The organism is Accumulibacter sp., from assembly GCF_029255125.1.
In the GTDB taxonomy this organism is placed as follows: Bacteria; Pseudomonadota; Gammaproteobacteria; order Burkholderiales; family Rhodocyclaceae; genus Accumulibacter.
On sequence record NZ_JAPUVR010000102.1, the window covers coordinates 1 to 88,793 of the forward strand.

General features: G+C 64.5%; 73 protein-coding genes and 1 tRNA gene. 32 read left to right on the forward strand and 42 right to left on the reverse strand.

The genetic code is table 11. The features are described from left to right. The 7 genes from leuD to glk all read right to left on the reverse strand — a co-directional run. On the reverse strand, positions 1–570 hold a 570-nt coding region (gene leuD, locus Q1L59_RS10130), incomplete at its 3' end, for a 3-isopropylmalate dehydratase small subunit (protein ID WP_300331721.1). Between the two features lie 129 nt (positions 571–699). Further along, on the reverse strand, positions 700–2,136 hold the full coding sequence (leuC, locus tag Q1L59_RS10135; RefSeq protein ID WP_300331723.1) for a 3-isopropylmalate dehydratase large subunit: 1,437 nt from the start codon (positions 2,134–2,136) through the stop codon (positions 700–702). Between the two features lie 115 nt (positions 2,137–2,251). Beyond that, the gene (gene cimA, locus Q1L59_RS10140; protein WP_300331726.1) at positions 2,252–3,817 is read right to left on the reverse strand and encodes a citramalate synthase; all 1,566 of its coding nucleotides are present in this window, start codon (positions 3,815–3,817) and stop codon (positions 2,252–2,254) included. Positions 3,818–4,010: 193 nt separating this feature from the next. Beyond that, the gene (glgX, locus tag Q1L59_RS10145; RefSeq protein WP_300331728.1) at positions 4,011–6,026 is read right to left on the reverse strand and encodes a glycogen debranching protein GlgX; all 2,016 of its coding nucleotides are present in this window, start codon (positions 6,024–6,026) and stop codon (positions 4,011–4,013) included. Next, a complete protein-coding gene (gene glgB / locus Q1L59_RS10150; RefSeq protein ID WP_300331731.1) occupies positions 6,014–8,197 on the reverse strand; it encodes a 1,4-alpha-glucan branching protein GlgB in 2,184 nt (727 codons plus the stop codon). The genes glgX and glgB overlap by 13 nt, the downstream gene beginning before the upstream one ends. Positions 8,198–8,212: 15 nt before the next feature. After that, a complete protein-coding gene (locus Q1L59_RS10155) occupies positions 8,213–10,660 on the reverse strand; it encodes a glycogen/starch/alpha-glucan phosphorylase (RefSeq protein WP_300331734.1) in 2,448 nt (815 codons plus the stop codon). 22 nt (positions 10,661–10,682) lie between these two features. After that, positions 10,683–11,693: a glucokinase gene (gene glk / locus Q1L59_RS10160; protein ID WP_300331738.1), complete on the reverse strand. Its 1,011-nt coding sequence runs from the start codon at positions 11,691–11,693 to the stop codon at positions 10,683–10,685. 238 nt (positions 11,694–11,931) lie between these two features. Here glk and Q1L59_RS10165 point away from each other — a divergent pair, with 238 nt between their 5' ends. From Q1L59_RS10165 to rfbC, 3 genes are read left to right on the forward strand one after another with little or no spacing between them, the layout of a single operon-like run. Further along, positions 11,932–13,266, forward strand: a complete 1,335-nt coding sequence (locus Q1L59_RS10165) for an FAD-binding oxidoreductase (RefSeq protein ID WP_300331741.1) — start codon at positions 11,932–11,934, stop codon at positions 13,264–13,266. 28 nt (positions 13,267–13,294) lie between these two features. Continuing rightward, a complete protein-coding gene (gene rfbA / locus Q1L59_RS10170; protein WP_300331744.1) occupies positions 13,295–14,179 on the forward strand; it encodes a glucose-1-phosphate thymidylyltransferase RfbA in 885 nt (294 codons plus the stop codon). Next, positions 14,179–14,721 carry a dTDP-4-dehydrorhamnose 3,5-epimerase gene (rfbC, locus tag Q1L59_RS10175; protein WP_300331746.1) on the forward strand — a complete coding sequence of 181 codons (543 nt, stop codon included), beginning with the start codon at positions 14,179–14,181 and terminating at the stop codon, positions 14,719–14,721. Before rfbA ends, rfbC begins: the two co-directional genes overlap by 1 nt. Positions 14,722–14,768: 47 nt before the next feature. On the opposite strand, the gene Q1L59_RS10180 is transcribed toward rfbC, so the two are convergent. Both Q1L59_RS10180 and Q1L59_RS10185 read right to left on the reverse strand, forming a co-directional pair. Next, positions 14,769–16,247, reverse strand: a complete 1,479-nt coding sequence (locus Q1L59_RS10180) for a CYTH and CHAD domain-containing protein (RefSeq protein ID WP_300331749.1) — start codon at positions 16,245–16,247, stop codon at positions 14,769–14,771. Between the two features lie 137 nt (positions 16,248–16,384). Next, positions 16,385–17,482 carry a potassium channel family protein gene (locus Q1L59_RS10185; RefSeq protein WP_300331751.1) on the reverse strand — a complete coding sequence of 366 codons (1,098 nt, stop codon included), beginning with the start codon at positions 17,480–17,482 and terminating at the stop codon, positions 16,385–16,387. A gap of 129 nt (positions 17,483–17,611) precedes the next feature. Here Q1L59_RS10185 and Q1L59_RS10190 point away from each other — a divergent pair, with 129 nt between their 5' ends. The 3 genes from Q1L59_RS10190 (at position 17,612) to Q1L59_RS10200 (ending at position 19,975) form a co-directional block, all read left to right on the forward strand. Beyond that, positions 17,612–17,779 (forward strand): hypothetical protein, encoded by a 168-nt coding sequence (locus Q1L59_RS10190; RefSeq protein ID WP_300331754.1) that lies wholly within the window; start codon positions 17,612–17,614, stop codon positions 17,777–17,779. Beyond that, complete coding sequence (locus tag Q1L59_RS10195; RefSeq protein WP_300331756.1) at positions 17,769–18,431, forward strand: hypothetical protein; 663 nt, start codon at positions 17,769–17,771, stop codon at positions 18,429–18,431. Before Q1L59_RS10190 ends, Q1L59_RS10195 begins: the two co-directional genes overlap by 11 nt. A gap of 98 nt (positions 18,432–18,529) precedes the next feature. Beyond that, positions 18,530–19,975 carry a diguanylate cyclase gene (locus tag Q1L59_RS10200; protein ID WP_300331759.1) on the forward strand — a complete coding sequence of 482 codons (1,446 nt, stop codon included), beginning with the start codon at positions 18,530–18,532 and terminating at the stop codon, positions 19,973–19,975. Between the two features lie 92 nt (positions 19,976–20,067). On the opposite strand, the gene Q1L59_RS10205 is transcribed toward Q1L59_RS10200, so the two are convergent. From Q1L59_RS10205 to Q1L59_RS10235, 7 genes are all read right to left on the reverse strand, one after another. Beyond that, complete coding sequence (locus Q1L59_RS10205) at positions 20,068–20,868, reverse strand: enoyl-CoA hydratase (RefSeq protein WP_300331762.1); 801 nt, start codon at positions 20,866–20,868, stop codon at positions 20,068–20,070. 105 nt (positions 20,869–20,973) lie between these two features. Continuing rightward, complete coding sequence (locus Q1L59_RS10210; RefSeq protein WP_300331765.1) at positions 20,974–22,611, reverse strand: acyl-CoA synthetase; 1,638 nt, start codon at positions 22,609–22,611, stop codon at positions 20,974–20,976. Between the two features lie 30 nt (positions 22,612–22,641). Then, positions 22,642–23,265: an ABC-type transport auxiliary lipoprotein family protein gene (locus Q1L59_RS10215; protein WP_300331768.1), complete on the reverse strand. Its 624-nt coding sequence runs from the start codon at positions 23,263–23,265 to the stop codon at positions 22,642–22,644. Next, a complete protein-coding gene (locus Q1L59_RS10220; RefSeq protein ID WP_300331771.1) occupies positions 23,262–24,200 on the reverse strand; it encodes an MlaD family protein in 939 nt (312 codons plus the stop codon). The genes Q1L59_RS10215 and Q1L59_RS10220 overlap by 4 nt, the downstream gene beginning before the upstream one ends. Positions 24,201–24,202: 2 nt before the next feature. Then, complete coding sequence (locus tag Q1L59_RS10225; protein ID WP_300331774.1) at positions 24,203–25,000, reverse strand: ATP-binding cassette domain-containing protein; 798 nt, start codon at positions 24,998–25,000, stop codon at positions 24,203–24,205. Next, positions 24,997–26,112 carry an ABC transporter permease gene (locus Q1L59_RS10230; protein ID WP_300331777.1) on the reverse strand — a complete coding sequence of 372 codons (1,116 nt, stop codon included), beginning with the start codon at positions 26,110–26,112 and terminating at the stop codon, positions 24,997–24,999. Before Q1L59_RS10230 ends, Q1L59_RS10225 begins: the two co-directional genes overlap by 4 nt. Before the next feature lie 7 nt (positions 26,113–26,119). Continuing rightward, the gene (locus Q1L59_RS10235; RefSeq protein ID WP_300331780.1) at positions 26,120–27,631 is read right to left on the reverse strand and encodes a Ppx/GppA phosphatase family protein; all 1,512 of its coding nucleotides are present in this window, start codon (positions 27,629–27,631) and stop codon (positions 26,120–26,122) included. A 225-nt stretch (positions 27,632–27,856) separates the two neighbouring features. Between Q1L59_RS10235 and ppk1 the strand changes: the two genes are divergently transcribed. The 5 genes from ppk1 to ilvN all read left to right on the forward strand — a co-directional run bounded on the left by ppk1 (position 27,857) and on the right by ilvN (position 35,249). After that, the gene (gene ppk1 / locus Q1L59_RS10240) at positions 27,857–29,977 is read left to right on the forward strand and encodes a polyphosphate kinase 1 (protein ID WP_300331783.1); all 2,121 of its coding nucleotides are present in this window, start codon (positions 27,857–27,859) and stop codon (positions 29,975–29,977) included. A 376-nt stretch (positions 29,978–30,353) separates the two neighbouring features. Then, a complete protein-coding gene (locus tag Q1L59_RS10245) occupies positions 30,354–32,102 on the forward strand; it encodes a carbamoyltransferase (protein ID WP_300331786.1) in 1,749 nt (582 codons plus the stop codon). 79 nt (positions 32,103–32,181) lie between these two features. Beyond that, entirely contained in the window at positions 32,182–33,171 is a 990-nt protein-coding gene (locus tag Q1L59_RS10250) for a DUF808 domain-containing protein (protein ID WP_300331789.1), read from the forward strand. A gap of 83 nt (positions 33,172–33,254) precedes the next feature. Next, positions 33,255–34,937, forward strand: coding sequence for an acetolactate synthase large subunit (ilvB, locus tag Q1L59_RS10255; RefSeq protein ID WP_300331791.1), 1,683 nt, complete (start codon positions 33,255–33,257; stop codon positions 34,935–34,937). A gap of 3 nt (positions 34,938–34,940) precedes the next feature. Continuing rightward, positions 34,941–35,249: an acetolactate synthase small subunit gene (ilvN, locus tag Q1L59_RS10260; RefSeq protein WP_300331794.1), complete on the forward strand. Its 309-nt coding sequence runs from the start codon at positions 34,941–34,943 to the stop codon at positions 35,247–35,249. 37 nt (positions 35,250–35,286) lie between these two features. Here ilvN and bioC read toward each other — a convergent pair whose 3' ends face one another. Then, complete coding sequence (bioC, locus tag Q1L59_RS10265) at positions 35,287–36,177, reverse strand: malonyl-ACP O-methyltransferase BioC (protein WP_300331796.1); 891 nt, start codon at positions 36,175–36,177, stop codon at positions 35,287–35,289. Between the two features lie 6 nt (positions 36,178–36,183). Continuing rightward, complete coding sequence (bioB, locus tag Q1L59_RS10270) at positions 36,184–37,173, reverse strand: biotin synthase BioB (protein WP_300331799.1); 990 nt, start codon at positions 37,171–37,173, stop codon at positions 36,184–36,186. Between the two features lie 69 nt (positions 37,174–37,242). Between bioB and Q1L59_RS10275 the strand changes: the two genes are divergently transcribed. Beyond that, positions 37,243–37,950, forward strand: coding sequence for a ComF family protein (locus Q1L59_RS10275; RefSeq protein WP_300331801.1), 708 nt, complete (start codon positions 37,243–37,245; stop codon positions 37,948–37,950). Between the two features lie 25 nt (positions 37,951–37,975). Here the strand turns inward: Q1L59_RS10275 and Q1L59_RS10280 are convergent, their stop codons facing one another. Genes Q1L59_RS10280 through Q1L59_RS10290 form a run of 3 tightly spaced genes read right to left on the reverse strand, consistent with a single transcriptional unit; the run spans position 37,976 to position 40,624 of the window. After that, positions 37,976–38,872: an adenylate/guanylate cyclase domain-containing protein gene (locus tag Q1L59_RS10280; protein WP_300331804.1), complete on the reverse strand. Its 897-nt coding sequence runs from the start codon at positions 38,870–38,872 to the stop codon at positions 37,976–37,978. 41 nt (positions 38,873–38,913) lie between these two features. Next, complete coding sequence (gene ttcA / locus Q1L59_RS10285) at positions 38,914–39,858, reverse strand: tRNA 2-thiocytidine(32) synthetase TtcA (protein WP_300331807.1); 945 nt, start codon at positions 39,856–39,858, stop codon at positions 38,914–38,916. Between the two features lie 28 nt (positions 39,859–39,886). Beyond that, positions 39,887–40,624 (reverse strand): pteridine reductase, encoded by a 738-nt coding sequence (locus Q1L59_RS10290; protein ID WP_300331810.1) that lies wholly within the window; start codon positions 40,622–40,624, stop codon positions 39,887–39,889. Positions 40,625–40,753: 129 nt separating this feature from the next. Here Q1L59_RS10290 and Q1L59_RS10295 point away from each other — a divergent pair, with 129 nt between their 5' ends. After that, positions 40,754–41,614: a hypothetical protein gene (locus Q1L59_RS10295; protein ID WP_300331813.1), complete on the forward strand. Its 861-nt coding sequence runs from the start codon at positions 40,754–40,756 to the stop codon at positions 41,612–41,614. 122 nt (positions 41,615–41,736) lie between these two features. Beyond that, positions 41,737–42,783 carry an SAM-dependent methyltransferase gene (locus Q1L59_RS10300; RefSeq protein ID WP_300331816.1) on the forward strand — a complete coding sequence of 349 codons (1,047 nt, stop codon included), beginning with the start codon at positions 41,737–41,739 and terminating at the stop codon, positions 42,781–42,783. A gap of 36 nt (positions 42,784–42,819) precedes the next feature. On the opposite strand, the gene Q1L59_RS10305 is transcribed toward Q1L59_RS10300, so the two are convergent. Further along, positions 42,820–45,864, reverse strand: a complete 3,045-nt coding sequence (locus tag Q1L59_RS10305) for an EAL domain-containing protein (protein WP_300331819.1) — start codon at positions 45,862–45,864, stop codon at positions 42,820–42,822. Next, positions 45,861–46,589 (reverse strand): YebC/PmpR family DNA-binding transcriptional regulator, encoded by a 729-nt coding sequence (locus Q1L59_RS10310; protein ID WP_300331822.1) that lies wholly within the window; start codon positions 46,587–46,589, stop codon positions 45,861–45,863. The genes Q1L59_RS10305 and Q1L59_RS10310 overlap by 4 nt, the downstream gene beginning before the upstream one ends. Before the next feature lie 211 nt (positions 46,590–46,800). Here Q1L59_RS10310 and Q1L59_RS10315 point away from each other — a divergent pair, with 211 nt between their 5' ends. Beyond that, positions 46,801–48,324 (forward strand): helicase HerA-like domain-containing protein, encoded by a 1,524-nt coding sequence (locus Q1L59_RS10315; RefSeq protein WP_300331825.1) that lies wholly within the window; start codon positions 46,801–46,803, stop codon positions 48,322–48,324. 30 nt (positions 48,325–48,354) lie between these two features. Here the strand turns inward: Q1L59_RS10315 and Q1L59_RS10320 are convergent, their stop codons facing one another. Beyond that, a complete protein-coding gene (locus Q1L59_RS10320) occupies positions 48,355–49,158 on the reverse strand; it encodes a DNRLRE domain-containing protein (RefSeq protein ID WP_300331828.1) in 804 nt (267 codons plus the stop codon). 122 nt (positions 49,159–49,280) lie between these two features. Beyond that, positions 49,281–50,318, reverse strand: coding sequence for an EF-P beta-lysylation protein EpmB (gene epmB / locus Q1L59_RS10325; RefSeq protein WP_300331831.1), 1,038 nt, complete (start codon positions 50,316–50,318; stop codon positions 49,281–49,283). A gap of 41 nt (positions 50,319–50,359) precedes the next feature. On the opposite strand from epmB, the gene efp reads away from it, so the two are divergent. From efp to Q1L59_RS10340, 3 genes are all read left to right on the forward strand, one after another. Then, positions 50,360–50,929 carry an elongation factor P gene (gene efp / locus Q1L59_RS10330; protein ID WP_300331834.1) on the forward strand — a complete coding sequence of 190 codons (570 nt, stop codon included), beginning with the start codon at positions 50,360–50,362 and terminating at the stop codon, positions 50,927–50,929. A gap of 64 nt (positions 50,930–50,993) precedes the next feature. Then, entirely contained in the window at positions 50,994–51,959 is a 966-nt protein-coding gene (epmA, locus tag Q1L59_RS10335) for an EF-P lysine aminoacylase EpmA (RefSeq protein WP_300331837.1), read from the forward strand. Positions 51,960–52,010: 51 nt separating this feature from the next. Beyond that, the gene (locus Q1L59_RS10340) at positions 52,011–52,715 is read left to right on the forward strand and encodes an MBL fold metallo-hydrolase (RefSeq protein ID WP_300331840.1); all 705 of its coding nucleotides are present in this window, start codon (positions 52,011–52,013) and stop codon (positions 52,713–52,715) included. A gap of 62 nt (positions 52,716–52,777) precedes the next feature. Here the strand turns inward: Q1L59_RS10340 and Q1L59_RS10345 are convergent, their stop codons facing one another. From Q1L59_RS10345 to alaC, 3 genes are read right to left on the reverse strand one after another with little or no spacing between them, the layout of a single operon-like run. Continuing rightward, positions 52,778–54,088, reverse strand: a complete 1,311-nt coding sequence (locus Q1L59_RS10345; RefSeq protein ID WP_300331843.1) for a homoserine dehydrogenase — start codon at positions 54,086–54,088, stop codon at positions 52,778–52,780. Between the two features lie 48 nt (positions 54,089–54,136). Beyond that, positions 54,137–55,381, reverse strand: coding sequence for a pyridoxal phosphate-dependent aminotransferase (locus Q1L59_RS10350; RefSeq protein ID WP_300331846.1), 1,245 nt, complete (start codon positions 55,379–55,381; stop codon positions 54,137–54,139). 10 nt (positions 55,382–55,391) lie between these two features. Beyond that, entirely contained in the window at positions 55,392–56,576 is a 1,185-nt protein-coding gene (gene alaC / locus Q1L59_RS10355) for an alanine transaminase (protein WP_300331849.1), read from the reverse strand. A gap of 152 nt (positions 56,577–56,728) precedes the next feature. Between alaC and Q1L59_RS10360 the strand changes: the two genes are divergently transcribed. After that, positions 56,729–57,100, forward strand: a complete 372-nt coding sequence (locus Q1L59_RS10360) for an Mth938-like domain-containing protein (RefSeq protein WP_300331852.1) — start codon at positions 56,729–56,731, stop codon at positions 57,098–57,100. Positions 57,101–57,195: 95 nt separating this feature from the next. On the opposite strand, the gene Q1L59_RS10365 is transcribed toward Q1L59_RS10360, so the two are convergent. Further along, positions 57,196–57,897 (reverse strand): Bax inhibitor-1/YccA family protein, encoded by a 702-nt coding sequence (locus tag Q1L59_RS10365; RefSeq protein ID WP_300331855.1) that lies wholly within the window; start codon positions 57,895–57,897, stop codon positions 57,196–57,198. 270 nt (positions 57,898–58,167) lie between these two features. On the opposite strand from Q1L59_RS10365, the gene Q1L59_RS10370 reads away from it, so the two are divergent. Further along, positions 58,168–58,255 (forward strand) — tRNA-Ser (locus Q1L59_RS10370). Positions 58,256–58,728: 473 nt separating this feature from the next. On the opposite strand, the gene Q1L59_RS10375 is transcribed toward Q1L59_RS10370, so the two are convergent. After that, entirely contained in the window at positions 58,729–60,954 is a 2,226-nt protein-coding gene (locus Q1L59_RS10375; RefSeq protein WP_300331858.1) for a bifunctional (p)ppGpp synthetase/guanosine-3',5'-bis(diphosphate) 3'-pyrophosphohydrolase, read from the reverse strand. A gap of 156 nt (positions 60,955–61,110) precedes the next feature. On the opposite strand from Q1L59_RS10375, the gene Q1L59_RS10380 reads away from it, so the two are divergent. The 4 genes from Q1L59_RS10380 to Q1L59_RS10395 all read left to right on the forward strand — a co-directional run bounded on the left by Q1L59_RS10380 (position 61,111) and on the right by Q1L59_RS10395 (position 65,163). Further along, a complete protein-coding gene (locus tag Q1L59_RS10380; protein ID WP_300331861.1) occupies positions 61,111–62,013 on the forward strand; it encodes a DMT family transporter in 903 nt (300 codons plus the stop codon). Further along, on the forward strand, positions 62,010–62,819 hold the full coding sequence (locus Q1L59_RS10385; RefSeq protein WP_300331864.1) for a M90 family metallopeptidase: 810 nt from the start codon (positions 62,010–62,012) through the stop codon (positions 62,817–62,819). The genes Q1L59_RS10380 and Q1L59_RS10385 overlap by 4 nt, the downstream gene beginning before the upstream one ends. 110 nt (positions 62,820–62,929) lie before the next feature. Continuing rightward, positions 62,930–64,549, forward strand: a complete 1,620-nt coding sequence (locus tag Q1L59_RS10390; RefSeq protein WP_300331867.1) for a response regulator — start codon at positions 62,930–62,932, stop codon at positions 64,547–64,549. 2 nt (positions 64,550–64,551) lie between these two features. Continuing rightward, positions 64,552–65,163, forward strand: coding sequence for an ATP-binding protein (locus Q1L59_RS10395; RefSeq protein WP_300331870.1), 612 nt, complete (start codon positions 64,552–64,554; stop codon positions 65,161–65,163). A 301-nt stretch (positions 65,164–65,464) separates the two neighbouring features. Here the strand turns inward: Q1L59_RS10395 and Q1L59_RS10400 are convergent, their stop codons facing one another. The 4 genes from Q1L59_RS10400 to Q1L59_RS10415 form a co-directional block, all read right to left on the reverse strand. Continuing rightward, on the reverse strand, positions 65,465–65,749 hold the full coding sequence (locus Q1L59_RS10400; RefSeq protein ID WP_300331872.1) for an HU family DNA-binding protein: 285 nt from the start codon (positions 65,747–65,749) through the stop codon (positions 65,465–65,467). 156 nt (positions 65,750–65,905) lie between these two features. Beyond that, complete coding sequence (uvrA, locus tag Q1L59_RS10405; protein ID WP_300331875.1) at positions 65,906–68,749, reverse strand: excinuclease ABC subunit UvrA; 2,844 nt, start codon at positions 68,747–68,749, stop codon at positions 65,906–65,908. 238 nt (positions 68,750–68,987) lie between these two features. Next, positions 68,988–71,828, reverse strand: a complete 2,841-nt coding sequence (locus tag Q1L59_RS10410) for an EAL domain-containing protein (protein ID WP_300331877.1) — start codon at positions 71,826–71,828, stop codon at positions 68,988–68,990. After that, positions 71,828–73,471 (reverse strand): FecR domain-containing protein, encoded by a 1,644-nt coding sequence (locus Q1L59_RS10415; protein WP_300331880.1) that lies wholly within the window; start codon positions 73,469–73,471, stop codon positions 71,828–71,830. Before Q1L59_RS10415 ends, Q1L59_RS10410 begins: the two co-directional genes overlap by 1 nt. A gap of 136 nt (positions 73,472–73,607) precedes the next feature. Here Q1L59_RS10415 and Q1L59_RS10420 point away from each other — a divergent pair, with 136 nt between their 5' ends. Then, entirely contained in the window at positions 73,608–74,789 is a 1,182-nt protein-coding gene (locus tag Q1L59_RS10420) for an MFS transporter (RefSeq protein ID WP_300331919.1), read from the forward strand. 35 nt (positions 74,790–74,824) lie between these two features. Then, positions 74,825–75,700: a lipid A biosynthesis acyltransferase gene (locus Q1L59_RS10425; RefSeq protein WP_300331882.1), complete on the forward strand. Its 876-nt coding sequence runs from the start codon at positions 74,825–74,827 to the stop codon at positions 75,698–75,700. A 436-nt stretch (positions 75,701–76,136) separates the two neighbouring features. Here Q1L59_RS10425 and Q1L59_RS10430 read toward each other — a convergent pair whose 3' ends face one another. Continuing rightward, on the reverse strand, positions 76,137–77,660 hold the full coding sequence (locus Q1L59_RS10430; RefSeq protein WP_300331885.1) for a hypothetical protein: 1,524 nt from the start codon (positions 77,658–77,660) through the stop codon (positions 76,137–76,139). Positions 77,661–77,944: 284 nt separating this feature from the next. Between Q1L59_RS10430 and rpsP the strand changes: the two genes are divergently transcribed. The 4 genes from rpsP to rplS are packed head-to-tail and all read left to right on the forward strand — an operon-like array spanning position 77,945 to position 79,968. Continuing rightward, positions 77,945–78,199 (forward strand): 30S ribosomal protein S16, encoded by a 255-nt coding sequence (gene rpsP / locus Q1L59_RS10435; protein ID WP_300331922.1) that lies wholly within the window; start codon positions 77,945–77,947, stop codon positions 78,197–78,199. A 3-nt stretch (positions 78,200–78,202) separates the two neighbouring features. Next, positions 78,203–78,778: a ribosome maturation factor RimM gene (gene rimM, locus Q1L59_RS10440; RefSeq protein WP_324565928.1), complete on the forward strand. Its 576-nt coding sequence runs from the start codon at positions 78,203–78,205 to the stop codon at positions 78,776–78,778. A gap of 35 nt (positions 78,779–78,813) precedes the next feature. Further along, the gene (gene trmD / locus Q1L59_RS10445) at positions 78,814–79,578 is read left to right on the forward strand and encodes a tRNA (guanosine(37)-N1)-methyltransferase TrmD (protein ID WP_300331928.1); all 765 of its coding nucleotides are present in this window, start codon (positions 78,814–78,816) and stop codon (positions 79,576–79,578) included. Between the two features lie 24 nt (positions 79,579–79,602). Beyond that, positions 79,603–79,968 carry a 50S ribosomal protein L19 gene (gene rplS / locus Q1L59_RS10450; RefSeq protein ID WP_300331888.1) on the forward strand — a complete coding sequence of 122 codons (366 nt, stop codon included), beginning with the start codon at positions 79,603–79,605 and terminating at the stop codon, positions 79,966–79,968. A 75-nt stretch (positions 79,969–80,043) separates the two neighbouring features. Here rplS and folE2 read toward each other — a convergent pair whose 3' ends face one another. The 4 genes from folE2 to xseB form a co-directional block, all read right to left on the reverse strand. Continuing rightward, a complete protein-coding gene (gene folE2, locus Q1L59_RS10455) occupies positions 80,044–80,868 on the reverse strand; it encodes a GTP cyclohydrolase FolE2 (RefSeq protein WP_300331891.1) in 825 nt (274 codons plus the stop codon). 27 nt (positions 80,869–80,895) lie between these two features. Continuing rightward, a complete protein-coding gene (gene dxs, locus Q1L59_RS10460) occupies positions 80,896–82,776 on the reverse strand; it encodes a 1-deoxy-D-xylulose-5-phosphate synthase (protein WP_300331896.1) in 1,881 nt (626 codons plus the stop codon). A gap of 64 nt (positions 82,777–82,840) precedes the next feature. Further along, positions 82,841–83,764 (reverse strand): polyprenyl synthetase family protein, encoded by a 924-nt coding sequence (locus tag Q1L59_RS10465; RefSeq protein WP_300331899.1) that lies wholly within the window; start codon positions 83,762–83,764, stop codon positions 82,841–82,843. Beyond that, positions 83,761–84,030 carry an exodeoxyribonuclease VII small subunit gene (xseB, locus tag Q1L59_RS10470; RefSeq protein WP_300331902.1) on the reverse strand — a complete coding sequence of 90 codons (270 nt, stop codon included), beginning with the start codon at positions 84,028–84,030 and terminating at the stop codon, positions 83,761–83,763. Before xseB ends, Q1L59_RS10465 begins: the two co-directional genes overlap by 4 nt. Positions 84,031–84,238: 208 nt before the next feature. Here xseB and Q1L59_RS10475 point away from each other — a divergent pair, with 208 nt between their 5' ends. Together Q1L59_RS10475 and Q1L59_RS10480 are read left to right on the forward strand one after the other, a co-directional pair. Continuing rightward, positions 84,239–84,562, forward strand: a complete 324-nt coding sequence (locus Q1L59_RS10475; RefSeq protein ID WP_300331905.1) for a hypothetical protein — start codon at positions 84,239–84,241, stop codon at positions 84,560–84,562. 107 nt (positions 84,563–84,669) lie between these two features. Continuing rightward, positions 84,670–85,596, forward strand: coding sequence for a hypothetical protein (locus Q1L59_RS10480; protein WP_300331908.1), 927 nt, complete (start codon positions 84,670–84,672; stop codon positions 85,594–85,596). Between the two features lie 160 nt (positions 85,597–85,756). On the opposite strand, the gene Q1L59_RS10485 is transcribed toward Q1L59_RS10480, so the two are convergent. From Q1L59_RS10485 to Q1L59_RS10495, 3 genes are read right to left on the reverse strand one after another with little or no spacing between them, the layout of a single operon-like run. Continuing rightward, positions 85,757–86,380 carry a ParA family protein gene (locus Q1L59_RS10485; protein ID WP_300331911.1) on the reverse strand — a complete coding sequence of 208 codons (624 nt, stop codon included), beginning with the start codon at positions 86,378–86,380 and terminating at the stop codon, positions 85,757–85,759. Then, complete coding sequence (locus Q1L59_RS10490; RefSeq protein ID WP_300331913.1) at positions 86,377–87,720, reverse strand: TAXI family TRAP transporter solute-binding subunit; 1,344 nt, start codon at positions 87,718–87,720, stop codon at positions 86,377–86,379. Before Q1L59_RS10490 ends, Q1L59_RS10485 begins: the two co-directional genes overlap by 4 nt. Next, positions 87,717–88,691 carry a quinone oxidoreductase gene (locus tag Q1L59_RS10495; protein ID WP_300331916.1) on the reverse strand — a complete coding sequence of 325 codons (975 nt, stop codon included), beginning with the start codon at positions 88,689–88,691 and terminating at the stop codon, positions 87,717–87,719. The genes Q1L59_RS10490 and Q1L59_RS10495 overlap by 4 nt, the downstream gene beginning before the upstream one ends. Positions 88,692–88,793 lie beyond the last annotated feature (102 nt).

Genomic DNA, 88,793 nt, shown 5'->3' on the forward strand with positions numbered 1-88,793 from the left:
CAGCGTCAGGCCGATCTCGTCCAGGCCGTTCAGCAGGCGATGCTTGCGTTCTTCGTCGACCGCAAAGGCAAGCGTATCACCCAGCGGTGTACGCACGGTCTGTGCGGCAAGGTCGATCTCCAGGCGGTAGCCCGCGTGCTGTACGGTTTCGGTGAACAGACGGTCGACCACTTCGGCCGCCAGAATGATTGGCAAGATACCGTTCTTGAAACAGTTATTGAAAAAGATGTCGGCGAAGCTCGGCGCAATGATCGCGCGGAAACCGTAGTCTTCAAGCGCCCACGGGGCGTGTTCGCGACTCGAACCGCAACCGAAGTTCTCGCGCGCCAGGAGGATGCTGGCGCCTTGGTAGCGCGGTTGGTTGAGGACGAAGTCGGGGTTGCGCGGGCGCTGCGCGCATTCCATGTCGGGTTCGCCGCGATCCAGATAGCGCCATTCGTCGAAGGCGTAGGGACCAAAGCCGGCGCGCTTGATCGACTTGAGAAACTGCTTCGGTATGATGGCGTCGGTATCGACATTGGCGCGGTCGAGTGGAGCGACCAGCCCGGTATGTGTGCTAAACGGTTTCATGTTCTGCCTGTTTCCTGGAGGGTTGCCCGAGCTTTCCCGGACTCTCTGGGTTCGCGAACGAAATCAGCCGGTAACTGCGGCGACGCGTAGCCGCGCTTGCCGCCAGCAAGCGCTGGCCGCGTGCAGCGCTCATGCAAGCTCCTCCCCGCGACCGAGCGCACGTACGTCGACGAAATGCCCGAAGACGGCCGCCGCTGCTGCCATTGCCGGTGAGACCAGATGCGTGCGTCCACCCTGGCCCTGGCGCCCCTCGAAGTTGCGGTTGGATGTCGAGGCGCAGCGTTCTCCGGCTTCCAGACGGTCGGCGTTCATCGCCAAACACATCGAACAACCCGGCTCGCGCCATTCAAAACCCGCGGCGCGGAAGACCTGGTCAAGGCCTTCCTGCTCTGCCTGCGCTTTGATCAAACCAGAGCCGGGAACGACGAGGGCCAGCTTGACGCGATCGGCAACGCGTCGCCCGTGCGCCGTTGCCCAGCGCGCAACGGCGGCTGCCTGGCGCAGGTCTTCGATGCGCGAGTTGGTGCACGAACCAATGAACGCCTTGTCGATGGCAATCTGGCTGATCGGCGTGCCGGCGGTCAGCCCCATATAGGCCAGGGCGCGCTGCCAATCGGCCTGCTTGACTGGGCTCGGTGCGTGCGCCGGATCGGGCACGCTACCCGCAACCGAGAGGACCATCTCCGGCGAGGTTCCCCAGGTCACTTGCGGTTCGATCGTCGCCGCATCAAACTCGGTCACGGCATCGAAGCGAGCGCCTGCATCCGAATGCAGCGTCCGCCAATAGGACACCGCTTGTTCCCAGGCTTCTCCGGTTGGCGCTTGCGGGCGGCCGACGAGGTAGGCGATGGTCTTCTCGTCGGCAGCGATCATCCCAGCCCGTGCGCCGGCCTCGATCGCCATGTTGCAAAGCGTCATTCGCCCTTCCATCGACAGCGCACGGATCGCCTGGCCGGCGAACTCGACCGCGTAACCCGTACCACCGGCGGTGCCGATGCGGCCGATGATCGCCAGAGCGAGATCCTTCGCTGTGACTCCCGCCGCCAGTTCGCCTTCAACCTTGATCAGCAGGGTTTTCGACTTGGTTTGCCAGAGGCATTGCGTTGCCAGCACCTGTTCGACTTCCGACGTGCCAATGCCGAAAGCCAGGGCTGCGAAAGCGCCATGCGTGCTGGTGTGCGAGTCGCCACAGACGAGCGTCGCCCCCGGCAATGTGAATCCCTGCTCCGGTCCGATCACATGCACGATTCCTTGTCGACTGTCGTCCATGCGGAATTCGTCGAGTCCCCATTCCGCGCAGTTGGCGTCGAGCGTTTCGACCTGCGTACGCGCGATCGGGTCGACGATGCCCGCCGCGCGATCGGTCGTTGGCACGTTGTGGTCGGGTGTCGCGAGAATCGTCTTTACCTGCCACGGCCGTCGGCCAGCAAGTTTGAGCCCCTCGAAGGCCTGCGGACTCGTCACCTCGTGTACCAGATGGCGGTCGATATAGATCAGTGTGCTGCCGTTGTCGTCCTGGTGGACGACATGGGCATCCCAGAGTTTGTCGTAGAGCGTGCGTGCCATGGTCGCTGTACCAACGCAAAAGGCGTAGACTACCTCATTTCGCGCTGCTCATCGGTGCCCCGCCATTCCGGCTGCGCGCTGGGGCAGACTTGTCGTCTGCTCCGGCGGCGACCACTCAGTTCCCGTCGCGCAGGCGGACGATTGCGTATTCCATGCTATCGGAAAGGGCCCGCCAGCTTGCCTCGATGATGTTGGCGTTGGCGCCGACCGTCGTCCACACGTCGGTCCCGCTCTGGAAATCGATCAGTACGCGTGTGTTGGCAGCTGTTCCGGCACTGCCGCTGAGAATGCGCACCTTGTAGTCGGCCAGACGAACGCTGCGCAACACCGGGTAGTCCTCGACCAGCGCCGAATACAGTGCGCTGGCCAGCGCGTTGACCGGACCGTTGCCTTCGGCAGCGGTAAATTTCGTCGTTTCGCCGACTTTCACCTTGACGGTTGCCTCAGCCAGCAGGCCGCGTCCGTGCCGCCGCTCGGTAATGACGAAGTAATCGAGCAGCTCGAACGGGCGGCGGTAGTCTGCGCGCAGGCGATGGAACATCAGTTCGACGCTGGCTTCGGCAGCCTCGAAGGTGAAACCCTCGTGCTCGAGCCGCTTGATCTGCCCGAGAACGTGCTGCGCCGCCTCGTTGTCCAGGTTCAGCCCCAGGCGCCGCGCCTGCAACTGCAGGTTGCCGCGACCGGAGAGCTCGGAGGTGACCGAGCGCATCACGTTGCCAACCCGCTCCGGGTCGATGTGCTGGTACGTGTCCGGCGACTTGAGGATGGCTGCGACGTGGATACCGCCCTTGTGAGCGAAAGCCGAGTGGCCGGTGTAGGGCTGATGATCGTCGTGCTTGAGATTGGCGACTTCGGCGACGAAGCGCGACAGCGTCGTCAGCTCCAGCAGGCGATCGTCGGGCAGTACCGGATGGCCCATCTTCAACTGCAGGTTGGGCAGGATGCTCACCAGGTCGGCATTGCCCACGCGTTCGCCATAGCCGTTGATCGTCCCTTGCACCATCGTCGCCCCCGAACGTACTGCGGCCAGCGAGTTGGCCACCGCACAACCGGTATCGTTGTGGCAATGGACGCCGATCCGCGCGCCCGGCTGGCGTGTTGCCACTTCCCGGGTGATCGCTTCCATTTCCCACGGTAGCTTGCCGCCGTTCGTTTCACACAGCACCAGCCAGTCAGCGCCCGCCTCAGCGGCGGCGCGCAGCGTCGCCAGTGCATACTCGGAATTGGCGAGAAAACCGTCGTAGAAGTGTTCGGCGTCGAAGATCACTTCGCGACCTTGCGCTTTCATCCAGGCAACGCTATCGGCGATCATCGCCAGGTTTTCCTCGCTGGTCGTCGACAGGACATGACGGACGTGATAGTCCCATGCTTTGCCGACCAGGGTCACGGCCGGCGTGCCGGCAACCACCAGTGCTTGCAGATTGGCATCATCGTCGCACAGCTTATGCGCGTTGCGTGTTCGCCCGAACGCGGCGAGGCGAACCGGCACGTTCAGTCGGTTGGCCCGGGCAAAGAACTCTGCATCCTTGGGATTCGAGCCCGGCCAACCGCACTCGATGTAATGCATGCCGAAAGCGGCCAAGCGGTTGACGATGCTCAGCTTGTCTTCAACAGAGAACGAAATGTCTTCGCGTTGCGAGCCGTCGCGTAGGGTCGTGTCGTACAAGAGGATAGGGTTCATGGGCGGGCAGCAGATGGGACAGGAAAGTCAGCGTTGGCGGTGGGCGCTGGAGCGGCGCCGCAGGCGAAGCCGCCGCTGTTGGCGGCGCGGCTGGACGAGAAAACGGCGGTCAAGCGCCGCCGTTCCGTTGGGCGCCGCAGAGCCTTGACGGACTCCGGCGCGGGCGCGAGTATCTCCGGCCGGAGCCGGTGTGTCAAGCGTGCTCCAGGGTGAGAATCTGGACGCTGCGTGCCGGTACGACACTCGTTTTCACACGCTGTACGCTGACGAACGGCTGGCGCGCGCTGCTCTCGCAGAGCTGCCGCCAAACGCCCTCCGGCACGATGAACGATACTGGAATCTCGTCGCGATTGATCAGGCAAAGCAGCGTGTGCGCGCCCAGGCCGTCGGCACTCGCGGGCTCGGGCGCCAGTTGGACGGCGAGCGAAGCGAGTTTGCGCGACTGCCAGTCGGTGACCCGCATCGGCCGTCCGGCAGGATGCCACCAGACCACATCAGGCTGCCCGGCCGCTCCGGTCTCGCCGGTCAGCCAGTGGTGCCGGCGTAGTTGCGGCAGGCGACGACGCAGATCGATCAGACCGGCGACGTATTCGATGAGATCGCTATCGGCTGTCGACCAGTCGAGCCAGGTGAGCGGATTGTCCTGGCAGTAGGCGTTGTTGTTCCCCGCCTGTGTGCGGCCCAATTCGTCGCCGCTCTGCAACATCGGCACACCCTGAGCAACCATCAAGGTGGCGAGCAAGGCGCGCTGTAGGCGCCGGCGGCGCTCGACGACCACCTGATCCTGGCTGTCGCCCTCGGCGCCGCAGTTCCACGAGAAGTTGTGTGCATGGCCGTCGCGGTTGTCCTCGCCGTTCAGCTCGTTGTGTTTGGCCTGAAAGCTGAGCAGATCGCGCAAGGTGTAGCCGTCGTGGGAACAGATGTAATTCATGCTCGCTTGCGGTGCGCGGCCGGCAAAACGAAACAGTTCGCTCGAACCGGCAAGGCGCTGCGCCAACTGCCCGACGCCGGCCTCACCGGTCAGCCAGAAAGCCCGGACATCGTCGCGGAAGCGATCGTTCCATTCGCTCCAGCCGGGCAGAAAGCGGCCCAGGCGGTACCCGTCGGGACCGACATCCCAGGGTTCGGCGATCAGCTTGACGCGCTGCAACACGGGGTCCTGGCGCACTGCCGCGAGAAAGGCGCTGTCGCGCGTCAGTGCGGCCGCCAGATCGAAACGGAAGCCGTCGACATGCATGACCTCTACCCAGTAGCGCAGCGCGTCCATGACCAGTTGCAGGACGCGCGGATGTGCCAAGTTGAGCGTGTTGCCGCAGCCGCTGAAGTTCTCGTAGGCGGCGAGATCGCTGGGCGGCAGGCGGTAGTAGCTCAGATTGTCGATGCCGCGAAATGAGAGTGTCGGGCCGTAGGCGTCGGTCTCGGCGGTGTGATTGAAGACGACATCAAGAATGACTTCAAGGCCCGCCGCGTGCAAGGAGCGAACCATTGTCTTGAACTCGTTGCATACCGACTGGCCACCGACCTTGGCTGCGTAGCGCGCCGCGGGAGCAAAGAAGGCGAGCGAGTTGTAGCCCCAGTAGTTGACCCGGCCCGCGTCGAGCAAACGCTGCTCGTCAAGAAAGAAGTGCACCGGGAGCAGGTTGAGCGCGCTCACCCCAAGTCGCTGGAAATGCTCGATCATTGCCGGCGACGCGAGCCCCGCGTAAGTACCGCGGAGCGCTTCCGGAACCCCCGGATGCTGGCGGCTGACGCCCTTGACATGGACCTCGTAGAGCACCGTATCGGTCCACGGAACTGCCGGTGGAGCGTCGCTACCCCAGGCAAACTCGTCGTCGGTGACGCACGCCTTGGCGCACAGGCGCGCATCGCTGGCGGTCGAGGGAAGGAGGCCGTCGGCGACTTCGCGCGCGTAGGGATCGAGCAAGAAGCAGCGCGCGTCGAAACGGTGGCCATGTTCCGGCGAAAACGGGCCGTACACGCGATACGCGTAGCGCAGCCCTGGCGAAGCGCCAGCCAGATAACCGTGCCAGACTTGGTCGGTGCGCTCGGGCAGGAAGGCCGTTTGCAGTTCGTCACCAACGAACAGGCACAGCTCGACGCGTTCGGCATGCGCCGAGAAGAGGGCGAAGTTGACCCCGGCCCCATCCCACGTCGCGCCGAGCGGCCACGGCCGGCCGCTTGGCATCTGGCCGCCGATCAGGCGCTCCATTCGAAGTACAGCGCGGCAAGTGGCGGCAAGGTCAGGTTGAGCGACCATTCACGGCCGTGCGCCGACACCTGCTCAGCCGCTAGCGGTTCTGCCCCATTTCCGACGTTGCTGCCGCCATAGTGGTGCGAATCGGTATTCAGGCGTTCGCGGAAGATGCCGGGCATCGGTACGCCGATGCGATAGCCTTCACGGACGACCGGCGTGAAGTTGCCGACGTAGAGAATCGCGCGTGAACGGTCGCGCGACCAGCGAACGAAGGCGAAAACCGACGTTTCGGCGTCGTCGGCAGCAACCCACTCGAAACCGGCGGGCTCGAAATCAACCTGATGCAGCGCTGGATTGTTGCGGTAAAGTTCGTTCAGATCGCGGATCAGGTGCTGGACACCGGCGTGCAGCGGAAACTCCAGCAGGCTCCAGTCGAGCGAAACGTCGTGGTTCCACTCGCTCCACTGCCCGATCTCGCCACCCATGAAGAGCAGCTTCTTGCCCGGGTGCGCCCACATGTAGGCGTACAGTGCGCGCAGGTTGGCGAATTTCTGCCAGTAATCGCCGGCCATCTTGCTGAGCAGCGAACCTTTTCCATGCACGACCTCGTCGTGCGACAGCGGCAGGACGAAGTTCTCGGTGAACGCGTACATCATGCCGAAGCTGAGCTGGTTGTGGTGGTACTTGCGATGCACCGGGTCTTTCGTCATGTAGTCGAGAACGTCGTGCATCCAGCCCATGTTCCACTTGTAATGGAAGCCGAGACCTCCCATTTCGGGTGGACGGCTGACCATCGGCCAAGCGGTCGATTCTTCCGCGTGTGTGCTCGCCCCTGGATGCTCCTGGCCGAGAACCTCGTTGACCCGGCGGACGAAGGCTACCGCTTCGAGATTCTCGCGACCGCCAAAAACGTTTGGAATCCACTGTCCTTCCGACCGGCTGTAGTCGCGATACAGCATCGAGGCCACCGCGTCAACCCGCAGGCCGTCCACGCCGTACCGCTCAATCCAGAAAAGCGCGTTACCAATCAGATAGTTACTAACCTCTCGCCGGCCATAGTTGTAGATGTAGGTCCCCCAGTCCTGATGCATGCCTTCGCGCGGGTCGGCGTGCTCGTACAGCGCGTTGCCGTCGAAGCGGGCAAGCCCGTGCTCGTCGGTGGGAAAATGTGCCGGCACCCAGTCGACGATGACGCGCAGACCGACGGCGTGGCAGGCACGGACGAAGTCGCGGAAACCGGCTGGCGGGCCGTAGCGCGCCGTCGGCGCATACAGGCCAAGCGGTTGATAACCCCATGAACCATCAAAGGGATGCTCGGTGATCGGCAGCAACTCGAGGTGGGTGAAACCCAGTTCAACGACATAGGGAACAAGCGTTTCGGCCAAGTGCTGCCAGTCGGGATAGCCGCCACCTTCTGGTCGCCGCCATGAACTCAGGTGAACCTCGTAAATCGACATCGGAGCGTCGAGCTGATCGCCGGCCGGAATCGTCGATGGTTCGACTGGCGCAGGCAGCGGACAAACGATCGACGCCGTCGACGGGCGCATTTCGGCCTGAAAGCCGTAGGGATCTGCCTTCAGCGGGAGCAGATGCCCGCCGCGCGTGCGAATCTCGAACTTGTAGCACGCCCCGGCGCCGACCCCCGGCAGGAAAATCTCCCAGACCCCGCATTCGCGGCGCAGGCGCATCGGATGCCGTCGGCCATCCCAGGTATTGAAATCACCGACGACGCTGACCCGTTCCGCGTCCGGCGCCCAGACGGCGAAGGCCGTGCCGGCAACGCCGTCGATTTCGCACAAATGCGCGCCCAGTCGTTCGAAGGGGCGCAGATGCGAGCCTTCGGCAAGCAACCATACGTCCATTTCGCCGAGTACCGTCCAGAAGCGATAGGGGTCGTCGGTTTCCTGCACACCGCTTTCCCATTCGATACGCAAGCGATAGGGGAAACTGTTGCGGCGGCGAGGAATGAACCCCTCGAAGAAGCCTTCCACTCCTTCGATCTGTCGATGTTCAAGTACGGCGAGCTGCCGCCCGGTCTTTGCCTCAAGCACGGCAACCGAGCGGGCGCCAGGCTGCAGGCTGCGTACCCACAACTTGCCGTCGGCGTCCGTGTGCATGCCGAGGACGGCATAGGGGTCCCCGTGTTGTGCCCGACAAAGAGCGATGATTTCTGCTGAATCAAGCATTTGAGACTTCCTTACCTAAGGAGTATTGAGATGCCAGGTGTCGTTGGCGTAGTCGCGAATCGTTCGGTCAGCCGAAAACGGCCCCATCCCCGCGACATTGAGAATGGCTTTGCGCTGCCATTCTCCGGGCGTCAGATACAGCGTGTCCACGCGCTGCTGTGTCGCTACGTAGTCGGCGAAGTCGGCCAGCAGCAGATAGTAGTCGCCATAGTGAAGCAGGCAGTTGAACACGTCGTGGTAGCGCGAGCGTTCGCCCGGTGAAAAGAAGCCGCTATCGATCAGGTCGAGGACTGCCTTGAGCGTCTCGTCGTTGCGATAGTAGTCCATCGGCTGGTAACCGCTTTGCCGAAGCGCATTGACCTGAGCCGTGTTGTTGCCGAAGATGAAGATGTTGTCAGCGCCGACATTGTCGCGAATTTCGATGTTGGCGCCGTCTTCGGTCCCGATCGTCAGCGCGCCGTTGAGCGAGAGTTTCATGTTGCCGGTGCCCGAGGCCTCGGTTCCGGCGGTCGAGATCTGTTCCGACAGGTTGGCTGCCGGCATGATCAGTTCGGCAACCGAAACCCCGTAGTTCGGAACGAAAACGACCTGCAGCAGGTCGCGCGTCAAGGGATCGTGGTTGACCACGGCAGCCACATCGTGGATCAGCCGGATGACCTGTTTCGCCATGTGATATGAAGATGCCGCCTTGCCGGCGAAAATCACGCTGCGCGGCGCAAGTCCGGCCGTCGCACCCGAACGCAGCGCGTTGTAGCGCGCAATGACATGCAGGACGTTGAGTAACTGCCGCTTGTATTCATGGATGCGTTTGACCTGCACATCGAAAAGGCTGTCCGGATCCAGCCTGACGGCCGTTTCGCGCGCAATGTAGTTGGCCAAGTGCAGCTTGTTTTCCCGTTTCGCCGCAGCGAAAGCGGTGCAGAAACCGGCATCGTCCGCGCTTTCCCGCAGCCCCTGCAGGAGATCGAGATCGAGCCGCCACTTCTTCGTTGCCAGCCGCTCGTCGATCAGTCGCGACAGCGCCGGATTGGCCTGCGACAACCAGCGTCGCGGCGTCACGCCGTTCGTCTTGTTGTGGAAACGCTCCGGATACAGGCGCGCGAAATCAGCAAAGATGGTCTGCACCATGAGATCCGAATGCAGTTGCGACACGCCGTTGACCCGCTGGCTGCCGACGATGCACAGGTGCGCCATGCGTACCCGCTTGTCCTTCTCGTGTCCGCCGCCATCGTCGATCAGCGAGACGCGCCGCATCAGGTCGATGTCGCCAGGGTAAAGGCGCACGACTTCGTCCAGGAACTCCTGGTTGATGCGATAGATGATCAGCAGATGGCGCGGCAAGACGCGGTTGATCAGCGACACCTTCCAGGTCTCCAGCGCTTCCGGCATCAAGGTGTGATTGGTGTAGGAGAAGATGCGTCGACACTGGTCCCAGGCGTCGTTCCAGGACATGCTGTGCTCGTCGACCAGGAGGCGCATCAGTTCGGCGACGCCGATCGCCGGATGCGTGTCGTTCAGGTGAATGGCGATCTTCTCCGCCAGATTCTCCAGCGTGCCGTTCTCGGCCAGGTGTCGGAGGAGTATGTCCTGCAACGAGGCGGAGACGAAGAAATATTCCTGGCGCAGGCGCAGTTCGCGCCCAGCCGAGGTGCTGTCGTTCGGGTAGAGAACCCACGAGATGTTCTCGAAGCGGTTCTTGAATTCGGCGGCGCGCTGGTAGTCGCCCGTGTTGAAGGCGCCGAGGTCGATCTCGGTCGGCGCAGCCGCCTTCCACAAGCGCAGCGTACTGATGCGCTCGGTGCCGTGACCCGGTATGACGTAGTCGAATGCCTTCGCTTCCACCGAATCGGCGGCGTGCCACTCGGCCCACTCGCCGTGATGTTCGGCCGTCCCGCCAAAACGCACGGTGTAGTGTTTGTTGGCGCGTGGAAACTCCCAGGGCGAGCGATCCTGCAGCCAGGCTTCGGGCTTTTCCACTTGGTGGCCATTGATGATCGACTGGGCAAACATGCCATACTCGTAGCGCACGCCATAGCCCCAGGAGGGGAGACCCAGCGTTGCCATCGAGTCGAGGAAGCAGGCGGCGAGGCGGCCCAGACCGCCATTGCCGAGCGCTGCATCGGGCTCACATTCCATCACTTCGCCGAGCGAAGGTCCCGGCCCGGAAAACACCTGCGCTGCCGCATCGCGCAGATCGAGCGCCGACAGGGCGTTGTTCATCGCGCGGCCGATAAGGAACTCCATCGACAGGTAATACACGCGGCGTGCTTTGTTGGCACGGTCAGTATTCTGTGTCTCGACCCAACGCTGCGCCAGCTGCTCGCGTGCGATTTGCGACAACGCCTGATAATAATCCGCCTTGCTCGCTCGCGAGGGCTCGGCCGCTACTGTGCGGACCAGTTTGCCGTCGATCTGCGAGCGCAGTTGTTCGCTATCGATCTGGGGTTGCGCGGAATCGGACATCAGCCAGGTACTCCAATAAAGTTCAAGAACAACCCTCGCTCTCGGCGAGGGCGTGAGCTGCGCCGAGCAGGGCTGGCGCCGGTGAAAGAACTACGTAAGTCGGGATGGCAGCCAGATAGGCGGCGAAGCGGCCTTTGGCCTCGAAGCGCGAGCGAAAATCGGACCGCTCGAAGAAATCCCCCAAGCGTGGAATAATACCACCGCCAAGATAAACGCCACCGCGCGCGCCCAAGGTGAGCGCGAGATTGCCGGCAAACGAGCCGAGCATCGCGCAGAAGGTGGACAGCACCGCGCAACACTGAGCATCCGTGCCGGCGACCGCGCGGGCGACGATTTCAGGATTGGGCAGCGCCTCGTACGGGCGGCCATCGACCTCGGCCACCAGGCGATTGAGCAGCGGCAAGCCAGTTCCGGAGAGCAGTCGTTCGGCCGAAACGTGGCCGAACTCGCGCCAGGCCAGTGCGATGATCGCCGCTTCCCGCGCGTCAGCCGCGGCCAGCGAACAGTGCCCGCCTTCGCCGCTGAGCGCTACCCAGTGCCCGCGCGCGCGGCAGACTCCGGAGACACCAAGGCCGGTTCCTGGACCAAGTACCGCCTTCGGCGCGTGCTCGACCGGCGCTCCGCTTCCCACTTGCTGCAGGTCCGCCGGAGCAAGCTGCGGTAGCGCCAGCGCCAGCGCGGCGAAGTCGTTGAGCAGCAGAAGCCGGGCCAGGCCAAGCCGGCGCGCGATCTCGGCGCGCGCGAATACCCAGGGCGCATTGGTCAGGCGGACCACTTCCTGATCCACCGGCGCGGCCAGCGCGATGGCCGCGGCGCGCAAGGGGATGGCGCCCAGTTCGTCGAGATAGGCGCGAATCGCTTCGACCGGCCCGGCATGGTCCGCAACCGCGAGCACGCGCAATTGTTGCGGCGCACCAGCGGCGTCGAGCACGGCGAAACGCGCCCTGGTTCCGCCGACATCCGCCACCAGCATGGCCGGAGAAGGCATCACGCCGGTCGGCGTGGTGGTGCCGGAAGCTGGCAGCGGATTCAAAGCGTGATCTCCAAGGCAAAGCGGAATGGCGATGGTTGAATCTTCGCACCAATCGCAGCATTAATCAAAGAGCGCTTGCGGGGAATGCGTACGCCCTGGGTAATTGCCCCCCGAGGCGCGACGTGTTACGGTTCCCGCTCTTTCCGTTACCCTTTGGCCACCCGTGAAGCGTGACAATCTGATCCGAAAACTTGTCGACTTGGTCGGCGAGACGCACGTTCTGACCACCGAGGACGCTATGTCGCCACACCTCGTGGACTGGCGCGGGCGCTATCGAGGTTCGGCCGTCTGCGTCGTCCAGCCGGGCAGCACGGCCGAAGTCTCGGCGGTCGTCGCCACCTGCGCACTGAACGGCGTGGCGATCGTTCCCCAGGGCGGTAATACCGGTTTGTGCGGCGCGGCAACACCGAACCCCGAAGGCGGCGCAGTCGTCGTCGGCCTTGCCCGACTCAACCGGATCCGCAGTATCGACCAAGCCAACAATACGATGACCGTTGAAGCAGGCTGCCTGCTGCACGATATCCGGGCAGCCGCTGCTGCTGCCCAGCGGCTGTTCCCGCTTTCGTTGGCGGCCGAAGGTAGCTGTCAGATCGGCGGTAATCTATCGACCAACGCCGGCGGTGTCCAGGTGCTGCGTTACGGTAACGCGCGTGAACTCACGCTCGGCCTCGAGGTCGTCCTGCCCAGCGGCGAGGTCTGGGATGCGTTGCGCGGCCTGCGCAAGAACAATACCGGCTATGACCTCAAGCAGCTCTTCATTGGCGCCGAAGGAACGCTCGGTATCATTACGGCGGCCGTACTCAAGCTCTTTCCGCAGCCGCGCGCGACGGCGACCGCCTGGCTGGCGGTTGCCTCTCCGGGCGCTGCAGTGAGCCTTCTCGGCCACCTGCAGGACCGTTTCGGCGCCGCGCTGACCGCCTGTGAGCTGATTTCGGACGTGGCATTGCAGATCGTACGCCGCCACCTTCATTGCCGCGCGGCTGATCTCCCGGCCAGTCCGTGGCATCTGCTGATCGAGTTGTCGGGCAGCGACGACGCGGCGACAATGCGCGAGGGGCTGACGTCGTTTCTCGCTGCAGCAAGCGACGACGGCCGGCTGGACAACGCAGTTCTGGCGCACAACAGCGAACAGGCGAGGGAACTCTGGGCCTTGCGCGAGAACATCGGCGAAGCGGAACGACGCGAGGGCCCCAGCATAAAGCACGATGTGGCGCTCCCCATATCTGTCTTGCCCGAGTTCATTGCCCTTGCCGAACAGGCGCTTGGCGCTGCTTTCCCGGATCTGCGCAGCGTCGTCTTCGGGCACATCGGCGACGGGAACCTGCACTACAACCAGTCAAGAATCGACGCCGCCGACAACCTTGCGTTTCTCGACGCGCGCCCGCAGGTCAACCGTATCGTCCATGACCTTGCCCACCGCCTGGGTGGCAGCATCAGTGCGGAACATGGAATTGGACAGTTGAAGCGCGATGAACTGCCGCGTTACAAGCAACCGCTGGAACTCGACCTGATGCGTGCGATCAAGCGGGCGATTGACCCACGCGGCTTGATGAATCCCGGCAAGCTACTGTAAACGGACGAAAAAACCAAGGACGACCCAGATGAGGCAGAGAAAAGGCATCATTCTTGCCGGTGGCTCCGGCACCCGCTTGCATCCGGCAACGCTCGCGCTGTCCAAGCAGCTTCTCCCGGTCTATGACAAACCAATGGTCTACTATCCGCTCAGCACACTGATGCTGGCCGGTATGCGCGAGATTCTGATCATTTCGACACCCCAGGACACGCCACGCTACCGCGAGTTGCTCGGTGACGGCGAAAAATGGGGCTTGCGCCTGCACTACGCAGTCCAGCCCAGCCCGGACGGTCTGGCGCAAGCCTTTCTGATTGGCGAGGATTTCCTCGCGGGCGGGGCAAGTGCCCTGGTGCTCGGCGACAACCTGTTCTACGGACACGACCTGGTCGCGCAACTGCGCGCGGCGCATGCCCGGCACGAAGGCGCGACGGTCTTCGCCTATCCGGTGAACGACCCCGAGCGCTATGGCGTGGTCGAATTCGACGATCAAGGTCAGGCCATCAGCCTTGAAGAAAAGCCCGTCCGTCCGAAGAGTCGCTACGCGGTCACCGGCCTCTATTTTTACGACGAGCGCGTGGTCGATGTTGCCCGGCAACTGCGGCCGAGCAGCCGGGGCGAACTGGAAATCACCGATGTCAACCGGCAATACCTCGCCTGGCAAGCGCTCGAGGTGAAAGTCATGGGCCGCGGTAACGCCTGGCTGGATACGGGAACCCACGACAGCCTGATCGAGGCCAGCCTGTTCATTCAGACGATCGAGAAGCGGCAGGGGTTGAAGATATCCTGCCCCGAGGAAATTGCCTGGCGGGCCGGGTGGATCGACCGCGCGCAGGTGGAAAAGCTGGCGGCCCCGCTGGCGAAGAATGGTTACGGCCAGTATCTGTTGCGCATCCTTGAAGAAAGGGTCTTCTGATGAAGGTCACGGCAAGCGCGATACCCGAGGTCTTGCTCATCGAACCGACGGTCTTCGGCGACGCACGCGGTTTCTTTCTGGAGAGCTTCAACGCCAGGGTCTTTCAGGAAACGACCGGCCTGACCGTCAGCTTCGTGCAGGACAACCAGTCGCGTTCGGCGGCCGGCGTCCTGCGCGGTTTGCACTACCAGATCAGGCAGCCGCAAGGCAAGCTCGTGCGCGTCGTGCGCGGCAGCGTGTTCGACGTGGCCGTCGACATGCGGCGCCAGTCGCCGACCTTCGGCCAATGGGTAGGCGCTGAATTGTCGGAAGAGAACTACCGCCAGATGTGGATCCCACCTGGCTTCGCGCACGGCTTTCTGGTCCTCTCGGAAAGTGCCGACTTCCTGTACAAGACGACTGATTACTACGATCCGACGAGCGAGCGTACGCTCGCCTGGAATGATCCGACGGTCGGCGTCGACTGGCCGCTACGCGATCCGCCGAGCCTTTCGGCCAAGGATCGCGACGGACAGCCGTTCGCGGCCTGTCCAAGCTTCTAGCGTCAGGTCCACGGCCTGGTTTCGTCTGAACCTTCCGAAGCATCGTCTCAGGCTGCTGCCCAGGGCTCTTCCTGCTGCTGGAATTCGGCCAGCAGATGGCGAAGATCGGGCAGCAACGACTCGATCTTCGTGTTGAGCCAGGCAGCGATCGGTTCGCCTTCGGTGCCCGGCAGCACCTCGGCCGTCAATTGCACGGCCACCGCCAGGTCGTTCAGATGGCCGAGTACTTCCTGCAGGCGACTTGCCACTTGGTGATAGTTGACCAGCACAGGGCCGGCGAGCAGCGGGGAGAAGAACTCGACGCCGTAGCGCAGCTGTTTGAACGCCACCCGTAGACGATGGCGGGCGGCAGCGTCGGCGGCAACCGCCACCGCCGCACGCTCGTCGACCCGCCGCGCGCGTTTTCTCAGGCAGCGCGGCACGAAGCCGCCGAGCGCTCTGCTCTTGGCTTCCGACAGATCGACGAGGGCGGACGAAAACTCGATCAACAGGCTCGAATAGGCGGCGGCCTGAAGCACGCGCTGCGTACGCCGTCGACTCACGGCACACGCTGCGTGCGCGCCCAAGGCCAGACGATCAAGCGCCGGCTGGCCGGAGAAAGCGCTGGCAATCACCGGCAAGGTCTCGGCGACGAAGACGTCCCAGTTGCGCGTCTCGCCCAGCCTGCTGGCCAACTGCTGCCATGCCGGGTCGAATGTCGCAACAAACGTTGCGGGCAGGACCGGTTCCCATAGGCGAATCGCTGAGCGTAGACGGCGAATAGCTACCCGTGCCTGGTGCACGAATTCCGGCTCACAGCCTGCGCAAACCCCCTTCTCGTTGTTCTGCAGATGACTGAGGCAGGCCTGCGCGATCAGGCGGAACGCGGCGATGGCGGGCGTGCCCGCGCTGATCGACACCGGCACGGCCTTGCTCGCGGTCAGCGGCAGATTGGCGAGCAAACTGAAGGCGCGCTCCGACTTGCTGCTCACTTCCGGGTGCAGATGCAATCCCGCCTGCAGGGCACGTGCAACCGCGAAGATGTCGCTCAGCGGGCCGGCCAGAGTCTCGATCTCGACTTCGCAGATCGCTTCCCGCCGATCCCCAGCCTCGATCCAGCCCCGGTCCAGGGCGACCTCGCAGCGCCCACCGCCGGCAGTATCGAGCAACCAGCTCTTGCGCCAGAAACGCGTGATGAACAAGGGCTGCAGTTGGTCGCGAGCGGCTTCCAGCACAGAGCGCACGCGCTCGTCGTCGACCTGGGAAAATTCGAATTCGCCGCGTTGTCCAGGTACCTCCCACTCGCTGCGCTGCGCCAGGCCGGCGCTCACTGTAGAAACCGTCTTGACGGTCATCAACCATTCACGCCCCTTGCGGCGATGGCGCACGACGACCCTTTCCCGTTGCAGACGTCGATCCGGCGTGTCGTAGTAGATGTTCACCAGGAGCACTCTCTGCGGCTCGACCGGTGACAGCAAGGGGTGTCGCGCAAGCCGACTCGCGGCGCGCGGTGACAAAGAAAGCTTGATCTCCGTTTCGGTTGCCATGCAGAACTCCCCCCTGCGGGGACGCGCACGCGCATTCCCCGAATGCTTTCTAAATGCCCTCTTCTTGTCTGTCTTGCACGCCGCAGCCGGTTTGCGCGTCCCCTGCGCCCCCCACCGGCAACTCGCGAACTACGGGTCTAGCCCATCTTCTCGATCAGGTGCGCTTTCAATTGCGCTCGTCCGGATGGATTGGCCAGCGCGATGATCGTGTTGCCTGCTTGGATGACGTGGTCCACCTTCGGATTGAAAACCCACGCACCGTCTTCCTCGCGTACGGCAAGCAGGATGTAGTCCGGGCTGCGCAGGCGCATCTGGCCAACCGGCGTCGGCGGGAAGCTGGCCGGAACCGGCACCTCTTCGACGCGCACATTCTTGTCGGAGCGCATCATCTCGTCGAGAAAGCTGACCACATGCGGGCGCACCATCGCCGAAGCCAGGCGCATACCGCCAGTAAAGTCAGGTGAAACGACGACATCGGCGCCCGCCTTGCGCATCTTCTCGACGTTGCGCAGCTCCTGCGCGCGGGCCACGATGCGCAGGTTCGGGTTGAGCTGGCGCGCGGTGATGATGATCATCAGATTGCGCGAATCGTCGCCGGTTACGGCGAACAGGCCGCGCGCATCCTCGATGTCGCTCGCCTCCATCAAGTCATCGTCGGAAGCATCGCCGTGCAAGTAGAGCAAGCCGGGAAATTTGTCGATACTCTCCTCGAAGCGCTCCTCGACAATGTCGATCGCGACGAAATGCCGACCGGTATTGTGCAGTTCGCGACCAATGCTGCGCCCGACCCGGCCAAAGCCACAAATGATGAAATGATGTTTCAGCTTGTGGATGCGTTTCTCCATCCGTCGCCTCCGAAGGGAATAATCCAGGTCCTTCTCAAGGAAGAACACGGACAGGCTGGTGAACAGAAAGGTCAGCGCACCCAGGCCGGAAATGGCGATGATACCGGCAAACAGCCGGTCTTCAAGCGAGTGAAGAGGAATGATCTCGCCGTAGCCGACCGTCGAGATCGTGATCAGGGTCATGTACAGCGCGTCCGACCAATCGGCGCGTTCGTCGGCGATCAGGTAGAAACCCGTTGCGCCGATGGCGATCAGCACAGCGACGACGACCCCGGCCCAGGAGATGCGCACGACGATGCGCTGCAATTGCGCCGAGACCCGCCAGTCGGATTCCTGCAGGCGGTGCATGTGGCGGACGCGCCGTGGATCACGTTCCGTGCCTTCAGTCATGTCGGCAGCTTGGGTCAGAGTGGGCAATGCGGGTCACGAGGAGCACGACGGCAGGCACGAAGGTGGTCAGGCGGCAGGCGCAGCGAAATGGAAATGTCGTGCTTACGAGATTCGCATAATCGACGGCACATGTCTACGATCCTGGCGCGCGCGGCAAAAGGCATGCTGTTGATCGGCAAGCGGGGAGAAACCCGCCGTCTGGCGCGGCGCCCGATAATCGGGCACGATGGCAAACGCGATACCCTGCGACTTTCCATTCACTTCACTGCTAAGCAAATCAACGATCATGCCAGATAAGCCCTTCACCCAGAAAATGATCGATTCGCGCGCCGGCCACCGACTCGCCGAAGCCATCCTCGACTATGTGGGTCACGCGCCGCCGACTGGCGAACGGCCCAGCTCCAGTCCAGCCGCGCGGGCGCGTGCGATTGCGCACGCGGCCGCGCGCCAGGCGGCGGTCACCACCAGCGGCCTCACCTTACCGCCCGGACCGCTCGGCTGGATGACGCTCGTCCCCGAACTGCGCACACTGTGGAAGCTGCAGACGCAAATGGTCGCCGACATCGCCGGCGCCTACGGCAAGACGCACGAACTTGGCCGCGAGGAGATGCTGTACTGTCTGTTCCGGCATACCGACGCACGCGTGGTGCGTGATCTGGTAACCCAGATCGGCCGGCGTTTCGTCGTCCAGCGTGCCTCGCGCCCGAAATTCAGGGCGGTCGCGATCAAGATCGGACTGCACATCGCGCAACGCGTGGTCGGTCGCGGAATTGCTCGCTGGATACCGGTCTTCGGCGCTCTGGGCGCCGGCGCCTACGCTTACTTCGATACCAGCAAGGTGGCGGCAACGGCCATCGAGTTGTTCACTGGGGTAATCGATGTGCAGGCGGACGACGGTTTCGCCGCCAGTGAGGAAGCACGTGGCCGCGAGAAGACGGCCAGCGGCTAGCTTTAGCGCCAGGGGCGCCGGCAAGCAGCCTTCGGCGCAGGCCAGCGGGCTGCTACAATGACGTGGGTAATCTCCCGCGAAGGTGGACGACGATAGCCATGAAAACCGGCGATAATCTCGAGAGTTGGGCGCGGCCACGAACTGTGGTGCTGCTGACCATGGTGCTGCTAGGCGCACTGTGGACGGCCGTCCTTCTCTCGGCCGTGGCCGATCGTGAGGATACCCTGACCGCCACCGGCCAGGCGCTGCAGCGCGCCAATCGGGCGATCGAGGAGCAGACCAGGCTGCACATGCGCCTCGCAGGCCTTGCCTTGGCCGCAGCTCAAGCGTGGCTGGACGAACACCCGGGCGAGGACCCGCGCAGTAACGCTGCTGTCCACGCGCTGCACGCGCGTCTGCGGACAGCGACCGACTCCGCCGTCGAGATTCTCCTCCTGGCCGCCGACGGAAACGTCTTCGCAGCCGCCGGAGGAGAGCCGCAGGCAGAGATCGCTGCGGCACTGGCCGCGAGCGATCTCAATGACCTCGCCAGGCAGTCGCAAACCACCGAACTGGTCATCGGGACGCCGCTGCGTACGCCGGCGGCTGCTCACCCTCGTCTGCCGATCGCCCGCCGCCTGGAGAATCCGGGCGCCGGCGGTTACATCGTGCTGGCTCTGCTCGATCTCTCCAGGCTGAACGCAGGCTACGAGGAGCAGCGGCAGAAGCCTGGCGGATCGATCGCCCTTTTGCGTCGTGACGGCACGCCGCTTGCCGGTGCACCCGTCGACGCTCGGCTCGGGCTGGCACAGTCCGACCAGCGAACAAAAGACGACGGTGTGACGGACGCCTCGACGGCGACGAGCGAGTTCTCGCTCCAGTCGCCGATGCCCGACTATGGTTTGCTGATTGTCGGCACGGTCGATCGCGCCGACGCTCTGGCCCCCTGGATAAGGCATACGATCTGGGTCGTTCTCCTCGCGCTGGGGATGACCATCCCGCTCGCCGTCGTTGCCTACCGCTCGCTGCACCTCTTGCGCGTCGTCGCCCGACATGAAGCCGAGTTGCAGCATTTGGCGACGACCGACCGGCTTACCGGCACGTTCACCCGCCAACATTTCGTCGAGATACTGAAAGAAGAACTGGCGCACGCCGGCCGGCGCCACTTACCCCTGACCGTCCTTTCCTTCGACATCGACTTCTTCAAACGAATCAACGACGGCTATGGTCATAGCGTGGGCGACCAAGTACTGATCGCCTTTGCCAAGGTAGCCAAAGCGTGTCTGCGCGACGTCGACGTGCTGGGCCGGGTGAGTTCCGGCGAGTTCTCGATTCTGCTTCCCAATACCGATGTCCAGGCAGCCACCGTCGTTGCCGAACGAATCCGCCGCGGCGTCGCTGCGATATCGATTGCAACTCAAGATGGAACCGTTCAGTTCACCGTCAGCGCCGGCGTGAGCGCCGCTCGCCCGGACGACCGATCGGTCGACGAGATCATCAAGCGGGTTGCCCAGGCGCTGCACGAGGCCACATCGGCTGGTCACGATCGCATTTCGATCGTCTGAACACGCCAGGACGCCGTGGCGCGTCGCTGGTCGGCGGTTTTCCAGGTGGGCACCAGACGCCACTCCCAGCCGCTCTCCTCGCCGGAACTTCGCTAACGGCCTTGCCAGACGGGTTGGCGTTTGCCGACAAAGGCATCGATCCCCTCGCCGGCATCCTCGCTCATCATGTTGCAGGCCATGACTTCGCCGGCATACTGGTAGGCCGCCTCGAGACCCATCTCGAGCTGCTTGTAGAACATCTGCTTGCCCATGGTGATGGCGAGAGGCGACTTGCCGATCAGCGCCGCGCTCAGCCGCGCGATTTCGTCGTCGAGCGCCGCGCCGGCGACCACGCGGTTAACCAGACCCTGCTCCTGTGCCGTCTGCGCGTCGATGAAATCGCCGGTGAACAGCATCTCGAGCGCCTGCTTGCGGCCCAGGTTGCGCGACAGACCGACCGCCGGAGTGGCGCAGAACAGGCCGACATTGATTCCCGAAGTGGCAAAGCGGGCAACGTCCGCCGCCACCGCCAGGTCGCACATCGAGACCAGTTGACAACCGGCCGCCGTCGCGATCCCATGGACGCGCGCAATCACCGGCTGGGGAATACGGGTCAGCGTCATCATCATTCTGGCGCACTGGCCAAACAATTGCCGCATGAACGCCTTGTTCCGGTTGGCGCGCATTTCCTTGAGGTCGTGTCCGGCGCAGAAAGCCTTGCCCGCGCCGGCAATGACGACGACACGCACCTGCGGATCGCCGGCGAGGTCGTCGAGTTGCCCTTGCAGGGCAGCGATCATCGCCTGCGAGAGCGAATTGAATTGCTGCGGACGATTCAGCGTCAGCGTCGTTACACCGGCGCAATCGCTACGCAAGACGTAGGCTTGGTCGTCATCCGGGTTGGGTGCACTCATCCTGTTCTCCATTCCTTCTCTGCGCAAGTCGGCGGCAGCTAAGGCTGCGCCGATCCTGGTTTGATCGGCTGCACGGCTGCCGGGCCGCGCAGCCGGTGCTTGGTCCTATTCGATTGCGGCAGAAGATTTCGCCTGTTCGCGCAGGACATACTTCTGGATCTTGCCGGTCGAGGTTTTCGGCAAGGTGCAGAAAATGACGCGCTTGGGGACCTTGAAACGGGCCATGTTCTGACGGCAGAAGTCGATGACCTCCTGCTCGTTGGCCGTCGCGCCTTCGCGCAGCTCGAGGAAGGCGCAGGGGACTTCGCCCCAGGTCGGATCGGGCGTCGCGACAACCGCCGCGGCGATCACTGCCGGATGCTTGTAAAGCACGTCCTCGACCTCGATCGACGAGATGTTTTCGCCGCCGGAAATGATCACGTCCTTCGAGCGATCCTTGATCTTGACGTAACCGTCCGGGTGCATGACGGCCAAGTCGCCGGTATGGTACCAGCCGCCAGCGAACGACTCCGCGGTCGCCTTCGGGTTTTTCAGATAGCCCTTCATGACCAGGTTACCGCGGAACATGATCTCGCCCATCGTTTCGCCATCCCAGGGAACCGCTTCCATCGTCGTCGGCTCAAGCACGGTGATTCCCTCCTGGGCGTGGTAGCGCACGCCTTGCCGGCCGTTCAGTTCGACCTGCCGGCCGATCGGCAGGCTGGCCCAGTGCGCATGCTTCGCGCACACCGCTGCCGGCCCGTAGGTTTCGGTCAGCCCGTAGACGTGCGTCAGATCGACGCCGATGTTGGCCATCGCTTCGATCACCGCAGCCGGCGGCGGTGCGGCAGCGATCAGGCCGGCGACCTTGTGCGTGATACCGGCACGCAGCTCGGCCGGGGCGTTCGCCATCAGGCTGTGCACGATCGGCGCTCCGCAATAGTGCGTCACACCGTGCTCGCGAATTGCGGCAAAGATCAGTTTCGGATCGACCCGGCGCAGGCAGACGTTGGTCCCGGCGTTGGCTGCCATCGTCCACACGAAGCACCAGCCGTTGCAATGGAACATCGGCAGGGTCCATAGATAGACGGCGTGCGGCTGCATTCCCCAACTGACGATGTTGCTGAACGAATTGAGATAGGCTCCCCGATGGTGATAGACGACGCCTTTCGGATTGCCCGTCGTGCCTGAAGTGTAGTTCAGCGAAATCGCCCGCCATTCGTCGTCCGGCCCGGTCCACGGGAAATCTGCGCTGCCTTCGGCCATGAACTCTTCGTACTCACGGCTGCCCAGGCGCTCACCAGGTCCGCTGTACTCGGCGTCGTCGACGTCGACGACGAGAATCTTGCGCTGCACCATGGCAAGCGCTTTCTTCATCGTCGGCGAGTATTCGCGGTCGGTGAACAGCACCTTGGCCTCGCCGTGCTCGAGCATGAACGCGATGGTTTCTGCGTCGAGGCGAGTATTCAAGGTGTTGAGCACGGCGCCCGTGGCCGGAACGCCAAAGTGGCAGTCGATCATTTCCGGCGTGTTGTTGAGCATCGCGGCAACCGTATCGCCCTCGCCGACGCCCTGCGCGCGCAGTGCCGAAGCGAGACGCCGGCTGCGGGCAAAGGTCTCCAACCAGGTGTAGCGCCGCTGGCCATGGATGACCGCGGTGCGCTCAGGGTAGACATAGGCCGAGCGGGCAATGAAGGTCAGCGGCGTCAGCGGCGCATAATTCGCCGCGTTCTTGTCGAGCCCCTCCTGATAGATATTTGGCATTTCCAGTTTCTCCTCTCTTCGTGGTGAGTGTCATCGGCTGCGCGCAGCCGTTGCCCGGCAGTCGCCCGCCGCGCCCTGTCTTTCCAGATCGTTCAGCCATTCCGCCAACTGCCGCCCCAGTTCGTCGCCAGCCACGAGTAGCGCGCCGACGCCGCCGCGCGCGTCGGCGCTCGCCGCCGGGCGCTCCTCGGCGAACGCTCGCTCGGCGATCGTCCGGCGTTCGGCATCGAGCAGGGCCAGTCGCCCATGCAGGACGCCACGGCTGTGCTGCGGCGTGTCGAAAACGTGCGAAAACTCCTGCAGCTCGAAGCGTAACAGACAAGCTGCCGCTGTCTGCCCGCTGGCGCCGGCAAAGCCGAGTTGCTGGCGCCAACGCTGAGCGAGCAGCAAGGGCGGTGCCGCGGCCCAACGGCTGTCTACGTAGCTGCGCAACTTCAGCGGATCGTCATAAAGCAGGCGATACACGATGGCCGGCGAATCGCTCCACGGCGGTGCCTTCACTTCCAGCGCGATGCGCACCCAGCGCGCAGCGTCGGCTTCGCCCTGCTTTGCCAAGCCAAAATCATAGACCTGACCGCCACCGGCGTAGCGCGCCGCACCTGCGCAGCCAGCGAGCAGGCAAGCAGCCAGGCACGCCCACCAGCGCCCGTTCATCGTCGCTCAGCGCGCCAGGGCGGAGCAACGAAACCCGCCTCACCCGGACCAGCGGCGCGCTCCGGCAAGCCGAAGACAAAGCTCTGCGGCGCGTCTTCGAGCACCTGCAGCACCCGGTTGAGCTGGCGCGAACTGGTCGAGAGTTCGCTGCCGAGCTCGTTCAGGCGTGGCGGCAGGGCGGCGACACCGCTCGGCGAGGGGTCGGCAAGCAGTCTGTCGATGCGCTCGCTGACCCCCTGCAGACGCAGCATCACCTGACGCGTCTCGACCAACAGCGGGCCGACTTCGCCCGTCGCCTGCTCGATCCGGGCAAGGGAGGCAGTCAAAGAACGCTGGTTGTCGGCATTCAGCCAGCGGCGCAACTGATCGCTCGCCTGCCCGGCGTTGCCAGTGGCCTTTTCCAGGTTGCTCAAGATGTTCGTCAGGCGCTGCCGGTTTTCGTCGTCGAAGAAATCATTCGCGCTGGCCAGTAGCTCGCGTGCCTGGCGCAGCGTTTCGCCGCCGGTATCCGACAGTTCCTGAATCAGCGAAGACTGCATGGCGATGCGCGGCGATGTGCCCTCACCGCCCGGCAGCAGGCGCGGATCGGCGCCGGTCTCTTCGAGCAGAACATGCGCGATTCCGGTCACCCCCTGGTAGCCCAGCCGGGCGGTCGTCCCGCCAGTCACCGGGACGGCGCTGTCGACCGCGATGCGGATCAGAATGTCGCGCGCATCGTGCGGATCGAGCGCGATCGAGAGCACCTTCCCGACGCGAATTCCGCGGTAGCGCACCTGCCCCTGCAGACTCAAGCCGGTGACGTTCTGCCGGGTGACGACGGTGTACTCCTTGGTCGGCTCGTGCTTGCCGCCGAACCACCAGACGGCGAAGACGGCAAAGACACCGAGACCCAGGGCAAACAAGCCGGCGAGCAGCGCGTGCGAACGGTTTTCCACGCTTAGCGTACTCCCTGCTGGCTGACGGCCGGCGTGTGCGTGCCGGCGAAGAAGTTGCGAATGAATGGGTGGTCGACCGCCATCACCTCGGGCCAGGTGCCGCAAGCGACGATGCGCCGGTTGGCCAGCACGGCAAGCCGCGTCGCCAGGCCGGTCAGCGTCGCCAGATCGTGCGTCACCATCACCACGGTGAACCCCAACTCCTTCTGCAACGACCGAATCAGGTGGACGAAGCTCGCGCTGCGATCGGGGTCGAGGCCGGCGGTCGGTTCGTCGAGAACGAGTAGCTCAGGCTCGAGCGCCAAGGCGCGCGCCAGCGCGACGCGCTTGACCATGCCACCCGAGAGTTCGGCTGGCATCAATCGCCCGTGCCGGGCTTCGAGTTCAACCATCGCCAGCTTGAGCAGAACCAGATCACGGATCATTCCTTCGTCGAGGCAGCGCAGTTCGCGCAGCGGAAACGCGATATTGTCATAAACCGGGAGCGCCGAAAACAGGGCGCCATGCTGAAAGAGCATGCCGAAACGGCGGCGAAGCAGGTGTCGGTGGCGCGCGCCGGCAGCGAACAGTGGCTGTCCGAAGATCTGCACGCTGCCTTCACTGGGCGCCAGAAGGCCGACAATGACGCGCAGCAGGGTCGTCTTGCCGCTGCCTGAACCGCCAACCAGACCGAGCATCTGGCCGGCCTCGACGGCCAGATCGATGCGCTCGTGGATGAGCAGTTCGCCATAACGCGTCGACAATCCGCGCAGTTCGATCACCGGAGCGACCGCTGGCTCAGCGAGCGACTGAGCGCTCACAGAGGCACTCCGATGGTGCGCGTGAGAATGGCGAAAATCGCGTCGACCAGGATGGCTACGGTAATCGAGGTGACGACCGAAGTCGTCGTGCACGCCGAGAGGCTCTCGGTATTCGGCTTGACGCTCAGACCGAAATGACAGGCGATCAGCGCGATCAGCAGACCAAAGGCGACCCCCTTGCCCATGCCGATCCACAGATTGCTCAGGGGAACGACTTTCGGCAGCGTATCGATGAAAAAGGCATACGACAGATCCATCTGCACGTTCGCCGCCAGCATGCCACCCGCGAGGCCGGCGGCCGAACACCAGACGATGAGCAGGGGCATGGCAATGGCGAGTGCGATGACCTTCGGCAAGACCAGCCGCACGCTGCGCGAAATGCCCATCGTTGCCAGCGCATCGATTTCCTCGGTGACGCGCATGACGCCGATCTGGGCGGTCATTGCCGACCCTGAGCGGCCAGCAACGAGGACGGCGACGAGCACCGGACCCAGTTCACGAATGATGCCGATGCCGAGAAGATTGACGATGAAAACGTCGGCACCGAAGTTCTTCAACTGGAGTGCCGACAGATACGAGAGGACGATGCCGATCAGAAAGCCGATCAGGGCAGTCACCGGCAGCGCCTGCGCACCACTCTTGAACACGTTGGCGGACATCTCGCGCCAGGGAATGTCGCGCGGGTGCGCGGCAAGGTAAGCGAGATCGAGCAGGAGTTGACCGAGCAGGGCAATCAGGCCGAGCAGGTTGCGCGCCAAGGCCAGGATCAGTCGGCCCGGTACGAGCAGCCAGGCGTGCGATTGACCCGACGTTTGCAGCGCTGGTTCGCCATCCAGGTGTTCGACCTGCTCGACGAGCGCGCGGTGGCGCGGCGAGATCGCCAGCGCCGCTGGCCAGCGGCCTTGCCAGGCGCGCCAGAGGACAACCGCACCTGCGCTGTCGAGACGGGCGATTCCCTGCAGATCCCAATGCGGATTCTCGCTTGCCAGTGCGCGCAAGCGGCGTTCGACGGCCGCTACCGGCTGCGCCATCGTGCTCAGCGTCCAGTCGCCGGAGAGCCTGACCTGCAGGCCGCTGGCCTGCCGGAGCACGTCTATCGCTGCGGCGGCCATCGACTGCTCACGCGGCGCTCGTCTCGCCGGCCATTGGTTTGATGCGCAACTTGATTCCGACCCGCCGCCAGAGCACCGTTTCGTCATCGAGCGCAGCAGCGGAAACCGGGTTGTCGGTCAACCAGTGGCCTGCCACGTCGACCTGAAAGCCGACCGGTGACTCCCTGACGACCAGTTCCGGGAGTTGGTGATCGTCGCGCGCTCGATGCAGCAGCACCGCCAGCCGCAAGCAGAAAACCAGACGCCAGTTTGGATCGCCGGCCGGCATCGAAGCCAGCTTCTGCAGCTTGCCGCGCTGACCGAGAACGAGTAGCGCCAGGCGCGCCTGGTCGCGTTTCGAGAAGCCCGGCATGTCGGCGTGGCCCAGAATATACGCGCCGTGCTTATGTACTTCGCTGTGCGCGACCGAGGTGCCGATTTCGTGCAAGGAAACTGCCCAGCGTAAGAAGTGCACGTCGTCTTCGTGCGCGGGCGAATCGAGCTTGATCAACTGTCCAAGCAGCATCAGGGCCGTGCGCTCGACGCGCCGGACCTGCAGCTCTTCGACCTGGTAACGCCGCATGAACTCGCCCACCGTCTCGTCGCGCGTGTCGTGATGTTCGAAGCGGCCAAGCAGATCGTACAGAACGCCGAGCGGCAGCGCGCCGTCCGAGTAGGTCATGGACTCGATCGACAGCTCCGAGAATACCGCCGACATGATCGCGATCGCCCCCGGCAGGATCAAGATGCGCTCGCTGCGCATGCCGCGCAAGCCAAGCGCCTCGGCCGAACCGGCTTCGATCAGCAACTGGCGCAAGCGGCTCAAGCCCTCGCGCGTGATTCCGCCGACACCGGGCGGGTTGAGCTCGTTGAGCGCCAGGATGTCGGCCAGTTCCTGCGCCGAACCGGACGAGCCGACCGCTTCCTGCCAGCCGAAGCGCTGGTAGTCGACGGCGATCGCCTCGATCTCGCGTGCGGCCGACAGCTCGGCTGCACGGAAGCGCTTCTTGTCTACCCGTCCCTCAGGGAAAAAGCGTTGGCGATAGCTGATGCAGCCCATGAACAGCGATTCCATCAGGAGCGACTCGGTCCCCTGCCCGATGATGAACTCGGTTGAGCCACCACCGATGTCGACCACCAGCCGGCGATGTTCGGCAGGGGGCAGCGCGTTCGCCGCACCGATGAAGATCAGGCGCGCTTCTTCGCGCCCGCCGATCACCTCGATCGGGAAGCCGAGCGCCAGCTCGGCCTGGCGGAGAACCATCGGAGCGTTGCGCGCCACGCGCATCGCATCGGTCGTCACCGCGCGCACCGTTTCCGGCGGAAAATCGCGCAAACGCTCGCCGAAACGGCGCAGCGCATCAACCGCGCGCTGCTGCGAGGCGTGGTCGAGGAGCTTCTCGCGCGTCAGGCCCGAGCCTAGGCGAACCGCTTCCTTGTACGCGTCGAGCGGGTGAATCTGGTGTCCGACGACGCGGCCGATCTGCAGGCGAAAGCTGTTCGAGCCCAGGTCCACCCCGGCAATCAGTTCGTAACTCATCGCTCACTTTCCATTCGGCCTGTACGACTTTAGGGGTTTTTCAGCCGCCCATTTTATCACTGCCGGTCGGCGCCCAGCTGGCTGACGCCGCTCACCGGGACAGCCGGCCAGAGCAAAAACATTGTCATTGACCGGCCGCAGCGCGATGCTCGCCGGGTGATGGTTGTAATATGTTCGACTGACCATTACAGTCCAGTCGATCCACATTCACCAAGGGAGCCCGCCATGAACACTGCCGTCCAGCCGATCGAAACCCCTCTTCACCAGGCTTCCGCTGCGTTCCCGCCAGAGTACTTCCAGAACCGCGAAATGAGCCTGCTGGCGTTCAATCGGCGTGTCCTCTGGCAGGCAAAGAATCCGCGCACGCCATTGCTCGAACGTTTGCGCTTCCTGTGCATCGTGAGCAGCAACCTGGACGAGTTCTTCGAAATTCGCGAAGCGGGAATCAAGGAGCAGATCAAGCTTGGATCGGTCGCCATCACCACCGATGGGCGGACGGCGCGTGAGGTCTATCGACTGGTCAGTGAAGAAACGCACGCGATCGTCAGGGAACAGTACGCGCTGCTCAACGAAGAAATTCTACCGGCGCTCGCCGCGGAAGGCATTCGCTTCGTCAAGCGTTCGGACTGGAACGAAGCGCAACGCGAATGGATCCGGGATTTCTTCTTCCGCGAAGTGATGCCGGTGATCACACCGATCGGTCTCGACCCCTCGCACCCGTTTCCGCGCGTACTGAACAAGAGCCTCAACTTCGCCGTCGAGCTCGAAGGGCGCGACGCTTTCGGGCGCAGTTCGGGTGCCGCCATCGTGCAGGCGCCGCGCGTCCTGCCGCGCGTGATCCGGCTGCCGCGCGAGCTGGGTGATAGCGAGTATTGCTTCGTCTTCCTCTCGTCGATTCTGCACGAATTCGTGCATGAACTCTTTGCCGGCATGAAAGTGCTCGGTTGCTACCAGTTTCGCGTCACCCGCAACAGCAACCTGTTCGTCGACGAAGAAGAGGTCAAGAACCTGCGCACCAAGATTCAGGGCGAGCTGCCGCAGCGCCACTTTGGCGATGCGGTACGTCTGGAGGTCGCCAACAACTGCTCGGAAGCGATGACGCAGTTCCTGCTCGGCCAGTTCAACCTGACCGAGACCGACCTCTTCCGCGTCGCCGGCCCGGTGAACCTCGTCCGTCTGATGCAGGTTCCCGACTGGGTCGTGCGCAGCGATCTGAAATTCCAGCCGTTCAAACCGGGAACGCCGAAAGCGCTGCACAAGTGTCACAGCGTCTTCGACAGTATCCGCGGTGGCGACATTCTGCTCCACCATCCCTATCAAAGCTTCGATCCGGTCATCGAACTGCTCGAACAGGCGGCAAGCGACCCGCAGGTCGTCGCCATCAAGATGACCGTCTATCGCACCGGGACCGATTCCGTGCTGATGCAATCGCTGCTGCGCGCAGCGCAAAACGGCAAGGAGGTCTCCGTCGTCGTCGAACTGATGGCGCGCTTTGACGAAGAGGCCAACATCGGCTGGGCGACCAAGCTCGAAGAAGTCGGCGCGCATGTCGTCTATGGCGTCGTCGGCTACAAGACGCACGCCAAGATGCTGATGGTCGTGCGCCGCGAGGAAGGCCGGGCGGGCAGCAGCATCCTGCGCCGCTACTGCCACCTGGGCACCGGCAACTATCACCCGAAGACCGCGCGCCTGTACTCCGACTTCGGCCTGCTCACCTGCAACGAAGAGATCGGTTCCGATACCAACGAGGTCTTCAAACAGCTCACCGGCCTCGGCCGTGCGCAGACACTGACGCATCTCTGGCAAGCGCCGTTCACGCTGCAGCCGAACGTCGTCGCCGGGATTCGCGCCGAAGCGGAAGCAGCGCGCGCCGGCAAGCGTTCGCGCATCATTGCCAAGATGAACTCGCTGCTCGAACCGGAAACCATCGTCGCGCTTTACGAGGCGTCGCAGGCCGGCGTCAAGATCGACCTCATCGTGCGCGGTGTCTGCGGCCTGCGCGCCGGGGTCAAGGGGCTCTCCGAGAACATCACCGTGCGCTCGATCATCGGTCGGCAGCTCGAACACCACCGCGTCTTCTATTTCTACGCCGGCGGCGAAGAAAAAGTCTATCTGTCGAGCGCCGACTGGATGGAGCGCAACTTCTTCCGGCGCATCGAATTGGCGTTTCCGGTGCTCGACCGCAAGCTCAAGCGGCGGGTCATCGCGGAAGGACTGCAGATCTACCTGACCGACAACGTGCTCGCCTGGGAACTCGCACCCGATGGGACCTACCACCAGCGGCGCGGATCGCGCAGCAGTCCGCATTCCTCGCAAAGCGAGCTGATCGAGCTGCTCAAGGCCTGAAGAAGACCGGCGGTGCCTGCCGCGCGGCGCAGCGGTCGCGGCCGAGGTGCGGCGGCGCACGCCTGGCGGCAAGCGGCCGTCGCCTTGCCGCCAGGCTGTGCGACTGCGACCTCGGGCAAGCTCGCCCAGGGATGCACTACCGGCGCCTGCGCTGCCCCAGGCGAACTGATTGGTTTGTCGTGCTGGAAAAGCACGTCCCGGCGTTCACGTTGGTCCGCGATCTTGGCCCTGATGCGACTGCCGCCGCCTGAACTGACGCGGCAGCAGATCGGTTGCGGCGCGCAGAGCGGGTATACTGGCGGACTTGCGCAATGGTCGGCCGACTCCCGTTGCCGCGGTGCTCGGCCGGTTTGCATGATCGATCTGGACCTCAATTTTGGCTCTCACGCTCCTTGGCTTGTCCGGTGCCTTGACGCACGACCCTTCGGCGGCGCTCTACGTTGACGGTAAGCTGGTTGCTGCCGCCGAGGAAGAGCGTTTCGTGCGCGACAAGCATGCGAAGAACCGCATGCCCTACGAGGCGGCCAAGTTCTGCCTGACCTTCGCCGGTCTGCGGCCGACCGACATCGATGCGGTTGCCATTCCCTATGCACCGATCAGTCTGCGCGAGCGCGCGCGCTGGCACTATGCTCGGCGCTACTGGTACGCGCCTGAGCGCGCGCTCGATGCGATACTGGCCGGCAATCGCCGCTTCCACCGCTACCGCAAGCGTATCGAATGGTGCCTTCAACAACTCGGTTTCGACCTCGCAAGGACCGAGATCGTCCCGGTCGAGCACCACCTGGCGCACGCGGCGAGCGCCTATCACTGCTCGGGCTTTGACGGGAAGGCGGCAATCCTCGGCATCGACGGCAAGGGCGAGTACGCGACGACCTTTTTCGGCTACGGCGAGAACGGACGCATCCACAAGATCAAGGAGTTCTACGATCCGGACTCGCTCGCCGGGCTGTACGGTGCGCTCACCGAGTATCTCGGCTTCGAAATGCTCGACGGTGAGTACAAGGTGATGGGCATGGCGCCCTACGGCGACGCCAGCCGCTACGATTTCTCGCGCCTGGCGAGCTTCGAGAACGGCGAACTCCGGGTCAACACCACCTATGCCAACGTGGTCGGCTTCCGGCGCTACAAGGAAAAAGGCAAGGGCTATTACTTTTCACCAAAGCTGGTTGATTGGCTCGGCCCGAAGCGCTCGGGCGACATCGCCGACGATCCGTACATACACTACGCGGCCAGCATGCAGAAGCTGTTTGAGGATTTGGCGCTGCGCATGCTTGAGCATTACCTTGGCGATCTGCTGCGGGAGACCGGCCGCCTCGCCTTTTCTGGTGGTGGCGCGCTGAACGTCAAGCTGAACCAGAAGATCATCGCCCGTCCCGATGTGCGCGAGTTGTTCGTGCAGCCGGCTTCGGGCGACGCCGGCACGGCGATCGGCGCCGCCGCCTACGTTTCGCTGCGTCGGGGCGTCGCCGTCGAGAAGATGGAGCACGTCTACCTCGGCCCGGCGTTCAGCAATGAAGACGTTCTCGCCGCCTGCGCGCGTCACCCGGCGCGGCCCATCGGGCAGCGCCTGACCGACGTGCCGCGACAGGTCGCTCGCTTGCTCGCCGATGGGCATCCGGTCGCCTGGTTTCAGGGCCGCATGGAGTTCGGGCCGCGTGCCCTTGGCGGACGCTCGATTCTCGGCTGTCCGAGCGTTGCCGGCGTCGCCGACCGGATCAACGCGCAGATCAAGTTTCGCGAACGCTGGCGCCCATTCTGCCCGAGCATGCTCGACACCGTCGGCCCGCAGATGCTCGGCAGCACGCACCCGGCGCCTTTCATGACCTTTACCTTTGCCGTCGCCGACGGCTGGCGACAACGTGTGCCGGAAGTCGTACACGAAGATGGCACCTCACGCGCGCAGGTGCTCGAGCGCCGCTTCAACCCGCGTTACTATGACTTGATGGTCGAGCTGGAGAAGCTCACCGGGAACGGCGTCGTCCTCAACACCTCGCTCAACCGGCGTGGCGAACCGATGATCTGTTCGCCGACGGACGCACTCGACATGTTCTTCGGTTCCGACCTGCAGTATCTGGTGATGGAAGATATTCTCGTCGCCAAGAGTGCGGAGGACGCGCGTGTGTAGTTCACGGCGCAGCCAGCGCGAACCGGCGGCCGCCGGTCGGCTGCGGTGCGTCCCGGACTTTCTCGGAGCGTGAACGGCGATGGCTGGAGCTAGCCTGCTTACCCTGATCGACGACATCGCGACGATCCTCGACGATGTCGCGCTGATGACCAAGGTTGCCGCCAAGAAGACCGCCGGCGTGCTTGGCGACGACCTGGCGTTGAACGCCCAGCAGGTATCGGGCGTGCGCGCCGAACGCGAACTCCCGGTGGTCTGGGCGGTGGCGCTCGGCTCGCTGAAGAACAAGCTGATCCTCGTTCCGGCGGCCTTGGCGATCAGCCGCTTTGCGCCGTGGGCGGTGGTCCCGCTGCTCATGCTCGGCGGGCTTTACCTCTGCCTGGAGGGGGTTGAAAAACTGGCGCATAAGTGGTTGCACCACGGTTCTGGGACGGCGGCCAAGGAGGCAGCGGAGGAGGCCGCGTCGGCGAGTGTGCACGCCGCTGCGCTGGCGGGCGCCGACATCGATCTGGCCGTCATCGAGGCGGAAAAGATCAAGGGTGCGATCCGCACCGACTTCGTCCTTTCCGCAGAAATCGTCGTCATTGCGCTCGGCACCGTCGCGCAAGCACCCTTTGCCACGCAAGTCGCGGTCCTCGCGGGAATTGGCCTGTTGATGACCGGCGGTGTCTATGGCATCGTCGCCGGCATCGTCAAGCTCGACGATCTCGGCATGTACCTGCTCGGCTGGCGGAGCAAGCTGGCACGCACGATCGGCCAGGCACTGATGCTCGCCGCACCGCGCCTGATGCGCGCGTTGACGGTAATTGGGACGGCCGCCATGTTCATGGTCGGTGGCGGCATTCTGGCGCACGGCATGGCGCCGCTGCACCACGCGATTGCCCATGCTGGCGAGCTGGCCGGCACGGTGCCCTTGCTCGGGCACTTGCTCGCCACGGCGACGCCTCTACTGCTCGAAGTGCTCGTCGGCATCACCGCCGGAGCGCTGACGCTGCTGTTCGGCAAGGCATTCGGCGCGCTGCGCAGGGTGGCTAGGCGGCCGCCCAACAACCGTCCCCCGGATCACACCTGACTTTGTTTCGGCGCGCTCGCGAGACTCGTCTCGGGGCGACGCCAACCTACCGAAGCTGCTTTCATTTGTCGAGGAGATGTCCCTTGTTCGAGGAAAAACCTGAAACCCTGAGCGGTGCTCAGATCGTCGTCCGTCTGCTCGAACGGCAGGGTGTGCGCACGCTCACCGGCATCCCGGGCGGCGCGATTCTGCCGATTTACGATGCCCTGTCGCAGTCGGAGCAGATACGCCACGTGCTGGTTCGGCACGAACAGGGCGGCGGCTTCATTGCCCAGGGAATGTCGCGGGCGACCGGCGTGCCGGCGGTCTGCATGGCCTCATCCGGGCCCGGGGCGACCAATCTGTTGACCGCGATCGCCGATGCCAAGCTCGATTCGATTCCCCTGGTCGCGATTACCGGGCAGGTGCCCAAGGCACTGATCGGCACCGACGCTTTCCAGGAGGTCGACACCTATGGCCTGAGCATCCCGATCACCAAGCACAATTTCCTCGTCAGCGCCGCCGAGGACCTGCTCACGGTCATTCCGCGCGCCTTCGCGATTGCCGCCTCGGGACGTCCCGGCCCGGTGCTGGTCGATATTCCGAAGGACGTGCAGAATCAACTCGTCGAAGTTCGCGCCTGGCCGGCGGCGGGCTGCGCGGAGACACCGGCGCTGCCGGCAGCCCCGCTGATCGAGCGTGCCGCAGCGATGATCAACGCTGCCGCCAAGCCGATTCTCTACCTGGGCGGAGGAGTCGTCCATTCGGGCGCCGCCGAAGCGGCCGTCGCGTTGGCCGAGATCGGCCGGCTGCCGACGGTGATGACCCTGATGGCGCTCGGCGCGATGCCCGTCGATCACCCGTTGTCGCTCGGCATGCTGGGCATGCACGGTGCACGCTGTACCAACTTGGCGCTTGACGAATGCGATTTGCTGATCGCCGTCGGCGCGCGTTTCGACGACCGGGCGACCGGCAAGGTGGCCGGTTTCTGTCCGCAAGCGCAAATCATCCACATCGACATCGACCCTTCGGAACTCGACAAGATCAAGACCGCGCACGTCGGCATTGCCGGCGACGTGCAGACCGTCTTGCAGCTTCTCTTGCCGGGCATTGAACACCGACAACGCGAGGACTGGTTGGCACGCGTCGCCGAGTTGAAGGCGTCTCACCCGCTGCGCATGCCGGGAATCGACGACCCGCGCACGCCGTACGGACTGATTCGCGCCGTCGCCGATTGCCTGGACGACGAGGCCACGATCGCGACCGACGTCGGCCAGCACCAGATGTGGGTTGCTCAGGCGTATCCCCTGCGCCGGCCACGCCAATGGCTGACCTCCGGCGGCCTCGGTACGATGGGCTTCGGCATGCCGGCGGCGATCGGCGCCGCACTCGCCGAACCGCAGCGCACGGTCGTTTGCTTTACCGGCGACGGCAGCATCCTGATGAACGTCCAGGAACTGGTGACGGCGGCGGAAGAGGACGTCAACGTCAAGATCATCCTGATGAACAACGCCTCGCTCGGTCTCGTCTTCCAGCAGCAGACGCTGTTCTACGGCGAACGCATCTACGCCTCGCAATTCAAGGGCATGCCCGATTTCATCCGGGTCGCCGAAGGCTTCGGCCTGGCTGCCGTCGATCTCGACAAGGAGGCCGACCCGCTACCCGCGCTGGCCGCAGCGCTGGCCAGCCGTGGCCCGGTACTCATCCACGCCAGCATCGCGTTGCACGAACAGGTGCTGCCGATGGTGCCGCCCGGCGCGGCGAACAAGGAAATGATTGGAGGTTGAACGATGAACGCGCTTACCCGTAGCGAGAATCAGGCCGTCGCCCGGACGGTACTCGAACTCGACGTCAATAACCACCCCGGTGTCATGTCGCACGTCGTCGGTCTCTTTTCCCGCCGCGCGTACAACGTCGAAGGCATTCTGGTCATGCCGGTGGGCAGCGGAGAACGCAGCCGCATCTGGCTGCTGGTCAATGAGGACGAGCGGCTCGATCAGATGGTCAAGCAGGTCGAGAAGCTGGAAGACGTTCTCGCCGTGCGCCGGCACGGCGCCGAACACGAGGTCTTCGTTCGCCTCGAGGAGTTCTTCCGCTGAAACGCCGGGCAGCCGGCACGCCGCGCCGCGCCCGCCCTCAGCGTGCCGGTGGGCGGGGTTCGAAACGGACGATCGCCCGGCCATCGGCGGTCTTCGTCGGCGGCGCTTTCCAGGCGTGCCCGTAGATGACTTCGACGGTCACCGGCAAGCGCCCGTCGCGCATCTGCGCCAGCGCGCGTGCGCGCGCCGCAGCCCAGGCGTCGCGGCCCATCAGCGCGTGCCGGCGTGCCCGCATGGCGCAGCGTGCACCGCTGCGCCGCAGGTCAGCGATCAGTTCGTCGAAACCGGCATAAGTCATCGTCAGGCGCTCGGCGTCCATCACCGGATCGCTGAAACCGCACTCGACGAGCATGTCGCCATAGTCGTGCATGTCGGTGAACCGCTGCGTGTGCAGGTAACCATCGCGAAAAGCAGCGCGCAGTTCGCGCAGGGTGTCCGGTCCCAGCGTCGAAAACATCAGCAGCCCCCCCACTTCGAGCAGACGCTGCGCCTCCCGGAAAACCTGCAGCGGGTCGTCGACCCAGTGCAGCATCAGGTTGGACCAACAGAGCCCGATCGACTGCGCACGGAAAGGCAGGTGAGCGGCGTCGGCGGCGACGAGTGGCGTTTTCTGACCGCGCACGAAAGGCAGCAGCCAGCGCAGGCGCGAGCGCTGCGCCACGCCGGCGCGCAGCATGGCCTCGCTGAGATCGGCGCCAATCACCCGCGCCTTGCCGTAGCGTTCAGCCAGTGCGGTCAAAGCGGCGCCCGTTCCGCAGCCGAGATCGAGCACTGCGGCCGGCGCGAGGCGCACATAGTCCAGGCGTTCGAGCATGCGGCTGCCGACTTCGCGCTGCAGGACAGCGACGTCATCATAGGTCGCTGCCGCGCGCGCGAAATTGCGTCGCACCTGGCGCTGATCGATGAACTGCTGCGCCGGTGCCTGCATACCGGCCTAGATCGGACGCAAACCGAGCCGGGCGAAGAGTGCCTCGTCGCGATCGGCTTCCGGATTGTCGGTGGTCAGCAGCCTGTCGCCGTAAAAGATCGAGTTCGCTCCGGCCAGGAAACACAGCGCCTGCAACTCGTCGGACATCGCCTGCCGGCCGGCGGACAGGCGGACGAAGCTGTTCGGCATCGTGATGCGCGCGGCGGCGATCGTGCGCACGAACTCGAAACTGTCGATCGGTTCGCTGTCGGCCAGCGGCGTTCCCGGAATCGGCACCAGATTATTGATCGGCACCGATTCGGGCGGGGGCTCGAGGTTGGCCAACTGGACGATCAGCGCCGCCCGATTGCGACGCGACTCGCCCATGCCGATGATGCCACCCGAGCAGACCTTGATTCCGGCCTGGCGCACCTGACCCAGCGTATCGATGCGGTCGGCGTGCTTGTGCGTCGTGATCACCTGACCATAGAAGGAAGCGTCGGTGTCGAGGTTGTGATTATAGTAATCGAGGCCGGCTGCCTTCAGTTCCTGCGCCTGGCCGTCCTTGAGCATGCCGAGCGTGACGCAGGTCTGCAGGCCGATATCCTTTACCGCGCGGATCATTTCGGTCACCTGCGCGAGGTCCTTGTCTTTCGGGCCACGCCACGCGGCCCCCATGCAGAAGCGCGAGGCGCCCTTGTCCTTGGCCGCCTGCGCAGCCGCGAGCACTTCGTCGAGCGGCAGCAGGGCTTCGCGCTCGGTACCGGTGGAATAGCGTGCGGACTGCGAACAATAGCCACAGTCCTCCGAACATCCGCCGGTCTTGACCGAGAGCAGCGTCGAGCGTTGAATCTCGTTGGCGTCGAATTTCTGGCGGTGCACCTGCTGCGCGCGAAAGATGAGGTCCATCAAGGGAAGCTGGTAAAGGGCTTCGACCTCGGCGATGGTCCACCTTGCCTTGCCGGCCGAAACGGGTCGTTCCGCGTCGAGCGTGGCGGCTTGAGGAATTGCATTCATGATCAATAAACCTATGGCTGTGGGTGATCTGAGGCGCCGCAGGAGGGCTTTCCCGGGAGCGCTTGGCGGGTGTCAATCTTAACTCAAAGCGCCGCCTTCATCGCCAGGTCGTGCGCACGATTGCTCGCGCAGGACTGCCTGCTGTGCGCTGCTGACAGCCGCAGCAGCCTCCTGTGCACGGCCTGTGCCGACGATTTGCCGCGGCTGCCCGCCGAGTCCTGCCCGCGCTGTGCGCTACCGACGCCGGCCGGCGAGGTTTGTGGCCGCTGCCTGCGGCAAGCGCCGCACTACGATGCCGCCCTGGCGGCGTTTCGTTATGCCTTTCCGGTCGACCGGCTGATTCAGACCTTCAAGTACGATCGGCGCCTGGCGCTGGCCGACTACCTTGGCCGGCGGCTTGCCGCGCTGGCGGCGACGTGCACGGCCGAGGTCATCGTTCCGCTGCCGCTGCACAAGTTGCGCCTGCGCGAGCGCGGCTTCAATCAGGCGCTCGAACTGGCTCGTCCGGTCAGCCGGGCGCGCGCCATTGCCATCGACGCCCATTCTTGCCAGCGGGTACGCCACACGCCATCGCAGGCCGCCTTGCCCTGGCGCGAGCGTGCAGCCAACGTGCGCGGTGCTTTCCATTGCACGACGGATTTCAGCGGCCGCCGGATACTGCTCGTTGACGACGTGATGACGACCGGCGCATCGCTCGACGAAATGGCGCGCACCTTGAAACTACATGGCGCCGCACACGTCACGGTACTCGTCGTCGCGCGCGCCTTGCCGCCTTGAGTCGTCTGCCGCACGCCAGCCCGCTTCAGAGATGCTCGAACTCGGCGATGTCGGCATCCTGCGTGCTCGCTGACGCAGCAAACGAGATGATCCCGCTGCCCCGCAGAACAAAAGCCTCACGCCTGAGAAACAGCTCGGGCTCGCCTTTGATCGTGACAAAAGTGCCGTTGGTGCTCAAATCGCTGAGGACGAACTGATCGTCGCGGCGCTCGATGCGCGCGTGATGGCGCGAGGCGCGGCGGTCGCGCACCGGAATCTCACACTCGACGTCGCGCCCCATCAGCAGGCTGGGCCGATTCCGGTCGACCACCTTGACGTACGGCCCGTAACGCAGACAAAGGCGCGACTCGCGCTCCTTGGCCAGCGGTGGCGCCGGCTCGACGGCTGCTGCGACGACCAACGGACCCTTGGCTTCCGGCCAGCGGACTTCGTATACCGATTCGTGCACGCGCAGCGTGCGCGACAGGCTTGCCGGCAAGCTGCGTGTCGTAGTCTGTAACTGCGCCGGCAGCAGTGCGCGCGTGCTTTCGGTGATCAGCACCTGACCGGAAAGCGCGACGCTGGCCAGCGCCTCGGCCAGCGTCGCGCTCTCGCCAATCACATCGCCATCCTCTACGGCGACCGCGCCGTGATGAAACCCGGCATGGATGGCCAACTGCATGCCGGAAACCGGTGGCAGGTCGGCAATCCGCCGCTGCATGGTGATCGCCGCTTGGCAAGCGGCGTGCGCACTGTGAAATACGGCCATCACCTGGTCGCCGCTTGACCGGATGACCCGTCCACCGCCCATCTCGATTCCGCGCGTGATTCGCTTCATGCAGCGGTCAACAGCATGCAGCGCTTCGGCACCCCCCAGTCGGTCGAACAGGCGAGCGCCGTCCGACACACCGGCAACGAGCACCGACAGCATCTGTTCGTTCATTGTGATCAATCCCATTTCCCCCAATCTACACAGTATTCTTGTCAGACGATCGACGGCCAGTCGACGGTCGTCATCGCTTCTCCGGCAGCTGCACGCCTGGTCTGCGGCCAGTCAAACGCTGCGCGTTGCTCGATCTGAATCGCCCCTGCCGCACCCGCCGGCAGCGGTCGCTGATCCTCGTCAGCGAACTCGTCGGCAGAGGTTGCCGTCGGCTGCAAGGCCCGGAAATCGAACAGATCGCTGTCCGCCAGGTGTGAGGGAACAACCTTCTGCAGCGCGGCGAAGACGACATCCGTGCGTCCCGGAAATCGCCGGTCCCAGTCGGCCATCATTTCCCTGATCTGCTGACGCTGCAGATTCGCTTGCGCGCCGCAGAGGTTGCAGGGAATGATCGGAAAAGCCATGCCGCGGGCGAAGCGGGCGATTTCGCTCTCGCCGCAATAGGCGAGCGGCCGGATGACGATGTGCTGGCCGTCGTCGGTCAATAGCTTGGGCGGCATCGCCTTCAATTGCCCGGCGAAAAAAAGGTTGAGGAACAGCGTATGGACGATGTCGTCACGATGATGGCCGAGTGCGATCTTGTTGGCGCCGACTGCCTTGGCGGTACGGTATATTATCCCCCGACGCAGACGCGAACAGAGCGAACAGGTCGTCTTGCCGGGTGCGATCTTGCTCTTGACGATCGAATAGGTATCCTGCTCGACGATGCGGAACTCGACGCCGATCTGCGCCAGATAGGTGGGCAGGACATCCGACGGAAAGCCGGGCTGCTTCTGGTCGAGATTCATGGCGATCAGACGAAAGTCGATCGGCGCCCGTTCGCGCAGCGCGAGCAGCGTCGACAGCAGCGTGTAGGAGTCCTTGCCGCCGGAAACGCAGACGAGAACCGTGTCGCCGTCGTCGATCATGCGGTAATCGCAAATCGCTCGGGCGACCTTGCTTTCCAAGCGCTTCTTCAAGCGCAGCAGACTGTTCGACGGTTCCAACGTTGTCCTTTCGCAGTTACTTTCCGGCTCACAGATGTGCGCTGCGACCACCGTCGACGTTGATCACCTGGCCCGTGACGTAGGCGGCGTCAGCGACCAGGTAGCGCACCGCACGCGCGATGTCGAGCGGATTGCCGGCGCGTTGCAACAGGGTATGGGCGACGATCCGGGCCTTCTCGGCGCGCCCGAAGACGCCGCTGTCGGGCCACATGATCGGGCCGGGTGCGACCGCATTGACGCGTACGCGCGGCGCCAGTTCAACGGCCAGGGCGCGTGTCAGACCGAGCAGCCCGGCCTTTGCCGCACAGTACAGAGGATAGCCGGCGAGCGGTCGCTCGGCATGAATGTCGGTGATGTTGACCACTACGCCACCGGCCTCGATCAGATGCGGAGCGGCCGCCTGAGTGAGGAATAGCGGCGCCTTCAGGTTACTGCCGATAAGGTCGTCCCAGGCGAGGGAATCGATGCTCCCGAGCGGTGTCGGAAAAAAACTCGAGGCATTGTTGACCAGCCCGTCGAGGCGGCCGAAGTGTTCGACCGTGCTGCCGACGAGCAGCGGCAGGCTGGCGAGATCAAGCAGATCGGCCTGCTGGCAGGCGGCCGAAGACGGGCGGTCTGCGTTCAGTTCGGCGACGAGCGCGGCCGCAGCGGCAGAGGCCTGGCGGTAATGCACCATGACGCTGGCTCCGGCGGCGTGCAGTTCGCGCGCGATCGCCGCGCCAAGCCGCTTCGCCCCACCGGTAATCAGAATCGTCTTGCCGTTCATTCCTGCTTCCTGTCGAGCAGCGTACAAGGCAACGATTTTAACGGATCAGGGCAGCGGGTTTCCGAAAAACGGCCCCTTTTGTCACGCTGGCGCGCTAAACTTCCGCCAGTTGACCGTGGGAGGAACCGCATGAAGAAGCTGGATAAGCCGCTTGACGCCGACGATCTGATCGAACTCGCCGAGCGCGTCGCCGGACTGCCGCCAGCCGACGCCGAGTGGGTCGGACTGCTGCTGCAGGATCTGCTGCGCGCGCGCACGCGCGAGGCCGAGCTGCTGGCCGGGCGAGGCGGCATCAGGCCAGTGCCGGTCGGCGAACTGCCGGAGATCGGCGGAGCGCTGAACGACCAGATGGCGCAAGTGGCACTGGATACCGCCGAATGGCTGCGCACGCTATGGAATGTCGGCTACATGGGCGCCGGCAGTTTCCGTTCGCAACCGCGCACCGCCTTTCCGACGATCGACCTGGAAGACGTGCGCAAGTCGTCGCTTTTTGCGCGGATTCGCCAGGGCAAGCACGCGCTGCCGTTTGCCCCGCCGACCCGGCAGGGTTTGCCGTGGCACGAGCTGATCGAGGGCCACGATCAGATCCACGACGTCCAGGCCGAGATCATCCACGACGACGCTGGTCTGCCGCTGGCTGCGATCATCGAGGGCTGCAGCGAGTGGTCGGTGCTCAAGCAGATCGGCGCAAATCGCGCGTACCAGGTGCAGCATCAGCGCAAAGGGCCCATTTTCCATTTGCGGATCAGCGACGGAACTGCCGCCCAGCTCTGGCGCGAAGCACCGACACTCGAGTGCAAGGTGCATCTGATCGAACACGGTGGCCTGCACAGCTACGCCCTCGAATGGGCGGGCAGCAACGGCCGATCGCAGATCATCTCGCTGCGTGCGGCGACCTGGGCGCGTGCCGAGTCGGAAGCGGCGCACTGGGTAGCGACCAACCATCCCGAACTTTACGGGCAGGTCTCTTTCAAGAGGTTCAGCGACTGAAGCCGAGCGTCAGCGACTGGCCGACGCCGACGCCGGAAGCGGCAGATAGCAGCCGCTGGCTGGTTAGCCGGATCGGCGACGACATCCGGCGCAGTAAAGGCTGGATCTCTTTTGCCCACTTCATGGATCGGGCACTGTACGCGCCGGGCCTGGGCTACTACAGCGGTGGCGCGCACAAGCTCGGAGCGGCCGGCGATTTCGTCACCGCGCCTGAGCTTGGCCCGCTCTTCGCGCAAACGCTGGCCGCGCAGGTCGCCGAGATCTGCGCGCTGAGCGACCCGCACATCATCGAAGTCGGTGCCGGTAGCGGTCGCCTGGCCGCCGATCTGTTGCGCGAACTCGCCGCCCGTCAGGCCTTGCCGGAAAGCTACCGCATCCTGGAAGTCTCCGGCGAACTGCGCGCGCGTCAGCAGGCCGCTCTGCGCGAGGTGGCCGCGCAACTGCCAACGCGCATCAACTGGCTCGATCGCTTCCCCGAGCATTTCAGCGGTGTCGTGCTCGCCAACGAAGTACTCGACGCGATGCCGGTCCACCTGGTCGTTTGGCAGGATGACGACATTCTCGAACGCGGCGTCGGGCTGGCCGACGGGCAGTTCGTCTGGCAGGATCGGCCGGCGAGCGGCCGCCTGCGCGAGCGCGCGCAGACGATCGCCGCCGAGTGTTCGCCGCCCCCCGGCTATCTCGGCGAAATTGCCCTGCTGTCAGACGATTGGCTGTACGAGTGGGGGCAACGCCTGACGCGCGGCGCGCTGCTCTTGCTCGACTACGGCTTTCCCCGGCACGAGTACTATCACGCGCAGCGTAGCGCGGGAACGCTGATGTGTCACTATCGGCACCGCGCACACGGCGATCCGTTTTACCTGCCCGGCCTGCAGGACATCACCGCGCATGTCGACTTCACGGCGATCGCAGAAGCCGCCTGCGCCGCCGGCTTCGAGCTGCTCGGCTATACGACGCAGGCGGGCTTTCTACTGGCCTGCGGCCTGCTCGAGATCCTGGCGCGCACGCCGGCAGAAGATGCACCGCGCTATCTGCCGCTCGCCAATGCGGCACAAAAGCTGATCTCGCCGGCCGAAATGGGCGAACTCTTCAAGGTGATGGCGCTCGGCAAGGGGATAGGGCACGCGCTGCTCGGTTTCCAGCGCGGCGAGCGCAGCCATACGCTCTGACTTGCGCTGACTCCGCCGGGGTTCAGCGCCGGGCGTTCACGATTCCGCCGTCCACGGCGCCGGTTTGCCGAAGAAGAACCCCTGCCCGTAGTCGACACCAAGCTCGCACAGCCGGTCGACGATGGCTTTGCTGCTGACGTACTCGGCGACGATACGCAGACCAAGGGCGTGTCCCATGTCGTTGATTGCCGCCACCAGCGCGTCATCGCGCGCGCTCTCGCGCATGTCCTTGACGAAGCTGCCATCGATCTTCAGATGGTCGATCGGCAGGCTCTTCAGATAGTGGAATGACGAAAGACCGCTGCCGAAGTCGTCGAGCGCAAGCTGGCAACCATGCCGTTTGAGCGCCGTGAGCAGAGCCATCGCCGGGCGCAGATTCTGGATGGCCGCGGTCTCGGTGATTTCGAAGCACACGCGCTCTGGCGGGAAGCCGGTCGCCGTGAACTGCTGTTCGATGAAATCCAGCAGCCCGTCGTCGCTCAAGGAATTGCCCGAGACGTTGATCGCCAGCGAGGTTTCGGTTCGTCCTATGCCTTTGGCGTAGTCGTGAAAAGCCGTCTGGATCACCCAGCGGTCGATCGCCGCCATCAGACCGTAGCGTTCAGCGGCCGGAATGAAGACCGCCGGGAGGACGAGTTCGTCGATGCGCGGATGAACCCGGCCATGCACCACGCGCAACAGAACCTCGTGCCCGAGCGTCCGGAAGTCCTGCCCGTCGAGCGCCACGATTGGCTGGTAGTGCAGACGGAACATCCCCTGGTCGAGCGCATCGCGCAAACCGGCAGCACCGATGATCTCATGGTGCCGGCGCAGCGTATCGAGGTCGGCCTCCTGGTAGACGTGTACGCGATTGCGCCCAAGTTCCTTCGCTGCATAGCAGGCAATGTCGGCGTGCGTCATCAACTGGACGGTGCTCTCGGTATCCGCGCTGATCGGTACCAGACCGATGCTGGCGCTGATCTGGTAGGAACGTCCGCCCCAGGCGAAACGGTGCGCGCGCAGCAGACTGACCACCGACTGGGCGACGAGCACCGCACGCTCAAGCGGACAGTTCTCCTGGAGCAGGGCAAACTCGTCGCCGCCGACGCGCGCCAGCACGTCGCTCTCGCGGAAAACCCCGGTCAGCACGCCCCTGATCTGTTTGAGCAACTCGTCGCCCGCCGTATGCCCGGCGGTATCGTTGATCACCCTGAAGCGGTCGAGATCGAGATAGCTCAGCACGTGCCGGCTGCCGCTGCGGCGTGAACTATCGACCGCCGCCTGCAATCGCCGCTCGAACTCTGCGCGGTTGCACAGACCGGTCAGCGCGTCGTGCGTGGCATCGTAGGCCAACTGCCGTTCGAGCTGGCGCGTCTCGCTCACGTCGCGAAAAACCAGCACGCCACCCATGATTACGCCGTCGTGGCCGCGGATAGGCGCGGCCGAATCGTCGATGTCGAACTCGCGCCCGTCGCGCGAAACCAGGATCGAGCCCGTGGTCAGCGAGATCATCCGTCCGCTCCGGATGCACTGGTTGAGGGGCTCGGCAATCGCCTCGCGCGTCTGCCCGCTGATCACCCGGAAGATTTCGTCGATCGGCCGGCCGCGCGCCTCCGCCATACTCCAGCCGGTGAGCGCCTCGGCAACCGGATTCAGGTAATCCACCTTCGCCTGGGCATCGGCGGTAATCACTGCATCGCCGATCGAATGCAAGGTCACCTGCGCGCGTTCCTTGGCCTCGAAAAGCGCCAGTTCGGCGCGTTTGCGCTCGGTGGTGTCGATGCCGACACAGATCAACTGCTCGACGTTGCTGGAAACCGCGCGGATCGGCGCCTTGATCGTGTGGAACCAGCGCACTTCGCCAGCGCTGTTGGCGATGGCCACCTCACGTTCGACGCGCGGCCGTCGACCGCTGAGAATATCCTGTTCGTCTTCGGCGAAAGACTGCAAGAGCTGTGGGTCGGAAAGGAAGTTGGCCAGCGGCTGATCGACCACCTCCTCCAGCGCGTGCCCGACGGTCGCCGCAAAGCTCTGATTTGCCAGCGTGATCAGTCCGTTGCTGTCGACTACGAAGGTCAGGTGCGGATTGGCGTCGATGACTGCGCGCAGAAACTCGCGTTGCGCCTGATCCTCGTGTTGTACGGCCAGCAGACGCTGGATCAGCTTGACGTTGCGGAAGCAGGCAGCGATGCTGTTGACGAAGATGTCGAGCAGTGTGCGGTCGAGGCTCTCCAGCACATGGCAGGAATCGAGGAAAACGGCCGCCTCCTGCTCGGGCGCCGCCTGCAGATAAAGGACGGTGTAGTCCTTGGCGAAGATATGCTGTCGATTGGTCAGGGCGTTGGTGATCGCCTCGACGATGCGCTTGTCCGGCAAGCGCGCCAACGGTTGCGCGATGTAACGCGCGTGGCAACCGGCGGCGGCGGCGATCACATAGCCGCACTCTTTGCCGTCACCGAGCGCGAGTTCCTTCTGACTGCAGACGATACCGTCGACGGGCAACCTCAGCAAGGCGGCCAATTGGGTCAGGACGCCCTCGGCGAAATAGGCAATCGCCCGCTCTTCCTTCAGTTCGGCCGCCGCGCGCACGACCATCTCCAGACCCTGCCGCTGCTCGGCGATCGTGCACAACTGCTGATACGAACGCAAGGCAGCGCTTACCGTCGTGATCAGCCGTGTCCGGTTGAGCTCCGCCTTGGTCCGGTAATCGTTGATGTCGTACTCTTCGATCACCGTCAGTTCCGGCGCGTAGCCGGGTTCACCAGTACGCAGGATCAGGCGGCACTCCATCATCCCCAGTTCGTCGCGGATGTAACCGACCAGGTCGAGGCCGGCGCGCGTCGTTTCCATGACCACATCGAGCAGGGCGACAGCGATATCCGGATGCTGCTGCAGGATGCCGCGCGCCGCCTGGCCGCTCGCCGCGTGCAGCAGGCGCAAGGGCCGACCAAAGACGCGCAGGTGCTGCAGGGCAAAACGCGTCACCCCATGCACCTCCGGATCGTCGTCGACGATCAGCACCTTCCAGGGTGATTGCTCGGCCAGCGGCGGCGCACCGGTCTGTGCCGGCTCCTCCGACCAGCGGATCAGTTCATCGTTCATTCGTCGTCCAGAATGACGCTCGTATAGACGTTCTGGACATCGTCGAGGCCCTCCAGAACGTCGATCAGTTTCTGCATGCGCTGCGCATCTTCGCCGCCAAGCTGCGTTTCGTTGTCTGCTTTCATCGTCACGCCGCCAAACTCGGCAACGAAACCGGCCGCTTGCAGCGCGTCCCTGACCGCAACAAAATCGTTCGGCGCGGTAATCACCTCGACCGAGCCGTCGTCGTTGCTCAGCACATCGTCGGCACCACACTCGATCGCCACGTCCATCAAAGCCGCCTCGTCGACTCCCGGAGCGAAGAGCAATTGGCCGCAATGCCTGAACTGAAAAGCAACGCAACCATCGGTGCCCAGATTACCGCCGTACTTATTGAACGCGTGCCGCACATCGGCGACGGTTCGCGTCTTGTTGTCGGTCAGACAATCGACGATCACCGCCGCGCCGTTGATCCCGTAGCCCTCATAACGGACCTCGACGTAGTCGACGCCCTCGAGCTCGCCGGTACCCTTCTTGATCGCGTTATCGATCTTGTCCTTCGGCATGTTCACTCCCTTCGCCCGGTCGGTCGCCAGACGCAAGCGTGGGTTGAACGCCGGGTCGCCGCCACCCATCTTGGCGGCAACCGTCAACTCGCGTGCAATCTTCGAAAACGACGCGCTCCGTTTCTCATCCTGGCGACCCTTGCGATGCTGGATGTTTGCCCACTTGGAATGCCCTGCCACAAAAATCCCTTTCCGATTCGACTCGACAAACCTGCTTCGGTGAACTGTCGGTCCTGTCCGCAATGCGCCAAAACCCACCGGGCAAGACGCAAATGGTTGATAATCTGAGGCCGCATTTTAGCACTTCCGATCGATTGACCAACTTTCTGGCACCTTTTCGCTGTGCTGTCTTCCACACTTTGCTTCCTTTGACTGCTGCTCGGAGTTACAGATGACCGCTCCCCTCCTGATTGCCAAGAACCAAGATACCGACCTTGTCCTGCTGCCGGCACTGGCCAATCGGCACGGCCTGATCACCGGCGCCACCGGAACGGGCAAGACGATCACCCTGCAAGTCCTCGCCGAACGCTTCTCGGCCATCGGCGTGCCGGTCTTCATGGCCGACGTGAAGGGTGATCTTTCGGGACTCGCCGAAGCCGGCAGCCTGACGCCGAAAATGCAGGCGCGCCTCGCCGCACTCGGCCTGAAGGACTGGGCGCCGAAAGCATGCCCAGTCGTTTTCTGGGACGTCTACGGCAGCCAGGGCCACCCGGTGCGGGCAACGATCTCGGACATGGGGCCGGTCCTCCTTGCCCGCTTGCTCAACCTCAACGAGACGCAGGCAGGCGTCCTCCAACTCGTCTTCAAGATCGCTGACGACCAGGGCCTGCTCCTGCTCGACCTCAAGGACCTGCGTGCGATGGTCCAGCACGTCGGCGAAAACGCCAAGTCGTTTACCACCGAATACGGCAACGTCTCGGCCGCCTCGATCGGCGCCATCCAGCGCAACCTGCTGACACTCGGCGAACAGGGCGGCGAGGTCTTTTTCGCCGAACCGATGCTCGACATCGCCGACCTGCTGCAGACCGAGAACGGGGCCGGCGTGGTCAATATCCTCGCGGGCGATCAGTTGATGAACTCGCCGCGCCTCTACTCGACCTTCCTCCTCTGGCTGCTCTCCGAGCTCTTCGAGCGTCTGCCGGAGGTCGGTGATCTCGACCAGCCGAAGCTCGTCTTCTTCTTCGACGAAGCGCACCTGCTGTTCAACGAGGCCCCGGCCGCGTTGCTGCAAAAGATCGAACAGGTCGTCCGCCTGATCCGTTCGAAAGGCGTCGGCATCTACTTCGTCACGCAGAACCCGCTCGACATTCCCGACACCGTCCTCGGCCAGCTCGGCAACCGCGTCCAGCACGCACTGCGCGCGTTCACCCCGCGCGACCAGAAGGCGGTCAAGGCAGCCGCCCAGACGCTAAGGGCAAATCCCAAGTTCGACGCGGAGGCGGCAATCAGCGAACTCGGCGTGGGCGAAGCGCTGGTCTCCTTCCTCGACGAGAAAGGACGGCCGAACGTCGTCGAACGGGCTTTCGTCCTCCCGCCGGCGACGCGCATAGGCCCACAGACGGCCACCGAGCGCCAGGCGGTGATCAAGCGCTCGCCGATCTACGGGCATTACGAAAAGGTCGTCGACCGCGAATCGGCCTACGAAAAGCTGAAGGGTGAAGCCGCCGCGAAAAGCGCCGACGGCGCTTCCGGCAAGCCTGCCGACACAGCGCCGGCGAGCGAATCGGGCGGCGGCTGGCTGGGTGGCCTGGGCGACCTCTTCTCGGGTGGCAGCGGTGGCCGCGCCCGACGCGCCGACTCGGTCCTCGAAACCGCCGCGAAAAGTGCCGCCCGGACGATCGGCTCGCAGGTCGGCCGCGAAATCATTCGCGGCGTCCTCGGCTCGATCCTCGGCGGCGGGAGCCGCCGGCGGTGATTTGCCGCAGCGCCGCGCGCGGCGCCGCCCTCAGGCCGGCTGTCGCCGACGCCAGCCGGCCAAGCCCAGGCCTAGCGCGAGCAAGGCAGCGGTAGCGGGTTCGGGCACCGCGGCGATTTCAAGGAAGGGGCGCAGGCTCGCGTCGGCGGCGGCCGACGAGGCGTAGAGCGAGGCGATCGGCTTGCCCGAGTCGGCGAAAACGATGTCGGGCTGCAGCAGTTCGACGCCGAAATTCATGCTTGGGTCGGACAGCCAGTCCTTGACCAGTCCCGTCACGTCGAAACTGACCCATTGGTTGACGCCATCCTGTACGGCCGACGTGAACGGACCGGCGACGCTCGGTTGCGTCTCCCAGGTCACCGTCGTTTCTCCCCAGGCCTGCGTGACGCGATGCAGTTCGGTGGTGATCGGTTTGGCGCTCGTCGGGTTGTCGAAAGGGCGCAGTCCGGGCAGGGCAAACAGCTTGAGCTGGGCGCTGGCAACCTGGCCGGCCGACAAGGCAAGCGGGGTGAGATCGAAGCGCAGCAGCGATCGGGTGTCGTGCGCGCGTGATTCGCCCAGCGCACCGATCAGCGGCGTCGTGTTGCTGCTCCCGAGGAAGTTGCCGAAGGGAACGGCCGGCGCCGGGGTGAGCGCGTTCAGCGTCTGGCTGTCGAGGTTGGTGACGCGCGCTGCGGTCGCGATGTTGAAAGTGCCGGGAATCCCGAATTCATAGACGAAGACGTCCTCGCTGGTGCTTTCGTCGGGTTGCAGGATCATCGCCGCGTGCGCCGCACCGGTCAGCGTCGCGGCAAGCAGCAGGGGAAGCATTTTCGAGGGGAGAGCGTGGCGCATGGGGGACCTCCGATGGCTTGGGTTGAGCGCGGGCGCACCCAATGCGCGCCCGCTTCAGGCTCGAATACGCAGCGACAGCGAGAATGGATGCAGACGGCGGCGCCAGGCTGCCCGGCCTTCGCTCAGGTCGTCTGGGCGAGCGCTGGGCCGAGAGGGATTTTCGACGCGGCATGCGCGACCGCGCGCACGAAGCGTGGGACGAGGTAGCCGGGCAGACGCGCCAGCAGCGCGGCATGCAGGGCGCGGGCGTGCGCTTCAGGCACGTCGAAGTGGGCGGCGCCGCTCACCCGGTCGAGCAGGTGGACGTAGTAGGGCAGAACGCCGACCGCGAAGAGACGTTCAGACAATTCGGCCAGCGTATCGGCCTGGTCATTGACGCCGGCGAGCAGGACCGACTGGTTGAGCAGGCTGAGCCCGGCCGCGCGCAGCGGGCGCAGCGCAGCGCCGACCGTTTCGTCGATTTCGCGCGGATGATTGGCGTGGATGACCAGACTCGTCGCCAGGCGGCTGCCGGTGAGCAACTCGACGAGCGCTGGCGTGACGCGCTGCGGAACGACAACCGGCAAGCGGCTATGCACGCGCAGGCGGCGAAGATGGGCGATCGCTGCCAGACGATCGACCATTTCGGCCAGGCGCCGGTCGGACAATGACAGCGGATCGCCGCCCGACAGGATGACTTCGTGCAGCGAGGGATCGCGCTCGATGTAGTCGAACACCGGCGCCCACTCGGCGCGCGGCGGCCGGTTGTCGGCGTAGGGGAAGTGACGACGGAAACAGTAACGGCAGTTGATCGCGCAGTTCCCGCTGAGCACGAGCAGGACGCGGCCGGCATACTTGTGGATCAGTCCGGGCAGCTTGTTGGCTTCGCTTTCGTCCAGCGGGTCGTCGACGAAGCCGGGCTGCGTCTGAGTTTCGGCGAGCGCCGGCAGAACCTGACGCAGCAAGGGGTCGTCGCGCTCGCCGCGGCGCATGCGGGCGACGAAGCTGCGCGGTACGCGCAACGGAAAGGCCGGCCGGCGATCAAGTGCGGGCGCTTCATCAGCCAGATCGAGCAGGGCGAGGAGCTCGTCGCTGCTCGTCACGACCTCGCGCAAGGCGTGCTGCCAGGGTTCGTCCTGACGGTCTTTCGCGTGCCAATCGGTCGGGCTTCGCGCTATCATGGCGCCCTTCATTTCTCTTGACCGCCTCACGAGGGGATCCAATGGCGAGCTATTCTACCAACGAATTCAAATCCGGCCTGAAGGTCATGCTGGACGGTGAACCGTGCACCATCCTCGAAAACGAATTCGTCAAGCCGGGCAAGGGCCAGGCATTCAATCGCGTCAAATTGCGCAACCTGAAGACCAACCGCGTATCCGAAAAGACGTTCAAGTCGGGCGACTCGCTCGAGGGGGCGGACATCGTCGACCGTGAAATGCAGTACCTGTACAACGACGGCGAGTTCTTCCATTTCATGGAGCCGGACAGCTTCGAGCAGCATCAGGCGAGTTCGACCACCGTCGGCGACGCCGCGCTGTGGCTCAAGGAACAGGACATGTGCATGGTGATGCTGTTCAACGGCGCACCGCTGGCGGTGACGCCGCCGAACTTCGTCGACCTGGAGATCGTCGAGACCGAGCCGGGTGTGCGCGGTGACACGGCGACCGGCGGCACCAAGCCGGCGCGCCTGTCGACCGGCGCGGTTGCCAAGGTGCCGCTGTTCGTCAATCAGGGCGAGATCATTCGTTGCGACACGCGCACCGGGGAGTACGTCTCGCGCGTCAAGGGCTGAGCACGGGCAGCAACGCGTTGCCTTTCCCGCACACATGCGGCAGGCGACAGCGCGGGGCAGCACCGTGACCGCGGCGCAGCGCTGGCGGCCGACCGCGCCGCTGGCGAACCTGCGCCGGCGGGCGCAGATCGTTGGCGCCATCCGCGCCTATTTCGCCGCGCAGGGCGTGCTCGAAGTCGAGACGCCGCAGATCGGTTCGGCAACGGTCAGCGATCCGCACCTCAACAGTCTGTACGTCGCGGGCTACGGCTACCTGCAAACCTCGCCGGAATACGCGATGAAGCGGCTGCTCGCCGCCGGCAGCGGGTCGATCTATCAACTGGCCCGGGTCTTTCGCGCCGACGAGCACGGCCGCCGACACCAGCCGGAGTTCACCTTGCTCGAATGGTATCGCCTGGGGTATTCGCTCGAACGGCTGATCGATGAAGTCGGGTCGATCGCCCGCCTGGCGCTCGGCGACTTGCCGAGCGAGCGCCAGCGCTACCGTGATCTTTTCCAGCGCTACCTCGGACTCGACCCGCTGCGCTGCGAGTTGAGCGCACTGCGCAGCGCCGCCGAGCACCTCGACCTGGCGTTCGACGATGCCGACCGCGATACCTGGCTCGAACTGCTGATGAGCGCGGTGATCGAACCGCAACTCGGGCGCAACGTGCTCAGCTTCGTCGTCGACTATCCGCCCTCGCAAGCGGCGCTCGCCCGCCTGCGCCGCGACGCTGACGGAGAACTCGTCGCCGCGCGCTTCGAGTTGTATTTTGCCGGCGTCGAACTGGCCAACGGCTACCACGAACTGGCCGACGCCGACGAACAGCGGGCCCGCTTTGCCACCGATCTGCAGACGCGCGCGGCGCTGGGTCTGCCCGCCGTAGCGCTCGACGGCGACTTTCTCGCCGCGCTGAGCGCCGGACTACCGGACTGCAGCGGCGTCGCGCTCGGCCTCGACCGGCTGATCATGCTCGCCGTCGGCGCCCAGTCGCTGGCCGAGGTGATGGCCTTCGCCGTGCCCTGGGGAGAACTCGATGCATCCGCCTAGCCCGCCGGCGTTCCAGCGCTTCAGCGCGCTCTTTGTGCCGACGATGAATCGATGAGTCCGCGCATCCGCTGCATCACTCCCGAGGTTTACCAGGTCGGCGGCGCCGGGCTGACGCACGCCAACGATGCGGCGATCTATCTGGTCGCCGTCTCCGGTGGTGCGGCGCTGATCGACGCCGGCTGCGGACGCGGCAGCGATCTGCTGCTGCTCAACCTGGAAGCCGCCGGCGTGGCGCCCGATGAGATCGATTTCCTCCTGCTGACGCACTGCCACTACGATCACACCGGAGGTGCGGCCGCATTGCGCCGCCGCTTCGGCTGGCGCGTCGCGCTGCACACTGACGAAGTCGCCTACCTGTCGAAGGGCGACAACGACGTCAGCGCCGCCGCCTGGTACGGCGACGAACTGACGCCGTGCGCGGTCGATCTGCCGCTGGTCGATGGCCAGGAAATTCGGCTCGGCGAGCGGGCCTTGCGCGCCATCCACATTCCCGGCCATTCGCCGGGATCGCTCGCTTACCTCGTCGAGTCAGCCGGACAGCGCGTCGTCTTCGCGCAGGACGTGCATGGGCCACTGCATCCGTCGCTGCTCTCGAACAGCGCCGATTACCAGGCTTCGCTCGGCAAGCTGGCCGCGCTCGAGGCCGACATCCTGTGCGAAGGGCATTACGGCGTTTTCGTTGGTCGGCGGGAAGTTGCCCAGTTCATCGCGCGCTTTCGTTCGCCAGCGGGCGCAACGCGCGGCCGAGACGGGTAGGTCAGCGGCGCGCGCAGGGGCTTTGCGCGCCGCGCCCGCTACCGGTCAGCGCTGCCGATCCCTTACAGGAGTTCTTCCAGGCGCAGGCGAATGATCTTTCCGTGCACGGCCGACAAGGCCTCGATGCCGGCGATTGCCGCATCGACCTGGCGCTCGCGCGTGCGGTGGGTGAGCATGATGATGTCGGTCTGCTCCTCGCCTTCGTTCGGTTCGCGCTGAAACATGGCGACGATCGAAATCTCGTGATCGGCCAGGATGCGCGTCACCTCGGCGAGCACGCCCGGGCGGTCTTCGACGCGCAGGCGCAGGTAATAGCTGGTGACCACCTCGGCGATCGGCAGGATCGCCAGTTCGACCATGGCGCCGGGCTGGAAGGCGAGATGCGGTACGCGGTGTTCGGGGTCGGCCGTGTGCATGCGGGTCACGTCGACCAGGTCGGCGATGACCGCCGAAGCGGTGGGTTCGGCGCCGGCGCCCTTGCCGTAATAGAGCGTCGCACCGACCGCGTCACCCTTGACGAGAACGGCATTCATCGCGCCTTCGACGTTGGCGATCAGGCGCTTGCCCGGAATCAGCGTCGGATGGACGCGCAGTTCGACGCCTGCGTCGGTGCGCTTGGTGATGCCCAGCAGCTTGATGCGATAACCGAGTTGTTCGGCGTACTTGATGTCGACCGCGTCGAGCTGGCTGATACCTTCGATGTGCGCGCGCTCGAAACCCATCGAACTGCCGAAGGCAATCGCCGACATGATGCTCAGCTTGTGCGCCGCGTCGATGCCCTCGACGTCCACGGTGGGATCAGCCTCGGCGTAACCCAGCTCCTGCGCTTGCGCCAGGACGGCCGGGAAACTGAGACCCTTGTCGCGCATTTCCGAGAGGATGAAATTGGTCGTGCCGTTGATGATGCCGGCAATCCATTCGATCCGGTTCGCCGTCAGCCCCTCGCGCAAGGCCTTGATGATCGGTATGCCGCCGGCAACCGCCGCCTCGAAGGCGACCATGACGCCGCGCGCCTGGGCGGCGGCGAAGATCTCGTTGCCGTACTTGGCGAGCAGCGCCTTGTTCGCCGTCACCACATGTTTGCCGTTGGCGATCGCCAGGAGGACGAGCTCCCTTGCCTGATCATAGCCGCCGAACAGCTCGACGACGATGTCCACCTCGGGATCACTGACCAGCGCACGCGGATCATCGGTGGCGCGACACTCGCCGGCGGTCAGCCGGTGCGTCCGTTCCAGGTTGCGATCGGCGACGACGCTGATCCGGATGGGGCGTCCGGCACGCCGCGTAATCTCTTCGGCGTTTCTCTTGAGCACCGCGTAGACGCCGCCACCGACGGTGCCGATACCGAGAAGTCCAACGTTGATAGGTTTCATTGGGCAAAGGAAGGCAAGATTGGAGATCGATGAGCGTCGGCCGGGCGGCTAGCTGCCGGCCGCGACCTTCTGTTGCGAGCGACGACGATAGCCGGCGAGGAAGCGCGCCAAGCGCGCTATTGCATCGCGCAAATCGTCCTCGTGCGGGAGAAAGACCAGGCGAAAATGGTCCGGCGCCGGCCAGTTGAAGCCACTCCCCTGAACGAGCAGGACGCGCTCGGCCTCGAGCAGTTCGGCCATGAACTCCTGATCGTCGTCGATCGGGTAAAGTTCGCGATCAAGGCGCGGGAACATGTACAGCGCCGCCTTCGGCTTGACGCAACTGACCCCGGGAATGGCCGTGATCAGTTCGTAGGCGAGGTCACGCTGGCGGCACATGCGACCGCCCGGCGCGACCAGATCGTCGATGCTCTGGTAACCGCCAAGTGCCGTCTGAATCGCATGCTGCGCCGGCACGTTCGAGCACAGGCGCATCGAAGCCAACATGTCGAGTCCTTCGATGTAGTCGCGCGCGTCGCGCAAATCGCCCGAAACGACCATCCAGCCGGCGCGATAGCCGCACGAGCGATAGTTCTTGGACAGGCCGTTGAAGGTCACTGTCAGTACGTCCGACGAGAGCGACGCGATCGCCGTGTGCTGCGCACCGTCGTAGAGCACCTTGTCATAGACCTCGTCCGAATAGATGATCAGGCTGTGCTGGCGCGCAATGTCGACGAGTTCGCGCAGCATCGTTTCCGGATAGAGCGCACCGGTCGGATTGTTCGGATTGATCACCACCAGCGCGCGCGTACGCGGCGTGATCTTGGCGCGCAGATCGTCCAGATCGGGCAGCCACTCGTTCGCCTCGTCGCACAGATAATGACGCGGCGTGCCGCTCGACAGGCTGACCGCGGCCGTCCACAAGGGATAGTCCGGCGCCGGTACGAGTACCTCGTCGCCGGTGTTGAGCAGGGCGTTCATCGCCATGACGATCAGCTCGGAGACGCCGTTGCCGATGTAGATGTCCTCCAGCGTCACGCCCTTGATACGCTTTTGCTGCGTGTAGTGCATCACCGCCTTGCGCGCCGAGAAGATCCCTTTCGAATCGGAATAGCCCGCCGCTCCCGGCAGGTTGCGAATCATGTCGAGCTGGATTTCCTCCGGCGAGTCAAAACCGAATGCGGCCAGATTGCCGATGTTGAGCTTGATGATGTGATGACCGTCGTCCTCCATCTGCTTCGCCTTCTGCAGAACGGCGCCGCGTATGTCGTAACAGACGTTGTCCAGCTTGGCTGACTTGCGTATCGTCTTCATCGTCCCGCTCCTAAAGCAAGCCGTCTTTTCGGAACATGTCCTTGATCCCGCGAACCGCCTGGCGCGTGCGCTCCTCGTTCTCGATCAGCGCAAAGCGGACATGGTCATCGCCGTATTCGCCGAAGCCGATTCCGGGCGACACCGCGACGCGCGCCTCGCCGAGCAGTTTCCGCGCGAAATCAAGCGAGCCCATCTGCTCGTAGGCGGGCGGAATCTTCGCCCAGATGTACATCGACGCCTTCGGCACCTCGACCATCCAGCCCGCTTCGTGCAGCCCCTTGGCGAGCACGTTGCGCCGGTTCTGGTAGGTCTGGCGCACTTCGGCGACGCAGTCCTGCGGCCCATCGAGGGCAATCACCGAGGCCACCTGGATCGGTGTGAACGTCCCGTAATCGTGATAGCTCTTGATGCGCACCAGCGCATGGCAGAGATCGGCGTTGCCGACCATGTAGCCCACCCGCCAGCCGGCCATGTTGTAGCTCTTCGACATCGTGAAGAACTCGACGGCGATCTCGCGCGCACCCGGTACCTGCATGATCGACGGCGCCTGATAGCCGTCAAAGACGATGTCAGCATAGGCCAGATCGTGCACCAGGAGAATATCGTGCTGGCGGGCGATCGCCACGACGCGCTCGAAGAAAGCAAGGTCGACGCAGCGTGCTGTCGGGTTGCTCGGAAAGCCCAGGATCATCATCTTCGGTTTCGGGATCGACTCGCGGATCGCGCGCTCGACCTCCTCGAAGAAATCGACCTCGGGCGTCATGCGCACGGCGCGCACGTCGGCGCCGGCGATGATCGCTCCGTAAATGTGAATCGGGTACGATGGGTTCGGCACCAGGACCGTGTCGCCACGATCGAGCGTCGCCAGCATCAGGTGCGCCAGCCCCTCCTTCGAGCCAATGGTCACCACCGCCTCGCTTTCCGGATCGAAACGCACGTCATAACGCCGCTGATACCAGTCGCAAATCGCTCGCCGCAAGCGCGGAATGCCTTTCGACAGCGAGTAGCCATGCGTGTTTTCGCGCAACGCCGCCTCGACCAGCTTGTCGGTAATGTGCTGCGGCGTCGGACCATCCGGGTTGCCCATGCTCAGGTCGATGATGTCTTCGCCCCGGCGACGGGCGGCCATCTTCAGTTCACCGGTGATGTTGAAGACGTAGGGTGGCAGACGCTTGATGCGGGAAAACTCTTTCATGGTGCGGACTCGGAAGGCGTGCAGCGTATTCGGTGCTCGGCGGCGGGCGCCGGTCGGTCACGGCGACCGGCGCCGACCTTGGCGGGGATCAGCGAAGCGCCGCCGGCAAAAAGCTATAATCGTACTTTAACGTTTCCTGTCCCGCAATTTTGATGAAGCTGCAACTCGACCGCCCGGAAGGCCTGAACACGTTTACCGCGTACGGCGACGACTATGTCAGCGTGAACGGCGTGCGCTATCGATGCAATCTGCTCGTCCTGCCCGAGCACCTGATGCCGGACTGGAGCAGTGCGACCTCGGCTACCTTTTCGCTCGCCGACGGCGCAATCCTTGCCGGACTCGACGCCGAGATCGTCCTTCTTGGCACCGGCAAACAACTGCGTTTTCCGCCGCCTGACTTGCTGCAGCCGCTGATCGCGCAGCGCAAGGGACTCGAAGTGATGGATGTCCAGGCAGCCTGCCGAACCTACAACATCCTGCTCGGCGAAGGACGCAAGGTGGCGGCCGCCTTGTTCCTCGTCTGAGCAATGCGGGCGTGCTCGGCGCAGAATTCGCGCAACAGCCGAAAAACAAAGGCGGCCATCCGGCCGCCTTCGGCAAGTCCACAAGCGGACTTTGTTCAGTCGCGATCGCCGCTAAAGAACATCAGCAAATTCAGCAAGCTGACAAAGACGTTGTAGATGTCCAGATAGACTGCCAGCGTCGCCGAAATGTAGTTGTCCTCGCCGCCGTTAACGATCCGGCTGATGTCATACAGAATGTACGCCGAGAAAACCAGGACGGCGACCGCCGAAATGGTCAGCGACAGGGCCGGAATCTGGAAGAAGATGTTGCCCAGCGCGGCGAGCAGAACGACGATCATGCCGACGAACAGGAACTTGCCGAGAAAGCTGAAATCGCGCTTGCTCACCGTCGCCACGCCGGCCAGCGCAAAGAAGATCACGCCAGTCCCGCCGGCTGCCATCGCGATCAGCGAACCGCCATTGCTGAAGCCAAGCGCGACCTGCAGGATGCGCGAAAGCATCAGCCCCATGAAGAAGGTGAAGCCGAGCAGCAGCACGACGCCCATGCCGCTATTCTTCGTCCGCTCGATTCCCCACATGAAGCCGAAGGCGATGCCCAGGAAGAGCAGGAAGGACATCAACGGGCTGCCGGCGAGGAAGGAGAACTTCAACTGGACGCCAGCGACGGCGCCGATCACCGTCGGCAGCATGCTCAGTGCGAGCAGCATGAATGTATTGCGCAACACGTTGTTGCGCTGAACGGCAAGATCCAGACTTGACTGATGGCTTACTTGATACGGTTGATACTGCGGTTGCATGGTGTTCCTCCTGTGCAAGGGAAGTGCGATTACGCCCCTAAGACTAGCCAATTCCGGCAAAAGTTTCAATCGCCATCGTCGCTCGATGAGGCTAACAGCGCTGCTGCGCGGTACGCCTGAGAGCCCGCTCCTGCATCTCATGCTATCATCCGTCGCGCCCGACGGTCAGCCACGAGGCCAGCAGCGAGACCAGCGCGATCCATCAGCGCGTGGCGCGAGCGTAGCAGAATGGTCGATTGCACCGACCTTGAGAAGCGTAAAGTGGTTGCAGGAAGCTTGGCAGAGTGGTCGATTGCACCGGTCTTGAAAACCGGCATACCGTAAGGTATCCAGGGTTCGAATCCCTGAGCTTCCGCCAATAAGATAATAGGCCTATGTATTTCCGGGCGGGGCAAGACGGGTCACGCAGGGCGTCTGGTGGAGCCCGCGCCGGGCTCGCATCAGCGGTGCTCAACTGCGAGAGCAGGTGTCGAGGCGACTTCCGCGGAAACCCCTAGCCTCGCCCTACGTTCCAGGCGTGGTCCATGCACTCGGCGTGCTTCGATCGCCTTCCCGCAAGCAAGCGGCGCGCTGTTACGCGCCGTGTTCGGCGCTGGCTGGAACAGCGAGACCACGACCCCTCTGTTGGCGTGACGCCGGCATACGGGGAGATGTGCGCACGCACGTGTGGGCGACGCTCTTCACCGTCGTGCACGGCGAACACGACGCCAGGCCACCTTCGCACGACAAGCGGGGTCGAGAAGCGCGAACGTCCAGCCGCGGATTGCGGCTCGTCTTTCCAGGCGCAGATCGTTGCATGCTTGTCGTCGCGCCGCCTGAACGATGGAAGAGTCAGGCGCGGCGTACCTCGACGACGCCGGGAACCTCGTGCAGCAAGGCCAGCGTACGGTTGAGCTGGGCGATGCTGCCGACTTCGGCGGTAAAGCCCATGCGGGCCTGGCCCTGGCGCGAGAGCGTGTTGACCGCAATCAGGTTGATCTTCTCGCGCGACAGCACATCGGAGACATCGCGCAGCAGCCCTTGCCGGTCGCGCGCTTCGATCACGATATCGACCGCAAATACGCCGTCGGCCTTGGTTCCCCAACTCGTCTCGATGACGCGTTCCGGGTGCATGTTGCGCATGTTCTCGAAGTTGCTGCAGTCGACGCGGTGCACCGAAACGCCGCGCCCGCGCGTGACGAAGCCGACGATCGGGTCGGGCGGCACCGGTTTGCAGCAGCGCGCGAGTTGGGTCAGCAGGCGATCGACGCCGACGATCAGTATGCCCTTCTCGGCCACATCGCTGTCGCGCTGCTCGCGCACCGCCAGTTCGTCGGCCGCCTGCTCCTCGGGCGCCGTCTCGCCGCCGCGCAGTGCGGCCTGCAACTGGCGCAGGCTGACCTTGGCGCGCGCCAGGGCAATGAACAGGTCGTCCGCCTGGGCAAAGCCGAGCCGCGTTGCCAGGTCGTCGATGCTGAATCCGCTCTGGCCCAGGCGCTGCAGCTCGCGGCCGACGATGGCGCGGCCTTCGGCCAGCGTCTCTTCCTGCGCCACGGCGGCAAACCACTGGCGTACCTTGACCCGCGAGCGATGCGTGAACAGATAGCCAAGCTGCGGGTTGAGCCAATCGCGTGAGGGTCCGCCATACTTGGCGAGGACGATCTCGACGCGCTGTCCGGTGGCCAGTTGTGTATTGAGCGGAACGAGTGCGCCGTCTACCTTGGCGCCGCGGCAGCGATGCCCGATGTCGGTATGCACGCGGTAAGCGAAATCGACCGGCGTTGCACCCCGCGGCAGGTCGATTACCCGACCCTGCGGGGTAAGGACGTAGACCGTCTCGTCGAACGCTGCCTGCTTGTAGTGTCTGATCCAGTCCGACGAATCGGCCACCTCGTCGCGCCAGACGATCAACTGTCGCAGCCTTGCGATCTTCTCGTCGTAACGGTCCTCGGGCGACGCGCGCCCGCCTTCCTTGTAACGCCAGTGCGCGGCGACGCCAAGTTCGGCGTGCCGATGCATGTCGCGCGTGCGAATCTGAACCTCCAGCGCGCGACCGTCCGGGCAATGCACCGCGGTGTGCAGCGAGCGGTAGTCGTTGCCCTTCGGATGCGCGATATAGTCGTCGAACTCGTGGGCGATCGGCGACCAGATGTGGTGCACGATGCTGAGCGCCGTGTAGCAGTCCTTGACCTCGTCGACGATCACGCGCAGCGCCCGCACATCGTATACCTGTGAGAAATCGACCGCCTTGCGGCGCATCTTGTTCCAGATGCTGTAGATGTGCTTCGGGCGGCCAGACACCTCGGCGTTCAGCACGCCGGCCGCGGCCAGCTCGCTTTTCAGGCGATTGGTCGCTTGGCTGATGAAGAGTTCGCGCTCGCCGCGCTTCTCGTCCAGATGACGGGCAATGTCCTTGTAGATCTCGGGGTGGAGGAAACGGAAGGCCAGGTCTTCCAGTTCCCACTTCAGCTCCCAGACGCCGAGCCGGTTGGCCAGCGGCGAATAGAGCTCGAGCGTCTCGCGCGCAACCGGTACGCGCAAGTCGTCGGGTTCGGCGGCAAAGTGGCGCAAGGTCTGCGTTCGCGAAGCCAGGCGGAGGAGGACGACGCGAATATCCTCGACGGTAGCGAGCAGCATCTTGCGTAGAATCTCGACCTGCGCCTTCGTTTCCTGCGCGTTCTTCTCGCTACTCGTCGCCGCTTGCGCGGCGAAGCCGCGCGCAATCGGCCGCAGCCGGTTGAGCCGCGAGATCCCGTCGACCAGTCGGGCGACGCCGCTACCGAAATCCGCTTCGAGCAACGCCACGCCACGTTCGAGCCAGGCCGGTACGGCAAAGAGCAAGGCGGCGACACGTGCATCGGCGTCGAGCTTCAGGCCGGCGACGATCAGCGCCATCCCCAGTGCGTGATCCCAGACTCCCTCATCGCTTCCCAGGCGACGGTCGTCGTACACCGCTTGCGCCAGGTCGACCGCCTGGCGCAAGCGGGCTACGTCGTCCGCCGCCAGTCCTTCGGCGAGTGTCTGGAGAGAGTGTTCAAGGTCGCTCTGCGCGGCGACCGAGTGCGTAACGGAGACCATTGGACGATTATACGGGCTCGGCAAGCGTTATATTCTGACCCAGAGCAATCCATAAACGCCCGGCCGTCGGTGGCGCGCGCTTCGCTGCCGGCGTTTTCCGGCACCCCGCTCAGGCATAATGCGCCCTTTGCCGCCTCTGCCTGCCGGCCACCCACGATGCTCGACCGCTTGCGTCACCCTTACTTGTTGCTCGCGCTGACGACGCTCTTCTGGTCGGGCAACATGGTGCTCGGGCGAGCCCTGCGCGGCCAGGTGCCGCCGCTCACCCTCGCCTTCTGGCGTTGGGCAATCGCTTTCCTGCTCGTCCTGCCGCTTGCCTTGCCGCACTTGCGGCAGCAGTGGCCGCTGTTGCGCCACGCCTGGCCGGCGGTCGTCATCCTCGGCCTGCTCGGCGTCGGCGGCTACAACACGCTGGCCTATATCGGTCTCAACTACACGCCGGCGACCAACGCCGTCCTGATCAACTCGTTCATCCCGATCGCCACGATCACCCTCTCCTGGGCGCTGCTGAAGAAGCGCCTGCAGCGCGTCGAATGGCTTGGCGTCCTGGTCTCGTTCGTCGGCGTCACCAGCATCGTCTGTCGCGGCGACCTGCAGACGCTCGCCACACTGAGCCCGAACGTCGGCGACTTGTGGATGCTGGGCGCGGTCTTCACCTGGGCACTCTACACCATCGGCCTGCAGTGGCGCCCGGCCGGGGTAGACCCGATGCTGCTGCTCGCCGCCCTGACCGGCGTCGGCCTGTGCCTCCTCGCTCCGGCCTATGCCTGGGAGCTTGCCCAGGGGCGGACGATCGTCGTCTCTGCCGGATCGCTCGCCGGCATTGCCTACACCGGAATCTTTCCCGGCTTTCTCGGCTATGTCTTCTACAACCGTGCGGTGGGCGAAGTGGGTGCCAATCGGGCCAGCCTTTTCCTGCACCTGATGCCGGTGTTTGGCACCGTCCTTTCCGCGATCTTTCTGGGCGAACTCCCGCAAGCCTACCACGCCGTCGGCATCGCCTTGATTTTCATTGGAATCTATCTGACGACGATTTTTCCCCAGACGAAACGCCGATGATCGATAAGCTTCTTGCCTGGTGGCGCAACCGCCCGCTCACCGCCCCCATCCCTGACGGCGTCTGGCAGCGCGTCGTCGGCTCGCTGCCCTTCCTCGCCGCATTGAGCGCCGAAGAGCAGGCGCGCTTGCGTCGGCTGGCGCGTGAATTCCTCTCGAAAAAGGAATTCACACCGGTCGGCGGCGTCGTCCTCAACGACGAGATGTGCGTCTCGATCGCTGCGCAAGGCTGCCTGCCGATCCTCGAACTCGGCCTGGACTACTACCGCGGCTGGGTCGGGATGATCGTCTATCCCGATGAATTCGTCATCCCGCGCAGCATCGAAGATGAATTCGGCGTCGTTCACGAGTACGACGAACGTGCTTCGGGTGAAGCCTGGAGCGGTGGCCCGCTGCTGATTTCCTGGCGCGACGCACAGATGGCTGGCAGCGGTTACAACGTCGTCATCCACGAGTTCGCGCACAAGCTCGACATGCTGAGCGGCGAAGCCGATGGCGTTCCACCGCTGCCCGCCGGTCTGCCACGCGCCGAATGGGAAGGCGTCTTGCTTGCCGCCTACGAAGACTTCGCGGCACGCGTCGAGGCGGTTCGGGACAACGTCGCCGAGCTGCCGTTCGACGCCTACGCGGCGGAAAACCGCGGCGAGTTCTTCGCCGTCATGAGCGAGGCTTTTTTCGAAACACCGCTCGTCCTGCGCGCCGAATATCCTGCGCTTTACGCCCAACTCACCGCTTTCTACCGGCAGAACCCGGCAGCCCGTAGCGCTGCCAGTGCCAGCGGTACGGCGTCCGATTGCGCTTATAATTGATCCATGACCGGTACAGACAACGACGAGCAGTGCAGGAAAGGTACGGACTGCGCCTGATTCGCCTCGTCCACCGCCAGCCCCCTTGCTTCCCAGCGTAGATGCGCGCGCACATGGCCCAGCAGACCCCGTACAGCGACAAGCGCTTCCTGATCCTCGACGACCAGGCGGAAATGCGCAGTTCGTTGCGCAGCCAGGTCGGCAGCCTGGGCTGCGAGCAGGTAACGACCGCCGCGTCGGTGCGCGACGCCCTGCAGAAACTCAGCGTCGGCAGCGTGGACGTGATCCTCTGCGATTTCTATCTCGGCGGCGGCACCGATGGTCAGCAGTTCCTCGAGTACCTGCGCACCCGCCGGATCATCGGGCGCGGCGTGCTGTTCATCATGGTCACGGCTGAAAAAGGCTATGAAAGCGTCGTTACTGCTGCCGAATGCCTGCCCGACGACTATCTGCTCAAACCGTTTACCGCCGATGCACTGCGCCAGCGCCTCGAGCGCCTGCTTGAGCGCAAGCGCCGCCTGGCGCGTATCGACCAGTTGCAGGATGCCGGCAACTGGATCGGCGCTGCCAGTGCCTGCGACGAAATCATCGCCGCGCGCGACCGCTACCTGGTCGACGCCCTGCGCATCAAGGGCAACGCGCTGGTTCAGGCCCGGCAGGCGGACAACGCGATCGCCTTCTACCGCCAGGTTCTCAGCATGCGGCCGCTGCCCTGGGCGAAACTCGGTCTGGCGCGTGCGCTGCAGCAACAGGGCAGCGCTGAAGCGGCGAAGCAGGTTCTCGGCGAGTTGATCGACGCAGCGCCCAAGCTGACCGCCGCGTACGATCTGCTCGGCAAACTGCATCAGGACAGTGGCAACACCGACGCGGCAATCGAGATCCTCGACAAGGCGTGCCGCGTCGCACCAAATTCGCTTGCCCGCCAGCGCTCGATCGCCGCGGTCGCCGAGCAGAAGGGCGACTTCGCGCGCGTCGAACAGGCGCTTGGCCAGGTGATCAGGAAGACCCGCCACTCACCGCTACGCGAAACGGCAGACTTCGCCCGCCTCGGCAACGCTTACTGTGAAATGGGCGAGGCTGGCAAGGCGGTTGACCTGCTCGAAGAAGCGCGTGCAACTGGCAAGGAAGCTGCCGCCGATCCGCTGCTGGCGGCGGTCGAAGCGATTGCCCAGAAAAAGGCGGGAAACGCTGAAAAAGCCGCCGCCGCACTTGAACGCGCACTCCAGGCGGACCCGGCGGCGCTCACCGACGACGCCGCGCTGAACCTTGCGCGCGCGTGCCTGCTGGCGGGCCGGCAAGACTCGGCGCAGGGTATCCTGCGCCGGCTTGTGCAGGGAAATCCGGAGGCAAAGCAACTGCACGAACGAATCACCGCCGTCCTCCGCGACAACGGCGCGCCCGATCTGGCCGAGCAACTCGTTGCTGAGAGCATTCGCGAGATTGTCCAGCTCAACAACGAAGCGGTGCGCCGCGCCAAGGCAGGCGATGTTGCAGCGGCGGGCGAAATGCTCTGCGAGGCTGCACATCGTCTGCCGACCAATCTGCAAATCATGGCCAACGCGGCGCTCGTCGTCTATCTCGACATTTTCCGCAACGGGCTCGACAGCGAAAAACTGCGCTCGGCGCAGGCTTTTCAGCAAGCCGTTCAGGCGCAGCAGCCAAACCACCCGAAGCTGGCCGAGATCGCCGCGCTGGTCGAGCAAGTCCGCAGCAAGTACGCGCGCAGCGACTAGGCATGGAGTTCGTCGACCTCGCGGCACTTACCGTGCATGGCGTCAAGAACCGTCTGGCCATTCTTGCCGCGCGCGCGGAAGCCAGAGGCGATCGCGAGACGCTGCGCGACGCGCTGGAGGCGGCCGCCACCCTCAGCCGCCTGCTCGCTTGCTACAAGGCCGAGAAAGGGCAACTGACAGCCGACATCGAGGCGTGCACACCGGCCGATCTGGTCGCCGAGCTGGTCGCCGAAGTCCGCCAGCAGACAGCCTTGACCATCAGCGCCGAACTCGAGAGCGCGCCCGAACTCTGGTTTTACGACGAACACCTGATTCGCATGGTTATCCGCGACGCGATCTACAACGCGCTGCGCTACGCCCGCCGCGAGGTCATCATCGCTGCGCGCACGCGCGCCGGCTGGCTGGACCTCGGCGTGCGCGACGACGGGCCCGGCTACCCGCCGCAAATCCTCGCTCGCGCCGCCGGCAGTTGGCCGCTCAGCCGGGAAGGGACCGGCCTCGGCCTGTACCTCGCCGACCGCGTGGCTGCCCTGCATTGCAACGGCGAGCGGCATGGTCGCGTCGAACTGGCCAACTCGGGTGGCGCGGCTTTCCACCTGCTGCTGCCCGAGTAGAAACGCCGGTCGGCGCGAAGGTGACCGATGCTCGGCAGTTGGCCGGCAAAAAGCGGAAGACGGGGTCAGGCAGCAACGAGGTGCGCGGGGAGAAGAAGGGCGTAGCTTTGGCGCGCAAGAGCCAGCGCCGACGACAGATCAGGAGAACGACTTCGTCGGCGCTGGAAACCACCCGAGCGGGCGGCGCAAGCTTGCCGCCAGAGGCTGGGCAAGAATATCCCGAATGACTTTCCGTTGCTGCCGCCGGGACTGCGGGACGGGAAATCTGGCGTCGCCGGAGGCGTAGACGCGCACGGCTGAACTACTCGTCCTTCCCGGCAACTCTGGTCTTGAAGCCGGCACCCGCCGTGAACTTGGGTACCGTTGTCTGCGGAATCATGATCTTGGCGCCGGTCTTCGGGTTCTTCCCCTCGCGCGCGGCGCGCCCGCTCGCTCTGAACGAGCCAAAACCCACCAGCGTGACGGTCTCGCCCTCGGCAACTGCGTCGACAATCGTGTCGACCACCGCGTCCAGAGCTTTCGCACAGGTTGCCTTGGAGAGTTCAGTGCGGGCCGCAATCGCGTCGATCAATTCAGATTTGTTCATGATGTCTCCTGTGGTGGTTGAGTGCCCTGCAAACCTTCAATTCTGGCATTCCAGGGGCGGCAAAGGAAGCGAAACACGCAAAACGCAAATTCTGGCATGGAATTGGACGGGTCAGCAGAATTTTTCCGCGCTGCAGCAAGCCAGTCCTCGGCGCGCTCAGCGCCGCGCCAAGAGCGGCGCCAGGAAGCGACCGCTGTGGCTTTCGGCAATGCGCGCAATCTGCTCGGGCGTGCCCGCGGCGAGCAGGCGACCGCCGCCGTCGCCGCCGTCCGGGCCAAGGTCGATCAACCAGTCGGCGGTCTTCACGACATCGAGGTTGTGCTCGATGACGACGACCGTGTTGCCATGATCGACCAGACGATGGAGAACCCGCAATAACATTTCGATATCCTGGAAGTGCAGACCGGTGGTCGGCTCGTCGAGAATGTAGAGCGTCTTGCCGGTGTCGCGCTTGGACAGTTCGAGCGCCAGCTTGACGCGTTGCGCTTCGCCGCCGGAGAGCGTGGTCGCCGCCTGACCGAGCGTGATGTAGCTCAGGCCGACATCGACCAGGGTCTGCAGCTTGCGTGCGACGACCGGCACGGCGGCGAAGAAAACGTGCGCCGCTTCGACCGTCATCTGCAGCACATCGTGGATGTTCTCTCCCTTGTACCTGACCTCCAGCGTTTCGCGGTTGTAGCGTTTGCCCCGGCAAACGTCGCAGGGCACATAAACGTCTGGCAGAAAGTGCATTTCCACCTTGAGGACACCGTCGCCCTGGCAAGCCTCGCAGCGTCCGCCCTTGACGTTGAAGGAAAAGCGCCCGGCTGCGTAGCCGCGGGAGCGCGCTTCGGGGACGCCGGCAAAGAGTTCCCGAATCGGCGTCAGCAGGCCGGTGTAGGTCGCCGGGTTGGAGCGCGGCGTGCGCCCGATCGGGCTCTGATCGACGTTGATCACCTTGTCGAACTGCTCGAGGCCGACAATTTCGTCGTGCGCAGCGGGTTCCCCGGTCGAGCCATAGAGACGGCGCGCGGCGGCGGCGTAAAGCGTGTCGTTGATCAGGGTCGACTTGCCCGAACCGGAGACGCCGGTAACGCAGGTGAACAGACCGAGCGGCAGGGCGACCGTGACGTTCTTCAGGTTGTTGCCGCGCGCTCCGACGATCGTCAGCATCCTGTCCGCCTGCGGCGGCCGGCGCTGTTCACGCGGGCTGATCTGGCGCCGGCCGGCGAGGTAATCGCCAGTCAGCGAAGCCGGGTTGCCGATGATCGCCTGCGGGCTGCCCTCGGCAACGATGAAGCCGCCGTGCACGCCGGCGCCCGGCCCGATGTCGACCACATGGTCGGCGTGGCGGATCGCGTCCTCGTCGTGCTCGACGACGATCACCGTGTTGCCGATGTCGCGCAGATGCTGCAGCGTCTTCAGCAGGCGGGCGTTGTCGCGCTGGTGCAGGCCGATCGACGGTTCGTCGAGGACGTACATGACACCGGTCAGGCCGGAACCGATCTGTGAGGCGAGCCGGATGCGCTGTGCCTCGCCGCCGGACAGCGTTTCGGCCGAACGGTCGAGCGACAGGTAGTCGAGTCCGACGTCGATCAGAAACTGCAGGCGACTGACGATTTCCTTCAGCACCTTCTCGGCGATCTGCGCCTTGTTGCCCGGGAGCTGCAAGGCGAGAAAATAGCCGCGCGCTTCGGCCAGCGGCAGACGGCTGATTTCGTGCAAGGTGCGCGCCTTGTCGCGCGTGCCGACGCGCACATTGCGCGCTTCTTCGCGCAGGCGGCTGCCGGCGCATGCCGGGCAGACCCGATTGCTGATCAGGCGCGCCAGATCCTCACGCACGCTGTGCGAATCGGTCTCGCGGTAGCGCCGTTCGAGGTTGACGACGATGCCTTCGAAGCTGTGCCGGCGGACGCTCGTCTGGCCACGCTCGTTCACATAGCGAAAGGGCAGCTCCTCGCGCCCGGAACCGTAGAGGATGACTTGCCGGAAGTTTTCCGGCAAGTCGCGAAACGGCGTGTCTACAGCAACACCGTAGTGCTCGGCGAGCGAGCAGAGCATCTGGAAGTAGAACGGTGTGCGCCGATCCCAGCCGCGGATTGCGCCGGCGGCGAGCGACAGTTCGGGATGCACAACGATGCGCTGCGGGTCGAAGAACTGGATGACGCCGAGTCCATCGCATTTCGGGCAGGCGCCGAGCGGGCTGTTGAACGAGAAGATGCGCGGTTCGAGTTCGGACAGCGAGTAGGTGCACGCCGGACAGGCGAAACGGGCGGAGAACAGGTGTTCGTGCGCGCTGTCCATCTCCAGTGCGATGGCGCGTCCGTCGGCCTGACGCAAAGCGGTCTCGAACGACTCGGCCAGGCGCTGGCGCATGTCGTCGCGCACGCGCAGGCGATCGACGACGACATCGACGCTGTGTTTTTGCGTCCTGGCGAGCTTCGGCAGCGCGTCCATTTCGTAAATCCCGCCGTCGATGCGCAGGCGAACGAAGCCCTGCGCGCGCAGTTCGGCGAACAGCTCGATCTGTTCGCCCTTGCGGTTGGCGACGACCGGGGCCAGGATCATCATCCGCGAACCCTCGGGCAGCGCCAGAACGTGGTCGACCATTTGCGCAACGGTTTGCGCGGCAAGCGGCTGTTGGTGCTCAGGGCAGTAGGGCGTACCGGCGCGCGCGTAGAGCAGGCGCAGGTAATCGTGAATCTCGGTCACCGTGCCGACCGTCGAACGCGGGTTATGGCTGGTCGCTTTCTGCTCGATCGAGATGGCCGGTGAGAGGCCTTCGATCAGATCGACATCCGGCTTTTCCATGCGCTGGAGGAACTGCCGGGCGTAAGCTGACAAGGACTCGACGTAGCGCCGCTGCCCTTCCGCGTAAAGCGTGTCGAAGGCGAGCGACGACTTGCCCGAGCCTGACAGACCGGTAATCACGACCAAGCGGTTGCGCGGCAGGTCAAGATTGATATTCTTCAGGTTATGTGTGCGCGCCCCGCGGATCCTGATCAGCTTCGTTTCGTCCATGATGGGTCGCCGCAGCGCGGCGTCGGCTAACCTGCGCAGTGCAGGAGGGGGGAGAATCGGGGAAGCAAGTCCGCCGCCAGGCGGCGCAGTATAGGTGCCTCGATCGACAAGCGTCAACGAGCTGACATCCCGCTCCACTAGTCGCCCGTTCGAGTCGCCGCCGGGTGCCTTTGGCGAAGCGCGCTGGCGGCCGCGAGGCCCATCGTGATGCGCTCAGCGCTACGCGTCGATCGCGGGCCTACTCGCTGCCCTCGCCGGTGCGCGGCGTGGCGAGGCGCATCCAGCCTCTGACCTCGTCGGCCGCCAGTGGTCGTGCAAAATGGTAGCCCTGCGCACTGTCACAGCCATGTCCGGCAAGAAAGGCGAGCTGTGCTTCGTGCTCGACGCCCTCGGCAACCACCGTCATGCCCATGCCGTGCGCCAGGGCGATCGTACCGCGTACGATTGCTGCGTCGTCGCTGCGATGGGCGATCCCGGCGACGAAGCTGCGGTCGATCTTCAGTTCCGAGATTGGGAAACGCTTCAGGCACGAGAGCGACGAGTAGCCGGTGCCAAAGTCGTCCACGGCCACTGCGACCCCCAGGCGGGCAATGCTCGTCAGAAGCGTGGCGACGAAGTCGACGTTGTGCATCGCGGTCGATTCGGTCACTTCGATCTTCAGGCTGGCCGGGCTGATCCGGCTCGCCGCCAGCGCCTGGCCGATGACCTCGACGATCGCCATGTCGGAACACTGCCGCGCCGAAACATTCACCGCCACCGGAACTACTTGCCGTCCTTCAGCGGCCCAGCGCGCGACCTGCGATGCCGCTTCCTGGATCACCCACTCGCCAATGCTGCGGATCAAGCCACTTTCCTCGGCCGCCGGAATGAAGGCTTCCGGCCGAATCAGGCCAAGGCCCGGCTGACGCCAGCGGATGAGCGACTCGAGCCCGACCAGACGCCCGCTGCCTACCTCGATCTGCGGTTGATAGTGCAGTTCGAACTCCCGATTGACCAGCGCCCGGCGCAAAGCCGTTTCGACCGCCAGACGCTCGCGCGACCAGGTGTTCATCTCGGCCGAATAGAAGGCGAAGCCATCGCCGCCGGTACGCTTGACCCGATACATCGCCTTGTCCGCCATCGACAGCAGATGATCAGCGTCGTTGCTGTCCTGTGGGCCAATGCTCACGCCAATGCTGCCCGAAACGACCAGCCCGTCGTCGTCCTCGCTTGCCACCTCGCGCTCCAGCAGTTCGTGGATCTTGGTTGCCACGGCGGTAATCGCGGCGCGGTCGTTGGCGCCATCGACGAGAACGATGAACTCGTCGCCACCCCAGCGCGCGACCGTATCCTCTGCGCGAACCGCATTTGCCAAACGGTCGGCGACCACTTTCAGTACGTGATCGCCGGTCGGATGCCCGAGACTGTCGTTGATCCGCTTGAAGCGGTCGAGGTCGACGAAAAGGACGGCGACCATTTTCCCCGAGCGCCGCGAACGCGTCAGCGTTCGCCGCAGGCGGTCGATCAGGAGCGTACGGTTAGGCAGACCGGTCAGGGGATCGTGCGTCGCCTGATGTTCCAGGCGCGAGGTGAAGGCCAGCGCGTCGGTCACATCGTTGAGCACCAGCACAACGCCCTGCTGGCCGTTGCCGATCGGCGCCAGCGTCGCGCGCAAGGCGCAAGTCTGCCCGTCCGGCGAACGCCAGGAGAGCGGTTCGCTGATCCGTACCGTGCTGCACGTGTCGCGGCAGTTGGCCAGCATCTCGCTGACCCGCTGAGCATCGTCCGAGCAGGCAGCAAGAAAGTCGCGCAAGGTCTGTCCGCGGACCGCGCCCAGCTCGACCCCGGCCAACTGTTCGGCCACCGGGTTGAGGTAGACGACCCGCCCGTTGCCATCGACCGTCAACACCGCTTCGGCGATCGAGTGGAGCGTAGCATCGGCGTTCAGGCGGGCGCGCAGCAGCGAGCGACGGGTGCGTTTCAAGTGCAGCGACAGCGACCACAGCATACCCGCCGCCAGACCGATCATCGCTGCCGCCGGCGGAACCCAGAACTGGCCCGCGGTGAGAATCGCGGCGCTCGCCATGGGCGGCACAAGGATGAGCAAACTGGTCATGCGCACCGACCGGGTATTGCGCAAGGCCTGGATGAACGGGGCGAAAGCGAGGATGCACACGGTAAACAGCAGCGTGAAGAGCGGCTGCACCGTCTGATAAACCTGGCCGCTACGCAGCGCCTCGTACGCGCGGGCATGAAACTCTACCGCAGTCATCGGGCCGCCGGCGCTCGGCGTGGTCAGAGGGGCGGCCAGACCGATTGCCGTCGTGCCAACAAAGACCGCCTTGCCGCGCAATCCGGCAATGCTGTCGGTGCGGTTCAGGAGGTCGAAAGCGGAGATCGTCGGCAAGCTTCCCGCGCGTTCCGGCGTGGGCAGCAGCAACTCATCCTCGCGCACCCAGTAGGGCGCAACACGCCCGCCCGACGGATTGCCTGGGGCGGCCTGCGCGGTCGTCGTTTCGCTGCTGGCAGCGGCCACCTCGCGCACCGCGACCGCCAGCGCGCGCCACTCCGGCCCGGCGAGACCGGCGCGCCGGAAGATGCGCCGCACCAGTCCATCGGCATCGACTTCGACATCGACATGGCCGAGCGCAGCGTGGTTGATCAATTCGATCGCGGGCAGGATGGCGCTGACGCCGGCCCGACCGCTGTCCACCCCGGCCGGCGCCAGCGCCAGCACGCCGCGCCCGGAGCGAGCCAGCGCGGCAGCCAGGCGTTCGTCGCCGGGCGCCGTTTCCGGGAAGAGAATGGCGATGCCGATGGCCGCCACCTGCGCTTCGGTGAGGCGGTCGATCACTTCGGCGTGCACACTGCGCGGCCATGGCCAAGCGCCGAGCGCGTGCAGGCTGCGTTCATCGATGGCGACGACGGCGACCTGCGGCGGCGGACCGGGTGCCCGGACCAAGGGTTCGAGCGCGTCGTAGAGCATCAGGTTGAGCCGTTGCAGCGGCACGACTTGCGCGAAATCAGCCAATCCGGCGAGTACGATGATGATCAGCCAGCCGACCCGGTGCCCGAGCCAGTCACGCGACCGACGCCCCATCAAAAAACGATCAGCAGGGTCGCGGCAACCATCAGCAGGATAGGCCAGTAGTTGCGAGTGACCTCGACCCTCTGCGTTTCGCCCCATGGGCTTGCCGGCTGACCCGGCGCGAGCGTCCGCACACGGACGAAGTAGACGCCCGCCGCGGGCTTGTCGATCGATAGTACCGGCTGGCTTGTTTCAGCCTCGATCACCTCGCTGGCAAACGCCTGGTCAGGGCTCAATTGAAGCTGATAGCGTTCGTCGGGTGCACCGGCCCGCCAGCGCAAATTGAGCCGATTGCCCGCCTGCTGAGGAGCATCGACGGTCGGACTCGCGGGCAGCCGGCGAAAAGGCTGCGCGTCCGAAAACGGCCCTTCGCCATCGACTGGCGTACGCCGTGCCACGCGCCAGTAGTACTGGCCCAGCGGCAAGGCGTGCGGCGCGACGAAAGGTGGTCTGGCGATCTCCCCGACATCGACCAGCAATGGCGCAAATTGCGCATTGCTGGCGAGCTGGAAACGATAGTCGCCCGGCGCGCTGCCTTCGCTCCAGAGAAACGCCGGACGCTCGTCGACGACGATTCCGTCCGGCGCCGGCTGGCGCAACATCGGCGGTTCGGGGCGCGCATGAATGACGACCTGGCGGTTGGCATCAAGCCCTTCGAGCCCGTTCGCATCGATCGCCCGAACGCGTACGAGGTAGCTGCCATTGGCCAGGTCAGCCGAACTCGTCGCGCGCGGTGCCTGGCTCACGCGATCCGAGGCGACGGCCGAAAACCCGGGCAGCGGCGCCAGTTGCGTCCGATAATATAAGGCTCCGGTGACCGCTGGGAAGGCGAACTGCAGCGGCAGACGATCGAGGCGCTCGGGCATTTGGTCGAGCTGCGGTGCGGCGAGCAGCGCCACTGGTCGGGCTGGCGGGCGCCCCGCGTGGGCCAGAGAACCCCGGCCGTCACCGACCACCGCCCGGCCAGCGCGGTTGGCGAGCAGCACCGAACCCTCCAGCGTTTCCGCGCGCAGCGCGTCGTCGTGCGCGACGATGCGGAAACGAGTGCCGCGCACGGCGGCAACGGCGGCGGGCGTGTCGATGACGAAACGCCCGCCGCCGTTGCTCGGCTGCCGTTGAACGGCATTTTCGAGCCGGCCGCGGCGCAGATCGATACGCACCTGCTGCGCCGCAGCGACGGGTAAGCGCGCGAGGTTGACCAGGCGCAACTCGGAATCGGGTCCAAGCAGGCTGCGGCTGCCATCGGGGTACTCGATCGCCAGGCTGCTCTCGGGCCCCGTCCGCACGCTCGCTCCGAGCGTCACCGCCATGCCGGTTCTCAGCGCGAGGCGCTCTTCACCGCGCACCATTTCGGCCGCCCCGCGCAGATCGACGATTCGCGCAACCACGGAAGTCGGCCGTAACCATGCTACCGGAATGCGCAGCCGCTGGCCCGGGATGATGCTGTTCGCCTCAGTGATCTGGTTGTATTCCTGCAGGGCAGGCCAGAGACGAATGCTCTTCAGATAGCGCTGGGTGAGATTCCAGGGATTGTCGCCCGGGCGAACGACGTACACGAAGTCCTCGGCACAAAACCCGGACGAGCCGCCGGCGAGGAGAACAGCCATCAGGACGCCGCACTTGCCAAGCTGCCAACCAAGCTTTGATTTAACCATCGTGCGTTCGATCCGTCTGGTTCCTCGACCGCCGAGTCACCGTCGGGTCGCCTCAACAAACCTGCTAATATACGCGATCCCGCCAACCGGCACCAATCCCCGCCGCAAGCCGATGCCCGCCTCACCTATCGACCGCATGAGCCGCGAAGAATTGCGCGGCGGCCTCAGTCTGGCCGCCGTCTTTGCCTTGCGCATGCTGGGACTGTTCCTGATTCTGCCCGTCTTCGCCATCTACGCGCAACACTTGCCCTCGGGCAATGACGCCGCGCTGGTCGGCGCCGCGCTCGGCGGCTATGGTCTGACCCAGGCGTGTCTGCAGATCGCCTACGGCGCGGCGTCCGATCGCTTTGGCCGCAAACCGGTCATCGTTTTCGGATTGCTCGTCTTTGCCATTGGCAGCTTCGTCGCCGCACTTGCTGGCGACATCCACGGTGTGATCGCCGGACGCGTTCTGCAGGGGGCCGGCGCGATCTCGGCCGCGGTCACCGCGTTGGCCGCCGACCTTACGCGCGAGCAGCACCTGACCAAGGTGATGGCGATGATCGGCTCGTCGATCGGCCTGGTCTTCGCGGTGTCGATGGTCGGCGGCCCGCTGCTCTATGTCGCCATCGGCATGCCGGGAATCTTTTCCCTGACCGGTGTCCTCGCCCTGCTGGCGATTTTCGTGGTCGTCAGAATCGTTCCCTTGGCGCCGGCCGTTGCGCGTCAGCCGGCCTGGCAGAGTTTTCTCGAGGTGCTCGCCGATCGCCAGTTGTTGCGCCTCAATTTCGGTGTCTTCGCACTGCACCTGATGCTCACCGCGATGTGGGTGCTGCTGCCGGTCGAACTGCTGACCACTGGCAGCCTGCCGGTCGCCGAGCACTGGAAGATCTATCTGCCGGCGCTTTTCGTCTCTTTCGCCGTCATGGTTCCGGCGATCATCGCCGCCGAGCGCTATGCCCGGTTGAAGCTGGTCTTCAATTCGGCGATCGTCCTGCTCATCGCCGTGCCGGCGGGTTTTGCCTTTTTCGCCCACGACGTGCTGGGACTGGCCTGCTGGCTGACGGCGTTCTTCATTGCTTTCAACATTCTGGAAGCAACCCAGCCGTCGCTCATCGCGCGCATCGCGCCGCCGCATGCAAAAGGGGCAGCGCTCGGCGTCTACAACACGACGCAGTCGCTCGGCCTGTTTCTCGGCGGTGTCGTCGGCGGATCACTCGCCAAGTACGCGGGCGCGGGTGCCGTCTGGGCAGGCAGCGCCTTGCTCGCCATCGTCTGGCTGCTGCTCGCACTGACCATGCGCATGCCGGCTGCGCGCGGTCGCCCGGCGGCGGCCTAGACCGCGCACCTGCCTGCCCCGACAAACGAACGCGAATGTTCAGCCGCGTGCTCGTCGCCGTACTCTGGCTGTTGCACTTCCTGCCGCTGGCGCTGCTCGCGCGCCTCGGCCACGCCCTCGGGGTTGCGCTGTTTGCCTTCGCTGGTCGGCGCCGGCACATCGTCCTGGTCAACCTGGGCCTTTGTTTTCCGGAACTGTCTGCCGCACAGCGCGAGGACCTGGCCCGGGCGCATTTCAAGGTTCTCGGACGCAGCCTGCTCGAGCGCTCTCTGCTCTGGTGGGCAAGCCGCGAGCGCCTGGCTCGCCTGACGCGGGTCGAGGGGGCCGAACGCATCGGCGAGTTGAGCGCCGCTGGCCGGCCGGTGCTGATGCTGACACCGCATTTCGTCGGCCTGGACGCCGGCGGTATCGGCATCGCCATGCGCTATGACAGCGCGAGCATCTACGCCGAGCAGTCGGACCCCGTCTTCGACCGCTTGTTGTACCGCGGGCGGCGACGTTTCGGCGACCAGTTGCTGCTCTCGCGCCAGGACAGCGTGCGAGCAAGCATCAAGGCAATGAAGGCGGGCCGCCCGCTCTACTACCTTCCGGACATGGATTTCGGCGCCCGCGATTCGATCTTCGTTCCCTTTTTCGGCGTGCCGGCCGCGACCATCCCCGGCCTTTCGCGCCTCGCCCGGCTCGCCGACGCCGCCGTCGTTCCTGTCATCACGCGCATCCTGCCGGGCGGACAGGGTTATGTCGTGACCGTCGGCGAGCCGTGGACGGACTTCCCGACCGCCGACATCGTGGCTGATACACGCCGCATGAACGCCTGGATAGAAGATGCCGTACGCACCATGCCCGAACAGTATTACTGGGTTCACCGTCGCTTCAAGACGCGTCCGGCGGGCGAAGCGCGTCCGTACTGAACGGCGGAAGCATCGCCAGTGTGCAGGGAGTTGCCAAGGGACGCTGTTTGTCGCCTGGTTGGTTGATCCTTGTCATCCTGCCTGAAGTACTGGTCGCGACTCTACCCCCATGCTCATCCGAAGATCCGTCGCGGTGGCGCTCGGAAGAGCAAGAGAACACGTTCTGGGGCAGCCCCGTCCCACTCTCCGCTTGGCGAGCGGCTCGCGCGCAGCGGGCGCGCGTCAGCTACCTTACCTGACCGCGTGCAGGTGGTCGGCGCCGACGATACAGACTGCACCCAGCCGGAAATGCCGCCCGCGCGGCTTGCTGATCGGCGCGACGCCTTGCGCCGCGTGCTCGACCGCTCGCTACGCGAAGCCTGTCCCGATGTGATCGAACAAGGCTGCCGAGCGAGCGTGTAGATCGCTCGTGTCCCATCGCGCTGCCGAGCCAAGCTCACTCGGCCGGATCATGTTCCGGTTCGATCGACAGGATGTCGACGCTCGTCGTCTGCTCGTCGATATGGGTGCTGGTGACCTCCCGGATCGAAAGGTTTTCTGATTCGATGACCAGGACCATCCGATTCTGCCGCCTGGCGAGCGCGCCCGCGGAAGCGACCAACAGTTCGACCGGGCGCAGACGGGGGATTTCGGGCAGGAGCAGCACGCGCAGATACTGGGTACCCAGGTTTTCCGATGGCTGCGCCAGGACAGCCGCGACGGCGCTTGGCGCGAGAATCTGAAGGCCGAGTTCCAGGTGCTCGGGATTTTCCGACAGAGCCCAACGAACGATGCAGATCTGCCACTCGTTTTCTGATCCGGTGCGTACCGCAACGACGCCGCCAACTGCAAGCGCTCCTGTCTTGCCGGACAGATGCATGACGGCATAACCTTCGGCGCTTTCGTTAGTGATCATCCAGGTCGATAACTCTGTCGCGGTCGACTCGCCCTTTCGGCAGACGTGCCAGAGGTTGTCCAACCCGGCTGCGAGCAGCGTGCGCGTGTTCTGTCGTCGGCGCTGGAAGCGACGTTTACCCGAACCGCTCCAGCGCGCGAGCAAGCGACGAAGTAGGCCCAGTCCGGCCGGACTCTCGGCAAAATCGGACAGGTCGAGACGGCGTGCCGGCGTGCCTGCTTCGAGCGCATGTATCTGGTTTCTGATCAGCAGGCAAAGGCGGGCGCACGAGAAGTACTCGATGGATGCCGTCTGTGGTGAAGCCTTGCGCTGAGAAGACGAGGCCGGCAGGTCGCGCGTCGGATCGATCCAGAAGGTGCCAGGACTGGCCGCGGCGGTTGCCGATGCCGGCTCGAGGTGATCGGCAAAACGCTCGAAATACGAGGTCAGAAAGACGACCTCCGGCGGTGTCAGCGATGCTGGATGCGCGCAGCCCAGAAGAACAGCGGCGTGATAGACGTGCTGCAGACTGCTGTCCAGACCGTCCGGCACCGCCGCGGCCAGGTGCAGGCGCTGCGCCGTCGCATACGTTTGATGCAGTTGCTGCCAGGCGCCGACGCGCGACGGTGCGGCAATCAGATGGCAGACCATCAGTTGCTGCGCAGACGCTTGCAGGCTTCGCCACAGGGCTAGCGTCGGCGACAGGCTGGGGTGGTGAACCGATGGCTGATGCTGCGGATCGAGTTGCTCGACAAGGGCGAGCGTCTCGTCGGCCATCACCTGCAGCAGATCAACGATGCTGCGGACCAGCCGGCGGGTTTTCGGGGCGACTGGAAGAGCACGCTCGGTGAGCGTCGGCACGAGGCGGCCGACCACCGCCGCAGCACGAATGTACAAGCCATCGAGGGCGACCGCCCGCTGCTGCAACGCGCCGGGTGTCTGGCGCAAGCCCGCCAGGTGCGCGCGCAGCGTCGGCAGTTCCTCAGCGGGGTGCGGCGCCGACGGCGACTCAAGCCAGTTCAGGATGGCCTGACTGTCTGCTGGCAGTCCGCTGGCGTCGTTGACGTTCGGGGCGGTCTTGGTCATCGGGCTACCTGCCTTGCCGGCTGGCGTCCTTGCGCCGGCAAGCCTGTCCTGCCGTGCACGGCGGTGGAGAGAAAGGACTGCCGGGCAGTCCAAGTTGCTCGTCATGAAACCTGGGCATGTTGACTGGCTACTCCCGTTTCTTGAAATTATACCCGCGTGGCAGCTCGGCTGCGCGACGGTTTCCACCGCTCTACCGGCGGCAGGACGAAGTTCCTACCGATCTCGCTCACCCACTGCCTTCTTGCTATAATCCGCGCTTTTTCCTCGATTTGGAAGAGACTACCATGGTTGTTATTCGTCTGGCTCGTGGCGGCGCAAAGAAGCGTCCCTTTTACAATATGGTGGTAGCCGACGGACGGGCGCGGCGTGACGGCCGGTTCATCGAACGGATTGGTTTCTATAACCCGCTTGCCGCAGAGAAGGAGCAGGGATTGTACGTTGCTGCCGATCGCCTTGCCTATTGGCAAGAACAGGGGGCGCAGCCTTCGGCAACCGTCACGCGTTTGCTCAAGCAGGCTGCCGTCAAAGCGGCAGCCTGAGCCTTGCCCCTGCTTGCGGCTAGCGCCGACGGCAATCGCCCGACGCAGCTCGACGAGGGTGCGCCGGCCGACCTGGTCGTCCTGGGACGAATTGGCGCTGCCTATGGGGTGCGCGGCGCGGTGCATGTACAGCCTTTTGCCGACGATCCGGCGGCGTGGTCGACCCTGCCGCAGTGGTGGCTCGGCCGCGACAGCGATGAACTGCACGGGTGGCGGAGCTTTGGCCTGCGCCGCTGCACGCTGCGCGGTGACCGCCTGCTCGCCTGCCTGGACGGAGTGGCCGATCGGACTGCAGCCGAGGCCTTGCGCGGACTGCTCGTCGGCGTCTCCCGGCAGGCTCTGCCGCCGACTGGGAACGGCGAGTATTACTGGGTCGACCTGGTCGGCCTGGAGGTGACGAATACGCGGGCGGAGTCACTCGGGCGCGTCCTGGGGTTGCTGGAGACTCCGGCCAACGCCGTCTTGCGCGTTGGTGATGGTGTTGGCGAAGAGCGTTTGTTGCCCTTTGTCGGGGCAGTCGTGCTCGAGGTCGACCTGGCCGGGCGTTGCCTGCGAGTCGACTGGGAAGCCGACTGGTGAGCCAGGCGGAAGTGCCGACGACATCGGGCAGCACGCTGCTGATCGATGTCGTCACGCTCTTTCCCGAGATGTTTGCCGTCCTGTCGCAAGGCGGCGTCGCACGGCGGGCGCTGTTTGCCGGCGCTTGGTCCTTGCATCTTTGGAACCCGCGTGATTTCACGCGCGACCGGCATCGCACCGTCGATGACCGCCCGTTTGGCGGGGGTCCCGGAATGGTGATGATGGCGGGGCCGCTGGCGCAGGCGATCGAGGCTGCCCGGCAGCGGCAACGGGATGCCGGCGGCAACAGTCGGGTCATCTGCCTGTCGCCGCAGGGGGCGCTGCTGACCCATCAGCGGGTGCTGCATCTGGCGCAGAGCGAGACCGCACTGGTGCTCGTTTGTGGGCGCTATGAGGGAATCGACGAGCGGTTGATCGAGGCGTGCGTCGATGAGGAAATTTCGATCGGAGATTTTGTGCTCTCGGGCGGCGAGATCCCGGCGCTGGCGCTGATCGATGCGGTGGTCAGGCAGTTGCCGGGGACGCTGAACGATGCCGCGTCGGCGCTGGAAGATTCTTTCTGCGCCGGTTTGCTGGATTGTCCGCACTATACGCGGCCCGTGGAGTACGCAGGAAAGCGTGTGCCGGGGGTGCTGTTGTCCGGTCATCACGCAGAGATTCGGCGGTGGCGCCTGCAGCAGGCGCTCGGCCGGACCTGGCAGCGTCGGCCGGACCTTCTGGCACGGCGTGCCTTGACAACAGCGGAAACGCAACTCCTGGTGCAGTTTCAGGAGCAATGCGGTCAGGAAAACAAAGCGTAATTCGCCTCTATGGAGTCAAAAACAATGAATCTGATCGAGCAACTCGAACAAGAAGAAATTGCCCGTCTGGGCAAGGTCGTGCCGCCGTTTTCGCCAGGCGATACGGTGGTCGTGCAGGTCAAGGTCAAGGAAGGTACGCGCGAACGTTTGCAGGCTTACGAGGGGGTCGTCATCGCGAAACGCAATCGCGGCCTGAACTCGAGTTTCATCGTGCGCAAGATATCGTCGGGCGAGGGGGTCGAACGGACCTTCCAGACGTATTCGCCGCTGGTTGCCGCGATCGAAGTCAAGCGGCGTGGCGACGTGCGGCGCGCCAAGCTGTATTACCTGCGCCAGCGTTCCGGCAAGTCGGCGCGGATCAAGGAGAAGCTGACCCGCAAGCAGCGCTGACCGCGCGCAGCAAGGACCGTACGCAGCCGGCGAGGCAGATGCCATCGCCGGGCTGTGCCGGCCGCCGCTGCATCGTCAGCTTGCCGCACGCAGCCGCTGGTCGCTTTCGATCAGCGCGTAGGCTGAATGGTTGTGGATCGACTCGAAGTTTTCCGATTCGACCACATAGGAATCAATGCGCGGTTCCTGGTTGAGCCTTGCAGCGACATCGCGCACCATGTCCTCGACGAACTTCGGGTTGGCGTAGGCACGCTCGGTGACATACTTTTCGTCGGGCCGTTTGAGCAGGCCGTAGAGTTCGCACGACGCTTCGGATTCGACGATCTCGACCAGTTCCTCGATCCACACGTGGTCATTGATGCTCACCGTAACGGTGACATGCGAGCGCTGGTTGTGCGCTCCACTTTCCGAAATCTCCTTCGAGCAGGGACAGAGGCTGGTCACTGGAACCACCACCCTGATCTTTGAATCGATTCGCTCGTGACCGATCTCGCCGATCAGCGTGACATCGTAATCCATCAGGCTCTGCACTCCGGATACCGGCGCCAGCTTGTTGATGAAATAAGGGAAGTTCATTTCGATGTGACCGCTTTCGGCTTCCAGGCGGGCGAGCATCTCGCTCAGCATGCGGGGGAAGTTCTCGACTGAGATCTCGCGCTCCTGGCTGTTCAGGATCTCGACGAAGCGCGACATGTGCGTGCCCTTGAAGTTGTGCGGCAGGCCGACGTACATGTTGAACACGGCGATCGTATGCTGCACCCCGCCGGACTTGTCGAGCACACCTACGGGGTGCCGAATCGCCTTGATGCCGACCTTGTTGATGGCGATCCGCCGGGTATCGGCGGAGCCTTGAACATCCGCCATGACCGTAGGTTTGTGCGGCGTTTCGGGTGCGTTCATTGCTGCTCCTGAGAGTTATTCGTCTGGTTATTCCGCCTGCGGCGTGGCCGTGCCGAGTTGCGCACGATGCTCGTCGGCGGCGCGGACGATCCCGTCGCGGTCGAGTCCGATCTCGGCGAGCAGGAGAGCATGATCGCCATGCTCGATGAAGCGATCGGGAATACCCAGACGGACGAGCCGCGGCGCGTGCGCAAGCCCTTCGAGCACGCGCTCGACCTCACTGCCAGCGCCGCCAATCAGCGCATTCTCTTCGACGCTGATCAGCAAAGAATGTTCCGCCGCCAGGGCGGTAATCAGTTGGTGGTCGACGGGTTTGGCGAAACGCATGTTGGCCACCGTCGCGTCGAGCGCTTCGCCGGCCGCCAGGGCAGGCGTCAGCATGCTGCCAAAAGCAAGCAGTGCGATGTCCCGGCCGCGTCGACGTATTTCGCCCTTACCGATTTCCAGCTCGACGAGCTTCGGCTCGATCGCCACGCCAGGGCCGCTGCCGCGCGGGTAGCGCACGGCGCTCGGCCCGTCGTGTCGATACGCGGTGGTCAACATCCTGCGGCACTCGTTTTCGTCGGCCGGCGTCATGACCACCATGTTCGGAATGCAGATCAGGTAGGAGAGATCGAAAGCGCCGTGGTGCGTCGGCCCGTCGGCGCCGACCAGACCGCCACGGTCGAGGGCGAGCACCACCGGCAGCTTCTGCAACGCCACATCGTGCACCAACTGGTCGTAAGCGCGCTGCAGAAAAGTCGAGTAGATCGCCAGCACCGGGCGCAGGCCTTCGCACGCCAGCCCGGCGGCAAAGGTGACCGCATGCTGCTCGGCAATTCCTACATCGTAGTAGCGGTCAGGGAAGCGCTCGCTGAATTCGAGCAGCCCAGATCCTTCGCGCATCGCCGGGGTAATTCCGACGAGTTTGGTGTCGGCCACCGCCATGTCGCACAGCCAAGTCCCGAAAACCTGCGTGTAGCTGGGTTTCGCACCGCTTGGCTGGCCGGCGATGCCAACTTCCGGCTGAAACTTCGACACCCCATGGTAGAGAATTGGATCGACTTCGGCGAGCTTGTAGCCCTGGCCCTTCTTGGTGATCACATGCAGGAACTGCGGCCCGGACAGGTGCGTCAGATTCTGCAAGGTCGGCACGAGCGATTCCAGGTCGTGGCCATCGATCGGCCCGATGTAATTGAATCCCATTTCCTCAAAGAGCGTCGCCGGCGTGAGCATGCCTTTCACGTGCTCTTCAGCGCGTTTGGCGAACTCGCGCAGCGAGGGCGAAAAGTCGAGCATCTTCTCGCCCGCCTTGCGCGCCGCATTGAACGTGCTGCCCGAGAAAATGCGCGCCAGATAGCGGTTGAGCGCACCCACCGGCGGTGAAATCGACATGTCGTTGTCGTTCAGAATGACCAACACGTCGGCGTCGGCGACGCCCCCGTTGTTGAGTGCTTCGAATGCCTGTCCGGCCGACATCGCGCCGTCACCGATGATTGCCACGACGCGCCGCGTTTCGCCTTTCAGCTTGGCGGCAATCGCCATGCCGAGCGCGGCCGAGATCGAGGTCGACGAATGCCCGACGCCGAAGGTGTCGTACGGGCTCTCGCTGCGTTTCGGGAACCCGGAAACGCCGCCGTGCATACGCAGCCGGGCCATTCCCGAGCGACGCCCGGTGAGCACCTTGTGGGCGTACGTCTGATGGCCGACGTCCCACACCAGGCGGTCGTGCGGCGTGTCGAAGACGTAGTGCAGGGCCACCGTCAACTCGACGGTACCGAGGTTCGACGACAGGTGTCCGCCGGTTCTCGACACCGATTCGACGAGAAAGGAGCGCAATTCGCTGGCCAACTGCGGCAGTTGCCGGCGGTCGAGTTTGCGGACCTGGGCCGGGTTGCTGATCGTGTCGAGCAGAGGATAACGGGTCATCGATGATCTATCCTGCATGGAAACTTGGCGGAGCGGCACAAGCAGTGGTCGGCAGCGGCACGCTTCAGAACTTGCGCCGGGTGATGAAGTCGGTCAGTTCGACGAGGCGACGGCTGCGTTCGGCAAAGACGCCCAGGGCTTCGACCGCCTGCTGCTGCAGGTCGGCCGCCAGCTGGCGGGTTCGTTCCAGACCAAGCAGGCTGACGTAGGTCGGTTTGGCGGCTGCCGCGTCCTTGCCGGCGGTCTTGCCCAGCGTGGTGGTGTTGGACGTGCAGTCGAGGATGTCATCGACGATCTGGAAAAGCAGGCCCGCCCGTTTGGCGAAACGATCGAGCGATTCGCGTTCGCCTTCGCTCAACGCTCGGCCGCAGAGCGCGCCGAGCAGTACGGCTGCCCTGATCAGGGCGCCCGTCTTCAGCGCGTGCATCATCTCGAGTTCGGGCAGGCAGAGACTCTGGCCAACTGCTGCGAGGTCGATCGATTGACCGCCAGCCATGCCGCACGAGCCGCTGGCGCGGGCCAGCAGGCGGATCATTTCGCGCTGTCGTTCGCTGCCGCCCGGCAGCTCGCGCGCGAGAATCTCGAACGCGAGTGACTGCAGGCTATCGCCGACGAGCAGTGCGGTCGCCTCGTCGTATTCGACATGGCAGGTCGCCCGCCCGCGCCGGAGAACGTCGTTGTCCATGCACGGCAGATCGTCATGAACCAGCGAATAGCTGTGGATCAGCTCGACCGCGCAGGCCACGACCTCCAGCCTCTCCGGGGCAGCTTCGCTGAGCTCGCCAGCAGCAAAGGCGAGCAAGGGGCGAACCCGCTTGCCGCCGCCCAGGCTGGCGTAGCGCATGGCCTGATGCAATCGGGCGGGGATCGCTTCGCCGGAGGGCAGCAAGCGCGCCAAGCTGGCTTCCACCCGCGCCTGGACGCTGCGCATCCAGTCGGTGAATGACGACTCGCCTTGCCCTGGCGCCAGGTCGTCGAAGCTGTTCATCGGGCCTCACCGCTGCTGCCGGCAAAATCGCGCAAGCTTCCGTTGTCGAGAATCTGGATCTGGCGCTCGGCTTCGCTCAGTTGTTGGTGACACAACTTCAGCAACTCGCTGCCTCGCCGGTACGCGGCAAGCGATTCGTCGAGAGCCAGGCGTCCTCCTTCCATGCGCTCGACGATCTGCTCAAGTTGGGCGAGCGCCTCCTCGAACTTGAGTTCGTGCAAATCGACGGCTTCCTGGGACGACGGCTCGCGGTTGCCTGCGGTCACTGATCTTGCTCCTGAGCATCGGCGGGCTTCGCCGGAAACCGCCGAAAATAGCCTATAAGCGTGCATCCGGTCAAATGGAAAGCGCGTCGAGGGTGCAATCGAAAGTGCGACTGGCGGCGGGGCGAGGGAGCCGGTGGCCTTCGGCGCTAGACAAATGGGCTGAGGCAAGGTAAATAGTCATGGGTCACTTCAACGTGGAGCGAAACCCATGGCAAAACAGTGGTCTGAAATGGAGGGGCGACTCAAGCCGAGTCGGAGTTTGGAAGAGCGGTTGCGAGAGCATCCGGAGCTCCAGGCCAAGGTCGAGTCGTTGTTGGCGGTGGTCGAGAACGCGGCCGGCGATGTCGAGAAGGCGGCGGAGGCGGAGCGGCGGGTGACGGAGGAACTGCGGCAGCTGGGCAGCGAAGCGTTGCACAGCTGGGCGCGACGGCAAGCGCCGCGGAAGGAAGAAGAGGTGGCGCAACAACCGGGCGTGCAGCGGAAGGAAAAAAAAACGTCTATTGGCAGACGCTGTACGGCAGGATCGAAGTAGCGGAGCAGGTCTTCCGGCAAGGGACCCGTGGGCCGCAGATCAGGCCATTCACGCGTTCGGCGGAGGTGGTCTGCCGGGGCTGCTCGGAGCCGCTGCAGCGAGCGATCGTGGATTTTGGAGCGGACACGCCCGCGGCGCGCATTCCGCAGAAGCTAAGAGAGCATTACGGTATCGAAGTGTCCGCCGGTACGTGCTGGCCGATCGTCTTGCGGCATGCCGAGACGATCGACGAGCGGCCGAAAGCGGCGGCACAGATCCCAGAACGAGACGGGGTGGCGCAACTGATCGCCGAGATCGACGGGAGCATGATTCCGGTTGTGGAGATGGCCGAATCGAACGACCAGAGCGCGAAAGGGGACCGCCGCAAGACCCGCCAAGTGGGCTGGAAGGAAGCGCGATTGAGCCTGGTCCATACGCCGGGCTCGGTTACCCCGGTGTTCGGCGCCACCGTGGGACCGCCCGATCAAGTCGGAGAGACCCTGTTGCGTACGGCGGTTCAGGCCGGACTGGGGCGGAAGACCCAGGTCCATGCGGTCAGCGATGGCGCCGCATGGATTGCCGATCAAGTCAGTGAGCAGTTCGGACTCCACGGCCACTTCCTCGTCGATTTCTACCATGTCTGTGACTACCTGACGGCCGCAGGGAAGACGATCGCCGGCACGGCGGCGAGGGCTTGGCTGGAAACGCAGAAAGATCGGCTGAAACAGAACCGTCTCCAGGACGTCCTCGACGAACTGCAGCGATTCGTCGAGGACGACACCGTTCCCGATGACCACGCTCCAGTGCGCGCGGCGCATCGCTATCTCACCAATCGCCCGGGGCAGTTCAACTATCAAGACGCGCTCATGGCCGAGCTGCCCATAGGGTCGGGCGAAGTCGAAAGCGCACACCGTTACGTCATCCAGGACCGTCTCAAGCGGCCCGGCGCCTGGTGGAAACTGAAAAACGCCAAGCACATGTTGGCGCTGCGGGTCTGCCGTGCCAACCACGAGTGGGACAGCTATTGGCAGTCCAGAGGCCAACAGGCGGCCTGATCCACAGTCGCACTTCCAATTGCACCCGCGCGTCGAGCGCGTCGAGCAGCCGCCTGACAATTGCGTGTGCGTTTGCTGCGCGGCAGGCAGCGACGTGCGCGCTCGCCTGGATCAAGGGCTACAGGCTTGGTGCGGCGCGGGCGAAATCTCGCCGCGCCTTCTAGCTATTCGCCCAGTCGATGATCGGCTGCCACTGCTCGACATCGCGCGCTGCGCGCGATGGGGTAAGGTCGAAAATCGTCATGCCGAGCATTGTCGTCTGGACGTAAAGCTGTGTGTTGCGCAGATAAGCGAGGACGGGAACGTCGAACCTGGCGAAGAAGTGCTCGAGTTCGGTGGCTGAGCGCGTGCGCGGGTCTACGCGCATTCCGACGACGGCAACGAACGCATTTTCGTTGCGCACGGCCTTCTCTTCGAGCAAGCCAGCCAGGAAGTGGCGCGTTGCCAGCATGTCGAACAGCGAGGGCTGCACCGGTACCAGAACGCGATTGACCTGTTTGACGACGGTATCGAGAGCCCGGCCGTGCAGGCCGGCCGGCGTATCGAGGACGACGTGCGTCGTTCCCTTCGGCGGTTTGGCCGTCTTCCCCGGTTCGATTTCCCAGTTGCGAATCTTCGGCAGCGCTTCGGGCCGCAGGCGCAGCCATTCACGTGACGATTGCTGCCGGTCGACGTCGCCCAACATGACGCGATGACCGCTGCGTGCGAGGTGACCGGCCAGATTGATCGCCAGCGTCGATTTGCCGGAACCGCCCTTGGGATTGGCAACCAGGAAGGATCTCATCGTCTCTTGTCCTCGTCATGGATCGCGGCCAAGCGCCGCAGCTTTTCGCGAACCAAGTTTATGTGCTCGCGCAAAGTGTAAAGCAGATCGGTAAAAGCCAGTGGAATATTGCGCGTGCTGGCGTCGTCCTCGATGCGCTCGAGACGTTCGACGTAGCTCTGATGGGAAAGCGGGTCGTAGGCAGTACGCAGCTCGTTTTCCAGAAACTTCAGGTCGCCGTAGCAGCGGTAGATTTTCGAGCGCACACGCCAGGTGTAGATCGTCGGGGCGAATTTGAGGAGCGGCAGCGAGATCATGACGAGCGGCAGAATCATGACGAACATGCGCTCGACGAGAACGGCGAGCGAAAACGGCAGGTAGCGCTGGAGAAACGGTGGCCCCGACTTGTAGTAGCGCTGTGCGTCCGGCGAGAGCAGGAAACTCTGGTCCTTGTAGGTCGGGAATTCGCCGGCGCGCTGGAAGAATCCCCCTTTGCCGTTGACCTCGGTCATCGCCTGCAGCAGCAGTGTTGCCAAAGCCGGATGCAGGTCGTCGCGCACGACGACGTTGGCCGTCGTTGCCAGAAGAACGGTATCGCGTGGCGGCAGGTCGCGTACCAGATCGACGACGCCGCGCGGCAGAACGATCTTCGACAGGAAGGGGAAACGGCGCAGGTAGGCGTCGGCCTGACTGAAACTGACCACGCGCAGACCAGGCGAACGCAGCATGACCTGGACCACCGGTGCTTCCTGGGCGGCGACGATGAATGCGGCGTCGATCTCGCTCTGCTGCAGCGCTTCGGCCGCGGTCAGCCCGGCCAGCGGAACCAGATTCGGGCTGTTCGGCTTGATGTCGTTGGCTTCGAGCAATTGCAGCGCAAGGCCGCGGATGCCGCTGCCCTCTTCACCGACGGCGATGCGCCGGCCTTCGAGCTGATACAGCCGGTCTACGCGCTGCTCATTACGGTAGAAGACCCAGACCGGTTCGTAGGACACGCTGCCGAGCGAGAGCAGAGCGCGCGGGCGTTCGTCCTCGTTCTCGGCCGGCGGGGCGATGCCGCCCTGGACAAAGGCGACATCGGCTTCGCCGCTTTCCAGCCGCTTGAGGTTCTCGTACGACCCGGCCGAGGTGCGCACCTCGAGGGTGATTCCCTTCGCTGCGAGCAGCGCCGCGTAACGCTGCGCGTACGCGTAGTAGGCGCCGGTATCGCTGCCGGTACTGATCGTTACCCGCCGCGGCGGCTCGGGCGCGACGAACTGATAGGCAACGAGCAGGCCGACTGCGGTCAGGAGGACGATCGGCCACGCCGTTGCCAGCATGTAGCGCACCGCCACCAGGCGAGCGCGCAAGCGCTCGATCACGGCAGCAGGATGGTCGATCCGGTCAGTCTGCGGGCTTCCAGGTCACGATGCGCCTGCGCGACTTCGGCCAACGGGTAGCTCTGGTTGACTTCGATCCGCAGCTTGCCGGAGGCGACGGCCTCGATCAGCGCGCCGCCCAGTTCGAGCAGGTCGGCGCGTTTCGCCGTGTAATGCATCAGCGTCGGTCGCGTCAGGAAGAGCGAACCCTTCTGGGCCAGGAGCAGCGGGTCGAAAGCCGCCACCGGGCCGGAAGCGTTGCCAAAGCTGACCAGCATGCCGCAGGTACGCAGACTGTCGAGCGAGCCGGCAAAGGTGTCCTTGCCGACCCCGTCGTAGACCACGGCAACGCCTTCGCCGCCGGTGATTTCGCGTACTCGGCTGACGAAGTCTTCACGCGTATAGTCGATCACATGGTCGCAGCCGTGCGCCGCCGCCAGCGTCGCTTTGGCCGAGTTCGACACCGTGCCGATGACCGTGGCGCCCAGCGCCTTCGCCCACTGGCAGGCGATCAGGCCGACGCCGCCAGCCGCGGCGTGGATGAGGACCGCGTCGCCGGCTTTCACCGGGTAGGTGCGCAGCAGCAGGTAGGCGCTGGTCAGACCCTGCAGCATCATTGCCGCCGCGGTGTTAAAGTCGATCGTCGCCGGTAATTTAAGCAGGCGGTCGGCCGGCAGGCAGCGCTCCTGGCTGTAGGCACCGACCGGCCCGCCAGCGTAGGCGACGCGGTCGCCGGCTGCCAGATCGCTTACCGCACTGCCGACGGCAACGACGACGCCGGCGGCTTCCAGGCCGAGCCCACTTGGTTGCGGCAAGGGATAAAGGCCGCTGCGGTGATAGATGTCGATGTAGTTCAGGCCGACCGCCGCGTGCCGTACGCGGGCTTCGTGCGGGCCGGGTTCACCGACCGGCACTTCCTCCCAGGACATGGCTTCCGGCCCACCGGGGTGTTGCAGACGAATGGCAAATGGCATGGCGGATCCCTCCTTAGACGTGGTCTGACAGTCTATGCGCCCGCCTGCTTCTTGAGCAAGTGAAAAAAAGAGTGTGTTGCTCGCCACTTGTGGTTCACCCGG

Bases quoted from the DNA above. Each gene is read 5' to 3' on its own strand.
- leuC (WP_300331723.1), bottom strand. From the start codon at position 2,136: ATGGCACGCACGCTCTACGACAAACTCTGGGATGCCCATGTCGTCCAC.
- cimA (WP_300331726.1), bottom strand. From the start codon at position 3,817: ATGAACCCTATCCTCTTGTACGACACGACCCTACGCGACGGCTCGCAA.
- glgX (WP_300331728.1), bottom strand. From the start codon at position 6,026: ATGGAGCGCCTGATCGGCGGCCAGATGCCAAGCGGCCGGCCGTGGCCG.
- glgB (WP_300331731.1), bottom strand. From the start codon at position 8,197: ATGCTTGATTCAGCAGAAATCATCGCTCTTTGTCGGGCACAACACGGG.
- Q1L59_RS10155 (WP_300331734.1), bottom strand. From the start codon at position 10,660: ATGTCCGATTCCGCGCAACCCCAGATCGATAGCGAACAACTGCGCTCG.
- Q1L59_RS10165 (WP_300331741.1), top strand. From the start codon at position 11,932: ATGTCGCCACACCTCGTGGACTGGCGCGGGCGCTATCGAGGTTCGGCC.
- rfbA (WP_300331744.1), top strand. From the start codon at position 13,295: ATGAGGCAGAGAAAAGGCATCATTCTTGCCGGTGGCTCCGGCACCCGC.
- rfbC (WP_300331746.1), top strand. From the start codon at position 14,179: ATGAAGGTCACGGCAAGCGCGATACCCGAGGTCTTGCTCATCGAACCG.
- Q1L59_RS10180 (WP_300331749.1), bottom strand. From the start codon at position 16,247: ATGGCAACCGAAACGGAGATCAAGCTTTCTTTGTCACCGCGCGCCGCG.
- Q1L59_RS10185 (WP_300331751.1), bottom strand. From the start codon at position 17,482: ATGACTGAAGGCACGGAACGTGATCCACGGCGCGTCCGCCACATGCAC.
- Q1L59_RS10190 (WP_300331754.1), top strand. From the start codon at position 17,612: ATGTCTACGATCCTGGCGCGCGCGGCAAAAGGCATGCTGTTGATCGGC.
- Q1L59_RS10195 (WP_300331756.1), top strand. From the start codon at position 17,769: ATGCCAGATAAGCCCTTCACCCAGAAAATGATCGATTCGCGCGCCGGC.
- Q1L59_RS10200 (WP_300331759.1), top strand. From the start codon at position 18,530: ATGAAAACCGGCGATAATCTCGAGAGTTGGGCGCGGCCACGAACTGTG.
- Q1L59_RS10205 (WP_300331762.1), bottom strand. From the start codon at position 20,868: ATGAGTGCACCCAACCCGGATGACGACCAAGCCTACGTCTTGCGTAGC.
- Q1L59_RS10210 (WP_300331765.1), bottom strand. From the start codon at position 22,611: ATGCCAAATATCTATCAGGAGGGGCTCGACAAGAACGCGGCGAATTAT.
- Q1L59_RS10215 (WP_300331768.1), bottom strand. From the start codon at position 23,265: ATGAACGGGCGCTGGTGGGCGTGCCTGGCTGCTTGCCTGCTCGCTGGC.
- Q1L59_RS10230 (WP_300331777.1), bottom strand. From the start codon at position 26,112: ATGGCCGCCGCAGCGATAGACGTGCTCCGGCAGGCCAGCGGCCTGCAG.
- Q1L59_RS10235 (WP_300331780.1), bottom strand. From the start codon at position 27,631: ATGAGTTACGAACTGATTGCCGGGGTGGACCTGGGCTCGAACAGCTTT.
- ppk1 (WP_300331783.1), top strand. From the start codon at position 27,857: ATGAACACTGCCGTCCAGCCGATCGAAACCCCTCTTCACCAGGCTTCC.
- Q1L59_RS10250 (WP_300331789.1), top strand. From the start codon at position 32,182: ATGGCTGGAGCTAGCCTGCTTACCCTGATCGACGACATCGCGACGATC.
- ilvN (WP_300331794.1), top strand. From the start codon at position 34,941: ATGAACGCGCTTACCCGTAGCGAGAATCAGGCCGTCGCCCGGACGGTA.
- bioC (WP_300331796.1), bottom strand. From the start codon at position 36,177: ATGCAGGCACCGGCGCAGCAGTTCATCGATCAGCGCCAGGTGCGACGC.
- bioB (WP_300331799.1), bottom strand. From the start codon at position 37,173: ATGAATGCAATTCCTCAAGCCGCCACGCTCGACGCGGAACGACCCGTT.
- Q1L59_RS10280 (WP_300331804.1), bottom strand. From the start codon at position 38,872: ATGAACGAACAGATGCTGTCGGTGCTCGTTGCCGGTGTGTCGGACGGC.
- Q1L59_RS10290 (WP_300331810.1), bottom strand. From the start codon at position 40,624: ATGAACGGCAAGACGATTCTGATTACCGGTGGGGCGAAGCGGCTTGGC.
- Q1L59_RS10295 (WP_300331813.1), top strand. From the start codon at position 40,754: ATGAAGAAGCTGGATAAGCCGCTTGACGCCGACGATCTGATCGAACTC.
- Q1L59_RS10300 (WP_300331816.1), top strand. From the start codon at position 41,737: ATGGATCGGGCACTGTACGCGCCGGGCCTGGGCTACTACAGCGGTGGC.
- Q1L59_RS10305 (WP_300331819.1), bottom strand. From the start codon at position 45,864: ATGAACGATGAACTGATCCGCTGGTCGGAGGAGCCGGCACAGACCGGT.
- Q1L59_RS10315 (WP_300331825.1), top strand. From the start codon at position 46,801: ATGACCGCTCCCCTCCTGATTGCCAAGAACCAAGATACCGACCTTGTC.
- Q1L59_RS10320 (WP_300331828.1), bottom strand. From the start codon at position 49,158: ATGCGCCACGCTCTCCCCTCGAAAATGCTTCCCCTGCTGCTTGCCGCG.
- epmB (WP_300331831.1), bottom strand. From the start codon at position 50,318: ATGATAGCGCGAAGCCCGACCGATTGGCACGCGAAAGACCGTCAGGAC.
- efp (WP_300331834.1), top strand. From the start codon at position 50,360: ATGGCGAGCTATTCTACCAACGAATTCAAATCCGGCCTGAAGGTCATG.
- Q1L59_RS10340 (WP_300331840.1), top strand. From the start codon at position 52,011: ATGAGTCCGCGCATCCGCTGCATCACTCCCGAGGTTTACCAGGTCGGC.
- Q1L59_RS10345 (WP_300331843.1), bottom strand. From the start codon at position 54,088: ATGAAACCTATCAACGTTGGACTTCTCGGTATCGGCACCGTCGGTGGC.
- Q1L59_RS10350 (WP_300331846.1), bottom strand. From the start codon at position 55,381: ATGAAGACGATACGCAAGTCAGCCAAGCTGGACAACGTCTGTTACGAC.
- alaC (WP_300331849.1), bottom strand. From the start codon at position 56,576: ATGAAAGAGTTTTCCCGCATCAAGCGTCTGCCACCCTACGTCTTCAAC.
- Q1L59_RS10360 (WP_300331852.1), top strand. From the start codon at position 56,729: ATGAAGCTGCAACTCGACCGCCCGGAAGGCCTGAACACGTTTACCGCG.
- Q1L59_RS10365 (WP_300331855.1), bottom strand. From the start codon at position 57,897: ATGCAACCGCAGTATCAACCGTATCAAGTAAGCCATCAGTCAAGTCTG.
- Q1L59_RS10375 (WP_300331858.1), bottom strand. From the start codon at position 60,954: ATGGTCTCCGTTACGCACTCGGTCGCCGCGCAGAGCGACCTTGAACAC.
- Q1L59_RS10380 (WP_300331861.1), top strand. From the start codon at position 61,111: ATGCTCGACCGCTTGCGTCACCCTTACTTGTTGCTCGCGCTGACGACG.
- Q1L59_RS10385 (WP_300331864.1), top strand. From the start codon at position 62,010: ATGATCGATAAGCTTCTTGCCTGGTGGCGCAACCGCCCGCTCACCGCC.
- Q1L59_RS10390 (WP_300331867.1), top strand. From the start codon at position 62,930: ATGGCCCAGCAGACCCCGTACAGCGACAAGCGCTTCCTGATCCTCGAC.
- Q1L59_RS10395 (WP_300331870.1), top strand. From the start codon at position 64,552: ATGGAGTTCGTCGACCTCGCGGCACTTACCGTGCATGGCGTCAAGAAC.
- Q1L59_RS10400 (WP_300331872.1), bottom strand. From the start codon at position 65,749: ATGAACAAATCTGAATTGATCGACGCGATTGCGGCCCGCACTGAACTC.
- uvrA (WP_300331875.1), bottom strand. From the start codon at position 68,749: ATGGACGAAACGAAGCTGATCAGGATCCGCGGGGCGCGCACACATAAC.
- Q1L59_RS10410 (WP_300331877.1), bottom strand. From the start codon at position 71,828: ATGGGGCGTCGGTCGCGTGACTGGCTCGGGCACCGGGTCGGCTGGCTG.
- Q1L59_RS10415 (WP_300331880.1), bottom strand. From the start codon at position 73,471: ATGGTTAAATCAAAGCTTGGTTGGCAGCTTGGCAAGTGCGGCGTCCTG.
- Q1L59_RS10420 (WP_300331919.1), top strand. From the start codon at position 73,608: ATGAGCCGCGAAGAATTGCGCGGCGGCCTCAGTCTGGCCGCCGTCTTT.
- Q1L59_RS10425 (WP_300331882.1), top strand. From the start codon at position 74,825: ATGTTCAGCCGCGTGCTCGTCGCCGTACTCTGGCTGTTGCACTTCCTG.
- Q1L59_RS10430 (WP_300331885.1), bottom strand. From the start codon at position 77,660: ATGACCAAGACCGCCCCGAACGTCAACGACGCCAGCGGACTGCCAGCA.
- rpsP (WP_300331922.1), top strand. From the start codon at position 77,945: ATGGTTGTTATTCGTCTGGCTCGTGGCGGCGCAAAGAAGCGTCCCTTT.
- rplS (WP_300331888.1), top strand. From the start codon at position 79,603: ATGAATCTGATCGAGCAACTCGAACAAGAAGAAATTGCCCGTCTGGGC.
- folE2 (WP_300331891.1), bottom strand. From the start codon at position 80,868: ATGAACGCACCCGAAACGCCGCACAAACCTACGGTCATGGCGGATGTT.
- dxs (WP_300331896.1), bottom strand. From the start codon at position 82,776: ATGACCCGTTATCCTCTGCTCGACACGATCAGCAACCCGGCCCAGGTC.
- Q1L59_RS10465 (WP_300331899.1), bottom strand. From the start codon at position 83,764: ATGAACAGCTTCGACGACCTGGCGCCAGGGCAAGGCGAGTCGTCATTC.
- Q1L59_RS10475 (WP_300331905.1), top strand. From the start codon at position 84,239: ATGGCAAAACAGTGGTCTGAAATGGAGGGGCGACTCAAGCCGAGTCGG.
- Q1L59_RS10485 (WP_300331911.1), bottom strand. From the start codon at position 86,380: ATGAGATCCTTCCTGGTTGCCAATCCCAAGGGCGGTTCCGGCAAATCG.
- Q1L59_RS10495 (WP_300331916.1), bottom strand. From the start codon at position 88,691: ATGCCATTTGCCATTCGTCTGCAACACCCCGGTGGGCCGGAAGCCATG.